The organism is Paenibacillus eucommiae (assembly GCF_017874215.1).
GTDB lineage: Bacteria > Bacillota > Bacilli > Paenibacillales > NBRC-103111 > Paenibacillus_AI > Paenibacillus_AI eucommiae.
In genome coordinates this window covers 1-115,343 of sequence record NZ_JAGGLB010000021.1, presented here as the reverse complement: position 1 = coordinate 115,343, position 115,343 = coordinate 1, and the positions used below count along the sequence as shown (strand labels likewise).

The window sequence follows — 115,343 nt, the reverse complement described above, 5'->3', positions numbered from 1 at the left end:
TGTGATCTTCATGTTTTGCAGCGTCACACCTGAAACATGGACAACGACATTACCACTAATTGTTTGTACATCGTTACCGGCTGATCCGTATGTACCTGCTTGATTGTATTCGAGAGCTTCACTCGATCTCAGAGCCCGTTCCAATGTAACAACAACCTCAGCGCGTGTTATGGAGGCTAACGGCTTGAAACTTCCGTCCTCATATCCTTCCATGATTTGAGCGGCTGCTACGGCTGCCACGGCCCCTTTACTCCACTGTGGAATTTGCTGAGCATCCGTAAAGCTGCTCACAGCAGCATCCCCTGCCTGCACATCCAGTTCCAGCAAACGAGCGATGATGACAGCCGCTTCTTGTCTGCTGATCGATTGCTTGGTGCGGATCGTACCATCCGCATAGCCATCGATATAGCCTGCTTGTACCGCTTTGGCAGCCTCCTCATATTCCCAATCTGAAATAGAAAGGTCAGAAAAATCAATATCTGCCTTTTCACTAAAACCAAAAGCGCGATTGACGAGCGCTAGCGCTTCGCCCCGATTGATCGTACGATCCGGCTTGAAGGTACCGTCGGAATAACCTTCAATAAGACCTGCTTTCATCCATTCCATCAATATGTTCTCTGCCCAATGGTTGTTCAGATCTGAGAAAGCGGCCGGAGCTGCTGAGGATTTACCTACGGCATCAGATTCAGCACCAGACACCCTTGCAACTGTTGGACCAAATGATGGAAAAATAAGGCAAATCATCAGAAACAACACAAATAAATTCTGTTTATTTTTAATAACCAAATTATGTAATGCCTCCCTTATTATAATTTATTATATTTTGCACAATTAATTAAAGCAGTCGGCTCGCCTCTGACCCATTTTAATCCCATATTTTTAAAATCTCATGCTTATCAGCCTCTTTTCTTTTCGAAATAATCTCGCAGTAGTAAGTAATACTTAACTGCAAATTGTTATTTGACATGTTCAAGATAGCAATAGGCTTCATTTCAGTAAATAGCTCATTTTGACGGCATAGACATAAAAGTCATTTCAGGCTCAAATCAGGTTCAATCCCCAAAAAATGGCTTAAGCAGCAGGCCAAATTTCATAAAATGAACGCCTAGCGGGACTGTTGACAAAAGCCAATTTTACGAAAAATGACTTTAGATACCCGTTGTTTATGCGGGTTCTCAAACGTCAATTTCGTCAAAAAGGTAATTTGTCAACAGTCCCTAGCAGCATCCTTTAATGTGCGAATCTTTGTATGCGGACGAAATCGCTCTTCCACCCATACCCCTTACCTCTTTCAGCTACAATCGTACGAAACGCAGAAACACCAAGCTCAAACGGACAGCCAGTAAGGTTTTCTCTCTTGGTTAGAGAAGATTTCCTAGCAGTCCAAAGGCGTTGGGAAAGAAGATCGCGCGCAGCCGAGAAGGATCTGCTACTTTAACGATGAAAATCATCATTAACTCGACGGATTGACCTGGAACACTTACTTTAACGATGAGAAACATCGTTAAGTGGAGTACAAGCTCATTTCAGTGGGGGGCGGGCTGCTACTAGGCTGCTATTAACTTTAACACTGTAACACTTAAACTTCCTGGCGTAATATGTAAAGTAAAGGACACCTCGCCGGTGCCCTTATGATGTAAATGTTTATTCATCTTACCTAACTATTTTTGCGCCTCGATTGCTTTTTGCAGCAGCTTCTCAGCTTCCTGCAACACCGGTAGAGGATCCTGCTTGCCTGCAGAAATATCAATTAGAGCATCCTCCATAAGCTTCGTAGCTTTATCGGCGTTCGGGTCTGTCAAGATGACACTCCGTTTCTCACCTATACCCTTAACCGGATTTTTTTTCATATAGGCCACTATCGCTTTCGATGCATCCATCAGATTGCCAAGTAAAGCCTCATCATTCATAATATCATTACGTATAGGCAAGGCTCCGGCCTTCTCCATAATTTCCCACTGCACATCCTGATTCCACAGCCACACGATAAATTCTTTCGCCCATTTTTTGTTTAATTCCGGCTTTGCTGCCCAAATATAATAGCCTGAGCTTGTATGCAAATTATAGTATTTGGTGCTCTCCGGGTTGTCACTTAGAGGAACCAGCATAAAGCCCCAACGAAAACGGGCAGGGATTGAATCCTTCATTTCATTCTGTACCCATTCCCCTGTCGCAGCCATTGCCGCCTGGCCTTGGAGCAACTGCATTTGTGACTGGGTATGACTTAATGCTGCGACCTCATCAGGAAATGCGTTCTTCTTGCCAAGCTCGTAAATACGATTGTAAATATCCATACTTTCTTTAGACATGTAAAACGGAAGCTTGTTCCTTCTATAATCTTCGTTAAATTTCTCCAGATTCCCTCTGATTTCAGCTGCTCCGAATAACTGGGCCGTACCCAAAGCAAATTGAAGATAAAAAGGATATTTACCGGGATACGTGATCGGGATCATATTCGCAGCTCTAATATGATCTATGAGTGCAATAAATTCGGTCCAAGTCTTTGGTTCCTGGTTCCAGCCATTTTCCTCAAATAACGACTTGTTAAAAAATAATCCTGAAATGCTCTGACCATACGGAATTTCGTATACCTTCCCTAACAGGGTCGGAGTTCCATCAATAATTCCAGACTGCACCTCTCTAAGTGTTTTGGAATCCCTATCATATAGCTTATGCTCCCATAAATCATCTAATGGCTCGATCTTCTTTTCCTTCGCCAAGTTAATCGATACGTCAGCATTGGCTTCGTTGGAAATCACATTCGAGAAAATATCGAACATATCCTCATCGTTATTCACGGCAATTTTCGTTTGAATAACAATACCGATTTTAGGCGAATAGGTTGTTTCGAAGCTAACATTCGGAAATTTCTGCGTGAATGTCTCCATCGCATAATCAATCCATTCCCTGCCGTTCCCATTTTCCCAATAGGCAAATTTCAGCTTCACTTTCTCATGTTTGGGCAGCCCATTTTCCGCATATACTTCTGGCTCTTCACTACCTTCATTAAAAGTAGAGGGTTCACTTTCCTTGCTACAAGCTGCCAAGACAAGTGCTAGCATGACCCAAAGTAATGTTAATCTCCCCATTTTTGCGCTATGCTTCAATGTTCGCCCCTCCTGTATGGGCTGTTTTTGCCCTTTTCCTGTATTGACCCGGGGTTTCACCGGTATGCTTCTTGAAAACACGAATAAAGGTCAAGGACTGCTCGTATCCGACCGCTTGGCCGATCTTCTGAATCGTCTCCTCTGTGTCCAGCAGCAGCTGCTCCGCCTTCTCCATCCGGACCTCAGTAATATACTCAATAAATTTCACGCCAAACACCTCCCGAAAGGACCGGCTCACAGACTTGGTGTTCATTCCGAACGCCTCGCCCAGATGGGTCAAGGATAGTTCTGGATTGTGATAATTTTCGCTAATATAATTTTTCACATGGTGTACAAGCTGATGGTTGGATTTACTTTCGCGAAGCTCGTTCATCCTGATAAAGACATCTTTCAGAATCCTATGGAAGGCAGCATGAATATCATCCAGCGTTTTTTTGCTTTCAAGTGCGGTGAGCAGAGATTCATGAACACCCTCATGCCAGACTGCGTTCAGATCTTCGGGAAGCTCTGCCATATCCTTCTGCAAATGCCCGATCAGCACCTGCATAAGATTGGAAAGATCATCATAGGTGTACAACTGCCCCTGTAGATCCGCATACATCTCTTGAAATTGCGTTTCCCATCCGTTGTCCCCCGCTCGAAACAATTGACTGACCGCACGAATACACTGCAGCTGCTTGAACAGCTCTCCCTTCGGCCGCGACATCACTTGATCTGTGGTAATGATGCGATTTTGTCCCAAAGAGGTCTTATATCCAATGTTAGCTGCTGCTGTCCGGAACGATTCAGCGACATGCCTCAGCCCTTCCGTGCGTTCTCCTATACCGATCGTGATGGTGAAATCCAGATTATTTGCCACCCAGTTCCTCAAGGTTTCACAGCATGCCCTCACATCCAGCTCCGTTCCGCGGTGATCGGAGCATACATAGAGAATCGCCATTTGAGAGTGATCCATCCATTCTGTCCACACCGTAAATGAATGGTTCACCGTCACTTCCTTGGCCACATTGCTGAGCACATATTTAAGCAGATGCTGATCGCTGCCATATTGACCGGCAAATTCGTCATATTGATCAATTTCCACAAGCGCCACAAGTGAACCGCTTACAGGACCGCTAACTCCGAGCTGCTCAAGCTCATCCTCCCAATTTCTGTTCTGATCGCTGTGCATACCCTCCATAAGGCTGGTAAACATATGTTTTTTGCGAAAAAGCGAAGCTTCTTTATACTGTTCCTGCAGCATACTCGATTCATCCAGCAAATCCTCAATCGTCGTTTCTATAAGTTCAAATTCATCGATTCCGTCCTTCATTCTGTCAGGGTTCCTCATTTGGCGTACGCCCGAAATCCGGTTCATCAGAGTCTCAATAGGCCTGTAATTGCGTCTTGATATGTAAATGATCCAGGCAAGCCCTGCCAGAATGCTCATTAAGGCAATAGCCATCCATACATAGAAAAGGGACGACACAAGCTCCACGATGCCTCCACTGCGATTACCGCTGCTGATGATCCAATTCGTATAGTCTGAATGCGTCGACGATAGTATCTTACCAGACTTGGAGGCGGGAATACCACTCTCAGCATCCGTTTCTGTGGAAACGATCAGGTTGCCATCAGGATCTGTCAGGTTGATAAAAGCCATCCCTGTATCCGTCATGCTTTCCATCAATTCACGCAAGCGCTCAATTCTGACATTGACAACCATAATGCTGAAATTACTCAGATTCGCCTTTTTGGTCAGGCTGACCACTTTCACTTCATTCTGCGGTACAGCTTCCTGCGACGGCAAAGTTCTTAACGTCCAATTATAGGCAGAGTGGCTGTTCAGCATTAAACCAATAAATTTATTATCAGCAAAAAAATCGATCCTTGTAAGCGTGGACGGGGTAAGAATTTTAAGATCAGGAGCCCGATACAAATAAATCGATTCAATCAATGAGTTGTTCAGGAGCTGCTTCTTTAGGGCAACAGCAGCCTGTATATCTGTGTACTGACGATCCTCAGAGAACCGCTCATCAAAGAAGTGCTTGATATGCTCATTGTTCAGCATTTCATTTTGCATAAATGCATTTACACCGCCGAGTGTCTGATCGATCAGCAGCATCACATTTTGCGTTAAAGCCTGGTGGGCCCGGGTCGCCGATTTTTTCGACATTTCAATCAAGCTTAAGTATGTCATTAGAAGAATGCTTGAGCTGATAATCAAAAAAACTGGCAAATATGAAAGCAACAGCTTGTAAAACCAATTATTCCGCATAGCAGCCTCCCTCATTGATCTTAGCGAACAAACATGCTGTTGGTAGATGCTATAAAGATACCACTATAGCTTATTTATCGTAAATAGGGCATTTTGCGCCGAATAGACAAAAGAGGATAAAACTAAAAAACCAGTCAAAACACTTTAATTTAAGTGTTTGACTGGTTTTTGTTTATATGGGATGAGCAACAAAAAAAGTAATGAGAACTCCTAACATTAGGAGAGCAAAGCGAAGCTTGTCCACATCCCAATATTTAGGAGATCCCATCCTGATGATCTTACCTATTCTTTTCACACACGGCTTAACCTTTTACTGCTCCTAGTGTTGCGCCTTCCATAATCGAACGCTGCAGCACTACGTACATGATCACAAGCGGGATCAGCGTAATCATCAGTCCAGCGAATAAGGTAACCCAGTCCGCTTTATATTGCATAATTAAACTGGCCTGATACATCGCAACACCTATCGTATACTTACTTGGATCGCTTAAATAAATGAACGGCCCAAGAAAATTGTTGTAAAGTCCAAGTGTTTTAAAAATCGCTACAGTTACTATGCCCGCTGAAGACAGTGGCAAAATAATCCGGAAAAAGACTTGGAAAATAGATGCTCCATCCATATATCCACTCTCTTCCAGCTCTTTAGGGAGTGATTGCATAAACCCTCCGAGCATTAACAGGAAGAAGGCACTTTCACTAAAGCTATCCAGAATAATGAGTCCGGTCAGACTGTTAGTCAAATTCAAATCTCTCATTAATATATATTGTGGGATCAAAGCGTTAATCCCTGGCAGGAATAGCGATAACATAATAATCGCCCAGAGCAGCTTACGGCCTTTAAATTCCAGACGAGTCAATGTGTAGGCATTGATAGCTGTCAAAAAGGTACCGATAAGTGCACTAACTCCAACATAATAGATCGTATTCAGCATGGCCTGGCCAATACCATATCTTTCCCAGGCGTTCTTGTAATTAACCCAGTTCATAACCTCGGGCAGCTTCCACACGTCTTGAAAAAATTCCTGATTCGTCTTGAGTGATTCATAGAATACCCAGATCAATGGAAACAGGATGGACACCGACCAGATCAGAAGAAGTACATACCATAACATATCTACAGCCGTTCGTTTCTCTCTCACTGTTTCCCCTCCTAGTATTCTGAAGATTTATTTGCTGTAAATTTGTCAATCACGAGCTTGGCTCCCACCATAATTACAAACAGGAACATACCAATTGCCGAAGCGTAGCCATAGTTATGAGAACCGCTTCCAAAGGCGATATTGAACATATATAATCCGATTACATCCGTGGAGCCTGATGGCCCGCCGTTCGTTAAAATCAGTATATTTTCGAATCCTTTGAAAACGCCCAGCATGAGGAATAAAGCGGCAACGCGAATAATTGGAGTAATCAGTGGAATCGTAATGCTAAATAATTTATTCATATGATTGGCACCCTCGAGGGTTGCAGCTTCATAAAGTGATTTCGGAATCGTAGCCATTGCATTAAGGAAAATAACAAAATAGAAACCGACCAAACCCCAAACGGACGGGGGAATCGTTGCCCATAAAGCCGTGCTCTTCTCACCGAGCCAGTAGAAATTTCCAACATCCAGACCGATAAGGCGTAGTCCCGCATTTAATAAGCCGAATGTACCGTCATAAATAAAGGCCCACAGAAGTGATACAGCAACTGTAGATAGAACGTTAGGGAAAAAGAAGACTACTTTTAAAATAGAACTTCCTTTGTAGCTCTTGTTCGTTAGCACGTAAGCCAAAATCAAAGAAATGAAAATGACCAACGGAGGAATCGTAATCATAAACAAAATGTTATGCCATAGCGCTCTCCAGACATAATAATCCTGGAACATGTTTTTGAAGTTTAGCAAGCCTACATACGTTTTTTGACCAATTCCGTTCCAATCTAATACCGAGTAGTAAATCGATAATATGTTCGGATACAGCGTAAAGAGCACATATCCCCCGAAAGCCGGAGTGATAGCCATCAAGATAAACATTAGCTTTTGAAATTTAGCCTTCTTCTGCCAACTACTGCCTTGATGTGGGGTGGTAACAGGCATTTCTTTCAAGTGGCGTCGCTCCTTCCTTATAGATACGCGAAATTCGCGTAGATACACGCGAGAGCGCGGAAAGAAGAGGTTTCCTTTCTACGCTCTGCGACATCTATTTGTTTTCAAAACATACTAATTCATGCTGTTGACACTTATTTTTGCGCGTCTACTGCCTTTTGCAGCATCTTCTCAGCTTCTTCAAGCTTCGGAAGTGGATCCTGCTTACCTGCGGAAATATCAATCAATGCTTCTTCCATAAACTTCAATGCTTTGTCGGCATTTGGATCAGTCAACGTAACATCGCGTAGACCTGGACTCGCACCTTTTACTTTATTGTTCTTCATGTACTCAAGTACTGCTTTTGGAGCTTCTTGCAGCTTAGCTACCATAGCTTCGTCATTCATAAAGTCAGCACGTACTGGCAAGGATCCTGCTGTCTCAGCAAATTTTTGCTGTACATCAAGGTTATACATCCAAAGAAGGAACTCTTGCGCCCATTTTTTGTTTAATTCTGGCTTCGCAGCCCAAATGTAGTGTCCAGCTCCAGGATGTGAGCTGTAATATTTAACATCATCCGGATTGTCTCCAATTGGAATCAGCATAAAGCCCCATTTGAAGTCTGCAGGAATGGAATCCTTCATTTCATTTTGTACCCATTCACCTGTAGAAGCCATAGCCGCTTGACCTTGCAGCAACTGCATTTGGGATTGTGTATGGCTAAGTGCCGCTACACCATCAGGGAATGCTTTCTTCTTACCAAGCTCAAAAATCTTGTTATGAACATTTATGCTTTCAGGAGACATATAGAATGGAGTTTTATATTGTTTGTAATCATCATTAAACTTTTCCAGATTGCCACTGATGTCAGCTGTTGCATACATTTGGTTCGTACCCATCGAGAATTGCAGGTATCCTGGATATTTACCAGGGAATGTAATTGGAATAACATTTGCTGCTTTGATTGTGTCTACAAGCGTATTAAACTCTGCCCATGTTTTCGGATTTTCGTTCCAGCCATTTTTCTCAAATAAAGATTTGTTATAGAAAAGTCCTGTAACGCTTTGACCGTATGGAAGTCCATATTGTTTGCCAATTAGGGTTGGGGTTGCTTTATCGAGTCCTGTAGTCAGCTCTCTTAGTGTTTTCCCGTCACCATCATACAATTTACGATCCCACAGATCTTCTTGACTAATTATTTTACCTTCTTGTGCCAAGCTAATACCCAAAGCTGCGCTTGCGCCTAGATAAGTGGAGAAAACATCGAACATATCTTCATCATTATTAGCCGCTAATTTCGTACCAATAATGGTATCAATCTTAGGTGAATAAGTCGTATCAATCTTTACATTTGGAAATTTCTCTTGGAAAGTTTTCAGGGCATAATCAACCCATTCGCGACCATTTCCATTTTCCCAATAAGCAAATTTCAAGGTTACTTTCTCATCTTTAGGAAGACCATTTTCTTCATATACAGCGGTTTCAGTACCGCCCGTACCTGTCGTTGCACCTGGTGTGCTGCTCGTTTCTGGCGTTTTTTCTTTACTTCCACAAGCTGCTAATGAAATCACTAGCATGATAGCAAGCAGTGTTAATCCCCATATTTTTACTTTACCTTTCAATGTAGACCCCTCCTGATATTTAGTAATTTTTTTTTAAAAACCTCTACATCCTAAACGTACATCTTGAAATTGTGCCGACAATAAAACTCCCATTTAATCCCAAATCCTCTTATGGAAGTCCACTATCTGACCCGCTTCCCCTCCTGTCGTTTTTTGTCGCCATTTGCTTCTGCTTGGCTTACCAAAGATAACATCTCAACTGATTTTTCGTATATAGATCATTTACCGCCAAATAGACAAAAAGGAACAATAGGTCTTTTTTTTGGCGTAGTTACGCGGTTTTCCCGCATATCGACATTTCAAAAAAGACTGTTCCTTCTTGTCATCGTATTGCTAGGATTTCATCTTCCGGTATTGACCCGGGGTTTCACCTGTGTGCTTTTTGAATACCCGAATGAAGGTTAAGGACTGTTCATAACCGACAGCTTGACCTATATCTTGAATCGTTTCCTCTGTTTCCATGAGCAGCTGCTCAGCCTTTTCCATTCGGACGGTGGTCACATATTCTACAAATTTGACTCCGAAGGCTTCACGAAATAAACGGCTTAAGTATTTAGCATTGAATCCAAACTCCTCGCTCAAATGAGTCAAAGAAAGCTCAGGATTGTGATAGTTCTCGCTGATATAGTTTTTTACCTGATGCAAAACCTGATGCGTTGATTTGCTTTCGCGCAGCTCGTTCATGCTATTGAAAGCATCCTGTAAAATATTCTTGAAGGAGCTGTATACTTCGTCTAACGTCTCGTTGTTTGCAAGCTCTTCAAGCAAAGCATCGTGAACACCTTCATTCCAGACTGCATTAAGCTCCTCGGGAAGCTCCGCTATTTCCTTCTGTAAATGGCCGATCAGCACCTGCATCAGATTCGATAAATCATCATACGCATAGAGCTGGTCTTGAAGATCCATATACATTTCCTGGTAATGTGTCTCCCATTCGCTATCCCCTGCACGGAACGTTTGGCTGACTGCACGTATACACTGCAGCTGCTTAAACAGTTCTCCCTTCGGTTTAGAACTGACATTGGATGGTATAATGGTCCTGTTAGTTCCTAAAGAAGACTTATAGCCTACAGTGGCAACCGCGGCGCGAAATGATTCCGCGACTTGCTCCAGCCCTTCTGTACGTTGGCCAATTCCGATAGTGATCGTGAAATCCAGATTGTTTTCCACCCAAATTCTCAATGTTTCACAGCAATCCTTTACTTCCATGACCCCACTCTGCTGATCGTCAAAAAGATAAAGCACAGCCATCTGCGAGCTGTCAATCCACTCCGTCCAAACTGTAAAGGATTCGTTCTCAGCCACTTCCTTGGCAACATTGCTAAGCACATATTTCAGCAAGTGTTGATCACTGCGGTATTCAGCGGCAAATTCGGCATAATGATCAATCTCGATAAGAGCAACGAGCGATCCGCTTACAGGGCCGCTAACTCCCAACTGCCCAAGCTCCTCTTCCCAGTTCTTTTTCTGTGAGCCCTGCACAACTTCCATCAAGTTAAGAAATATATGTCTTTTACGAAAAAGTGAAGTTTCTTTATACTGCTCCTGCAGCATACTCGATTCATCCAGCAAATCTTCAATCGTCGTTTCAATAAATTTAAATTCATCCACTCTTACTTTAGGCTTATCATCAGGTTCCGACGGCTGGCGTGCACCTGAAATTCGGTTCATAAGCGTCTGAATCGGTTTGTAATTCCGGCGTGACACATAGATGATCCAGGCCAAGCCAGCTAAAATAATCAGAAAAGCTAAGACCATCCATACATAGAAAAGTGAGGATACGATCTCAACAATTCCGCCTGTGCGGCTGCCGCTGCTAATGATCCAGTCCGTGTACTCTGAACTGGCAGACGCAATTATTTTACCCGCAGGCTGAGAAGTTATACCACTTTCGGCTTTCCTTTCCGTAGAAACGATTAGCTTGCCTGTGCGGTCAGTCAGATTAATAAAAGTTGTTTCTTTATCCGTCATACTCTCCATCAATTCACGTAAACGCTCAATCTGGATATTGACAATCATAATACTGTAATTGCTTAAATTCGCATTTTTCGCTAAGCTGACTACTTTAATCTCGTCCTTCTCGCCTTCTCCCTGTGCTTGGGGTGAGACGGTTCTTAACGTCCATTTATAGGCAATCCGGCTGTTCAGCGACATACCAATAAACTGATTATCGGCAAATAAGTCCAGCCGCGTAATCCTGGAAGGAGTGAGAATCGTCCGGTCAGGAGCGCGGTACAAATAAATCGATTCCACAAAAGGATTGTTCATCAGCAGCTTCTTTAGCGCACCTGCGGCTTGTACATCCGCATACTGACGATCCTGGGCAAATCCCTCGTCGAAAAAACGCTTGATTAGCTCGTTATTTGTAATCTCGTAATGCATCAATGAATTCACACTATCAAGCCTTTGGTCGATCAGCTTCATAACGTTTTGTGATAATGCCTGATGGGCTTGCGCCGCGGATTTTTTTGAGATTTCGATCAAGGTTAAATAGGTCATCAGCAGCAGACTTAAGCTAATGATTAGAAAAACCGGTAAATATGAAAAAAGCAGCTTGTAAAACCAAGTCTTTCGCATAATATCCTCCTTGCGCATACCTAAAGTCCACGTTATGATATAATTCTATTATCGAGTGAAGCGATCATTTTGTAAATATGTGATCCGTCAGCTCCCGAAGGGGGCTAAACACTCATTTTGATAGTTAAAAATGCTCCTGGTTGATTTTAGGCTATAAACATATTAGCATATAATAAAGACAAACTGATATTGTGCGGATTTTCAACCGATTATTTTTCGCATTTTTCATGCGCTTTTTTTACGTATTTTTTCACACGCTTTCAACGCAATTTCATCGTATGCTCATCGAATACTCAAACTATGTTCAACGTATGTTCAACGCACTTTTTACGCATCATTATGGAGGTCACCTATGAAAAGAAGTCATTTCAGCATTGTGCTAGCTCTCTTTATCATTGCAGCGCTATCCACTACATGGATATTATGGCTTGGAGATATAGTAAATCCGAAACCTCATAACGTTAAGGCTGCTGACCGGATGGAGCTTCGTTTTTTCATAAACTCACCTGAAGGCATCCACTTGCCTCCTGCTGGACAAGACTTCGTGCTCCAAATGATCGAAGAAAAGTTCAACGTCAATCTTAAAATCGAGTACATGCTGCAGGGAAATGACTATAATTCGCGGCTTGCCGCTTTGCTATATGCCAACAATCCACCGGATATGTGGCTGGAGATGAATACCGATGGCGGCTCCAAATACGCACTTGATGAATTGTTAGCCGATATGACGGCTTATGTCTCTCCCGTCTCCATGCCTAATTATTTTCAGTTTTGGGTGACAGAGCAGGAGTTAAAAGATTTTCAAATTCATAACCGTTTCTATCGCGCTCCAATTCCTTATGACAAGAATTCGTTCAGAAGCTATTATATCCGCGCAGACTGGCTCGAGAAGCTGCAGTTGAATATTCCCCGAACTTACGATGAATATGTGAAGGTTCTGCGCGCCTTTACCTTCGATGATCCTGACAATGATGGACTGAATAACACCTTTGGATTTACTACATCAGGAAACAGCTCCAGCCTGTCTACCGACTGGCCGGAATACGTCAAGAACGGGCTGATTTATCCAGCTTATATGAAAAATAACAAGCTGATCGATATGGAGACAGATCCGCAGATCGGACAAGTAGTCGATGATATTCTCAAGGTGGTTAACGAGGGATTAATTGATCCGGACTGGTTTCTCAATCAGGAAACAGAACACATAGATAAAGCTGTCCAGGGAAATGCCGGTATCGTACTTGGAGATACACAGGATTTTGCGCTTGACGCAAATCCCAGGAGCATCCAATCCCGCAGCCGGGCGCTAAATCCGAATGCCAATTGGGTGCCATTCAATCCATTTGGCAGCGAGCCTTTGCGAGCTGGCATTGACCCTGGCTACCCGTTTGTCTTTTCAAGAATGACGGTAGATCTGAATCCCGAGAAGGTAACAAAAATCGTTGAAATTCTCGATTGGCTTGCAGGACCTGAAGGGTTTCTGCTCACACATTATGGCCTTGAGGGCACACATTATACCCGAAGCGGCAATACAATCACCCTGCAGCCTATCGACAAAGCAGCTCAACAGCCAAGCTTGGATTTTCTGAAAATATGGGATTTCTTTACCCCGGAAGCACCTAATGTGCTTGGTTTGCAGGTCATTAACCCAGAATTAACGGAGCGCGATAAGGAAATCAAACTATTTCTCGCACAGCTTCCGGTCAAGGAAAAGCTGGGCACTGCCCTGACACCTCCCCTTGGAATCGATGTGGGCGCTTTTCGCGATAAGCAGAATGAGTTTCAGGTAAAGATGCTGTTTTCCGATAAATCAGGACGCAACTGGCCGCAATATCGTGAAGAAATCATGACCAAGTATTTTGGTGCCCAAATTCTAAGAAACTTCGAGGACCAAATTCACAAAATAAGAGGAACTGCGCGATAGCAATTTAAGAAAGTCACCTTGCCGTTTCCTTTGAGGGGCATGTTCGGGACGGCTAGTGCTAGGGAGGGAATGGCTGTGGGCTCCAGCCGCTGTTAAAGATTTGTTCCCTTGAATGGTATACATGAGGAGGTAGGAACAAATCTTTAAAGGCGGACGCTAACGCTCTTCCTCCCACAGCCATCCCCTCTCTTTAGCTACAATCGCATGAACACCAAGCTCAAATGGACTGCCAGCAAGGGTTTTTCTCTGGATTGGAGGAAATTTCCTAGCAGTCTAAGGAGCTGGGGAAGATGAGCGCGCGCAGCCGAGGAGGACCTGATGATTTAACGATGTTTTTTATCGTTAAATCATCAGGTCCTCTCCACATCCTTGCTTTAACGATGAAAAATATCGTTAAAATCACTTTTTACTACCCCGAGTGCCCATCCGCCCTCTTTTAGCGATGAAAATCATCATTAAAGTGACGATTGACCAAGAAACACTTGCTTTAACGATCAAAAACATCGTTAAGTGACATCATCTGCTTACAAACCCCGTCTGGTTTAAAAAGATTGCGTGGTCTAAGTTTGAAGTAGAACAAAGCAGAAAAAGCAGCAGCGAGATTGAATCTCGCTGCTGCCTTTTAAATGAATACGATCCAGCTTCCCATCTTCATCTTCCCCTTAACCAGATCGCTCTGTGGCGGGGATTATATCACCACAGCTCATCTACCACTGCAAAACCTGAAAGGAAAGCGGCGTCATCACAACGTCACGTACCCTTCCATTATAAGTGATTCGACATTCCACCTCTTCATTTTCCAAATTTGTTAATATTATACTTTTATTCTCTTTTAACCAAATCAAACCAACCTGCCCCCCGTCTGTTGTCCAAGGGAAATCCCAAACGCTTCGCGCGATGATTTGACGCAGCATGGACACTTCATCCTCGGACGAGGCTGTTCCCGCTACATGTTCCCATACCAGTACTTGTGGATAACTAGGATGAGCGACTTTGTCCGGATTCTTGCGGGCTGCAGCCTGATCAAAAATCACTTGCTTGTAGCTGGGAAGCAGCTGCTCCCACTCCTCACCCAGAAGATAATCGCCGAATACACAGAGCACCTCCCCCGTCCTGTCCCCCTCGTGAGCTCGTACTGGCTTAACAGGCAAGCCCGCTAACACGGGAAGCGGCGAAGGATGCATAGGCTCCTGATAGACACCATGCGTTCCATACAACAGATGTACGGGATAGGCACGCTCGTAAGGATAGCACTGGCGGTCAATTTCCTCCATATCCGCAAGGGAATCCTGCCACACCTTCCAGTAATCCTCTTCAATGACACATGTGCCGCTCATTAGCATTATGTTGGGAATGCCAAGCGCAATCGCCATTTTGCCCTTAAGTACCAGATTGTCCGCGCTTAATGCCCGGTTCGGAAACACGGTAGTTTCACTGTATGCCCGTTTCCGGTCAATCCAATTCAAATGCTTTAGCGCGCTAATATACTCCAGAGCCTTACCTAGCGGTGAACCGAAGGTTTCATCATTGTATTGGTATTCACCTACCCGGAACAAACAGTCTGGCACAGCCTCCCTGATCGCCGCAACGTCAAGCCCGTGCCGCTCATCTCCATCCGGCATAATCATCGTGCCTACTTCGATGCCGGGAATCGCCATCGCAGCCAAATATTCCGTTACCTTGCTGCAGTAGAAGGCCACCCATTCCTTCAAAACATCCGTCACTGTACCAGACTCGACCAGATCTTTCAGGCTTTCCCTGCTCTCAGCCCGGCTTCGGGTTTCATTAAATTCAAGTATACACGCCTCACAGTAGCAGCCCTCAATCTCAGGCCCCCAATTCCCCTGGCGGAGATCATCATCCATCAATACCTGTGTAAAGCCAGCATCCCGCAGCTCTTCCATCGCTTGAACCGAATCGCGAAGCATCCCGCTTTCCATATCCGCACAGAAATACACAAAGTTTCCGTGCCGGTCAACCCTATATCTCCAATGGGACGGCAGGGAAAAGTCCATATCCGGATCATCGGGATTAGCCGAATTGCCAGGATGCCCGATAGGCACATTGATGACGCCCACATCGAAGCCGTACGTTTGCAGAAGCTCTCTCGCTTTCACCATATCAGAAACAGGAGAAGCCATATGCCCGAAAAAATAGCCATGCAGCCAAATTTGTCCGACTCCAGCAGACTGCATAGCTTGTAAAATCGGCTGCTTTGCCGGATCCAGTGCAACAGCCGAATCAAGAGAATAATGAATTTTCATGCTTACCACCCTTTTCGATTTTTCAAACAGCCTCTCTCTGTGTTTATTTCTACAAGCTTATCTGCTGAAAAGTTCCTGTCTTCGCTGATTCTCTAGCTTTCAGACAAGTCAGCACACTGAGAATACCCGCCTCCATAGGGGCTACCGAGGGAACGTCCTTTCCTTTCATAATGTCTATGAAATTCTCGATCAAAGTCGAGTCGCCGCCTGCGTGTCCATAAGCCGTTGCCGACGGGTCGAACTGATACGTCTCCACTCTCGGAGTATGGTGCATAAATACCTTCACATCGCCTACTGCCCAATCAAATTCCACGGTTCCTTTATAGCCCATAAATCGGGCTCCTCGCGAGGATGCTTTTTTACGGATAAAAAAGTTCTGGGAATAGCTCAAATGCATACCTGTTTCGTATTCCACGATCGCACTTCCGGAATCTTCATTTCCGGTATCTACAGCAAAGCTGCAGTATTCGCCATGCGGCTCTTCCACCGCGTACCGGCGCAGATTTTGCGGACTTTCCGGGCATGTCTCCTGCTCATCGCAGTCTTTACATTTGAGACCAGCCGGTTTGTTGCCTTTGAAAACCTGCTTCGAAGTCATCGCACAGACCCGCACTGGCTTGACGCCCACAATATGGTTGATATAGTCGAAATCATGCGTTGCCTTTTGCAAAAAAAGTCCATGCGTTTCCGATTCGTCGCGATACCAATGATGGAAATATACGCTGCCGTAGGATACATTATTAATCGCTTGAACATGCTCGATCGTTCCGATTTTTCCGGAATCTATAATCTCCTTGACCAGCTTCGTATGAAGCGTAACTCTTAACGGAAAAGAGACGACAACCTTCCCTTGGGACTGTACATAGGCATCATGCAGGCGGTTCAAATCCTCCATCGTTGTTGAAACTGGCTTTTCCAAAAATAACGGTATGCCTGTAGGCAAAACCTTAAGCGCAAAGGGAGTATGGAGGGAACAGCGCGTCCCGACAAAAATCCCGTCATAGGTTCCACCTGCCAGCATCTCATCGACGTTATCATAAAATGAAATCGCCGTGATGTCGGTTCCTTCCGCCAGCAGCTCTTGCTTGATCTGATCATTCCTCACATCTGTAATGGCTACAAGCCTGCACTCAGGATCCTGCTCCTGCATCAGCTTCAGCAGTCCCTTGATCCGGAACCCGTAGCCAATCGTTGCTACTCTAATCATGCTCGAATCTCTCCCTATCACACTTTTCAAATGTTCATGTCAAATGGTCATGTCCCCATTGTAGGGACTCCACTTCACTTTTTAAACGATAAAAAGCTCGTAAAGTCCCTAATATTGCTAAACATGCAGGCTTAAAAAATAAGCATTGTCTTAATAATTAGCTTATAAATAGCCTTTTTTATTTCTTATACTTCTTGGCAATCTCTTTATAGTTTTCCGTCAGCCATTGATTCAGCTTGCTCATGCCGATGCTTTCCGCTCTGCTTAACAGATCATTGAATGCTTTCGTGAATTCCTCCTCTGAGCTGGACAGGATGATTTTCGGATTCTCATTGGTGAAGAGCTCGTTTAGCTTGTTATAAATCGTTCTTTCTTCTGTATCTGCAGGGGGCAGGGTTAAATAGAGATCAGGTCTGTATTTCGTAATTTTTTTAATTTCCTGGAAACGCTCCATAAGCTCGGGTCTGCCTGGATCATAATTGATTAATCCGTCGGTAATCGCAGACATGCCTAGAAACCAGCCAATCCCATACTTGCGCATCCAGTTCTCGGTATCCTTGTGCTCCTCAGCGTATTCTTTGTTTAGAATCGGGTAACCTTCTGGAGCCAATGTCCAGTGCGTTCCTTCAATTCCCCACGTCGATAACCGCTGTCCTTCCTCACTTTTCATAAATTGCAGGAATTGGATCGATTTCTCCGGATTTTTATTCTTTTTTGTAATATAGGTGCCTGCCCAGCCAATGCCCCCATCCATCACAACCGCTTTGTCGGATAAGGCGTGCAGCGTTTTGTATTTCATTTCCTGTCCGGACTTTTTCATCTGCTCATTGATCATATAGGGATCGAGAGTGGACCTGCCAAACGAAAACACCTTCGGATTTTTCTGCATCTCAATGACCTTATTCGAGCTGTAAGCGAAATTCTCAGGGTCAATATAACCAGATCTAAGCAGCTTGTTCATATATTTCAACGTATCCAATAGCGCTGGATGAGAAAGAAAATATTCGACTTTCCCGTCCCGTTCATAAATATTGGAACCAGCATCGAGTCCAAATTCCTGCGCTAAGGCCAGATGACTGGTCCCCCCTTCGGACAGCAGATGCGGAATCATGTCTGGAAATTGTTTTTTTACCATGCCAAGAACCTGCTCAAAGTCATCCAGCGTATCGATTGGCGGATTGCCCAATTTCTCCAATATATCTTCCCGCACACTGATGGAACGGATGCCCCCGCCGGGCATAGCATATTTATTGTTTTTCCACTGCTCTTCCGTAGCAAAATTATTTCTGATCGTATAGAAGTGACCGTCTGCAACCGTATTATTAGCAATTTCAATCGCATCAATTTTAAAATCTGGCGCATATTGGGCAATCAATTCATCCCAGGCATACGAAACCTCCGGAGTCGCCAAGCGGTCAGGCAACCTGTCGCTGTAAATAATATCAGGAAGGTCACCGGAGCCAATCAGCACCTGCAACTGCTCGGCCGTACTCGCTTTAATAATCTTCAGCTTCACTCCCGTTTTTTTCGTAATTTCTTCTGGAATGGGCCCTTCGAATTGATCCACAGCTAACCAGGGAAAATCTACAAACATCGTTAATTCAACCGGGCTGCCATCGCCTTCCTTACCCTTTTCACCCGAAGCTGAGCTCGTATTTCCCCCTGCATCTGTAGTTTTTCCTGAACCTGCATCTGTACCTGAGTTAGAACTGCTGCATGCAGATAAGGCTATTACCACCATCAAAATAACGACCAACAGTAAACTAAACGCTCTCTTAGACCTACTAAATCCACGAACCATTTTTTAACCTCCCTAGAGTTGTAAATTGGCAAAGCTTTCTTTGTAAGCAGAGACTGATTTAAGTTCCTAGCCCTTGACGGAGCCAATCAGGAAGCCTTTCACAAAATATTTCTGCAGAAATGGATATACGAACAAAATTGGCGTCACAGCAACCATCATCGTGCTCATTTGCAGAGAAACCGTAGTTGCCGACATGGAAGCTCCGAGCATCGCCTGGTCCGAAATGCCGCCCATCGCCGTGGAGACCATACTTTTATTAATAATCTCCATCATTTTGAACGATAGTGTTTTTAAATCCGGATTTTGCACAAAATACGCCGAATCCAGCCAGGAATTCCATTGGGCCACTCCGATATACAAACAGCTGGTTGCTATGACTGGCTTCGATAGGGGAAGAATAATTTTATAAAAAATCGTCAGATCATTAGCTCCGTCCATATGAGCAGATTCCTGCAGCTCGTGCGGAATTTCCCGAAAGAAGGAAATCATAATGAGCACAAGGAACGTATTTAACATACCGGGAAGCACATACACCCAAAAGGTATTCAGCAGGTGCAGCTGCTTAAGCCATATATAAAAGGGGATAATGCCTCCAGAAACGTACATGGAGACGACCATCATGCTGAAATACAGCTTTTTGAACATTAATTTCCGCGAAGAAAGGCCATAGGCAACCATGCTCGTTAACAGCACACCTGCAGCGGTGCCAACAACCGTACGAAGTACAGATACGAAAAACGCCTTCAGCAAGGAGCTATCCAAAAATATACTGCGGTAATTGTCCAGCGTAAACGCCCTCGGATAGAAATAAATCCCCCCGTTTCCCGCGTCGATCCCTTCATTAAAGGATAAAATCAATACATAATAAAACGGATAAAAGGTCGCTATAAAAAGAACACCCAGCACGAAACAAACTACGCTATCCAAAAGGATGTCCCCAGCCGTTTTTTTGCCGACCAATACGGTCCCTCCTTTCAAAATAAGCTGGTGCCGGAAATCCGCTTAGCCGCATAATTGCTGCCGAACAAAAGAACAATCGAGAGGACGGATTGGATCAAGTCAACGGCTGCTGCATAAGCAAATCGCCCCTCCGCCAAGCCTGCCTTTAAAATATACGTTTGCACGATTTCCGCTCTTTCACTGTTTAATGCATTGCCAAGCAAATAGGACTGTTCAAAATTGGAGTTCGACATGCCCCCGCCGAGCAAGCCTCCAACGCTTAAAATGAGCACAATGATAATAGCTCCCTTAATAGCGGGGATAGTAACGTGCATGATCCGTGCAATTCTCCCCGCTCCGTCGATTTGTGCGGCTTCATACAGGGAAGGATCGATTCCAGCAATTGCGGCCAGGAAAATAATCGCCCACCAGCCCATATCCTTCCACATATCGCTAATCACCGCTAATCCCCAGAAATAATTAGGATCATACAGAAAGGGCAGCGGCTTGGAAATAACCTGCAAGGAAAGTAATAGATTATTAATAACCCCACCGGAAGTCGATAAAAACGTAAACAAGATACCAGAAACCACGACCCAGGAAATAAAATGCGGCAAATAGCTCGTCGTTTGAATAATCCGCTTCACCACTTGATTCTTGACCTCATTCAGCAGAATGGCAAACAAAATCGGCGCTGGAAAGGTAAACAAGATTTTCAGAAAGCTGATCATTAGCGTGTTTCGAATCAAATCTTTAAATTTGTAATCGTGAACGAATTCAGAGAACCATTTCAATCCCACCCACGGACTCGTTATAAAACCGCTTACACCACTGGAAATCTTATAATCCTTAAAAGCAATAATAATCCCAAACATCGGAATAAAAGAAAAAATCACCAGATACAGCATGCCAAGCAGCACAAAGCATTGTAAAATCTTTTGGCCGGATAAACGCTTCCAAAACCCTGTTTTAGACATCATCTGATTGCAATCGTCCCCTTTTCCTATCATTATGGATCTGAAGCCATGTGCAGCTTGCTCCCCCTCCTTACATATTAGGATGTTTGAAATCGCTTTTCTAGCGTTCATTCCAAAGGTCCATGGTCCAAATTTAAGATTATTGAAGTGCAGAGTCTGTCCACTGCGAACGAAAATGTCCCGGGGTGAAGCCCGTAAACTTTTTAAACACTTTATAAAATTGCCTCGGGTTCATAAACCCAACGCTTTCTGCGATCTCAGTTAAACTTTTATCAGGATGCTTGATCATGCTCTCTTGAGCCTTCTGGACCCGATACGAATTTAAATAGGTTAAATAGGACAGTCCAGTCTCTTTTTTGAACAAGGCACTCACATAATTCGGATGCAAGTTGACATAGCCCGCTGCGTCATCCAGCGTCAAATCCAGGTGATAATTCGTTTCGATATATTGGATCGTTTTCTTGATGCTTTGGGATAAGCTTGAAGGCTCTGCCGACTTATGCATAGCATCCTTACTAACAGTAATGGCAGGTAAAACGGCTGCTTGCTTAATCTCACCAGCAACTCTGGTCAGAATGGAGAACAGCTCCTGCTTATTAATGGGCTTCAGCAAATAATCAATGACTTGATTTTTGATAGCACGCCTGGCATATTCGAACTCATCATAGCCAGTCAAAATCACAAAGTGGCGGCAAAGCTGCTTTTCCCGCATATATTCAATCAATTCCAGGCCATTCATTTCGGGCATATGGATATCTGTAATGATCAAATCCGGCCTGAACGATCCGCATGCATCCAGCTTGGCAATCGCCTCCTCACCATCCGCAGCTGTAACGACCTCTGAAATTTGCAAGCCGGAATTGCGGATCATATGGTTCAAACCTGTAAGAATGATCGGTTCATCGTCAACAATCATCAGCTTCATTGAAAATCACCTCTTTTTCTCAAAGTAAGCACGTAAGTCGTACCCTCTCCCTCTGTACTCTGCAGCCCAATACCTGAACCGTCGCCATAAAATGCTCTCAATCTTTCATGTACATTACTTAGCCCGATACCCATTCGTTTCCCGCTATCGCCAGCTGCCCTATCACCAGCGGTCCTATCACCAGCCGTCCTATCTGCAGCAGGTTCAAAGACGGGGTTAAGCAAATGCTGCTGCAGATCAGCTAATTGCCCGCTTGGCATGCCGCATCCATTATCCTGAATAACAATCCTCAGCATGGAAGCATCCTCCGTTATTTGTATCGTGATCTCACCCTTTCTTTTCCATTTGGAAATGCCATGGATCACACTGTTTTCTACTAAAGGCTGAATAATAAACTTGGGGCAAACAAAATGGTCGAGCGCAGCCCTGATATCCAAATGATAAGTTAGCCGGCTCCCCAGCCTGATTTTCTGAATACCTAAATAATTCTCAACATGCTCAAGCTCTTCCTTAAGACTGACAGTAGAATGATTCGAGAGACTGTAACGCATAACCTTCCCTAACGTATAGGTCATATTTGCAGCCTCGGCATCCCCATTCGCTTCCGCCATCATACGGATGGATTCCAGGGAATTATATAAAAAATGCGGATTAATCTGCGCCTGCAGCGCTACAAAAGCCATCTCCTTCTGGCGCAGCTCCGCCCGATGCACAGTATTGACAAGCCGATCGATACGCTCAATCATAAAATTGTACGAAGATATCAGCAGACTTATTTCATCTTTATACAGCTCCTCCTTATACTGCTCTTGATAGGGCAGCAAATTGTCCTGCTTAACCTTCCTCATATGACCCGCCAGCCTGATAATTCGCTGCACGAGCGAAGAGGTAATCATGTAGTAGATAAAAGACAACACCGTCAGAAAAACAAAAATCAGGAGGATCATATTCATTTTCGTTTTCCAGCTAATACCGAATAAACTCGTAACTGGTGTGACGATGAGAGCTTTCAACTGCAGCTTGTCCAGCTCCAATGTGTTGACCAGCACCTTCTGATCAGCAGTGATTGTATATGAATAAGGCGCTGCTTTGGCTTGCCGGTTGCTGGAAAATGAATCCGGCAGCTGTGCAAGACTCTGATATTGAACCGTGCCGCCAGATACCAGCGCATAAGTTCCGGTCTTCTCCTGCACAAAATACACTTCACTGTGCTTCAAAGTGTCATTCATTTGAAAAAGTGTATAGAGCATGTTCATATCAACCGATATCTTCATCACACCAAGCGCTTTGGAGAACTCCTGATTCAGCAGCTTTTTGTAATAGGTCAGCTGTGTCAGTTGTGTCAGCTGGTCGGCATTCTTTTCCAGCTTATCCAGCTTTACTACCCAATTCCCTTCGTTTGGGATGAGCAGCTTGTCATCGATATCCAAGAATGGCTCAGATTGCTCTGATTGCTGCTCCGATTGCTCCGAATGCTCCGAATGCTCAGAACTCTCCAAAGCCTGCTCATCGAAGTCCAAAATCGTATCCCCCAACTGCAAAACCGACGAATTAAATTTGTAAATTTTCAAATCTTGAATCTGCGGATTGATCGAATAAATATACGATAATAGCGGATTAATATACTTGTTAAACACATAAATCTGATCCGCCGGCGTGTCATAATAGCCTGAAACAAATTCGGTTACATAAGAGTTAAATTGCAGCAAATTGTATACGGATTCAATTTTATCCATATCATTTTGCAAATTAGCCTGAACCTGTTCCACAAGCGACTGATTATTCTGCGCAAAATTATTCAAACCGCTTTCATAAATTTGATTATAAAGCATCGCCCCCGAACCAAGCACAGGAATTACAACAACAATCATGTAGCCAATAATCATTTTGGTACGAATGCCCAGCCCTTTAATCCAGTGCTGTGCCCGCCTTCTTGTCCGTTCCATTAGCTGCATAAGCTCACCTCCCTTTACAGCTATGATATAACGAATTTGTGAGAAATAACAAGAAATTAAGAGAGACACCCTTCTTGGGCGTCCTTTGAGGAGCGTGTTCGTTAGGTTGGTGCATGGAGGGAGGGAATGGCTGTGGGATCCAGCCGCTGTTAAAGATTTGTTCCCTTGAATGGAATGGATGAGGAGGTAGGAACAAATCTTTAAAGGCGGACGCTATCGCTCTTCCACCCACAGCCACTCCCTCTTCTCAGCAACATTCGCACAAATCGCACGAACACCAAGCTCAAACGGACAGCCAACAAGGGTTTTTCTCTTGATTGGAGGAGATTTCCCAGCGTGCAGAGGCGCTGGGGATGAAAATGTGTGCCAGGTATAGCCACCTGCCGCCGCCTGCTACTTTAACGATGTTTTTCATCGTTAAAAGCACCGGTCGTCTCCAAATATTTACTTTAACGATGAAAAACATCGTTAAAATCCCTTTTTTCCACCCAGAGAGGCCATCCGCTCTCTTTTAACGATGAAAAACATCATTAAAGTGGCTGATGGACCTGGAAGCACTTGCTTTAACGATGAAAAACATCGTTAAGTGAAGCTGCCCCCTCAATTTGGGGTCTTATATGTTGAGAAAGACACTATTCTTGGTCCTACTTTGAGCAGCGTATTCGTTACGTGAGTGTTTGGGGGAGGGAAGTATGTCCAGTAAACGTCTGGTTCCTGATGCAAAGGGATAGTGAGGATAAGGAAATTAGGGCTTTCTTTCTGATTCCCTAATCCTCTACTACTTTATCGCTATAAAGCTGTGCTACGACATAACAAAACGTAACGACACCGCCCTTTAACTGAAAGGAAGTGCCGTTACGTTTCCGTACGCTTTTAAGGCTTATCTATACAGCTTTTCCAACAGTCTGTAGATTATCGTGGCAGCCTCTGCCCGGGTAGCCGCATTGGCGGGACGGAAAGTTCCATCCTCATATCCGTTCAGGATTCCAGCTGCTGCGGCCACTCCAACAAAAGACCGGGCCCATACCGGAATATCGGAAGCATCCTGAAATGCCTGTTCCTTCGATAGCGTCCCATCACTCATGGATTGATTACCTGATAACCCTCCAGCTTCATTCAAAGAACTCATGTCATTTCTTTCATCTATTACATTCATAGCATTCATGGCATTCGCGATCAACACTGACATCTCCGCCCGAGTAATGGTTTGATTGGCCTTGAACAATGATTTCCCATTCTCTTCATACCCTTGGATCAGCCCCCCTTGAATGGCCGCGTATACATAAGATTGTGACCATGCGGGAATTTCTGTTTGATCTACAAAAGTAAATTGGGAAGCATTCGTCTCCAGTCGCAACCCTAAAGCGGTAACCAGCATCTTCACAAACTCCGCACGAGTTACTACTTGATCAGGGCGAAAGGTTTGATCGCGATATCCTTCAATTACGCCCATGCCAATCAAACGTTCGATATAGGAGCCAGCCCATTGCTGCTTTAAATCTGAGAATGTTTGTGGCTGATAGGCAAATACAGCAAATTTAGTAAAATGATTGACACTGACTGTAACGGCACCCTTCCCCTTCCCATCCACATCCACATTCAACTTGCCCCCGAGATAAATCCACCGCTGCTGTGCCTCGTCAAAATAATAGACTGCAGCAACGTGTCCCTCAGGTACTTGAGCAGTGTCATAGTGAAAGGTCATTTCTAGCGGATGGCTGAATGTTCGGCCAGTGGTGCTGGTAAATTCGAATACAGGACTTAATAGCTTAAGCCTCCCGTTTGGGGGAATATGACTTGTTTCTTTACTTGTTTCTTTACCTGTTTCTTTACCTGTTTCTTTACCTGTTTCTTTACCTGTTTCTTTACCTGTTTCTTTACCTGTTCCTTGATCCGTTTCTCGACCTTCTCCTTGACCCGCTACAAGTGCAGCTTCTACAACTGATATCTGGATCTTGCCGTTTAAGCCCACGGCTCCTGCTGGAATTTTTAGCTTTATCAGTCCCTCGATAGAACCTTCCGAAGCCTGGCCTTGAGTCACGTCAATTTGCAAACCTTGCGCTGGCTTCTTGTCGCCAATTGGCTCCTTGGCAGGTGGTACCGATGGTTGTGGTGTCGGTGATTGTGGTTCCGGTGATGAAACCGGTCGTGGAGAACTAAGCGGATTGACCGTCACTGTCCGCACGACCTCCAAGGCAGCATTGCCTGCAAGGTCAACCACATTGTACCGCAGAGTATACGTACCTGCTTCAAGCGTATTAACGGATTCAGTTACGATAACGGAACCGTCGATACCAACATCATCCGAGGCATTCGCTCCTTGCTCTGTATAATTGTCGCCCACAGTCAGCACTATACTCTGTGCTCCAAGCAGGGTAATAACAGGCAGCGATGTATCTGCAGCAAATGAAAGTGTCTTATCGGCGGAGCCATACACAGCGTCCGTTACAGTTACTTGCAGTGTATAGCTCCCACTAGGAAAGAGCACCGCTGTAACCGGAAAGCTTTGGCTGAATGGCAGGCTCGTTTCACTTGCTATCAAAGCCTGACTCGCATTTATCACGGAGTCCCCCAGACTGTTCTTTACCAGAACATCGAGAGTTAAAGATTCGCCTGGACGATTGCTGTAAACCATGCCAGTTACAGTAAGCTGATTACGGCTGGCGCCCGTGGAAAATACCGCTCCATTTAGCGTTAATCCAGCCAAGCCAAATGGCTGCAAATGTTCAATGCTGCTGATCGTAATGCTTTCGACCGCTTCGTTACCAGCAGCATCCTTGGCATACACCGTATAGGTGCCATTCTCTTCTACTGTAAAGCTTCCGCCGCTAAGCAGGTTTCCGCTGGCCGCAAAATAGACTGCATCCTTTGAACCTGGTGCCCATTTCAGGATGGAGACTCCGCTTCCTTCCTCCAACACTGCTGCCTGGATCGTGGCAAAACTGCCTGCCGACTCTAAAGAAGAAGCAGCCAGCGTAATTTGCGGAGCAGTCGCATCTATTTTTACAATTGCTGTTCTGATTTGCTCCTGATTGCCTACTGCATCCACGCTGTAATACTGAAGGGTATGAACACCGTCTGCTTCCAATATTACCGTAGTCCCTTCTTGAAATGAACCGTTGTTCAGCTTGTACATGGTTCTTGCTACACCACTCTGCAGATCACTGGCACTCAAATTTACCGTTTGCGCGGTTCGCTGCCAACCCGCTTGAGCATCATCCGTCGTTTGTGGCGGCGTCTCATCTGCACTTTCGGTGAATGGCACGTAAGCATTCAATTGCAGCTCAGCTACTGCCATTTGAATGCCTGGCTGGTAGCTGTTATCTGGATTGAGGGCGTCTGGCTTAATAGCTTTGACCGCTATATAGCGCATCGCTTTCGGAGCTGGCAGGGTGAAGGTGTGCATCACTCCAGGCGCACCTTCATCGCTGTGATAAATCACTTCCCACGTTTGCCCATCCATGGAGCTTAGAAATTCGTACTCCGTTGCATACTGCACATAGTGAAATTGTACCGATACGCTCTGCGCAGTAACCAATTTCTCCATATCTACTCTGTACTGCCAGGCGAAGGAACCGGCCGCCGAAATGACCGTCGTAGGATCACCATCATTCCCGTTTCCTATGGGATGATTGGGAGTCAACTGCTGCGTACCGCTCGGATCGTAGGCCGCCGCTGGCTTACTAAGGGCAGCGTTATAAAGAGGTAACGTTGCAATATCATCGTATACCGTTATTAGCAAGCTGCCCATACCCTGAAGCAGATTGTTTTTGTATACGAGTACATCGATCTTTGTACTTCCTTGGCCGATTCCTGTCACCACACCGCTGGCATCCACTTGGGCAATTTGCCTGTCATGACTTATATATACAGCGGTTTCGCCTGCAGATAAGCCATGTACCTGTGTTGCAATTGATGCATCCGTCTGTAAAATCGTAGATCCCGCTGTTAGCTGCACAGCTCTGGGTGAAGGCAGCTTATAAGCATTTACTTCCAATTCAGCGATGGCCATCTGTGCTCCAGGCTGGCCGGCATCGTCCGGTTTGATCGATTTAACGGCAATGTATCTCATCCCTTTGGGCTCAGGTAAATCGAAGGTCAGCTTCACATCAGGCACACCGGAGGTACTGTGCTGAAGCAGCTCCCAGTTCTGACCGTCGGTTGAGCTCAAAATTTCATATTCCGTTGCGTAAGCATAAGTGAAGAATTGTACGGAAACACTTTTCGTCGTGAACAACTGCCCCAGATCAACGCGATATTGCCAAGCATAAGAACCTGATGCCGACACCACTGTGCCCACATCGCCGTCAACGCCGTTACTGAGAGGCTGATGAGTTGTCAATATGTTGGTACCAGCCGGATCAAAAGCAGAAGCTTGCTTGCCAAGCGCCACATTGCTTACACCCAAATCCTCCAGCTGATTGTAAATCATGAGTGTGAAGGCATCACTTCCGGCCGCCGGCCGCTCCTGCCCGTCCCGCAACGCTTTAACCTGGATCGTTACGGATCCTGGCTTTTTGGAAGTAACGAGCCCCTGCTGTGTAACGGTTGCAATCGAATCATCACTGCTCGAATACACTAAAAGCTCTCCGCTTCCGGCGCCTGTCGTGCTAAGCTGCATCGTTTCGCCAGCCTGCAAAATGGAAGCATCCCCGCTAAGCTTGATCGGCTCCATCGCATCAAAATGCAGATCATCGGCAGATATCACCTGAAGATTGCCAAAAACAACCTCGGACTCCGTTTCCTTCGTATTAGAAGTATGGGCGATACCCACTGTAAATGCATTGTTCATCGCAAAATCTTTTAGCTTTTCAGCCAAAATCCAGTCCTCATTTGCATTTAAATAATGCGCGTAGATATCGTCACCGAAGCGTGACAGCCTGATGGTGGCGGGCAGCGTTAGAGTCGGAGATTCGATATAGCTGGTGCCCCAATCGGTATTAGGACGCCATACAAAAGGAACACGCTTGCCCGGCTCGCCTGAGGTTGCATGAATGCGATAATTGACATGCTTCGATCCGGCAGCGACACTTTCCCGCAGCATGAGGCCGATCATGGAGTTCGGATTCACGTTATCGGATATCGATTCGATAGTCGCTATAATGGATACTCCAGATGGAAAATCAGCCATATCGATATCTTGATACAGATAGGCAAAGCTATCCTTATCCGACCAAATATCGCCCCCCTTCGTCCGCATCGTCCATTGCTCTTCATTATCGTAAACCGCCCTGCTCACCGCACCATTCACAGGAAGCAAGTTCCACGCTTCTGGAAAGACAGTAATCGTCGCTGAGCCGGTTTTTGTAACGCTGCCTGCTGTCAAGGAAAGTGTAATCTCCGCTTTGCCCGGTCCATGCAGGAGGATCGCGCCGCTAGCCGGGTCCACTTGGGCTACTGACAAATTATTACTGCTGTATACGGCTGTGGCCACGGAAGGATGAACCGGATACCCGGAATCGTAAACAGCCTCCCATGCAAGCTGAGGAGCTTCACTCTGCTGATAATGATCCTTATCCGTTTTCAAGGTGACTTCTTCCAATTGCTCCTGATAAGTCTCAACTACAATAGATTTGGAAACATCACGACTATCCAAATGAGCAATCGCCTCAATACTGGAGCTGCCAACGCTCAATGCATGAAGTGTCTGAAGTGTCTGAAGTCCCTGAAGTACTTCAAGCGCTGTATGCTCTTGATCTACGGAAATTACAGAAGTGTTCCCACTCGTCAAAACCGGCTCCATAGAAATATGCATCTGGTCTGTTGTTATCCCCACCATGCTTACTGCCGCTCTGCGGCCAACAGCAATCGATGACGGCTTAACCTCAAGCAGCACCTCGGCAAAATCATCCACACTTACTGGTACGGTAAATAAAGTATTGCCGCTTCCATTTTTTACTGTAATGTCAGCCTGGCCCTCACTGAGAGCTTGCAGCATGTCCCCTGAGGTGCCTGAAGTGCCTGAGGTTCCTGAGGCGCCCGAGCCAGTGCCCGAGCCAGTACCTGTTCCAATAGTAACTACTTGAGTATCACTGCTGGATATAGTCACGGCTCCAAGGCTGGAGTCTACATTCAGCTTGGATACGTATCCCCATGGCAATGGCACTCTCGTCCCAGCTTTATAGAGGGCTACCTCGGAAATGCCCATTTTCCCAGATACGGACTCAATTCTCAGCGTCCTTATGTCTGTTCCCGGTACGTAGATCACATTGCTTCCTGCCTGAGCTCCCGTATAGGTGCCAATAGTCTCCCAATTCGTACCGTTAACTGTCGATTTCAACACATATTCATTCGGTACAAGACCCTGCTCAAAATGGACAACAACGGAAGAAATACTTTCTGTTTTCCCGAGACCCACTTGCAACACCCATGGAGATAATGCGGATCCTGCTGCAGGATGCGCATAAGTGTCCAGGTTTTGGTCCACAGCCTGCTCAGCTCCGTGACCGGCTTCCATGGTGACAGAGCTTCCGTCAGGAAGAAGCGCCGCTGCCGCTGCCTGCACGGCAACATTCACTGACTGATCGTTTAATAAATATTGAAACGCTGGTTCAAGCCCGGCATGATTAATAATATCGAGAGGGAAGTTACCGCCAGTTACAATAGAGTTGTCTTCAACAACGGATTCCTCGTCGGTAAATTCATACATATTGTTCTCGTCTTTATCCCAGTAGTTATTTGTAACCGTATTCTCATGTCCGGTTCCGAGAAAATTCCTGGTATTGTTATACATAACGTTATTTTCTACATTTACATAAGCGCTTCCAAGATCCAAATAGACAGCACCAAAGTCATTTCTCTGGTCATAAATCACATTACCGGCAATCACCTCTCCCGGCTGTGCTCCTAGCGTATAAATCCCGCCGCCATCGAACAAAATTTTCATATGATCGTGAACCCGATTATTTAGTATTTTGTTATTTTTACTTGTCGTCGGGTTTCCAGGAAAGTCACGCACTCCCCAGCCCCAACCTACAGATATACCGCTGTAAGGCAGATCCGTCAGCTCATTATGCGCGATGAGCGTATTTTCTGTATAGCCGGCCAAGATTCCCACAGCTCCGTTATACTCTGCACCTATACGATGAATATAGTTGTTCGTTACTGAGTTATTCATTACTTTCATCCGCTGATCTTCCGGGTGATGATCATCGGCGGTCACGCCACCAATTTGAATACCAGTGCTGGAGATATCATAAAACTCATTGCCTGACACCACATTTTCCTGGCTGCCGAGTCCAAAGCCCAGCCCTACTGCACCCAGATGCTTAAATGTATTTTGCTCGAAATACACCGATTTTGCCGCAGTAAAGGTTACATTCGCCGGAGTGCTCCGATCATGATCAGGGTTCCAGCCGCTATCGGGCGTCCAGACTCCGGCATCGGAACGATAAGTAAAGTTAGCCTGCACTTCAACAAATCCATCGTCACTATTCGGCCCTAACCACCCGGCGTAAGCAAAGGTAATGCCGCTAAAACGGATATTCGCAATCGGCTCATCGAGCGTCCCGTTCCCGCGTACCAGGGTTTCTACTACTGGAATGACCGCATCCGCTGTGACTCTGTCATCACCCTCTCGCGGCATATAGTACAAATATCCTGTTGATTGATTGAGATACCATTCTCCAGGTTCATCCAGCAGTTCGAAGGCGTTCTCCACCCACGTCACCTTGTCGATCGGCAGCCCTCTCTCGAATCTTGCCATTTGCAAGCAAGGCTGGTCCATCGTAATCGTCGTGCCGGCAATCGATTGAACACCGCAGCGGACTTGTCTCCAATTCCGGTTATAGACAAACTCGATATCCTGAATGTTTCCCCAATTCTGCATGTCTATGTTCGTCGTGGAATGACCTGCATTCAAGTTTGTCGCTCCAGGCAGCGGACCTTTGGCCCGGACTGCACGTTCTCCATTGACATAGAGCTGCCTTGTCTGCACATTCGTTCCAACAAAGGCTTTCCACAGCTCGCCTTCCTGTACCCAACCCGAAACTGCTTGCCCGCCGCTCCAAACAGGGGTTTCTCCGGGATAAGCCTGATAGCCGACATAATGTCCGTTCGTTCCTGAATCCTCAGCGCTTAGCTCTAAGGTGGATGTCAGAGTATAAGTGCCTCCGCGCAGGTAAACGACGATATCCCCGGACATGCTGCTGTTAAGGGTACGAACCCTATCACGGGCACCCGTCAGCGAGCAGGGCTCGGCCAGTGAACACAAGATACCGCTTCCATTTGGCGAAGCATAAAGAGTATGTGCTGGAGCATCGTCGGCTGAAGCTCTTTTTATTCCGAAATCGATTGTAAAACTCGTTAGCAGCATAACCATAATCATACAAACACTTATGAATCTCAAAACAAAGTGGAATTTGCCCATCAGATGCACACCATCCTTTTTCTGGTAATTATAGCCTCGAAAAAAATGCGCTCTAAAAAAGAATTGCTTGAGCTGATGCTTTTGCAAATTCAATTTTTAAAGCGCTGGTCTTCCTACCACGTTTCCGGTCTACCGGGTCTTTTTCCACTCGTCGATCTGCCGCTGTTTTTCAGCAATAATTTTTTCTGCTCCTGCTTTGTTCATCTTTTCCAGAAACTCAGGCAGCACCTTGTCCGTATCATCCAAACCGTTGGCAAAGATGTCGGCATACTGCTTCCATACAGAAGCCGTTGCGGTAATTTCCGTCTTCACCGCTTCCCCGTCAAACGAGAATCCGATCAGCGGAGAAGCATCTGCCGTATTGTTCAGCTCGATCGTTTCCTCCCATACACCAACCTGGCTTGGGGATACATAGTAACCATTAAATTGATTGCCAAACATCCAGTCCGATGAAGGCTGGTAGCCGCTGTCCACGATCGATTCAATAACACCTTTATCGGCATCTGTGATCTTGTAATGCTTGCCTTCAATACCATGACTCATAAGATTGTATAGTGCCTTATCTGAATTAATCAGTTCAAGGAACATCATCGCGCGCTCCGGATTTTTGGAGGTTTCACTAATTCCTGTCATAGTCGCAATAGCACGTGCCGTCGTTACAATCGCTTTGCTCAGCGGCTTATCAACGACATCTGCTTTGTATTTTTCCTTCACCTCGGCTGCGTTGCCCGGCTTTAGTGCGGTTGCAATCGAGAACGGCGTGTACACATCCTTGTTATTTTTGGCAATGGCATCGACTTGCGCCGCATCCATCAGATCCTTGGAAAAGTATCCGGCTTTATTCCACTTCCGCTTTAGCTCCATAAAGCTCTTGAATTCAGGCGAGGCATACTGATTGATTACTTTTAACTCGCTGTCATCCAGCTTTACCCACCCGACTAACGAATCATCACCAATGCTGTCCATGCCAAAGTAAGGAGGCTGATTCGTAAATCCGTCCGAAGATCCTTTGACCGCATAGAAAGGCGGAAAGGCTTCCTTCCACTGTGCCAAATACGGCTCAAAATCTTCATACTTGGTTATAGCGCTTACATCTACCTTATATTTATCAATAAATCTTTGATCAATCGAAGCTCCAAAAGGCATCGCGACCACCTGATAATTGATGGAGCCATAAATTTTGCCGCCAACCCGGGTGGCATCCCACACCTTGGCAGGAACCGAAGCCTTCAGCTTAGGCGCATACTGATCTAATAAATCATCAAGCGGCTTCAAAGACCCTTTGGCCACATTTTGAAAATAATTGTTGGACCATGGCGCCGTAAACACCATATCATAGCTTTCTCCGGCGGCATTCATCGTATTGACCTTTTGCTCAAAAGCGCCCCAATCCACTGGCTTCAGACGAATCGTCGCATTGATTTGCGGCTGGACGATTTTGTTCATCTCATCCTCTACCGCCTGTACATCCTTAATGTTTTGCAAACCACTCGGGAAATACCAGGTTAATTCAACCGGCTCTAATGCCGGCTCTTTCTGCTCTTCCCCCGGCGTTGTCGCTGCTGCTGTTGGCTTTGTGGTCTCTGCAGCCTTTTCTTCTTTGCTGGCACAAGCACTTGCTGTCATCATAAGGACAACGAGTACCATTGCCCAAATGATTCTGCTTCTGATCCTGCTTCTTTTCATGCGGTAAAACCTCCCAATAAAGTATAGTACATGCACTGGCCAGAGGTTTATCCCTGGAGCAGCTGCCTCTGATCTTACGAAAGATTTGCCGCTAAAAAAAGGATAAAAAATGAGCAAAGGTTCTTTTTCAAACAAAAATATCGTTCAAAATCACTGATTTCTCCCGTTTACTCATCATCTTCATCGATCCTTACCAGATTCAAATGCTTGAGCCGGTAATCACTGAATGAAACACCCATTTTCTTCTTGAACAGAATGTAAAAATACTTTTTGTTTTCCACGCCTATTTCGCCCAAAATATCGATCAAAGTCTTATTTTTGCCACCTTCGTTCAGCAGCTCAATAGCCCGCCTCATCCTCACTTCAACAATATAATCAGCTACGGACTGCCCATATGCCTCACGGAACAGCTTGCCAACATACATCTTCGACAGCTTCATCTCCGCCGCTACAGTATCCAGACAAAGCCCCGGATCTGTATAGTTGGTTTCAATGTATTTGAGAACCGAATCCATCAGTATGCTGCTGCGGTTATTTTTTCTGGAGGTGATCGCACTTGCAATTTCCGTGAAGATGTCATCAAACAGGGCATGCACTTCATCCATCGTCTCGACTTGAGACATTTGGCGCAAATAGGCATGAAAATCAAGCTGATATTTATCAATACTGTTTCGTTCCATCGTCTGCATCGTATTGTGCACGAAATAGAACAGGTACAAAATATTAGACATCATCGCATCGTAGGAGTGCTGCGTAACCTTGCTCATAATGCCCGCGTACAAGCTGCGCGCCTCATCCAGCCTGCCGCCCACGAGCGCTTCGTATAGCTGCTGCTCCTCTGCCGGCTCTATTTTATAGGAAGCTTCGATGGCTCTTCCGCTCAGCATGTCCGCAAACAGCAAACAACCATGCCCATAGACAAGCCTATACTGCGAAAGACTTACAACCTTCTGATAGCCGCTGTACAGCTCCGTGAAATCCTCCTGCTTTTCGCCCACTGCCGCAGAAATGTTAAGCTTCAAGTGATGCAGGCACCACTCCTGCAGCTCCTTCACCCCCTGCGCGAAAGCGCTGCGAAGCTCTTCACCGTCCATCTCTTCGACATTGACGATATGCATAAGGATGTCATCGCCCATATCAATCACTTGATGGCTGCGATTACGCCCCACCGTTTCGCCTGCTGCATTGCCAATCGCATATCGCAGCAAATCCCTGTCCCTTTCATTGAAATCGGACATAAACCGGGCAAAGTAATCGATTCTGTAGCTAATGAGCACATAACCTTCATCCAGCTGCAAAGTAATCCTGTATTTATCAAGCAGTGCCTGCAAACTGGAAAGTGGCTGTGCATGTGGGGTAAACAACGATTTCAGCCTCTCATTACGCTGCATTTGCTGGGAGTCCCGCTTCAATGCGTAAGCTTCGGAAACGACTTTGTTTAGCAGCTCCACCTCATCGAAGGTTTCCGCCGCTCTTGACGCAGGCGAATCCACAAGTCCCCGCACTCTTCCCACGAGCTTTCCGAAGGGAGAATACAGCCGGCGGGATACAATAAAGGAGAGCAGCAGACCGAGCATAAACAAGACGATGCTGATCAGCAGCGTTGTTGTCTTGATGTACGCTGTGCTTTTAAGTATAACGCTGTAAGGATGGACACGGACGAACCACCAGCTCGGCACCTCTGATTTCGTGTAGGCGACAAGCACCTTTTCATCTTTTAATACGGTTGTGGTATAGCCTGCTTTGCCTTCCGGCTTTCCTTCCTGCGCGCTAATAGTCCCCATTAAGGTAGAAATTTCAGCTTCATTCAGGTTCTTCGCATCCGTGATCAAGTGACTGTTCGCATCCACAATAAATGTCTCGCCACTCATCTCCGGATTTCCCATGTTGTAGGAAGTAATCAGGTTTTGCAAATAATCACTATAAATATTCACAATAACCGCTCCATCTACCCCACCCTTCACGGAATAGTTATCATAAATGACATAGGTCAGCACACGGGTTTCTTTCGGATGGTTATCATTGGAGAGGATACGTGGAATCGGCTTCAGCCGCAGCTCGGCATTAGGACTCTGCATCATCGCAGCGGCCTCTTTATCAAAAAAATCATCTTCACGATTCGTAATCGAGTTCACTGTGGAGAGAAAGCGATGCTGCTTCTTGTTGTACACGTAGACAGAATGCACGAAGGAATTCGCTTTGACCAGAGCCTGGATGCGGTCCATCTCCATAATAAGCTCGGTCACGCCCTCCTCCTCCACATTGTACATCAAGGCGTTCGTATTCGGATTCGCGAAAATAGACAAGGCGAAATTACGCGCATTATCGTTCATATAGCCAGCTCCGTAGCTCGTTTGCAGCAAATAGTTGGCGCTCGTACTCGATATCGATTCGATCGTGACCCGTTGAAAGCTATAATATAAGGCGTAGGATACCAGGGCGATCAGCAGGCTTAGCACCAATGTGACAGAAAACAGCATCCTCGCAAACATGGAATGTGTAAATACAGTAAGCTTCATAACATCCTCCACTCCAGAACATCAGCTAAAGAACTACAGCTAAGCTAATTATCCTTTTACAGCCCCGATTGTCAACCCCCTCACGAAAAACCGCTGGAAAAAGAGGTATACAAAAATAATAGGACCGATAGCCAATACGGCCATAGCCATACGCGAGGTTTCCGCCGGAATGACAGCCATGCTGGAGTTGGGGTTATTAAGCATCGCATCGATATTCGACGTGAGCATCACGAGCAAATACTGCAGGGTAAGCAGCTTGTGATTATCAATAAACAATAGGCTTAAGTACCAGTCATTCCAATAAATCAGAGCCATAAACAGCCCTACAGTTGCCAGAATCGGAGTCGATAAAGGCAGTACAATCTGGAAAAAGGTACGAAATTCACCCGCTCCTTCAATTTTCGCAGCTTCAATGAGCGATGCAGGTATCTCCGAGAAAAAAGTGCGCATCAGCAGCACATAAAACGGCTGGACCAAATAAGGCAAAATAAGCGCCCACAGCGTATCCTTTAGATGAAGGTATTGCGTGACCAAAATATAGAAAGGAATGAGCCCTCCATTAAACAGCATCGTGAAAAAAATATAAAACGAAAGCGGGCTTTTCAGCTTAAAATCTTGACGCGACAAAGGATAAGCGAGCATCGCTGTTATCGAAAGGCTGAGTACTGTTCCAACAAGCGTCGTAAGGACAGTAACCCCGTAGGAAGTATAAATCAGCGTCGTTCCTTTGAGCACATACTTATAGGCATATACCGTAAACTCCTGGGGAAATAAGCGATATCCATTCAGCACCAGACTCTGCTCAGAGGTGAACGAGGTGGAAATGACCAGCACCAGCGGTGCGATACATACGATACAAAGCAATAACAAAAAAATGTGAAATAAGGGTCTAATCAGAACCGAGGCATTCATTGTGCTCTCTCCTTCAGCTGTGCTTTTTTTAAAAAAGTGCCTTCTCTTTATCTATTTTGCGGACAATAAGGTTCGAGCCAAGCACCAGGATAAAGCCTACAATCGCTTGATAAAAACCTGCCGCAGATGCCATACCAACATCCCCTACTGTACGGAACATCCGAAACACATACGTATCAATAACATCTGTAGTGGCATACAGCATCCCGGAATCTCTTGTCACATTATAAAATAATCCAAAGTCAGCATAGAAAATGCGCCCCAGCTGCAGCAGCGTCATAATGATGATAACGGGAATAAGCAATGGCAGCGTAATATACCTGATTTGCTGAAGCTTGCTTGCGCCATCTATTTTGGCGGCTTCATAATAATCCGGGCTGATCCCGAGAATGCTGGCTAAATAAATGATGCTGAAGTACCCTGCATTTTTCCATATATACACAAGCGTCAAAATCAGAGGCCAATACTGCGGATTATTATAAAAAAGAACGGGATCAATCCCTAACCCCTGCAGCGCTTGATTTACCAGTCCCGTCGATGTGAGCAGCGCATAGGCAAAATAACTAACGATAACCCAAGACAGCAGGAACGGGAAAAACAATGCAGATTGCACCACACTATTCACCCACTTGCTCTTCACCTCATTCATAATAAGCGCCAGACTGACCGACACAATCAAACCAATAGAAATAAATAAGCCATTTAAAAATAAAGTATTAAACGTAATTCTCCACGCATCATCCGTAGCAAACAAAAACTCGAAATTTTTAAAACCTACCCACTTGCTTCCGAAAATCCCATGCTTGTACGTATAATCCTTAAAGGCAATAATCATCCCGCCCATCGGCAAATACGAAAAAACAAACAGCATCAAAATCCCCGGCAGCGCGAGTAAAAGTAGTGCTCCATTCTTGCGTACACTCCGGACAAATCTGTTCGGCTTAGGGTTTGGCTTTTTGCTGGACATGACACTAGGTTCGCCAGATCCGCTAGGCCTGTTAAGCCCGCTATTAGGTATGGCATTAGGTATGGCATTTGGTACGGCGTCGGCTTTCATGTGCGATAATTTCCTCCTCTGATGGTCACATTGAAACCATGCTGATCTTATATCGTTGACTGCATGGTTGATTGTATGGCTAAGTGCACGGTTGAGCGCATCACTCCCACTAATGTGATCTCATCATAAAAGGAATCCACCAGCTATGAAAACACCTAAAACGACCAGTACTGTCCAATTCTAAAAAAGAGCAAGGTCAAAATATAAGCATTGTCTCAAAAAAGATGAATAGTTATCCGGGATTCAAGAATTAGAATAGTAATGGGTAGCGGAGTGGAGGTTGGGGTGGGCAGGAGGAATGGCGCTCGAGTGATGTAAACCTGGAGTAGAGCTGAAGTGGAGCTGAAGTGGAGCTGAAGTGAGCTGGTGTGAAGCTGGTGTGAAGGGCAGAGCAAATCAAGCAGCTTACGGAAACTGGATCCGTTATTCTTGAATTTTCATGACAATTGGGATGTTTACGGACATGAGTTCCGCTATTCCTCTTATTTGAGGGTAAATTTGCTCCTTTTCCTGAAAATAACGGATCTGAGGTCCGTAAGCATCCCGAAAAAGGGTGTTTTGTCACAAATAAGGTCTCCTGTGTCCGCAACGGCAGCCATTTCTTCATTCTTAATTTTGCCGTCCTCATTTTTGACAGAAAAAAGACGCCTAGCGGCGTCCGTTGAGGTGCATGTTCGTGACGCGGGTGCGTTGCGGAGGGAAGGGATGTAGGCTCCAGCCGCTTTTAAAGATTTGTTCCCTTGAGTGGAATGGATGTGGAGGTAGGAACAAATCTTTAAAGGCTGGCGCTAACGCTCTTCCGCCCACATCCCTTCCCTATCTTCAGTTACAATCGCACGAATCGCAGAATCACCAAGCTCAAACGAACAACCAGCAAAGTTTTTTCTCTTGTTTAGGGGAGATTCCTTTCCTAGTTGGCGCAGACACTGGAGATGAAGAGCCCGCGCAGCTGAGGAGGAGCTGATACTTTAACGATACTTTAACGATGTTTTTCATCGCTAAATGCACCACCCTGTCTCCACAACCTTACTTTAACAATGAAAAACATCGTTAAAATCCCTTTTAATCACCCGCTGAGGCCATCTGCCATCTTTTAACGATGAAAATCATCATTAACGTAACAGGGTGACCTAGAAACACCTACTTTAACGATGAAAAACATCGTTAAGTAAAGCACACGCTCATTTCGAGGTAGGCGAGCTGCTGCAGGATTGCTCTTCCCAACCCAAGCACCCTGCCCTGCTACTATTTTTCGTTAAGTAGTTCCAGGCTTGCTTCTGTAAACCGGTCACACGCATCTATAGCCAGATGACTGAACATAGGGAATTTACGGATCTCATATCCGCCCTGCTCAAAAGCTTCTTTTGTCGGTACGTATCCAGCCAGGCCATTCGTCAGTGTAGCAAGCAGTGTATAGGGATAGGGGGATGACGCTTTAATATCCATTCCGATTTCAACAAACAATTCAGCGGGATTGGTCAGCAGTGCAATTTCATTGCCAATTGTCAGACAGTGTATATGAAATTCATGAACCTTCAATTCATCATTTTCGTAAAGTGCTCTCGCCTTCCTGTAGTACTCGAAGAAATGATCGCCTTGTGTCGTTCCGAATGTGTGATCTACCTTTGTATCCCGATCCGAGTATGGGCGCTCTGGAATATAAACCTTTGAATGCGTCATCTTCACATTTAATTGTTCAGGAAACTCAAGCATCGGGTCCATTTCGATAACGGTTCCGGCCAGCCCCATTCCAACCTTTTTATAGGTATCCGGATTTGTCCAGTCACTTTGGAAATCAATCCAATTAATATCCCCACACGCCCCTGGCAAAAACAGCACAACAGCTTGCTCTCCAAATACAGCTTGCAGCACTTTGGTCATATAACCGGAAATATCGGCGCTGATGTGCGGCCGGCCAGCGGCATTATTATGTAAAGCATAATTAACGATAAAAGCAACAGCCTGATTATGCTCATTCACTAATTTAATGACAACCACTTCCGGATCAACAGCTCCCTCTGATGTACAGCCCTCGTAATCGTCCAGCACAAAATTCATCCGAATGGATCCATCAGGCGCAGTCAAACGGCGGTTAAATACGTGATTCGGATTGCTTGATCTGCCTACACCTAAGCGAACAAGCTGCTTTTCACTTCTTGCAGCGTTGACAGCTTCGACCATTTTTTGCTTCACTTGTTCAACGTAATCCCAATGGACGGTCATCTCTCCCATGGGGCTTGCGCCCATCGATGTTGAGGCATGGGTATGAGACGGCGTTATAATCACATTGTATTTTGAAATCTGGCAGGCCTGTTCAATTCGTTCAATGATATCGTCAATCACAGGACGGGGAATGCTGCATACATCAGCCGCAATCATTACGATCTCCTCGCCACCGTTATCCATGACCACAACATTAGCAAACAAATCGTCCAAAATGTACTCTGCAAACTCAAGCTCATAAGAACCATCCAAGCGGACCCCCACTGGTGGCGTAATATTGACTCTCGAGGTTCCGGCATACAAGGATACTGAATTCAAGCAAACTTCCCCCTTTGACTGCAAATGGTAAAACGATCATATAACTTAGTGAAACTCATAGTATTATCCGTACTTATCAGGACTTATCCATTTACTTATCCGTACTTATCCGCACTTATCCGGGTTTGACCGCACTGCCAGAAATTCTGCAACTCCGAAACTTTGTTAGCTTTACTACCAAAGAATAGCTAAATTTTAACATGCGCCTATAGGAGCGTCAATAAGCAATTCCATAAGGAATTGCCCATAATCCCCCAGGCAGCTCCCCGTACTAACCGCTGTAATCTATCAGATCCTTGTGCACATTCTGAAGGGCATAATAAATACTACCAACCAGCTCAGAATCCTCCCGGTAATATGCTTCTTCCAATCTAGGTGATCTGCTGTTTAGATTTCTCAACTGCTGATCGATTCCCTCCAGAAAGGAGCCTGGCAAACGTAAAATTTCTCCACCGATAACCACACGCTCCGGATCAAAAACACAAATAACGTTAGCCAAGCAGCAGGCAATACGGGTCTGATATTGGGACAGCAAGCGCATTGCGGCCTCATCCGTTAGTTCACCTATAGACTCCATTGACTCCATGGCCGAAAAAAGCCGGTTGGTTCCCTTCCAGTTCAAATATTTCTCCAAATAACCACCGGCAGGTTCAAATCCATCTGCAAGCTGCTGCCTGGAATCCACAATCATATCGCCAATTTCTCCGGCTGCCAGCTTCGCCCCCCTGTACAGCTTTCCTTCTATCATCATCCCTAGTCCGATGAGCTCACCAATCGACACGAATGCAATACTCCGTTCCCGAATTTCAGACGAAGCCGCCTGCCCCCATAACCCCATATACACATCATTGTCCATCCAAACGGGAACCCCGAATTTACTCTCCAAAGCGTCCTTAAATTCTGTTCCCTGCAAATTGGGAAATACACGTGCTTGAATAATCTCACCTGACTGTGGATTAACAATACCCGCTATTGCTACACCAATTGCTGATAGACTACTTGCCTCCAGATCTGCAGCTTCCAACAGTGCCAAGATCGTTTCGATCATCGATCCTATAATGTCAGTACTCCCATCTGCTGAAATTTCTTTTCTCGTTAACATCGTTCCTATATTGTCAGCAAGCGCCACTTGAATCGTCGGATACGTTACATGAATGCCGATTACATAAGCATTTTTGCTATTTATTTGCAGTAAAATCGGCTTTTTCCCGCCGTTGGATTGACCTTCCCCGATCTCTACAATCGCTTCTGCCTGCAATAAATCGGTAATCAGCTTCGATACGGTAGGCCTGCTTATTCCTAAAGCGCTGGCTAGATCAGCACGCGAGATCGGTCCCTGTTTACGTATCAAATCCATAATTTTGGCTACATTTATTTTTTTTAGCAGTCCGGGTCTTCCAGTCAAATCCCTCACTGGCCACGCTCCTCACCTTGCATCATTCAGACAAAGCAATAGTAGCAGTTGTACTTTCCCCCGTCAACATCAGGAATGTATGCTCAGTAATGCCCGGCGTTTATTTAAAAAAGAAAGCTCTGCTCATACTCGGTACGCTCCTGAATCCGCTTGACCACAGGCGCATATCCAATACCCGGCTTTTCAGGAATACGAATCAGGCCATCATGAACCACGACCTCTGGTTCGATAATATCTTCCTCCCAATAATTAGCAGAGGCTGCAGTATCCCCAGGCAAGGTGAAGCCAGCGAGACTGGAAATGGCGATATTATGCGCGCGTCCGATTCCCGACTCCAGCATGCCTCCGCACCAAACATCGACGCCGGATTCCTGGCATACGTTATGCAGCTTGATCGCTTCCTGAATACCGCCTACCCTGCCGATTTTTACGTTGATGATTTTTCCGCTTCCTATTTGAATAGCCTTTCTGGCATCCTCACTTGAATGAATACATTCATCCAGGCAAATAGGGGTCTGCACCTGCTTCTGCAGCTCGCTATGATCAATCAGATCATTATAGGCAAAAGGCTGCTCAATCATCATCAGAGAAAAAGCATCCAGCTGCTTTAAATGCTCCACATCCGCTAACGTATAGGCTGAATTGGCATCCACCATCAGAGCTATTTGCGGGAAATGCTTACGCACTTCAGCCACAATGTCAACATCCCAGCCTGGCTTGATTTTGATTTTAATGCGCTTATAACCTTTTGCAACATTGCTTGCAATGGTTTCCAGCAGCTCGGCTGGTGAGTTCTTGATGCCAATACTGACCCCCACCTCAATTTCCTGTTTCTTCCCACCGATGGCTGCGGCTAGAGGGATGCCCTGCTTTTTGGCATAGAGATCCCAGTAAGCTCCTTCCAATGCCGATTTAGCCATATGATTACCCCTAATATGCTGCAAAAGCCCGGTAATCTCGCCCGGATGCTCTATCTCTCTTCCCTGAACAATTGGAATTAAAAAGCTCTCCAGCATGTGCCAATTTGTTCTCAACGTTTCTTCATTATAGGAAGGCTCCGGGAACGCAACAGATTCTGCCCAGCCGGATACGCCATCGTGATCTATAGCCTCAACCAGAATGAACTCCTTATCCCGCATCGTGCCGAAGCTAGTAGTAAAAGGATGGATTAATTTCATTTTCAAATGTCTCAAAATAATTCGGTTTATACGCATCAGCTTTCAGTTCCTTTCGAGTCCAATAATTTCACCACAGACAAAGCCAGCATCGCGGTTCCGAGACGCAGTGCATCCAAATTAAATTTCATTTGCGGATGGTGCAGACCGGGAAGCAAATCACAACCCAGACCAATCATAGTAGCTTGCACGTTAGGCTTTAATAATGGGTAATAATGGAAATCCTCTCCCCCCGGTGTAACCGTTGGGTTTACAAAACCAGCATCGCCTATAACATCCACAATCGCCTCGCCTACAACCTTCTCCATATGCTTATTTGGAACCGCCGCTGCCATTCTCGCTCCAACACGCAGCTCCACCTGAGCGCCATTCATACTGCCAGCCAGGGTTACAGCCGCTTCGACTTTTTGCAGGAGGTCTTCGATGGCTTGATTCGTTTGTGCACGTACATCGATCGCAAAGCTGCCAATGTCCGGAATGATATTGACGCTTTTATTATCCACAGTCAGCTTGGTAACCTTGCACGAGGCTGGAACCATCGGGTCCACCTTCACCGCGTTGACCGCGTTTACGATGGCTGCCAGTGCATCAATGACATTGATGCCATCGTTAGGCCGGGAGGCATGCGCCTGACGCCCGCTCACACTGCCTTCCAGAAAGGCAGCCGCTCCGTGGTAAATGGCGCTCGACGCCTGGCCAAACTTCACTTCCTTAGCAGGGCGAAGATGAATACCGAGCAAATAATCCACATCGTCCACTATGCCGAGCTGCACCATCCTCCGGGCACCTTCCCCCGTTTCCTCAGCAGGCTGAAAAATAACGACAAGCTTGCCTGGAGGCTGATAGCCAATTTCCTTCAAGCATTTCAAGGCAAATAAAACCATCGTCATATGGGCATCATGCCCGCAGGAATGATTGGCTTTCCAAACGCCATCTACGTTTTGCCATAAAGCATCGATATCGGAACGCAGGGCTGCCACCGGGCCGCCACCGCCACCCGATCCTGCTGCCGCTGTCTCCCCTGCCCATTCAGCTACCACACCGGTATGCTCGTCAAAGGTGCGGCTGGCCACTCCCATTTGTTCAAGAGCCTGCTGAAGAAAAGCAGTCGTCGCCTGCTCTTCCCAGCTAATTTCCGCATTTGCGTGCAAATGATGGTACGTTTGCTCCAAATCACCGCTATTCCTTTCGAGCCAGGACATGATGGCTTGCTTCATCTTTTCGCCCCGCTCTCCAGCACATAATAGTTAACCGGAGCTTCATCACGAATAAAAGAAACAACTCTGTATCCACATGCAAAAGCTTCCGTACACAGCTGTCTCAGCTCACTTTGCCAATGGATAAAAAGCTCAGTCTGCTCATTTTTCAGTTGATGGGCCGAGCTTGGGACCGGTATTAGAAAGCCCGAAGCCTTCCCAGAGAACCCAGAAATTCCTGAATCTCCATAGCCTCCTCCAAGGCCTGAATCCACTCCAGCTTTTACCTCATATCCATCCTTAGCTTGAGCTCTGAGCACATTTTCAAAGTTAACTTCACTGCGCCGCACTTCTGTAAAACGCTCTCCATCCCTGTCACAGGTGAGAAGACTCGGATAAGCACTAAAACTGCTGGCACTAGCACTTTTTTCCCCAGCCCTACTCTCCAACTGCTCTATCGAACTCACCACCCGCTCAGAAGCAAGCTCCCACTCCACGACAAAACGATCCGATGGCAGCTGCAGCTTATCCTTTCCATAAAATGAAGGGATGTATTGACTCACGGTTCCCCCAAGCTTGCAAAGATTCAAATAAGCATTCCGCGTCTCAAAAGGATCAAAGGTCCAGACAATTTTCGCATATCCGTACTCCATCGCCCACTCGCGCTGCTTCAGCTTCAGGTTCATCCCAATTCCCCGGTCCCGGTAGTCAGGATGAATGGCCATCATATGCGAACCCACATAGGCTTCACGCACGTCCCCGCCCTTAAAACCGGCAAACCCGTAGCAAAAACCAACCATCCGGCTTCCCTCGAACGCCCCAAAGACAACTCCGCCATGAAGGATCGCTGCCGCCATCTGTGCCATAGAAGTAACCGACTCCTGTCCCCATGTAGTTAATTGCAGCTGCACAGCCTCATGAAGCTCTGGAATTTCCGTAATCGTCCGGTATGTAATCTCCTGATTGATATTCAACAACAGTCATCACTCCAATTTTCATTTCGTCTCACTTGCCATCTTCCACAAAAGCAAAAAATTGCTCCGTTGTCGTGTTATATGCATCAATTCGCCTTTGAATGTTCGTATGATCCTTCGCAGTAACCTCGGCAATCAGAACATTCAGCAATGTAAAAAGAACCGCCATCCCCTTTAATGTAGCGGGCTGAGGTGTCGATACCTTGATGAACACATCCGCCTTACTGCCAAGTGGCGATAATTCATCGTCCGAAATAGCCAAAATATTCGCCGAACGCGCCTTGGCCGCCAGCACAAAGTTCAAGGTTTCCAGCGAATACCGCGGAAAAGAAAGGGCAATAACCAGGCAATCTTTATCCAAATCCGTAATCAAATAATTGGCATCATCAACGGCCCCACGATAAAGAACCGCATTCCCTCTCATGATGTTCAAAGTAGACGTAAGCCAAAAGGCTGCCGCATGAGATGCCCTCAAGCCAACAATAATGATTTTCCGCGCAGCTATGATGCTGTCTACAGCCTTCTCCAACACCTCTGGGGCAAGTTCCTCAATCGTCTTATTCATATACGCCATATCCTGCTCCAGAATAAACCGGGATAGAAAACGGCTATCGCCCGCTGATTGCTGCGGCAAATCGCTAAATTTCCGCAGTGGATTTTCCCGTTCCTTCGGCATAAGTAGAGTCTTGCGAATTTCCTCCTGAAGCATACTGTAACCGCTAAACCCCAGTGCCAAACTAAATCGGATCACCGTCGTCTCACTCGTCCCGGATTGCCCGCCAATTTCTTTTGCCGTATGCAAAGCAACCTGCTCAGGCTGCTCCAGCACAAATTTGGCTACCAACTTCATACTGGCAGTCAGTTCATCATATTTTTTACGTACCAAATCATTCATCGTTTCCATGATCTTGCCTCCTGAGATAGACGCTTGCGGCGTCCTTTGATTATGCGTGTTCGTGACTTGGGTGCATGGCGGAGGGAATAGATGTAGGCTCCAGCCGCTGTTAAAGATTTGTTCCCTTGGTTTGGAATCAATTTGGAGGTTGGAACAAATCTTTAAAGGCGGACGCTATCGCTCTTCCTCCCACACCCACTCACTGCTACAAAGTGCCGAATATACAAAGCTCAAACGGACAGCCACCAGGAGTCTGCTTTCTGAGGCAAAGGGATAGTGAACATAAGACTGCCATAGGCTCACATATTCAGAATACGCTATAGCCCTAACGCTTTACCGCTTCAATGAACTTAACTATTCTATATAGTAAGAAATCAAATAAAATGGAAGCTCAAACAGAAGTTAACACTTCATTTCAAACTAAAAATTAAATCCAAAACTTCTACTAACCATTATACCCCCGCACATTTTTTTTGTACAGATAGTCTTCCGAAATAATCAAGAAAAACATCTTGTTGTGGCTTCCTTTGATGGGCGTGTTCATGGTTTGGGTGCGTTGCGGAGGGAATGGCTGTGGGCTCCAGCCGCTGGCACGAACACCAAGCTCAAACGGACTGCCAGCAAAGGTTTTTTTTCTAGATTGAAGGAAATTTCCCCGCGGGCCAAGCCGCTGGGACTGAAGAACACGAGCAGCTGAGAAGGACCTGCTACTTTAACGATGTTTTCATCGCTAAAAGCACCAGGTCCGCTCCATATCCTTACTTTAACGATGAAAAACATCGTTAAATCCCTGTTATCCAACCAGATGGGGCCATCCGACCTCTTTTAACGATGAAAATCATCATTAACGTGACGGATTGACCTGGAACACCTACTTTAACGATGAAAAACATCGCTAAGTCAAGCACAAAGCACAAACGGACTTCCAGCAGAGGTTGCTTTTCTGAGGAAAAGGGATAGTGGCGATATGGAAAACTGCGCTTCCAAGCGTCACCAAAATAAAAGCAAAGGATCCTTTACAAACAAGGATTCTTTGCTTTCTTTTAGTCGCATAGTTTAATTAATCACAGGCTGCTGCATAGCGTCTTATCCCGCTCAATTTTGCACCGTAATCAGTCCGGACTTTTGAAGCAGAAGCTGCATAACTGTCGCCGTCTCAGCGCGGCTGATAAAATCCTGAGGCCTCACATTTCCGTCAGCTCCATTAATGATGCCATGATTCATATTTAATGCGGCTGACTGGCGAGCCCAAGAGCTGAAGTTCGCACTATCAGCAAATTGGGACAGAAGCTGCTCTTCCAGGGCAGGCTCAAGCTTCAGCTCCATATGGACTAGCTTCATAACTCGCGCTGCAATCACCATCGCTTCCTCGCGGGTAATCCGCTGAGCCGGTTTAAAGGTGCCATCTGCATACCCTTCGAGCAACCCGTACGAAACGGCATCGTTAACCGCATCATAGTACCAGTCTGTATGCGTGACATCACTAAACTGCTGCGATCCTCGCCCTTCTCTCAAGCCAAGTGCCTTAACTGCAATGGTGACAAACTCAGCACGAGTGATTTCTTTATCCGGCATGAAATGACTGTCATCCACACCCTGAATGACGAAGCGGGATGCCAAATCCTCGATGGCTGCCCGGCCCCAATGCTTTGTAATGTCATCGAAGGTTTTTTCTTTGTGAATCACTGTGTAGGTACTGTTGGTCATACTTTTCATGAGTGCCTGATTCTTTCCATTTTGTGAAACTACCCGGGTAGGAACATGGTGTGCTGTTCCATCGTCCATAATCAGCACGCCAGTTGTGACCATCCCTACATCAACGCCATCCGGTATGACAATCATTCTTTCAACGTAATCATTGAATGTACCGATCGCGACAGTCTTCCCCTTATAAGTAGCTGTAACTTTAAAACTGATCAGCGGTGCGGAAAATCCGGAACCTCCGGAACCTCCTGAATCTCCCGATGCTCCCGCCACTCCTGAAGCACCCGATGCACCTGTCACTCCCGGAACAACATGGTTCAGGTCTTTACCAAGATTGGCAATTTCCACGCGCAAAATAATGTCCCCTAAGGTTGCTTCAGATATTACTCCTGCTTCTAACTCTGTTCCTGTTCCTGTTTCTGCTCCTGCATCTGCTTCTGCTCTTATTCCTAACTGTGCCAAAAGATCCGCAATATTTATCAGCTCAGCGGGCAGCTTGTAGCCTGCGCTTTCAGTTTTGAGCTCCAATATCGCCGCTTTTCCAGCCATAGTGCGGAGCATGCGCGCATTCAGCTCTCCAGCTACAATATCTGACCCATTATTGGCCTCAATGGATACAATGTAGCCAGGCGCCGCTGCTGCCAGCAGGCCATTCAGCTTCTCTTCATCTACGGTTACTGTGGTCACTTTCTTGTTGTTCTTACTTTCCACTGTAGCATTCCCAGCCTTGCCGTTTTCCAACTCGCCATTTATAGCAAGCTGGATCCCCTCCTGAAAGCCACCTTCGGAATCGGCTTTGGCGGTAGCGGCAGGGGATGAAGAAGGAACTGGTGTTCCAGTCCCTTCATCCGGCCTCTCCCCGGCAGGAGCTGACGGCGTCGCCTCAACCGCTGCTGAGGCAGCACTGGAGCCTGCCGTATTCACAGCCTTCACCACAAACGTATACGTTTGTCCGTTCGTCAAGCCGCTGACCGTATGCGTCAGGCCAGTAATTCCCGCTTGTGAATTCCACAAGCTCAAATCCCCGGGAGCTGCAGAAGCAGCCCCCTGTGTCCAATAAACGCTGTAGCTGACTGTGTCCGCTGATGCGCTCCATGATAAGGCTGCCGCCCCGTTGCCTGCTTGCGCCTGCACGTTCTGCGGCGCAGCCGGGACCACAGGTACCGGTTCTTCCTGCCAAACATAAGATAGCGGAATCCGGAATCCGGCGCCTGCAGCAATATCATAAATAAAGCCCTGGCTGAAATCATTATCGTTCTTATAGCTGCGGATCAGTGTTGTATCACCCAAATCCAGGGAATACGTACCGTTGCCCAAATCCGTAATGCCTTTGATCAGGTAGACCGCGTTGCGGAGCCCATCATTTTGTACATAAATGGTCCGGTTCACCAGGTCGCTGGCAGGGTGCCCCAGCAGATTCATTTGAACGACAATCTTATTGTCCACCTGTAGAGCCTTTGTGAAATCAACTACGGTTCCATCGAGACTTCCCAGCTCCGCGCTGATTTCCGGTGTGCCACCGATCAATCCTATAACTGTACCATCATTAACATAGCTGTATACAGGCTGGCCGTTTAATTCTGAATACACGCCGAAGCTTCCTTTGAACTGCAGCTTGCCGGCGATCGTGTAAGTCACATTCGGGTTCAGCGCGCTGATAATATAATCTTCGCGGCCGTTCTCCAGCGTTACCTTCACAGCCCTGACATCTATATCTGCTGCAATCGTACCTCCTGCTTTCACTTCCAGAGCTGATGACGAAGTGATAAACCGCTGATCCTTATACGGCTCGATAACAGAAGTAAAGTTGCTGTTCAAGTTCGTACCGCTGCGTTTGGCTACCATGTATCTCAGCTTTTCCGGGTTGCCCGTTTGTGTCCGTGATGGAATGCCGTCTGCAAGAGCTACTTCATTCACATCTCCCAGCATCGTTAACCGCAGATGGATATCCTCTGGCTGAGCCAGCACATGCCAGGTATCCTTAATATCCCAATCCACACTATACTGCGAGGATGGTGCGGTATCCCGCTCCACATTTTTCAAATAATGAAAGCCCGATCCTGTGTATTGATAGCCGACTCCATTCGCATCGGAAGGCCGCTGGCCGAATGGCACACTAGCTCCTGCATAGCTTCCGCCCTGCTGCGTCACCATATTCAGTCCTTCAACTGTCACGTCGCCTTCCGCCCCATGGAAGCTGAAATGATGCTCACTGCCTCCTTTTACCCGGAAAAAGTCCACCACATACGAGTTCGCATCATCCACATGAATCATCGCCGTGGTCCGTTTGTACAGCTCGGTCTGCGGGTAAACGTCAGGAGCCTCGACATCCATCACTTTGACCATGTCCTGATCGTCGAATTGTTTTGGCTCGCCGCCCCAATGCGCCGCCTGCATTTTCTGGTCTACAAGGACTGTATTATGGGAGATCGTCTGTCTGATCCATTCCGTGAAATGGGTGTCAGTCGGCTGTGTGCTCTCAGGATAGCCCAGATCGGGACTTACATCCAGGCCAAAGGAAATGAGACCTAAGTTGAGCGTATCGCCATGCCCGTGCCCATAATTGCGCCCGTGATACATCCACAAATCTCTTAATTTGTCTGTCCCCGGACTCTGACCTTCCTGAATATCGCCATCCCGCAATGCCGTAAACCCGAAGCCGGTCATATTGACACTATCGAGCTTCAACAATCCGTGTGTTTGGATCACGGCCTGAATGTCGGCGGCAATCTGCTGTGCATTTGCTGAGAATACATTCCCATGTATGCCTGCTGTACTGTTATTATTTCTGAAATAAGCAAGCTGGGCAAATATGGGGTCGCCATAGGTTTCGAAGGCCTTGACCATTTGCTGCAGGCTGAATGCCAACCAAGGATTCCCGGTCCCGCTGGCATCCCCGATGTTGGCCGTATACTTTTGGCCCAGCATAAGCGGGTAAAGCCCTGAGAACATTTTGCGGAATTTCACATTGTCATACAGATTGACTCCAGAGCCTGCTTGAAACTTGGCCATGATGTCAGCCGTCTCCAGATAAGCGTTCAACCATAATTCATTATAGCCTGGTGACGATTCATGCCCGACTCCGTCGCGGTCCACCCCATTGACAAAGGTGACTCCCATATTGCCGCCCGTTACCTGAAGAGGTGACCCTTCCTCACCGCCGGACTTAAAGTTGAAATCCATCCAAGCCTGCGATTCGGGAAGCTTGTCGTAGACGACTGCCGCCATCGCCAGAGCGCTTTGGTGGATGCCGTTATTACTGGCAATTTGCGCATTTTTTATGCCCGGGAAAATTCGTTCGATAATGCCCGCCTCAATATTTTTGCGGATTCCCGTTGCCGAGTACTTCAGCTGGCCAAGATCATAGGTCTGGGATTTCGCTGACAAAAAGCTAATGAGCTGCGGATCATCCATAGCAGGATAAAAGGCGTCATAGGCGCTAATGAAATCCTTGACCAGGAAGGGCTCCCAAATGTTGCCTACAGCCTTGCCTAATCCTGAACCGCCATGAGAATTAAAATAGTTCGTCATGCCGTACTTGGAAATATCGAGGCTTGGATACACGTCCGCAATCCGGTCCAGCAATACGGTTCCGGCCCGGGCATACTTGATATCCCCCGTATACAGGTAAGCATCCCGCAGTGATTGCATCGCTTTCTGTATAGCGCTTTTGCCGTTATATCCCCAAAGTCCCCAATGCACATAATAAGCAATAAAGGTAAAATAATTGCCATTCTCATCCACCCAGCCGCGGCCGTCATCCACACCCCAGGTATGAAGAGGATCATTCGGATCCGGGTGATCGGTGTTGTACAATAAGGAGCGGTCTGCTTTCGTTGGATCAAATATACCGTGTTCATCCAGCCCGCTCTCATAAAAAGCGCCGAAATCATTCGTCGGGAATTTGGCTCCGCTGCTTGGATCTGTAATTTTCCACGGTTCATTAATAGGATCAAAGGTATAAGGATAGTATCCGTACAGGTCTATATCCTTTCCTGTAATCGGACTCCCTAATTCTTGATTAACAAATATGCTCCTCGGCAGACTTTGCGGCGGCACCAGGCTCCACAGAAAATCCAAGCCTTGATCCGCGTATAGATTGGCTTGTGTAACCGCATTGTCCCTCATACTCTGTGCCCAGGCGTACTGATCTATATTGTCGCGGGCCGCCTGAATGTCAGCCTGCGTATACAGAGTGGTGCGTGTTTTCGTATTCGTCAACACCTTCACTTTCAGCGGCAGGCTTGACGTGTAGGTATTTCCCCCGTATGCCGCTGACACTGTAATCGTCGTCTCACCGGCTGCCTTGGCTTCCAGTCTGCCGCTCTGCGCATCAACTACCGCAATCGTCGTATCGGCACTCTGATAGCTGAGCTGAACACCCTCCAGGAAAGCCTTCGTACCGTCTATTAACACAGCTTCCGTATCAACAGCTATTTGATTGAACATGCCTGCCGTCATTTCCGGTAAAGCCCACTTGATGGTCATGCTGCTTAATTGGACAGGCCCTTCCACCGCTTCCAGGATGAATTTCGTCGGATGCATATTACGGCGCGTAGAGCCTTTCGCATGACCAATCGCCCTGAACGTCAGCTCATGGGTGCCTGTTTCCAGATGCATAAGACGGATCGTACGTACTCCACTTTCAAATTGGTTTTCCCAGTAAGCATCATCATAAAAATCGAAGGTGCCAATCGTTCTGCCGTCAATAACGAGCTCGCCTATGCCGCCCAATTGATTGACCATTCCCTGAAGCTTAACCAGATAGTTGCCTGATGCACCCACTTTAAATATAAATGTGCGTTCATGCCCATCAGCATAGGCCTGGATATCGGTATAATTGTCGAAGTTGACAATTCCTGGTGTGAATTCGCCCAGCGGAGCGCCAACCAGCTTCCACCTGTCCGTCCCAGGCTCCAGACTGCTTTTGTTGAATAAGTATGTCGCACTTTTCTGCACATGAACCGGAAGACTCGCTGTATACGTCGTTCCGTAATAGACCACGGATGCACTTATTGTCGTATCTCCTACACCAATAGCTTCCAGCCAACCAGTTGATGAGTCCACTGTCGCTATCGCAGGATTGGCGCTTGTATAGCTTACCTGCGCTCCGTCAAGCGGAATCCTTGTACCGTCTGTCAGCTCAGCCTCGATCATCAATTGTACCCGCGCTCCTATGGACAGATCCGGCGAAGCCGTCTTCTGCTTGATGGCCACCTGACTAATATCAAGCTGCCCTTCCAGAGCATCCAGAATGAGCTTCGTCGGATGCATATTGCGGCGTGTCGAGCCCTTGGCATGTCCAATCGCCTTGAAGGTTAGCGTATGCTGGCCTGCCTCCAGATGCATCAGACGAATCGTGCGGACTCCGCTTTCAAACTGGTTTTCCCAGTAAGCATCGTCGTAGAAATCAAAGGTCCCGATCGGTTGATTATCGATATACAGCTCGCCTATGCCGCCCAATTGGTTCAGCATGCCTTGCAGCTTAATCTGGTAGTTGCCCGCAGCTCCCACCTTAAACTTAAAGGAGCGTTCATGTCCGTCAGCATAAGCCTGGATATCCGTATAGGTATCGAAGTTGACGATTCCCGGTGTAAATTCGCCCAGCGGAGCTCCGACCAGCTTCCACCATTCCGAACCGGGCTCCAGACTGCTCTTGTTGAACAAGTAAGTCACGCTCTTCTGCACATGAACGGACAGACTTGCGGTATACGTCGTTCCATAGTAGAGCACGGAAGCACTTATCGTCGTATCGCCGACACCCGCAGCTTCCAGCCAGCCTGTTAAAGGGTTAACCGCTGCTATCGTTGGATCCGCGCTGGTGTAACTCACCTGTACCCCTTCCAGAGCGACCCTTGTATTGTCCGTCAGGATAGCCTCAATCCTTAATTGAGTGCGCATGCCCAGCGACATATTCGGTAATTCCGTCTTGATGGCCACCTCACTTACAGGGAGCGGCCCTTCCGCAGCTTCGAGAATAAGCTTCGTCGGATGCATATTGCGGCGCGTCGAGCCTTGGGAATGCCCGATCGCTTTGAAGGTCAGCGTATGCTGGCCCGCCTCCAGATGCATAAGACGGATCGTGCGGACTCCGCTTTCAAACTGATTCTCCCAGTAGGCATCGTCATAGAAATCGAAGGTGCCGATGGACTGATTATCGATATACAGCTCGCCTATGCCGCCCAATTGGTTGAGCATGCCCTGAAGCTTAACTTGATAGTTGCCTGCCGTATCCACCTGAAACTTAAACGAACGTTCATGGCCATCTGCATAAGCCTGAATATCTGTATAGTTGTCGAAGTTGACAATTCCCGGCGTAAACTCACCCAAGGGAGCTCCAACCAAGCTCCATCTTTCCGTGCCAGGCTCCAGACTGCTCTTATTAAATAAATAGGTCACATCGTTCCCATCCGCTTTGGAAGCTGTTGGCTCGACCAGAATCGACCCTAACAAGAGCATAAGAACCATAAATAATTTCAAAAATTTAAAAAGCCTCTTTGTCGTATAGTGACTACGACTATGACTCTGGCTTTGGTGACTCTGATGACTCTGATGGCTGCGATGACTTCGACTGTGTTTTTTCATTTAAACCTCTCCTTTTCAGACGCCATTTTCTTTTTCGTAGGACAATGGAATTCGAAATCCGCTACCTTCGGCAATGTCATAAATAAATCCTTGATTGAAATCATGATCATCTTTATAACTGCGTATAAGTGTCGTATCCCCAATATCCAGCGCATAGCGACCTTTGCCCAAATCTGAAACTCCCTTTATCAGGTAAACCGCATTTCGCGCCCCGTCATTTTGCACATAGACGCTTCTGTTTACCAGGTCATTCAGAGCGTAGTCCTGGTGAGGAATATCGACAATAATTTCGTTATAGACTTGCAGCTGTTTGGTAAAATCAACCACGGTTCCATCCACACAGCCCTGGTTCGCATAGATCTCCGGTGAATCGAGCTGTCCGATGACCGTACCGTCATTCACATATCCGTATGCAAATTTGCCGGCTATTTCTGAATAAACTCCAAAGCCGCCTTTAAACTGCAGCTTATTGTCAATCGTGTAAGCCACCTCAGGATCAAGTGCACTGATAATGTAATCCACACGTCCGTTTTCGAGCGTGACCTTTACAGCTCTTACATCCATATCAGATACAGGAGCACCTCCGGATTTCACTTCCAGAGCAGCTATCCCACTGACAAATCTCTCGTTCTTGTAAGGCTCAATAACGGATGTAAAGGTGCTCTCCAAATCAGTTCCGCTCCGTTTGACAAGCAAATATCTCAGACGTTCAGGGTTCCCCGTTTCCGTTCGTGATGGAATGCCATCGGCAAGCGCGACTTCATCGGTATCGCCCAGCATCGTCAACCGAAGATGTACATTCTCCCGGTTCCCCTGGTTCTCCTGCGGCGGCAGCATGTTCCAAGTATCCTTGACAGTCCAGTCGACACTGAATAAGGATGACGGTGCGGTGTCACGCTCCACATTTTTCAAATAATGAAAGCCTGCGCCTCTGTATTGATAGCCGGTTTCAAGCTCATGCGCTGGCCGCTGGCCATATTCCACTTCCGGTCCCGCATAGGTGCCGGTCGGCTGTACCGTCATATTCACCCCTTCCACCTCTACATCTCCTTCCGCTCCGTGGAAGCTGAAATGATGCTCGCTACCCCCTTTGACACGGAAGAAGTCAACCACATATGAGTTTGCTTTGTCCGCACGAATCATGGCCGATGTCCGTTTGTACAGCTCTGTCTGCGGATACACTTTGGGAGCTTCCACCTCAACCAGCTTCACCATAGACCTAGGCCGGCCGTCGAACCGTTTCGGATCGCCTACCCACTGCGCCGTCTGCATCGAGCGGTCTACCGTCACCGTATTATGGGCAACTGTACTTCTGATCCATTCGGTGCAATGGGTGTCTGTCGGGAATGTGCTCTCGGGATAACCAAGATCAGGGCTTACATCAAGCCCGAAAGCAACCAGGCCCAGATTCAGGCAATCTGCATGACCATGGCCATAGTTGCGGCCATAATAAAGCCACATGTCCCGCAAGGAATTCGTTCCTATTGTGTCATTGCGAATTCTTTGTGTTTGACCATCAAGCAGTGCCAGTTCCAACAGACCCAATTTATAGCCGGCGGATAGCGAATTTTTGCCCTTATTCATAAATTCGATTCTATGCTTCCCTCGGACCAGCTGCCTGATTGCCAGGGATTCACGTTCCCGGCGGCTTCCATAGAAATCAATTTCAGCAGCAGGCTGACCATCAAGCAGGACGAGATAAATGCCATATCCCTCATTAGCAATCGATCGTGCAGGCTGCAGCAATATTTCATACTCCTTATTTTCTGCCACCTCGAAGAGGAATGAAATGGAGTCCCCTTGAGCAGAAGCTTCATATTCCAGCACATTGTCTCTGACCCGGGCATCCGTCTTTGCAGTCATCGATTCAATGAGCATAGTCCCGAACGGATAGCGAATCCCCAGCGTATCCGCTTTACTGTCCCCGTCCCGCAAGACGGCAAAGCCGAAGCCAGTCATATTGTGGCTCTCCAGCTTCAGCAACCCGTGCTCATCAATGACCTCTTGAATATCGTTCGCAAGCTGTTCCGGATTTCCCGAGAACATGTCTCCCTGTATCCCTTCAGTGCTGTTATTATTCCTGAAGTAGGCCAGCTGAGCAAATATGGGGTCGCCATAATTCTGGAATGCCTTGGTCATCTGTGTCAGACTGAAAGCTGGCCAAGGGTTTCCCGTACTCCCGGCATCCCCGATGTTAGCGGTATAACGTTCAGCCAGCATTAGCGGGTACAGCCCCGAAAACATTTTGCGGAATTTGACATGCTCATACAGACTCGCTCCAGGGTAGCCCTTATAGCCTTTCATAATATCTGCCGTTTCCAAATAACTATCCAGCCACAATTGGTTATACAGCAATGACGATTCATCACCGGCCCCGTCACGATCCACTCCATTTACGAAAGTAACGCCCATATTCCCACCCGTAACGCAATAAGGAGGCCCTTCCAGATCACCTGTCTTGAAATTGAAATCCAGCCATTCCTTTGTTTCAGGGAGCTTGTCGTATATGACTGCGGCCAGCGCCAGCGCACTTTGATGAATGCCATTATTGCTTGCTATTTGGGCTTTTTTGACACCTGGATAGATTTGTTCGATAACACCTGTTTCTATGTTCCTGCGGATCCCCTCGGCCGAGTGCTTAAGCGGCCCCAACCGATATTCAAGGGACTTGGCGCTCAGAAATGCAATCAGCTCCGGATCATCCAATACAGGACGAAAAGCTTCATAGGCCTTTAAAAAATCTTTAAGCAGGAATGGCTCCCAAATATTACCCACGGCTTTGCCATGGCCTGTAAGACCATGAGAGTTAAAGTAATGGGTCATACCGTGCACGTAAATATCCTGGCTTGGATACACATCTGCTATACGGTCTAACAATACAACTCCCGCACGGGCATACTTGAGATCACCTGTATACAAATAGGCATCCTTCAATGACCGCAATGCTTTCTGTATGATGCTTTTCCCATCATATCCCCATAAGGCCCAGTGCACATAGTAAGCGATGAAGGTAAAATAATGGCCGTTACCATCGATCCAGCCAAGTCCGTCATCGACACACCAATCCGGACCTTTCTCAGGATACAAAGTATTGACTAAATAAACCGGATCGGCCAGGCTCTGATCGAACAGGCCGTGCTCATTTAGTCCGCTTTCATAATAGCTTTGAAAATCATTTGCAGGAAACTTGTACCCGCTGCTTGGATCGGTTATTTTCCATGGCTCATGGATAGGGTCGAAGGTATAGGGATAATTGCCAAACTGGTCAATTTCTCTTCCTGTGATCGGACTGCCGATCGTTTGATTGACGAATATACTTCTTGGCAGGCTTTGCGGCGGCACCAATTTCCAGAAGAAATCCAGACCTTGGGCGACATATATGTCTGCTTGGGCAAGAGCATGATTGTTCATTTTTTTAGCTTCCCTCCACCTATTAGGGGTAACCAACCCTTTTATCCTTTAACAGCTCCGACCAAGACCCCATGAATAAAATATTTTTGCAAGAAAGGGTAGACCACGATGATCGGGATAACCGTTACCATCAGCGCAGCCATCTTCAGGCTTTCTGAATAAATGGGAGCGGCGACCTTATTCTTAATCATATTTTTTTCCATCGCTTCTGTAAGCGAGGCATTGATCAGTATGTCTCTGAGCTGAAATTGCAGTGTCCACTTCGTGTTATCGCGAATATACAGGAGAACGCCAAACCATTCATTCCAATGTGCAACTGCACTGAAAATAGTAAATGCCATGGTCATGGGAAGAACAAGCGGGAGCACGATAGTGAACAAGACCCGATAGTCCCCGGCGCCGTCCATTTCTGCAGATTCAATGATCTCTTGCGGCAATTGGTCGATCACATTTTTAAAAATAATAATATAAAAAGCACTGCTGATGCCCGGCAAAATAAGCGCCCAGAACGTATTATTCAAGCCAATACCGTTAACAACCAGATACGTCGGAATGAGCCCCCCGCTAATAAACATCGGGATCAGAATATACATAAAGATAATTTTCCGTCCGATCACATATTTGCTAGACAGCGCATAAGCACAGCAAAGAGAGACAAGGATCACCAGAACAGTATTGATAACGGTCAGGAAAACGGTATTGACAAAAGAGCGGATAAACGTTGAATTCGTTACGACCTTTTCATACGCTTGCAGCGTGAATTCAACCGGCCATAGCGATACTTGATTGCCTTCGACGGCTGCAAAGGAACTTAATGAGATAGAAATAACATGGATAAAAGGGATAAGAATACTGATGGAAAAAACGATAAACAAGCTGTAATTGACCAGTTCAAACACTTTTCTGGAAGGCGATCTGTACCTGTGCAGCAATGAAGCTCCCCCCTTAATATAGTCCCATACCAACAGCCCGTTTGGAAGCCCAGTTCGCACTAATCAATAACACAAATGCCAGCAGACTTTGCGTCAGTCCAATAGCTGTTGTAAGGCTGTACTGGGCTTGTTCCAGCCCTATCCGATACACATACGTAGCGATTACATCAGACTTATCGTAGACGAGCGGATTTTGCATGAGAAAGATCCGTTCAAAGCCAATGCCGAATATGGAAGCAATTTTGAGCAGAAACATCAGTACGATCATCGGCGCCATACCAGGCAAGGTAATGAAAATAGCCTGCTGTACACGGTTAGCCCCATCAATCCAGGCAGCTTCATACAAGCTGGAGTCGATGCCTGCAATAACGGCGAAATACAAGATGGCTGAAAAGCCTACACTTTTCCAAATGTCCGCAAAAACAACGATCCCCCTGAACAAGCCCGGCTCTGTCATAAAAAATATCGGCTCAATCCCGAACAGCCAGACCAAGGCATTGTTGACTAAGCCCGAAGCGGATGGGGAAAGAATAGCATAGAATAAGCCGGCCACAACGACCCAGGATAAAAAATGCGGCAAATAGGAGACCGTCTGCATGATCCGTTTAAACTTTTTGTTGTAAATTTCATTTGCCAGCAGGGCAAACAGAATGGGAGCTGTAAATCCAAATAATAAATCGTAGAAGTTGATAATCAACGTATTCTGCATAACTGACCAGAACCTGTCATCCGTTAGGAACTTGGTGAAATGCTTCAGGCTTACCCAATCGCTGCCCATCACGCCTTTAAAAACCGAATAATCCTGAAAGGCAATAATAACACCGTACATCGGAATGTAATTAAAAATAAACAAGGACAGGATCGTTGGGGCCATTAAGATGTACAAGGCAAGCTGTCTGCCCAATTGAATTTTTTTGCGTCTGGGCAGGCCCGGCTTTGTTGAGATCACATTTACAGTTCCATCTGACACATGCTCGCCCCCTCTACCAGTTAACAACCTTGACTCCCAAAGCAGGCAGCTCCGGTTTGATATCCTTATAGATTTGAGTGAGCTCTGCAAAAACAGTTCCGTATTTCGTATTGAACTCTGCAATTCTCTGATCCAGCTCTTCCATACTAATCCGGCTCATGATGGCTTCGGCAAGTGCTTTGGAAATAAACTCATTCATTTCCGTTCTTTTCGCAGCCGACTCATCAGAAAGCTTAGGCTCTACAAGTGTAAGTGGGTGAATACCGTTTTTATCTGCTTGCTGCTGCATGGGGATCATACTATCAAATACAAATTTGCCGTATTCTTCGCCCATAATGGCCATTGATTTCTCCTTCATCGCTTCCTGTCCGCTAACAAAGCCGCGTATCAAATGAAGGTGGAACGCCCAGGAAACAGCTTTATCTGCCTCAAGCTTTTGGAAATCGACGATTTTCTTTCCATCTGCTCCTACGGTATAATGCTCTCCTTCGAAGCCATACCAGATCGCTTCATCCAGTTCATCTGAGGCCAGTGCCTCGATGACTCTCCAGGCAGCGTCCTGATTTTTCGAGGTGCTGGAAATATAGACGCCATGATCAATAACCGGCAGAGCTTTAAAGGATTCCACATACAGCGGATTCGAAACAACAGGATCTACCTGGATTGGAGGAGCTACCACATATCTGGCTTCTTTGGTAAGCGGATTTGTATTTTTTATCGCGCCTTCGCCCTTATATGGCATTTGATCCGCTGTGTTCCATTCCATGAGCGTATCGAAATCTCCACTAATAATCCTTGACCATTTATCCAGACTGTTGGTAGAAAATTCTTTGTCCAGAATGCCATCGGTGTACAACTGTCTCATGATCTTCGTCGCTTTCATAAACTCCGGGGTTCCAAAGTTCGGAATCACTTGATCGCCTTTTATCCGGTTTGCATAAGGGGCCGCGCCCAATAATTGATAGAGGGTATCCCCGCCATAGGTTAACATGGATGCACCTACAACACGATTAGTCATCGGGATGGCCTTTGGATTTGCTTTTTTGATTTTATACATCACATCTACGTATTCTTCAACCGTTGCCGGAAACTTTCCTTCGTTATACTTCTCAAGAAGATCGAACCTGACAGCCAGACCTGATCCTTGCGGTGCTTTGTCCCAAGCCATTGGAATGCGATAATAATGTCCGCTTTTTGATTTGGTCAATTCCATCATCTCTTTGCTGATCACTTTCTGGATGATGGGTGAATTGTCATAGTATTTCTTAAGATCGATAAAGGCACCATCATCCCCACTTTTTTCGGCTACGCTTAAGTAAGGGGTATGTACAAGATCGGGCAGCTTACCTGATGCCATCAGCAAGTTGAATTTGGTTTCAAATTCCTGATAGCTGGGCACCTCAACCTTCAATTTCACATTAGCAAGCTTGTTCACGATGTCTAAGAATGGATTGTTATTGGGGTCGACACCCTCAGGATGCGGCACACCTGAATTACTGTAGAAAAAGGTAAGATTAGCCGGAGGCTCATCCGCTTTAGGCGTTGATACAGCGTTCGTTTCTGAATCAGTTGAAGGTGCAGGAGAATTAGCACCGCCGTCATTCTCCTTGGAACACCCTCCCAATACAAGTAGTAATACAACCAACATCATCGGCACGGCCCAGAACCATTTACGTTTACTCAATTGGATCAACCCTCTCTTCTTTCATTTTTTGAAGCGCTTTCTTTTAACTCATATCTAACATGTATCTTGTTACTAACTCATATTAAATGATTCACTTCCGGTCTGTCAATAGAGATTTATGCTTCATCAGCCCTCACAGAAAAAATATATGTATCCGCTTTCATTTGATTGTACTTCCCATCCCTCCTTCGCTCAGAAAGCCGCTGGAATGCGAACTAACGCTTGATCGTATAGCATCAAACGTTAGTCCTAAGTTTTGTTTGTATCGCAGCAAGTAGGTTAGGCCGAGCTGACAGCGGCATATACTTTTATAATACCGGCAATAATTTCACTTGTATCTGCTTCAGTTAAAATTGGACTAATGGGCAAATAAACCGTTCTAGCAATCAAATCTGCTGCCCGGGGACACATCTCTTCTGTATATTCCACTGCATGTTTAAATTTAAAATCAAAGGGGAAATTATGCTTCTCCGCCGTTCTTTGATGAAAGATCTGGGGATTCATGTACACTGGTTTCCCATTATACAATATAGCCGTATTGATATTCTCCGCATTCAGAGCGTCAGTGAACAGCTCAGCCATTTGTTTCGTTGGCAGAATCATACCCAGATTGGATCCGATATCCCCTTCAGTGTCTATGACCCTGCGAAACTGAAGCGTTGGGATTTCCAAGGAAAGGGCTTGCTGTATGTTCGTATAATGGGTTTTCATGTTCGTAAGAATTTCGTTCAGCTTCCCCCATTGGGCTAAGGCTACAGCTCCTGTAATCTCACTCATTCTATAATTCTGCCCGGCAAAAGCATTTTCTTCATCCGAAGATTCCAGGTTATAGCGCTGTTTATCCCTAAATAGGCCTTGATCATGATAGCGGGCCGCACGCTCAAAAATTTGCGCAGAATGCGTAATAATGGCGCCACCCTCACCCGCTGTCAGTATTTTATTCATCTGAAAGCTTAACACACCCACATGCCCGATCGTACCGGCGTATCGTCCATGATGCTTTATTCCGCAAGATTGGGCCACATCTTCTATGACATAAATATTGTGCTTCTCGGCGAAGCTCATAATTCGCTGCATATCGCAAGGATTTCCCAGAATAGGCACAGCAATAATAGCCTTCACTTCGTCATCCATGACACGTTCCAAATCATCCGGATCCATGTTTAATGTATCATCCACATCCACAAATACTGGAACCGCATTGCTGCAAATGACTGCCCCAGCCGTTGCAATAAAGGTGTTCGCAGGTACAATCACTTTATCTCCATAGCCAATACCTAACGCTTTTAATGCAATTATAAGACCGGCTGTACATGATGTTACACCTAGCACATAAGGCACATTCATATCCCTGGATATCTGATCCTCGAGTGCTTTTACGGTAAAGACAGGTTCTGGACCATAGTAGCGAAAAGGAGATTGTGCGTGAATGACTTGTGCCGCCGCGTCCGCTTCTTCCGCTCCCATCAGCACCGCACCGGGATAGTTGGGTGGCAGCGGCTTGCTGCGTGCAGGTTTTCCACCGTGAATTGCTAATTTCTCCATCTCATGAACACCTCATTTTGAAATTGGATAGGCTGCCTGCTGCTTGATACATTTCACTCCGTACCGCACTTCTATATGCTCGGATGAAGGAATGCTTTCGTTATTCAGGACAGGAATCCATACAATCACTTCAGGAGCTTCATCTAACCCTTGCAGGACAATTTCTCCCGATGCGTCAAATCCTTTGATGTTCACTTTTCTTCGCGCCCGAACCCAGTCATTAATCTGCTTGCCGGTCCAGAACGTAAAACCGCTATCCTTTGCTTTGGCAACAAATGTGAGTAAGGCTGCGTGCGCTTCTTTCGTATGATGCAAATGAACTTGATGAAATAGAAAGTGAGCGACACCTTCCACCCGTTTAACCTGCTGCAGGAAAGGCTCAATCACTGTAGTATCTGCCCAGCAGCCGATATCCATATCTTGTGTAAGGAAGCCTATCTCAAGCAAATCATAGAGACGGTTTTGCTGATTCCACCAGGCGATTGGAAAATAAGGCTGACAAGTGCCGAATAAAAACCCAACATTCCCCATCTTGCTAGGCCCTCTGGTTTGATCGGAAGAAATACCATGAGTTTCACACCACTCATAAAGCTCTCCCCAGCCTTCAAAGCGGGTATAGTGATTTTTGTTCGATACCGCTTCCGTTTCTCCTGTCGCTTCCTTAAACCAATTCAGCTGGCGCTGAAATTCTTCCTCTCCCCAATGCCCGTTATCCATAGATACGGCATTATAATGAAAAGCAAGCTCATGTCCTTCCTGTTTGACCCGCTCATAAATAAATGGACTGTAGCCCGGCTCGATCATACACCAGGTCGATTGAATCTGCGCTTGCTTCAATACATCCAGGGTCGTTACTGCGGTTACGTCTTCGTTCAAGTCACTATCGTGGGAAATCATTGCTACATGGGAAATACCCTTGGGCCAAGCTCCAAGAAACGGCAGCGTTAATCCCTTGGCGATTGCAGATTTAAGAAGCTGGGAGATTAATACTTCCCTCCATAGATCAGCATATGGAAGTGAGAAATAAGGATTCCCTGTCTCCGTTATGACGCGGTCCAGCTCCCAATCCAATTCGATGCCATCATCCGCTTTAAGTATGCCTTCGTCTACATTTGCTGTGCCATCAGGTGCGGGAATACCATCTTTAAGTATCGGCATGGTTCCCTGCTGAAAGCCCACGATTGTACTCATGAGCTGAACAGCCCAACGTTCGATGACACCTTTTCCCACAGAAAAGCTTATCTTCGCGGGACCAAGTACCTTGCCTGAAGGTTCCCCTTGATGCAGCAAACCTGCTAATCCAATGGAGCGATTTGCACCCACATGATCTATGGTCCACGGAACGGCTTGTAAATATCTTAATCCTTCCGGAATATCGCTTAGCTCAGACACGTCCGCATAGCCTGCACATCCAGATGATCTTATTGTACAATTTAATTTCTTGGCCAATTTGTTTAAGCCGCCATATGAAATGACCACTCCGCCTAATTCAGCAAACTTCCAGATTGCAGCTGCCGTTTCCTCATCATCCGCTTCCAGAGCAACGATCAATAGATCCAGCTTGCTATCTCCGATTTGCTCTTTCTGGTCAAGTACTTGGAAAGGAATACCTGCATGGGATAAAATTTCTGAATAATACCCTTCAAATACATTCAATCCGTATTTCCAACGGTCTTCAGCCACTTTACGATCCAAGAAGATTCCAACTTGTGCCATTTTCATTTCCGTATCCTCCTCGATCCCATCACGTTCCAAACTTAACTCTAACTTGTATCTTGTACCTAACTTATATTATATTTTTCACCTTTCGTTCTGTCAATCTAATTCACCAGACAGTTTTCAAGAATCAGAATTTCCTTGGATTTGACCAAGTACACAGAGGCTCCCTCTGAGTGACAGTGGTACACATCCGGATCTTTATACAATACCTGCATACTTGGCCGCCCGCGCATATCCCACAATTCAATCTGATCGTGAATATGGAACACAAATAACCCGGGAATGTCAGTTGGTATCAGCTTCTGCATATGGGGTGGCAAGGGCTGCATCTGATCCAGCTCCGGCACGCTAAAGTTATCCACAGATAGAATAAACCAATAACCCGCATTTTCCGGGAAATCACCTGTAACTGAGCATAAATACTCACCAACACCAATGGGCCCGTGTACTGTGGCGAGCTTTGTCCCTGGCGGAGCAGCAATGGTTTCAATAACAGAAAGATCATCGATATCAATGCGGGCAAAATAACACAGACTCGACACCGGCACGCAGCTATTCACATCGGCACACATCGTCGTACCTGCAAGCAAGCTCTCAGTGCTGTTATCAGGACACAAGCTGCGCATGGTTTGACCCGGAAGCGGATCATCATTGTACAACGCCACACCTGTTGCCGTATCATATTTTGTTAAAGTACAGCCTAATTTCCCATAGTAATGACTGCTCGCATAAAAGAGAATACTGCCTCTATCTGCCGCTGCAACGGGCCTCATTCCTCCAGGAGGCTTAGCAACAACACGTGGATTTTCCGGAAAACAAGCCCGCTTCCCTGGATCATATTCCACCAATTCACTCTCTGTATACGCGGCCATATAAATCTTCTCTCCAAGCTTCCAGGTTTGCAGAATTTCGCCAACACCAGGGGCAGCTCTGCCGAAATCCTTACCTTCACCTGTTTGGAGATTGATTTCCCAGAAGCGTTGTGTAATAAAGGGAGTGCCCAGCAATCTGTCCTTATCGATGCGCCGCAGACAATCTACTTCTGCTATTGAATCTGTAGGCAAGCTTCGGAACAGCTCCAGCACACCTGTCAGTCCATCATAACGATAAAACTCCCCATACAAATTAACCGCTACGATTTTCCTGTCAGCTGTCAAATTAACGGACCCCGCTGTACAGTCAGGAATCGTACAGATGATGGCAACCTGCCCCTGATTCATATCCCATAATCCAACCTTCATATGGTTAGCATCATAAGAAGCGCCCCAAGCCAAATGGCCGCTAACTGCAAACCATGTCATTTCCTCTTCAGGCCTGGGGCCTTCTCTTGTCAAACTGCGGGTAATCGGGTTGTACCATCCTCGATCCGGGAAATAGCACTGTCCTTCATCATTACGGATCAAACGGCTGATCCCGTAGCTTTTCGACAATGGCGCCTGTTGATCGCCCGCCAGCTCCATCAGAGAAACCGCTTCCATTTCTTCCGCTAGTGGATCCCAATGAAGCACAGATATCCCTGGATTATAAATGACTACACAATGAGTCCCCTCTCCAGCAGGAAAGCTTGAGCACATATAGAGCTCTTTGCAAGTATCAGGGTAAACTTTAACGGGTCGACGATTGAGATAATCAAAGGAAAATCCGGCCGTCCTTGACTCTGGATAGGCTGCTGCAAACAGCTTCCCTGTCTTGTGATCAATGGCCATGCCTTGGAATACCAAAGCTGATGGAGCTCCTGTGTCATATTCCTCAATCGCACCGGTACTTAAGGTAAGCCGAACTACCTTCGACAGATCGCCGCACAGCCAAAGGGTGTCTTGATCCTCCTGTGCCGCACTGTAAAAACCATAATTGGGCGGAGAAAACCGGTACACTCGCTCCTTACCACTTTCTGTAACAAGCACACCCATGGAGCCAGACTTGCCGTTCCACGAAGATATCCAGAAACGCTCCTCCCCATCCTCCCCTGGACCTAGCGGCAGCAGGAATGTGTTAATGAATGGATCTCTGCATGGGGGTATTGCTGCCCGGATGATTTCCCCCTGCCATGTCTGACTATTCGCTGCATTGCTCATACCTTCCACCTCCAATGAAAACTTGTAACTGAAGACTTGTAACTAACTTGTTTCTCATAACTAACTCGTATTATATTTTACCGCCTTTATCATGTCAACAGAAAAAAACGAAGAAAAAACCTAATGCCACTCAGCCACCAGGTTTTGTTTCAATCCAATTTTATTTGCGTATTTTACCTCTTGCATCACTTGAACAAATTCAGTGTCTTCAGACGTTCAATAAGTGTTGGCGCGCTCTCCAGGCCTGCCCAGAAATACTTCATCTCTTCAATTAATTTATCCCAATTATCGATATCGGGGAACACTTGGTGAATGAATTTGCTATTATCCAGTACGCCTTCTGTTAAGCCCAACGTCGTCAACTGATTTTCCTGCAGAAGTTCCTGGTTTATTCCCAAGGATACTGCAAGCAGACCCGTAGATGAGGAGATTTCACGCTGCACCTCAGGCTCTAAAGTCAGGGAGAGAAAGCGCTTGGCCAGCTCCTGCCTTTTGCTGAATTCAGTAATCAGCATCGCATTAGAAACGATGACATGGCTTTGATCAGTGCCAAACGGCAGCGAAGCCATTCCAAACTGCAACGGGTTCAAATTAAACGCCAGTGTTGTTGTGAGAATCATGGCGATGTGGCCTTGTTCAAAAAGCCATTGGGTTAATGGCGGATCACCGACCGAATAGACCGGAGAAATCTGATGCACATAAATCGCTTCCTGCAGGGATTCTAAGACGTCTTTAAACAGCTGCCAATCAAAATTGTCTTCCTCGGACACAGCATCTACGGCTTGATAGCTTCGTGAAAACGACAAGCGGTTTATGAGAAACGGGACCCACCGGTTTAACTGATTATTGATAGCAAATCCGTAGATTTCCTTCAAAGCGTCACCATCAATATCAATCGTCAATTTTTTCGCAGCATCAATCAACTGTTCGAATGTCCAAGAGGGGCTAGGAGCTTCAACGCTATTAGCTGAAAACAAATCGTTATTATAGGCCAGATATACAGGAGAATAAGTTACAGGAAGCGCATATAAACGCCCCTCTTGCTTGTATACCTCAAGAAGATTTGGCGGAATATCAGAGATACCCTTGACCATCTCATCTAATGGGCAGAAACCATGGTGAGACAATTGCTGAAAATCACTATCACCAACAAGAATCAGATCCGGAATAATGCCAAATTGGAGTAAATCCTGGAGGAACGTATCATCTTCGTATGAAACCGGGATAACTCTAAACTTCGTTTCCGGGTAGCGCTCTTGAAACAATCTAATTAGAATGGGAAAGCCTTTACTGGCATAGTTGGATGGATATGGAACAAGGATCACCAGCGTATTGCTGTCCGTATCATCCGACTTGAATGTCGGAGAAACCATCGTTCCTTTTCCATGCTGCTTGATAATTAACTTTTCTTCCAATAGTATAGCCAGTGCCTTTCTAACGGAGGTGCGGCTAACATTATACTTGGCGCACATCTCATTTTCAGACAATAGAAGACTTCCCGGCTTGACCAGACTGGAGTGAATTTGACTACGCAGCATATCCGCAAGTCCCTGATATAAAAAATCATTTTCCCTTTGCATCTATAACTGCTCCTTGAGATCATAGTCCAACGTATTGTTCCCCAAAAAATCAAGCTCTTGTAAACGTTCTATGAGTACATCAGGGCTTTCTAAGCCTGTCCAGAAATACTTCATTTCATCCGTCAAAGCGTCCAGCAGATCCATATTCGGGAACACTTGATGAAGAAACTTACAATGCTCAAGCTCTCCTTCTGTTAATCCATACGTTTGCAGCTGGTGTTCCTCCAGAAGCTCTTTGTTTATTTCCATCGACACCGCAAGAAGACCCGTAGACAATGAAATCTCACGCTGCACCTCAGGCTCTAACGACAGGGAGAGAAATAACTTCGCCATCTCCTGCCTTTTACTGAATTTGTTAATCAGCGCGATATTAGAAATAAACAGATGATGTTGATGGGCGCCAAAAGGAAGCGAAGCCATTCCAAACCGCAGCGGGTTCATATCAAACGCCAATGTGGAGGTTAGCAGCATGGCAATATGTCCTTTTTCAAACAGCTCATGCGTTAATTCTTCATTACTCACCGAATAAACGGGAGAAAACTGATGGCGATACAAGGCATCCTGCAAAAACTGCAGCACCTCTCTAAACGACTGCCAATCAAATTGTCCATTATCCAAAAACAGCGGCACCACTTGTGGCTTACTTTGTGAAAGCGACGATTTATTTAATAAAAACTGCAGCCAACGGTCGATCCGGGCATTCACTGCAAATCCGTACACTCGCTTTGATGCACCTTCATGTGTCTCCATCGTCAGCTTCTTCGCTGTATCGATGAACTGCTCGATGGTTCCGGAGGAATCAGGAGGCTTTACCCCATTAGCAGCAAACAATTCAGGATTATACGCTAAATAGATCGGAGAATATGTACAGGGAAGCGCGTATAAGCGGCCATTGCGTTTGAATGCTTCAACCAGCGTTGGCGGAATATCGAGCACACCATCGTTGATCAATTCATCAAGTGGACTGCAAGTTTGATGGGGAATTTGCTGAAAATCACTATCCCTGATTAAAAAAAGATCAGGACTTGCTTCAAATTGATGCATATCCCGAAAATAAGCATCTTCCTCGTAAGGAATCGGAAGCACCTTCACCTTATAATCCGGATACCGTTCCTGAAATTTTCTTATAAGAATGGGCAGCCCCTTTTTTGCATAATTCGAAGGGTACGTAGTGACGATGACCAGCGTATGGTTGTCGTCTCCATTCAGTCTGAAATTTGGCGAAACCAGCGTGCCTTTTCCATGTATTTTGACAATTAGCTCCTCTTCCAGCAAAACATCCAATGCCTTCCTGACGGAGGTCCGGCTAATCCTGTATTTGGTGCACATCTCACTTTCCGACATTAAAAGACTTCCAGGTTTGATTAAACCGGAATGGATTTGATTACGTAGAATATCTGCCAGCTCCCGGTAGAGGAACTCAGTTTCTCTCTGCATGCTCTTACTCCTTGCACTGAATTTCAGTAGGTATGCCCAATGTACTATTATTATAGCACTATTATTTCTTATTCTAAAGGCTTTTCACTGGGCATAGTTCAGTTCAATCCCCGCGAATCACCCTGCCTGCCGTAATGCCCATATAGCTGCCTCGTTCAACAGCCATCTGCCCATTCACAATTACATACTCGATCCCCACTGGCTCCAGCAGCGGATCTTCATAAGTAGAACGATCTGCAACCGTCGCTGGATCGAAAACGACCACATCAGCCCAGAATCCCTCGCGCAGCAGTCCTCGTTCCTTGAGCCGCAGAAGCTGTGCTGGCGCACCCGATATTTGCCGAATCGCCTGTGAGAGCGTAAGCACCTGCTTCTCCCTTACATAGCGTCCAAGTATTCGCGGATAAGTTCCATAAAGTCTGGGATGTGGCTTGCCGCCAAAAATACTGTCAGAACCAACAATCTGCAGCGGATGAGCCATCGCCTGCATCACATCCTCCTCCTGCCCCCAATGGACAATCATCGCCACGCTGCCGTTCTCCTCCATCAATAAATCAAACGCCGTATCCGTCGGCTTCTTCCCCTTGATCCGGGCAATTTCTGCAACACTTTTGCCTTCAAGCCCACGATTTTGCTCAGAAGCGACAGACGAAATCACGATATGCTCCCAGCCGCAGCTTTTGACCCAGTTCTCATAATCATCGTTATGCTCCAAATCATACTCTATACGCTTACGAATTTGGGGATCAGCTAGACGCTTTATACATGTCTCAGTGCCAGCATCATGCATCCATGGCGGAAGCACTACATGCAGCACAGTCGAGCCAGCCGTATAGGGATACTGGTCAAACGTAACTTCAATGCCTTCTTCCCTCGCCTTATCCATCAAAGTCAGCGCTGAAGCGAATTTCTGCCTGTTCTTTTGCCCAATCGCTTTAAAATGTGAAATATGCAGACGCACCCCCGACTGGCGTGCTGCATCAATCACTTCCTCCACAGCCTCCAGAAAATGACTGCTTTCATTACGAACATGCACCACAAAACAACCATCATATTTGGCCGCACCTTTACAGATCTCAATAATTTCAGCTGTATCTGAAAACACATTGGGCGGATAAACAAGACCACTGGAAACTCCCGCCGCCCCCTGCTGCATGCCGATCTCCACCAGTTCACGCATTTGCCGCATCTCTTCCGATGAAGCCTTGCGGTTTGCAAAGCCCATAACCAGCGATCGGACAGCGCCATGAGGAACCAGGTACATCACATTTCCAGCAAGCCTGGACTGCTCCAGAAAGCTTAAATATTCTTCAACCGTATTCCATGGCCAGTCACCTATGTCACCATTCAACCCTTTTAACTGCTGCTGCCATAAGGGCTTCGTCTGCTCTGACACTGGCGCCACAGATATGCCATCTTGTCCCAGCAGCTCCGTCGTTACACCTTGCAGCACCTTGACATGATGAATCTCCGGCCTCGTACAAAGCAAGTCGGAGTGTACATGTGTATCAATAAATCCGGGAGCGACAGCCAGTCCTTCAGCATCAATCTCTACCTTCGCCTGTTCCTCCGAAAGATTGCCCATCCTGACAATTCTGCCGCCGCTAATCCCGATATCCAGCTTCGTCCAGGGATTCCCCGTTCCGTCATACACTTGCCCGTTTCGAATCACCATATCCAGTATATCCAGCTTGCCTGCCTTATCTGCCTTATCTACCATATCCGCCCTATCCAACATATTTAGCTCTCCTCGCCTTGAAGTTTATACTTCATAATAACTTAAATGAAAAATTATACACTTCTTATCCGCCATTATAACCCGGCTATTTTCTTTTCACAAGATCGACTTGCTATGCTCGGCGACATGCTTACGGACATCACGGACGTTATTGTGGTAAAATCACCTGATTTTATCATGCTAACGGACACAGAAGACCTTATTGGTCTTTTTTGCTCCTGTTTTAGCCCTATTCAGAGCAAATAAGCGCTGTCATGTCCGTTAATTTTAGAAAGAGCCTTATTTCGGGGAATTATCGTACCTTATGTCCACTGCTGCTTCGTTCAAACTTTTCATAAAAAAGTAATGACAAAACCAGCGTAAAATCCAGCATAAAAACCCATTCCTGGTTAAAAACCAAAAATGGGTTTCCTACATGCTTTCTATTCAGATATCGGTCTAGCATTCACCTGCTCAGTGATGACCCCATCAAAGGCCGACTGGTAAATGGTACGGATATCCTCTTTATGCAGCGGCAGAGGGCTGCGGGCAAGCAGCCTTTTCTGCTGGACTCCGTCTTCCGTCAAACTCTCCAATGCGCTTGCAGGAATATTAAACCCACGCAGCGTGTTCGGGATGCCAACATCTCTGACCAGTCCTACCAGCTCTTCCACGCATTTCCTTGAGGCCTCTTCTTCCGACAAGTTACTCGTATGACCAACCATTGCTTCTAAAATATGCCCCATACGTTTTATGCAGCTGCTGCGGATATAGCCCATCACATAAGGCAGCAGAACCGCATTGGATTCCCCGTGCGAGACATGGAACTGGCAGCCAAGCGGATAAGCAAGAGCATGAACACCAGCTACGCCCGCATTGAAAAAGGCAATTCCGGCAATATGGCTTCCATAGCTCAAATCGATTCTCGCTTGTCGATCCTGCCCGTCGGCCACCGCTTGCCTAAGCGAGCCGCTAATTAGGCGTATTGCCTGCAGCGCCAGACCATCTGTGATAGGATTCGCATTGACCGAAATATAGGCTTCAATAGCATGCGTCAGTGCATCCACACCCGTTGCGGCGGTAACACGAGGCGGAACAGAAACAGTAAGCTGTGGATCAACGATGGCCACATCCGCCATCAAATAATCATGCGTGATCACGTCTTTAGTTGTTTCCAGCGAAAGCACCGAGATATTGGTCACCTCAGAGCCTGTGCCGGAAGTAGTCGGAATCAAAATTTTGGGCAGCCCTTTATGCTGCGGCTTCTTATTTCCTGACAAATTCAAATAATCGGCAACCTTGCCCTCATTCGCGGATATTACGGCGGCCAGCTTTGCCAAATCCATAGCGCTGCCACCTCCGATTCCAATGACCAGATCAAAGCCGCCATCTCTTGTATAGGCGACCAGCTTCTCGCCAAGCTCGAGTGGAGGATCGGGAACCACATCTGTATATACACTTACATCATAGCCCTGCTGCTTCAGCTTTGACGTAATAGGCTCAATCATACCTAATTTCTCCAAGATTGAATCCGTTATCAGCAAAATCCGCAATGGTGAATATTTCGCCACCTCCGGCCATAGCTTCTCTAACGATCCCCATCCGATATAGTTAAGTGGAGTATAAACCAGTCTGGACAAAGTCATGAATGTTGCCTCCCTTTATCAATCACTAATTAGTTTCATCTAATAAAACCATTGTTTTATTCAAAGTAAATCATAATGGAATTCACGCTATATGTAAACCATATGTTGATAACCTCTTTTTTCAATAAGTAAATAACGTCCCCATCACAAGTTCAGAAGATTGATAATTCCCATAAGCCCACTCAGCTTGCTCCATAGGAACTTTGTGTGTAATTAACGATTTGACCGCAATACGCTGATCGGAGAGCAGTCGAATATACTCGGCGATATTACGCCCCTCCGTCCATCTCACATAACCAAGCGGATAATCACGGCTGTAACGCTCATAGGCCTCATCATATCGCCCTGGCCCGCCTGCCCGGGAAATTAACACCTTCGCTTCCTTACTGAACATCAGTTCCCTCGAAAATGAGGTGTCCAAACCTCCTACCACAACAATCGTGCCACGGTCGCGAATCCAATGAAGCGCATGGTCGATCCATGTTTGTTTATCCGTATCCGTATTTTCATCTGTATCCGATGAGCCTCCGATTGACAAGAGGACACTATCAACACCATGCCCACCTGTGACAGTTGCAATCCCTTGCTCCAATGCACTACGCTCACTGTAGACCTGGCCAATACCATATTCCCGGAAGCGTGCAGCGCGCTGCTCATCTCGTTCAAAAGACACTATCGAATAAGCCGCTGCATGGGCAATTTGGGCAATGAGTTGGCCGATCATGCCAAGCCCTATAACAAGAATAGACTCTCCAAACCGCAGATCCGCGGTTCTTAGGGCATGAATCGCTATAGCTCCCAATCCAGCAAACGCTGCTTCTTCCATAAAGACATGATCGGGTACAGCAGCGACCAGATTAACAGGTACATTTAATTGTGTGGCATGAGCCACATAAGGAGCTCCATAACAAGCAATTCTCTGCCCTACGTAAAAGCCTCTCACACCCTCACCCAGCTCAACAATGATGCCTGAAGCACTGTAACCTAGCGCAGCAGGCTGTTCTGCCCGTTCTCGGATCGCTGCCAGCTCCGTTCCCGGACTCACAGCTGAAAACAGCGTCCTCACCCGCACAAATCCTGCTGGCAATTCAGCCTCCGGAGCCTCAGCAAGAACGACTTTTCCATCTACTGTCATCAGACGCCTCACTAACATAAGCTCCCCCCTCTAGTGAACAAAACAAGAAGGATGCCGGTCACCCGACACCTTCTCGCGCTGCTCTTTATAATTGTTCGATCTTCAGCAAATTAAGCATAACCTGCACAGCTTCGGCACGACTCGCATTCGAATGCGGTTCAAAAATTCCATTCCCTTTCCCTTGCATCAATCCTAGCTGAAGCACCTGGTTAACTTCAGTAAGCGCCCAAGGAGAGATACTTGAACCATCTCGATAGCCCTTCGAGAGCTGGTTTTCTTCGGTGACAGAACGGTCAGACACGAAAGCGTAGGCTCTCGCCAGCAAAACGGCCATTTGCTCACGGCTAATCTTCTCGTTTGGAGCAAATCTCCGCTCGTCCACGCCCTGAATAATTTTGGCCTTGTAAGCAGCCAACACTTCCCCCGCATACCATTTGGTGCTAGCTACATCAATGAACGGAATATCATCTGCACTTACCGGCATGATCGGCAATGCCAACGCGCGCACCAGCAAGGTGATAAATTCAGCCCTGGTCACTTCACCCTCTGGATGGAAGGTTCCATCCTCATAGCCTTGTATCAGTCCCCGCTTCACGGCTTCCTGAATGGCCGACTCTGCCCAATGTCCCACAATATCCGTAAAGCTTACCTTTGGATTATCGGATTTACCAGTACCTTCTGGCTTTTCGGCCTTAGACTCCGAGACCGTCCGAAGAATATCCAGCGTGTACGTTTGTTTGGTTCCATTTTCCGCTGTAACAACCAACTTGAATTCGTTTTTACCTTCCTGTAGATCCACTGTAAATCCACTGCCAACTGGCTGCCCATTAATGATCACTTTGGAAGCTGAATGTGCTGTTTGTACAGAAATTTCAACTTGCTCAGCTTCTGTCTTAACCGTATAAGCTAATTGGTTTGAGGCAAATGCAGGTGACAGAGTAAGAGCTGTGCCCTTTAGCAGCACTTGCAATTTCTCCAGATTGGCATTTCCTGACCTTTCGGCATAAGCCTGATTGTTGCTTGGAGGATAGGATAATGTGGCAGCCGTTCGGCTTAATCCAGAGCTTTCATTGCCCGCCTCATCAAAAGCCTTGACCATAAAACTGTAGGATGTATTGGCTGCAAGTCCAGTAACAGTGTAATTGTTGTAATTGGTATAAACAGTTGCCACAACAGATTCGTCCACGTAAACACGATACCCGTCTATACCCACATTATCTAAGGCTGCCGGCCAATTCAGCTTGATGCTCGTTTGCGCTGCATCCGAAGCAGTTAGTGCACTCCCCTCAGCCCATGTCGGGCTTGTCGTGTCTACAGGAACTTCCATGGTCGTAAAAGATAGTGAATACGGCTCTCCCAGTTCATGTGCATGCTGATCCTTTATCGCAGTAGCCGGAATCGTCAGTGTATATGTGCTTCCAGGATCCAGACTATCAACAGGTGTAATTTTTAATCCGCTGCCTTCAATCACCACTGCTACCTCGACGGGTACCTCCAATGATGCCTCTACTGATGCCTCTGCTGGTTCTTCCTCTGAAACCTCTGAAATGGAATGTTTTATCAGATTAATGCCAGCATAAGAAGTGCCTTCCGCTATGGAATGATTGAATTGCACCGAAATAACTTGATTCAGGGATACGTCCACCGCTCCGTTGATTGGAGAGCTGCCAACCACAACAGGAGGCACTTGCTCTCCGCTTTGTACCTGCAGCGCATCGAACACCACCCAAGGCCAGTCTGGATCAGCATTAGCATTGAACTCTCCAGCCGCTTCGATTCTCACTACATGCATGCCTTCGGATAAAACACCTGTATCATAGACCACTTTCTGTAACTCTGGCTCAGCACTGTAAAGATCAAGGGTCGCTTTGTACTCGCCATCTACGTAGACCTTTGCCTTCCCGCGCGAGAAATTCATAGAAGCAATTACCTGTGCTGCTGCGCCATAGAAAGGAATGTCTACATAAGCTCCCTGCTGCTTTGTATGTGCCTGCGAGCCTCCGTAATAAATCGATCCGGCACCTTCGCCACCATTGGGAACGATATTCCATGTGCCCGAATATTTCACAACCGCATTCGTATTGTCGATCTTCGCTGCCGGAGCAAAAACTTCAATATCCATCGAACCTATAGAAATATTACCGGCCTTGTCAATCGCATACACCTTGTATACGCCCGTGGTGAGAGCAGCTGTAGACATATGACCGTACACATTAGCTGTAACTGCGGCGGATGTTCCGCTAATTCTGGCTGCCGTCTCTATAGCCACCTTTGTCAGTTCCGTTGAACTTGGTACAAGATAAAGCGTCCCTTGCTTGGAGCTTACAGCGGAAACAGAATTACCCGAAACAAGCGGGCCGCTCGTCACGTCTGACAGTACAGGAGGCAAAGCTGGGGTTATCTGCAGCGCATCGAACACAACCCAAGGCCAGTCTGGATCGGCATTCGCGTTAACCTCCCTTGCCGCTTCGATTCTCACTACATGCATGCCTTCAGCTAGAGTTCCAGTATCATAGACGACTTTCTGAAATTGCGTTTCAGCGCTGTAAAGATCGATGGTCTCTTTATATTCACCATCTACATAGACCTTTGCTTTCCCCCGTGAATAACTCGAAGAAGCTATCACCTGCGCTGCCGTTCCATAGAAGGGGATGTATGCATAAGCTCCCTGTGCTTTCGTATGCGCCTGCGAGCCGCCGTAATATATCGCTCCGGCACCTTCCCCGCCATCCGGAACGATATTCCATGCGCCTGAATACCGGACAACTGGATTCGCACTATCGATCATCATGTCTTGCGAGTTTACAATTGTAAGATCAATGGAGCCTGCGGAAATGTTCCCGGACCCATCAATGGCATAAACTTTGTATATGCCGGTGGTAAGACCTGCCGTAGATAGATGTCCGTACACTTGAGCTGTTACTGAGACGGATGACCCGCTGCTGCTTGCTGCCGTCTGTATAGCTTCCTTCGTCAGCTCTGTTGAAGCCGGGACAAGATACAAGATCCCTTGTCTGGAACTCCTAGCCGAGACAGGCTCGCCCGAGACCAGCGGACCACTCGTGACTCCCGACAGCTCTAGAGGCGGCTGCTCTTCTCTCAACACCCGCAGGGCATCGAACACTACCCAAGCCCAGTTCTGCTGTGAAGCAGGATTTATATCCGCTGCTGCTTCGATTCTAATTTTATGCACCCCTTTGGGGAGTACACCTGTCTCAAATATAACCTGCTGAAATTTAGGCTCCAGGCTGTACAAATCGATTGTTTCCTTATACTCGCCATCCACATAGATAATGGCCTTGCCCCGGGATATATTTTTTGAGGAAATCATCTGAGCCTCTATTCCATAAAATGTGATATCCGCATAAGCACCCGGCTGCTTCGTAAATGCCTGTGAGTCCCCGTAATAAACCGAGCCGCTACCTTCAGATCCATTCCCAAGCGTTGTCCATGCGCCCGAATATTCAATAGACGTATTCGTGTTATCGATGAACGTCAAATCATCCGGTATGCTGACAACGGGGAACCCATCTGAATTATTCCCATAGGAATCAATGGCATACAGAACATAGCTGCCTGAGGCTACTCCGCTGGTATCAAGCACAATAGGTACGCCTGCCAGCCCCGACGCCTTAACCCCTTGCACGACGCCACCTACAGTAATGACCGCCGCCTCCAGCTTCGGCAAAGTAGGCATCGTTCCTGCAGGAACCAGATACACAACTCCATCCTCCGAAATGGTCGCTTGTATAGGATCTCCTATTCCAAATGCTACAGCATCGCCAATGGTTGTCTCTGATACTACTTCGGTCCATTTCGGAGCTGTTCTGTCAGTCAGCGCAATGGAGACGATTCCAGTCTCACCTGCGGTCACTTGGACTATCCCGGATTCCTTCCGGGAAAGCTCTGGCTTAGCTGCCAATACCCGATGGCTGCCTTGGGGCACCTGAGACAACTGAAATTGACCTTCGTTGTCTGTAGTGACTGTTATTGAAGCGTATCCAGCCAAGTTGACTGTGGCGCCGGGAAGCGGCAAGCTATCCGGCCCGTATACCGTCCCTGTCACTGATCCGGTTGGCAAAGCAGCCTGCTCCACACCCGCCTGCGCCTCCATATCAGCGATGGTGAACGTATGCAGTCCGTTCCAGTGCTTCGCCGGGTAGTATACTTGCTGCGAGCTTCCATCCTGGTAAATTTCAAATCCGGGATCTTGCTCGGCCAGCTCAAGAATCGTCTGTCCTTGCTCCTCTCTCACATCCCCAATTTTGAATCCGCTTGTGCTTCCATCCGGATGTGTCACAATGATGTACCGGCCGATCGCAGTATCCGGTACCGGCGTATCTGTAACAAGCGCATCGGCCGCTTGCCCGTTGTCCTGGCGTAATGTTTTACGTACCGTTCCTGTCAGCAAGTCCGCTCCTGTTAGCTCCTGGCTGCCTTTTTTCAACAGAGTTCCACCGATCAGCTCCATCTTCTCCACAACACCGTTAGTGAGACGAATCATACCAAGCTCTCCAAGAAGGGTTATATCCCCAATGACTACCGGCTGACCGGGATGCCCCGGGTTACTGAGAATAATGTCAGTCGTTGCGCCATACGTCACTTTTACAGCAACTGCCCCTTCTGGCGCTTGGTCCGGGGTCAGCCGCTCCATAACCTCAATGCGCGGGCCTTCTGTGCCCCGATAAGGTTCCATTGCGGTAACAAAAGTACTCTTGAGATCCGTGCCGCTGCGTCTGAGCACCAGCTTGGGCATATCGTATTTCTCTGCTTCTTCATTATTATCGTATGCGCTTCCCGCGCCATATAAGCGAGTGGAGCGAAGCGAAGGCGATCTGCCCAAGTACAGCTCGTTATCCCCTGACTCAAGTAAGCCGGTAATACCCAGCTTCGCCTGCTCCTTCCCGCTGTCATCCAGTGTTGTCAGGGTTACCTTGTACTGATCCCCTTCTAGCTCAGCCTGCTGAACATCCCGCACATAAATGTAACCGGGATACTGGCCTTCCGCGCTGCCGAAATCATAGTAGTTTTTCGGCTGCTGTACCTCCGTTCCAGGCGGCAGCAGGTATGGACCGTAGGTATCAAGTAACAGATCGGTGCGGAATAATGCATTCCGGTTCGCATCTCCCTGCAGCGTATATTCATGACGATCGCCACCAGAAACTCGAAACAAGTCCAGCACGTATCCCTTGCCCCCATCTCCAGGACCATCCGCTTCCCCATCCGCAAATGGAATAAACCACGGCTCTCTGCTATACTCACTCGTCTCCGGGTAAGCCTCCGGGTCGCTCGCCCGCATCACTTGGAACATGTCTGCGTCCGGTACGAACCGCTCAATACGTCCCCCATCCTTCGTGGCACTGTCAAACTGCATATTCTTGCCGTCCACAACAACCGTGTTATGGGCAATCGTAGATAACGTAAACTGTGCATAATTCGTGTAGGTATACCCGAGATCAGGCATCAGCTCCTGCCCTTCAGCGAACAGCGTAAGGTTCAAAGGATCGTAATGATGGTGCCCGTTTTTCGGAGTAAACATCATATATAACTGCGATTGCTCCGCGCCTTCTCCCAGTGTCAACCGGCCGATACCAGTGGAGGGCAGCAGCACTGAACCCGCATCAGGAAGCGGATTGCCTGCCAGCTCTGCCCATGTATCCTGTATAGGCAGCGCTTTCCCATTAGGATAAGCCAAAATAGAGCTGATTTTGTCCATACGATCAAGAATGGCAAACTCGCTTTGCAAGTCTAGATTATCAAAACGCTTTCCTGTACGGGGCGAAATGTACCCCGGTGGATCACTGTATCCTTGAAGCTCACTCATAACAACTCCAATAAAATACGCTACTTGATTATGGTAGCTCAACGAGACTTCTTTCCAGAAGCCATCTGCCAAAAATGACGTACGTACAAAATGGTTCATCCATTCCACGGCCAGATGAATATAATCCGGTCGATCCAGGGTTTTACCCGCAGCGATCAGCCCTTCCCAAATATAGGGATCCACATTGTAATTAAATACAGGTAAACTAAGTACAAAATCAATCGAAGGAATAAACATCCCTTCCACGATTTCTTTCTCTACATCAACGCCGGTTTCCAGACTGAGCACTTCGAACGCATCGGTCTGCTTCACTTTCTCATAGGCTAACAACAGCGGCTTCATGCTTCTCAAATCATTTATATTCCAGATGTTCCAGTTACCCGAAAACATATTGTAGGGCGGACCGGAGGATGGAGAGGCAGGGTAACTATTTTGCCCGCGATTGGTTATAGGTACGTAACCATCGAATGCTTGCACGAACTGATATAAAAGTCTTGCTGCGCCTAGCGGATCTGCTGAAGCGACAGCATTCGTTCTGGCGACCGCCCGCTCGCGCTGCTCATACCAGAGACGGGCCGACAGAAAATATTTCTTGCCCTGGGCATCTTCGTAATACGGATAATCCATTGCCTCTCCCTTACGATTTGTGACCGTGAGATGCTGGGTCTCCGGATACAAAGCGTTGGGATACACGGTGCCCGTGTCAGCAGCAACCAGACTTTGGCCGTCTGCAGATAAAGCATACAGACTGAATGTCGGCGTCAAGCTCGGCTTCTCCGGCAGTCCCACCTCTGCAAAGCCGGACTGCTCCGGAATCAAGTCCATGATCTCCTGCACCTCCAAAGATGGTGGAGCTGGTGTCACAGGTGTCAGAGCAGTCCCGGAACCGGAAGAACCCGCTGCGTACTTGGCATTCCCGGCTTCAATCAGGCTGTGCCGGTCAAAGGAGTAGATGGCAAGCTGACCATCCCCGGGAACATTCTCATAGGTCAACACTCGCAGCTGATACTGGCCTTCAATTAATGCTGCAGGATGCTCAAATGTAATCGTGCTGTAATCTCCGTCATTCACCTGCGAGAACTGGAGTAGTTCCTGCTCATGTCCTTTAGGATCTATCCAGCTTAAACGATACTGAAGCTGCACAGGCGGACTGGTGACTTCACGCTTGAAGGTCAACTGTTTTTCCGTAAATCCAATATCATCCAATTCCCATTCTGAGGGTAACCACGGCTCACCCTCAGGAAAACTCTCAAAAAATATACTGCCGAACCGGCTTTGATCCGGAACATTCGTCTGCAAATTGACAGGCCCACCTGGCTCCAGTGCTGTATCATCATACATGGACGTGCGAATTGGCGCCCAGGCTATCATCGGCTGCGTATTAAGATTGTGCACATGCACGATGTTTACACCCCATTCTTCGCCAGGAGCTATCCCCTCGGATATGCTGAAACTGGATAACGGAATGGCTGCTTCAATCCCCACAGTGCTGTTCGTTTCATTCTCTTTCAGCACAAACGGAAATGGGCTAAGCTTGATTTCCTGCAAGCTTTGTCCTCCAGCCGTTTCTCCAGCTTTCCAATTCAGCCAAGCTAGCCTGCTTGTGGGATCAACAGGAATCGAAGCCACATAATAAGCTTGCGGTGAAGCTGGTTTACGGAGGATGATCTCGATGCTGGACAGCGTCTCTCCTTCTTGCTGCTGGAATTCCCCTCCAATATATAAGCTCGTATCATCATAAGAAATACGATATTCCGGGCTATCCGTCACCGGCTTATTGTAGTAGGTCGTCCGGAAATCCCCAAGCCCCGCAGCTTGCTGCCAAAAGCTCTCGTCCAGCTTCCCATCCACAATCGGGGGCGCCGATGCTGCCCGTACAATCGCCCACTTGTTGGCATCCACCTTCACAGGATAACCTTCCTCAGGCTCCTCAGGTTCATTTAAGAGCATGCCATTAGTGTCATTAGTGCCATTAGTACCCTTAGATAAGATGCTGCCCTCGGATCCGTTAGGTTCTGCGGCCATCCCTCTGGCTGCAAATGGAATGAACGAGAACATGAGAACAAGCGCCATACTCAAAGCTATATACTTCCGCATGAGATCATCTCCTTTTCGAACACCAGATTTGTTTGCTTATTCCTTCACACTACCCAAGATTAGCCCTTTCATGAAAAACCTCTGTAGAAACGGATAAACAAGAAGCACGGGCAAGGCACCAACGAAAATCTGCGCAGCTCTGGTTGTTCGATCCGATATGACAGATAAAGTCTGGATATCCTGTGAGGATAACAGGTCCATGTTGACCCCAACAATGACCTTTTGCAAAAAGCTGGCCAGAGGATAATTATCCGGTGAGTTCATCAAAATGATGCCATCAAACCAGGAGTTCCAATGTCCCACGATCGTAAAAAGTCCAACAGTTGCCAGTGCCGGAAGTGATAAGGGCGCATAAATACGCCACAAAACCGTCCAATAACCTGCCCCATCCATGAAAGATGATTCTTCCAATTCCTTGGGTAAACTCCTAAAAAAATTCAAAAGTAAAATCACGCTAAAAACCGGTACGGCCCCCGGCAAAATAAGTGCCCAAATCGTATCCATAATTCCAACATACTTAATGGTCATGTACCAGGGAATAAGACCACCGCTGAACAGAATCGTCAAAACGAAAAACCAGGCATATACAGTTCGAAATTTCAGGCTTGCATTTTCCTTAGACAGCGGGTAAGCCGTAATCACGATCAGCAGCATACTAAGTGTGGTTCCCAGCAGCACGCGTTCGAGCGTTATCACCATTGCGTTCAGAAATTTTTGGTTCGATAATATGAACGAATAGGACTTTGTTGTTATATCAATGGGCCATAGTGTAACCAGGCCTGCCGATGCAGCGCTGCTGCTGCTGAAGGAAACGGCCAAAATATGAACCATAGGCAGCACGCAGAGCAAAGAAAGCGCAATTAGAAACGTATAGTTAACAACATTGAACAGCCTCGATCCCCATGTCAAATGAAAGCGGGTTTGCATGATGATGGCTCCTTTCCTTAAAAAATCCGATATCTCACAAGCTTATAAGCAAGGAAATATGCCAACGAAATGAAGATAAATGAAATGACCGATTTGAACAGTCCTGCCGCAGTAGCCAGCCCGTATTGAAAATCGATCAAACCCATTCTGAACACCATCGTGTCCAAAATATCTCCGCTCTCATACACGACTGGGCTGTAAAGGTTGTAGATTTGATCAAAGCCTGCGTTTAATATTTGTCCCAAGCTCAGCGTAGCCAGCAATACGATAATAGGAAGCATTCCGGGCAATGTAATATGCCACATTTGCCGCAAACGATTAGCGCCATCGATCACAGACGCTTCATATAGCGAAGGATTAATGCTCGTTATTGCAGCCAAATAGACAATCGTGCCGAAGCCGAACTCCTTCCACACATCTGTAATGACAATAATGTATGGAAACCAGCTGTTCTTGCCGAGGAAGAAAATGGGCTCTGCACCGAACAGCTTCAGCAATTGATTGACGATCCCATCCGACGGAGACAAAATATCGATCATAATGCCGCTCAAAATAACCCATGACATAAAATGGGGTAAATAAACCATCGTTTGAATCCAGCGCTTCATCAGCTGCAGTCTGACTTCGTTAAGGAGCAGCGCAATGACAATGGGAAAAACAAGCCCAACCACGATCTTCATCCCCGCGATAAAAATCGTGTTGCGTAGCACGATATAGAAGTCGGGCAATTCGAACAAGAAGCGAAAATTAGAAAGGCCGATCCACTGTGAGCCGAGTACCCCCTTCATAGGAAGAAATTTCTGAAAAGCAATCACAATGCCTGCCATTGGAACATAACTGAACACCAGCACCAGCAAAATGCCGGGAATCAGCATAACATGCAGCGGCAATTGTCTCTTGAATTTAATCATCACATTCACACCTATTTGAGAGATTCAAAGATGGAAGGGAAGCTTCGATTCGATTGGCGCTTCTGAGCCGATTCTCCCCTTCCACCGATGCCTTAATTACTTCCGCTGCGCTGCCCAGTCATTCACTTCCCGGGTAATTTGGTCACCACCGAGCTTGTGCCAATTATTGACGAACGTATCGAATTCATCAATCTTGGATTCTCCCATAATAATTTTCGTGAAGGTTTCCATCATCATCTTCTCCAGGATAGCGCCCTTCTCACTCATGGTTGCGGTTGGAGCACCAAAGAATTCCTGTGATTGAACCAGACCATTATCCAGTTTCTCGATAACATAGGGCCAGGCACTCACATTCCCATACTTTCCTTCTTCGCGAAACGCAGAATTATCTCCGGCACGGTATGCAGTAATCACATCGTAATACCCTTTTTCCTCAATAGTCAGCTTGGAAGGGTCGTTATTTTCCAGTGCTTTCTTTAAATTCAGATGAATTTGGAGATTGGCATTAACCGGTGAAATAAACAATAGTGCATAGTTATTATAACGAAACCCATCTTTATCGATAAAATATTTCTCAATGTTTGCCCGTTCAGAAAAGGCATTGTCCACCATCAAATTTAACATTTTCACAGCTGCTTCCGGGTTCTTTGCTCCCTTACGAACAACGAAATACTGACTGACCGGGAAGTCCAATTGAATTTTCGCCGGAGTTGCATCAATGGAAGGTATGCCATAGGCCCGCCAGTCTGCGGACGGATCCTCCGTTTTGTTCATTTGCAACGGGTAATTGGCTCCATACCATGGACCGTACATCATGCCAATTTTACTGGAGATAAGCTGCTCGAGCACTTTGCCGCCATCCTTGACCGGAAATTCTTTATCCAGCTGCCCGGCAAGATACATCTCTTGCAGTTTGGCTAGTGCAGGCTTCACTTCAGGCTGAACACTTCCATAAACCAGCTTTCCGGAAGCGTCTTTAATCCAATGATTCACATAAGCATGATACCCGTTAAAAAATGGCTTCAACGAGCCCGAACCGCTCAAATGCAGCGTATTCGTTATGGCAAGCCCGTAAGTATCCGCTTTGCTATTTCCATCCGGATCCGATTTAGTAAATGCTTCAGAGATTTTGAGCACGTCTTGCATCGTCTTGGGCTCAGGTAAGTTCAACTTCTTCAACCAATCGGCACGTACCCACAGTACATGTGACTGATCCGACTCTGACCCGCTTCTGGGAATGGCCATCATCTTTCCATCGAAGGTTACCGAGCTCATCTGGTTCTTGTCGGCCCTTACGATCTCTTTCGTTAACGTAGACCCATATTTCTCGAACACTTCAGTAAGATCCTCGGCCTGATCAGAATCAACCATTTGCTTCAGCTGCGTGGCATTGACCAGCATAATGTCGGCCAACCCTCCAGAGGAAATCGCAATATTCAGCTTTTGATCATAGTCACTGTCGTCGGCCGTCCATAAGTATTTCACTTTAATGCCGAGCCGCTCCTCATAATCCCTGCTCCACACATTATTCTCGATAGACTCTCCATCCTTAAAGGTAATACCAGCCGATACGGCGCGGACAGCTGTCATCTCAATTGGCGGATCATATTTTCCTAGCGGATCAATCGCTCCATTCGGTGTACTCTCTTGTGTGTTTGTGTTATCTGTCTTCCCCTCATTTTGAGTGGTATTAGTGTTCGTATTGTTGCTGCTGTTGTCGCTCTTGTCCTTGCCGCTGCAAGCAGTTACAAACAACATTAAGATACAGAGGGAAATCAATCCCCACGTTTGCATCCGTTTTTTGTTCATGGTGTAGCCTCCTTATTAGGTGAAAAAGCTTTTCAGAATTTACTTTCCGGACATTTGAATGACCTTCCCGGTCACTCCTGTCTTAGAGTCCAAAGTATAGGCTGACCCGGCATGCCGGAAATCGTTATTCGATAATAAAATGCTTTCCGTTTGACTGCCCGTGACATACAGGAAGCTATCCGTGCCACGAAGTGCCCGGCAGCCGATCACGTGGGCTTCCTTCACATCCTCGAGCCAGACGGCTGGCATAGCCGGTTCCTCCCCCTTCTGCTTGCCGCTAAAGCCCTCCAGCTGCAGGTAATCCACATCAATCGCCTTCAATGCAGGCCAGCTTTCAGGTAATTCACTTTTCAGCCACTTCACACTCACATGTTGGAGGCTCACCTCACGCACATGGCGCAGAAAGATAAAGTACGGTACAAAATGGTACTCCGCATAGTGTTCAAGAGGATCCGGAACCTCAAGCCCGAATATCTTCTTTTTGGCAGCAATATTAAATTGAATATTGGTCAGCCTGATGCCTTCGATCTCAGCACCCGGATTGCCGATAATCGTACAAGCTCCATCCGATTCTGCAGTAATCTGGCTGATTTGAATGTTCCGTACCGTTCCTTTTTCCGCCAAAATAAAAATAGGGGTACCCTCTTGCGCCATCCGAATCGTCATACCTGTAACAGTAATGCCTTCGATCAGTCCGTGCTTGGCAACAAGGTTGATCACTCCGGCCGCATTATGAACCGAACAATTGCTAATGGAAATATTGCGCACCACCCCATAGCTTTCATTGTGCATCCACGGATCCAAGCCGGTATAAATCCGAAAAGCATCGCATGAACTCTCAAACGTGCAGTTGGTTATGGTGAAGTTCTCAGCCGGGCCGGATCCATCCCCATCAATAGCAATTGAATCATCTCCATTGACAAAATGGCTGTCGGAAATATGTACATTGCGGCAGGAGCTGATATGCAAACCATCCGTATTCGGACCGTAAAAATCATTAAGCACATGTAATCCGCGAATATGTACTCTTTCACAATCGATCAGCCAGCCTGCATAACAAGGGGATTGTTCAATGGTGATCCCCTCAATCAACACATTGCTGCAGCCGTCGAGGGTTATCATCATGGGGCGCCATTCCTTCGGCCAATATTTCGGCGGTGTTGAATTCCAGCCTTCACCGATCGTTTCTTTGGGCGTCCAGAATAACTTGTCCTGACCTACAATGTTTCCCCGGCCAGTGATGGAAATATGGGAAAGATATTTCCCATAAATCAATACCGGAAAGGTTGTCGGATTTAAACCTTTTTCATAGAAAGCGGGAATAAGGTAATCTTCCTTGTCCGTGCTGGTTAACAAAACCGCTCCGGCTTCAATATGCAGGGTTACATAATCCCTCAATACCAAAGTGCCTGTCAGATAGGTGCCTGGCGGAAAATAGACCGTCCCTCCACCCTTTGCAGCGCATTCGTCAATCGCCTTCTGAATCATCTGTGTATCTTTTGCAAGTCCGTCGCCAACAGCACCAAATATCGCTACGTCATACCATCTGTCCCTGTTAATAAGAAAAACCCCCAGTTACTCATAGTCTTGTTTGCCTACTAACAAATTATAAAATAGGGGAGGCTTCATATCTACGAAACAATCTTTACTTCTTGGGTCTTTTCTTTACGACATTATTGCTCTCTGTATTCGGAAGGTGAGACATTGGTCATTTTTCTAAAAAAGCGGGCAAAGTAGGTGGCCGATTCAAAGCCGAGTGCTTCAGCGATTTCATGAATTTTTCTCGGATTTTGCTTAAGCAGTTCCTTCGCCTTGTTCAACCGTGCCTCCATAATATACTCGGATAAAACCTGCCCTGTAATCTGTTTATAAAGCCGAGACAGATACGACGGATTGAAACCTGTGATTTCTCCGATGCGTGTTAGTGAAAGATCACTGGCAAGATTGCTCTCCACATAACGCTTAATCGCCCGGATGACCTCCCGATCCCGTTCTTCTTCATCCTGATGCCTCAGCTCAAATAAAACCTCTGCCGCCCGCCATAAGAACTCCAAAGCTTCCTCCCATCCAGGATGGCTTTCCATTTTTGTTAATTTACTTATATCGATTTGCATCCGGATCGCCTCTACTTTCCCGGACCTGTTCATATGAGAAAAATAAATGGCGATCATCGAATAATAAAGCTGCAGCCGCAGCCCTTCACCTTCCGCCCGACCGGAGGTCCCCCCGGCAAGCTTGATCATTTCGGATAAAAGTGTAAAAAACTCGTTCTTTTGCCCCGTTTCCAAATACGTTTCCAATTTAACCATCTTGCTCATACTGACGCTGATGGCCGCATCGCGATCATGGCCCGCCTCCTGAAAATGCTCCGCTACGTTCTTCTCCGTCATCAGAAGCTCCTGCTTCATCCCCAGGTAGGAGGTTAACATCAATTTCAACTGTTGAAAATTTTCAGCGCAGCGGTTCCACGCTACCGGCTTATCGCCGATCAAAAAAGAAACCGGCAGCTTCAACAGCTGCTTGCAGGTGGACTGCACCAATTCCAAAGTGCTGGTAAGAAAGAGCATCGTTGTTTCCCATGATCCATCAGCCTCCTGGAGCGTATGCTCCTTTTGCTGCACCAACCAGACTAGCTTCGATTGATCATAGGAAATCAGTGCTGTGTTTACCGATCCATGCAAGCATTCTTCCATTATATTTTGCAGGGCATAGACCAGCAGCATCCGGTCGGAAGGCTTGGCATACGCTCCCCAATCATCAACCCTCCCGAGCAGCAGCAGAACCGGACGTTTGCCGTCTAATGAAAGGCTCAGCTCTTCAATTTGTTGGGCGATCACCGTCTCTAAACGTATTTGCCCCTGCAGCACATCCCATAGAAACTCCTTCTGCAGCAGCGGCAGTGCCGTTTTCATTTGCAGCTTCGCCTGTTCAAGCAGCAGATCGGACTCAAATTGCCGCTGCAAGTAACCTACAGCCTTCTCCACGGCTGCAAGGATAGTGCTCTCATCTTCCGTCTTCAGAATATAGTCAGCCGCTTCATGCCGAATGGCATCCTGAACATAATGAAAGTCATCAAAGCCTGTCAAAAAAATAACTCTGGAGCGCGGCCAAAGACGGCGTATTTCCCGCTGCAGATCCAGTCCACTCATAACCGGCATTCGGATATCGGTCATCACAATGTCGATTGAAGTGCGCTTCAACCAATTCATCGCTTCAATCGCCGAGTAAGCACGGTAAATGTCCAGCTCCAGCTTATCGTAGTTTTCAAACAGCTGCACAAGCCCCTCCACAATCAATTCTTCATCGTCAACGATCAGCAATCGAATCATCAGAATTCTCTATCTCCTATCTCCATTGGAATTTTCATTTCCAATTTTCATTTCGAATCTTCATATCGAATCTTCATTTCGACCCTCAAGCCGCCTAGCGTACTTCTTGACAAGACGAGGCCGCTGCTATCGCCAAATTTTAATTGCAGCCGCCGATGTACATTGATCATCCCTGTTGTTTCTGTTTCATCTGTGGCCGCTGCCAATTGCCGATTCATTTCTGTGATACGCTCATCTGTCAGACCAGCGCCATTATCTTCTACAATAAGCAGCAGCAGTTCCTGCCCTTCTTCACTTCCTTGATCAAGCTTCAATTCAACAATGCCGTCGCTGAGCGTCTCTTTCAAGCCGTGCTCGTAAGCATTTTCCACAATTGGCTGCAAAATTAACTTGGGAACCTTGATCTCCTTGATCCTGATGTCACTGTGAAGCGCAGGAGATTGTCCACACCTTGTCTCCATCCTCCGTGAAAAGCGCAGCATCTGAATTTCAACGTAAGCCAACGTGTGGTTCCATTCCGTTAGCAGCAGCACATCATCGGCGTTGTTGCGGGTAATGTAACGAAAATACTCACCAAGATGCTTGCTTAATCGAAGCGCTTTATCTGTTTCGCCCAATTGGACAGTTTGATGCAGCACGAAATAACTGTTGTACAAGAAATGGGGATTGATTTGCGATTGAAGCTGCTTTAACTCCGATCGCTGGGAACGAAGCTTTTGCTCATATACTTCGTGAATCAACACTTGCAGCCTGCGCACCATGGCATTAAACTGCTTGTATAAATAACCAAACTCATCCTCCGGCTTGTGGTAAATAGCAACTCCAAGATCCCCCTTTTCCACCTTGCGCAGCGCATGCACCAATTTGCGGACTGGACGGTGAATAAGCCGATAGATCCATAGGGAGAAAATAGCTACTATAAGCACAGAAGTCAGCGACAGCCACCATAACCAGATTTGACTATCCTTGAGCTGGCCTAGCACCTCTCTTTCCGGCATATAGACCAGCAGCGTCGTGTTCAGGACAGGAGATCTTTCGTAGATCGCCAAATATTTCGTGTCATCAACTTTAATAGAGCGGCTGCCATGATCTAATCCCCGGCTTTGTTCCTCAGCAAGAAACGTCTTCATTTTGGAAACGGCTGTCTCGTCGTTATCGCTGGATACAGCCCACTCCATATTTTCACCTAATAACAAGACCCCTCCTACCCGATTTTTATCAACATCCATCAAGGACTGCCTGATCTTATCTGCAGAAAGCTCCACCTCAAATGCATACAGCGGCTCTTGTGACGGACTGATCACTTCCGGGTACACCCCTCCAATGATCAGGCGATTGTTCCACGATACGATTGAGGTATCCAGATTATTTTTCATATTTCGAAAAACGAGCAGCTCTTCCTCCGACATCGGATCCACAAAGCCATCGGTAGAAATCGTCCTTTGAATGAGGGGAATGTGTACCTGGATATCGCTTACATATAGACTTGACGATTGCAGCAGCTTCAGCTTCTCCATAATTCTCTTCACAGCTTGAGCAAGCTGGTACTGTGTCATCACCGGAGCAATAACACTAACATCCTGCAGATCGCCATCATACACATACTCGTTCCTCAATGTAACAATCCGCAGAAATTCCGCTTCAAAGGAACTCAAATAAAAATGGACCCGTGACTCCAACGATTGCTGAATCTCCGCTCCAACCCTGCTGGATCCCGACTTATTCATCGCAAATCCCAGCATATAAAGCGGCATCACAACCATCAGGAAAGCAATTACAATTTTGGGATAAACCGAAAATCGGCGAAAAACCGTCATATTCATTACTAGTTCTTCCTCTCAGCTTTTCTCACAATCATTCCGATATGGTTATATTTCTAGAGTGAGCTGTTTATTCCTTTAAACTTTATAAGAAAGACACCCTTGCGGCTTCCTTTGAGGTGCATGCTCGTGACGTGGGTGCGTTGAGGAGGGAAAGGCTGTTGGCTCCAGCCGCTGTTAAAGATTTGTTCCCTTGAACGATATAAATGAGGAGTAGGAACAAATCTTTAAAGGCGGACGCGAACGCTCTTCCTCCCACAGCCATTCCCTCTCCTTAGCTACAATCGCACGATTCACTGGAATCAAGCGAGATCAGGCAAATTAAGCAAATCAAGTAAATCAAGCGAACACCAAGCTCAAGCGGACAGCCAGCAAGGGCTATTCTCTTGATTTGAGGAGATTTCCTAGCGGGCGCAGGCGCTGGGAATGAAGAGCGCGCGCAGCTGAGGAGGATCTGCTACCTTAACGATGTTTTTCATCGTTAAAAGCACCGTGTCCTCCCATATCCTTGCTTTAACGATGAAAAACATCGTTAAATGAAGCATACGAAGCACACGCTCAAAAAGGACTGCCAATAGTGGTTGATTCCTGAGGGACGGGGACGGGGATGGTGGCGATAGGGAAATCTGCGCTTCAAACCGAACTCTTCATCACTATAAAGCTATAAAGCTGCACCATGTGACTGATTTCTTTCATTCCAGGTATCCTCATAACTTTTACTTTCATAAGTTCACAAAAAAACCCACCATTAGTTCCATGGACGGAATCAATAGTGGGTTTGCTATTTATTTATTCCTTTTCAAGTGGTTGAATGATTGATTGATTGATTGATTGATTGATTGATTGATTGATTATTTAATTCACTTGCCACCAGCATCATTAATATGTAAACCTAAAGGATAAATCGGCTTACGTAAATGATTATATTCAAAATGCATCAGGTTGGCGCTGCAGCAGCCAGGTGTATCCACGTATATGACGCGCTTGGCGAAAGTGCCAAATGCAGTTTGCCAGGCGACGGCTGATTTCACAACGATCATCTTGAAATCGGTTGGCCAAAGTCCCGCATAACGGATATGTCCTAGATCCCAAGGAGCCATCCGCTTCTCGGTGAGTACGATGGTCAGATTTCCGGATTCGACTACCGCAGTTAACCCCATGTCCGCTGACTGACCTGCCCTGAAAGGGCCGATGTTATGATAAAAGCCGTCAAACAGCAGCCGGACTTTCCCTTCGATTTGTACAGGTTCGCCGTGAAGCGCATCGCTCTTGCCGCCTACAAGACCTGCAAAATTACCACCGATGCCCACAGCTGAAGCCAGCTTTACTGCCTCGGGATCACGAATTACAATCAAGGCACGTTCCGGCAAATTCAGCAGCTGGCCAAGAAGATGTGTAGCATCCGCTGGAGCACCTCCGCCCACATTATCGGAGCCTTCCACGAGGATAACCGGACCTTCCGGTTCGGAGAGCGCCTCCTGGATGGCGTCAACCGGAGACCAATAAGCTACATCGAAGGTTTCCTTCAGTTCAATTGCCAAGTTCTTTAGTTCCGCTGCATACTGCTCCGCAAGCTCGCTATCTCCATCCGTTGTCACAACGAACGACATGCCCGCGTCTTCTATATCACTATATGGGAAGCCTCCTGCTACGGATACATTCAGCACTTTCTCGTTCTTTTCGATCTCAACAGCCCGTTCAATCAGCAATTTCATGCTGCCTTCGTCGGTGATCATGCCTTGTGGTACAAGCAGCAAACCTGTATGGGCATAAGCCTGACGAGGCTTCACTTCACCTTTAAGCATGCGGACCAGCAATTCGTAAGCCTCAACGCCGCGTTCGTACATATCGATATGCGGATAAGTATCATAAATCACGGTAATATCAGAGAGAGCAGCCATTTGCTCGGTAACATTAGCATGAAGATCAATCGTTAATGCAATCGGGAAATCATTGCCTAGTTTTTCACGAAGCCGACGCAGGCATTCCCCTTCGAAATCGGGATAGTTCTCAGAAACCATCGCTCCGTGCATAATCAGCACCAGTCCATCGCTACTCGCATCAATAGAGTCCAGCATGATCTCAATGAGTCTGTTATCCAAGGGATTGGCTACGATGCCGCTAGGCAAGGCCGCCGTATAAAAGCCTGGCAGCAGCTTTGCTCCGTGCGCTTTTGAAGCATCGAGCAGGCCTCCCATCGTCGTCCGTGTGCCGCTATATTCTTCGGCAAAGGCCTCGTATCCAACAATCCATTCTTCGCGAAATGCTGGCTCCTGTGTTAAGCCTGGTGCAAATGTATTGGTCTCGTGAAAAATACCGGCAACCGCAATCTTGTAATCGCTGCTGTTCATTTTTTCCTCCTGGGATAAAAGCATTTTTTCTTTTTGGCTTGAAAACTTGAAATAAGAACTTCATTTACACACCAAAGTTTTATCTATTAAAACTATTGTTTCACTTAAATAATAGTAGAATTTCACCCGTTTGTAAACCACTTTTTACGCAGCGGAACAGGCTAAAAACAATTTATTGATTCATCCTGAAAGCCTTGATACGACTGACTTTCCGGGTTTTTCACAAGTGAAAAAAAAGCCTTTCCGGCTTGCACCAGAAATGCCCTTGATTGGATTGCCCTTATCATTGATAACACTCCATCACTAATTGCAGAAATGAAGCCAGCAGCTTGATTCGACTGGTCATCCATTGCTGCAAGCGAAGTAGCTATACTTCATATTTTTCAACTCCTACGCAAAAAAAGGAGCCTCGCGGCTCCTAAATTATGGTATGATAGATTCACAATAGAATAGCTTGCAAGGGCGGCCGGCTAATCCTCCGAGAGGAGGTGAAGCGTATGAAGGTAAAAGATGCATTGATTTTGATGTTCATGTTTGGCATGTTCATCCTGGCATTACTTACCTACGTAAAAAAAATAGACCGCCCTTCGCACGGGATAACGGTCTATTCACTGCCGTAACACCTAGTTAAAGCTGCCGCCCTTAAAAGCGGATATTGTCGGAGAGAGGTGTTAGCGCACCTCTCTTTTGTTATCATAATCTTACCATGACCGATTTATACCTGCAAGTTATTGTTTCTCTGCAATTTGTTTCTGTATAATTTGCAAGCTACACAATAGTCACCGTAAACTTCTCAATCTCACCTGGTTTATTCCACTCAAGCCTTGCATTTAGAACCTTTTGCCCAAATAAAAGGATCTGTATAAACTCTTTATAATAATCCGGTACAAGTTCATTATTATTAAGACTGTGTAATTCAACCCAACGCGGAATATGCTTTTCAGGTTCCATTGTTATTAAATCGCCTTGAACATCATAAGTTACAAAGAAAAATGTCACTGCGTGTTCGCTGTTCCCATGATTAATATAAGAAACCACCCCTTTGAAGATAGGCTTTTCAATTGTTAATCCAGTTTCCTCATTCATTTCCCTAATACACGCTTCCTCCAAAGTTTCATGCAGCTCAACACCACCTCCAGGGGGCGTCAATTGCTTGAAATTGAAGTAGCTGGGAATTAATTTTTCCATAAGCACAATTTTTTCATCTTTTAAAGCGATACATGCAACCCGTGTTCTTATTGACATTCAGATTCCCCTCATCTTTGCTGGAATTTGCACCGTGCTTTATACATGCCGGTTGCCGCGGTTTCCTAGGGCCAGTCCCTCCACCGAACTCTGGATAAGAGCTTTATTGATGTCCGTATCTCACAAGGATGTGCCAAAGCTGTTTGAGATGCTGAAAGGTTTCTTGGGGAGTACCCCAGTCTTGCCAGCTCTCAGGATTGTGGTAGAGAGCTGCCGCAGCTCTGCCTATGGTCGCTGCGTTCAATTCCCCTGGGGTCGCAGCGAACTCTCTGTTCACGCGTTCTGCCAGAGGAGGCATGGCCGGACCACGGAAGTCATCCGGCACGGCTTCCACTGCTAGCCGGAAGCCAGGATGCCAAGACAAGCTTATGTTGTTTTGGGAGCATAAGCTTTCGAGCTGATCACCGATGTTCGTCTTTTTGTACGACGGGTCCGCTACTAATCCCTCTACGTCCTTTGACATTTTGATGTCTCCGTGGACTTGCACCTCAATGTATTCGTCTAGCGATCGCCCGAGAACACCACAAGCATTTTCCGGGCAGTCTTCGTGCAGCTTGAGGAGTCGTTCTACAAGTGAGGGCACCTCTATATTGGAGGATCCTAGCGCCTCGTGAGTGATATCGACTTTTTCCAGCAGCGCGGCGAGCACTGGATCGAAGCTGTCGCTCATGCCGATATGCTCCGGACCAGTGTGACTGTCGCCAAATGTGAACGTGCATCGGCTCCATATATGAGGGCGCAGCAGGAGATAGCACGAGCCAAAGCGTGGGGATGCACCATCCACGTAATTCATTAGATTTAGTGCGCCATATTTCGGCCGCTCATGATTCGTCACTCCCTCTGTTTGGTAAGCACCGCCAAAAAGCCTCTCCTCCCAGCGATCACGATCCCCACCCGGGAATGCCGAACGACTTCCGTTCGTAACACCAGTTGCAAATTGGCTTAGGTAGGTTCCATTATGCAGTAGGCCTTCAACAACGGTGAGACCACTGGGCAGAATCCGGTCCGGATGGAAGTTCAACGTAACCCTAGCGTTCTTTTCGATACTCGACAGCAGATCATCAAATGCTGCTGCTTCGGATAACACACCTGCACGCGTAAGAATTTCCGCAGCCATCTCACGCATGCGACCTCTCATTAACATCGCGCCCGAAGTAACATGGTTAAGCGCCCGCGCTTGCGCTGCGGTCAAGATAGTCAGTGGACTGGCGGGCTGAGATGTGCTTTTATCCATGTTAATACCCCCTAGTATTCGAAGAGTTTAACTCCCGTTTCCTTAGCGAACTATGCCCTTCATCCTTCATCCTTCAGTCTTTTGCCTTACTCCCCGAATATATGTAATGAGTCTTGTTAAATATGAATACCTCTTGTTCTTTAATAAATCCGATTTTTTCTGCAACACGAATGGAAGCCATATTTTTTGGAACTATGATGCTTATTAATTTTTTCAAACCCAATTGACCAAAGCCGTATTCCTTACATGCTCGTGCTGCTTCAGACGCATAACCCTTGGACCAATGCTTCTTACTAATGTGATAGCCTATCTCAATTTCTGTGCTGCCATTCACCTGTTGTTTAATAAGGCCACAATCACCAATAAACTCCTTGCTGTCTTTCAAACAAGCTGCCCATAGTCCAAATCCATCATGCTCATACCGATCTATATTCCGCTGAATCCAGTTTTGCGTTTGCTGCATACTAAAAGGAGCCGGATAATAAGTCATAGTTTCAGGATCTGAAAAAATGGTATAAAGTGAATGTAAATCTTCGTGTGTATAGTGCCTTAAAAGCAATCTTGAAGTCTCAATTACAATCACTTTTTACTCCCTTTCGTTCTACATTCTTTTCAATGGACCCACTGCTCCGACCAATACGCTTTCATGAAGTCAAGCAGGCGCTCCAGCTCTTCGACCCCCAGTGTCTCAGCTTCCCTCGCCTTCCGCAGCAAGTCGATTGCTCGTTCTGCAACATCCAGATCGCCCGGATGCCCGCCTTGAGGAAAAGGAAACAGACTCCGCATTTCGGTCAAGGCAGCCGCAGTCTTCTCATAATGGACCGCCGCTTCCGCCGCTATCTTCCGTACTGTTCGCTCTATGACATTCGTTCCATTCCAGCGGATTACGAGCTCGCGCAAAAATTGTACGGCAAATTCACGGGCATCACTGATTACAGCTGTATTATAAGCATTACCAAAGGGATCTGCTTCCCGTAGCTCCATGCACGCGATCCATGCATCATAACCTGCCAAACCGATCAAGTACTTGCCCTCAAAGATGTGCTGCCATTCTCTGCCTCTAGCATGATCGACGATCATATCGAGTGCCATACGGAGCGTCTCATACTTTGAGTGAGGAAGGCTCTCATGAATCGTCGTTACCCATAGCATGTTCCGGTTCTCAACGAAGGCGTTATACGAAATGGTACCTTCCTTAGAAACATCTTTAGCATGAAAAAGCTGCTTCTCATCGTCGTATCCGTAAATAAGCCCAAACTCTGGAATGAACAAGTCAAAGGTTATGGCTGGAATACCACGATCGACGGTTTGTTGGATCAGTGCCATGTACTTCTCCACAATATCTGGAGTAAAAGGCTTTTCAGCATCAGACAAGTTGCTAATGAACCCGAGATTGCACAAATTTCTCCTGATCAGATAGCCGCCGGGAAACATGGTTGGGCCAGCGACGTCAATACGTTCGGGATCGATGTTGATCCGGAAAGCATGGCCGGTGATACCCATTATATCAACCAACGAATAATGGCTTTTGTCGGTATAGGTGGTTGCTGCGTGAATAGCAGCGGCGGCTGAAGTCCATGTTTTTGACCAGTCCTTTGTTTTGGCTTCACTCATAGTAAACATCCTCCTAAATAAATGAATGGCTAGAGGGAAGGTCTGTCAGTTAAAGCTGAGGAGCCGGCAAAATGTTAACCCGCTTCAGTCCCAGCTCCGCCCGACGCTGTACGTAGAGGCGGATGGATACACGTATGCGTTCCTTCTGTACCTTGCTCCTGGACCGGGACAGAAGATTATAGACATTCGCTGTCGTCGTTTCGAACATTGCGGCAATTTCAGCAGGCGACAATTCACCGAAGAAGTGAGCTTCGAAGATTTGCCGCTCACGCTTGCCAAGGCAGCCCAGCAGTACTTGGAGATTATCCATCAGTTCACGGCGGAGTAGGCCTTTCACAGGATCGCTGCTTCGCTGGGCCTCCTCAGCGGCTGAACGGGACAACCGAAATAAAATTCGGTCTATGTCTCCCCAGTCCATCGGATTGCTATCTCCTCCAGAGCTATCCGCCGCATTAGCAGTCGAAGGAACGAAGCTGGTAAATGGACATTCTTTGCCATAAGGGCCGCCCCGGCGAAGCTTCATATAGGCTTGATTTCGAATGATCCGCTGCAGCCAAGGCAGAAAGCGGCCAGTGTCCATCAAAGTACCGAGATGAAGAAAAGCCCGAATGAGAGCATCCTGCACAACATCCTCAGCCAGATATGTATCTCGCGTAATCGTATTGGCCCATCCGAATGCCTGCGCCCGATGCTTACGGACGAGTTCACTGAAGGCATCCTGGTCCCCGCTGCGCGCACGTTCGACAAGTTCACGTTCCGCATCCTTGCCAGGATTAGCCTTGAAACCCTGCATTAGCTCCAGACTGTTCGTTTCCCTGCTGATTTTGCCCAAGTTCTATGACCTCCCAACCCTCTACATATCCGATGCCACTGACAGGAAAAATCTATCATGCTGTCCCCAACTTCAGTGGTTAAACATGTAAATCTGCATGCTTGCTACTGGGCAGTATGCAAAAAAAGCGTTGAGCCGACGGGCTTCACGCTTTTATGATATTTAGAAAATCTAGTATTTTGAAAAGAATGCTATTCCATATAATAACAAACTGATATTTATAAGTCTACAATTTATTCATCTTTAAATGATTTGTAAACTGCCATGAAACAGCTCTCCTTAAATCGCCTGCATGTAAATTGAATGCCATAATCGCTGCTTGCTTACCCATATTACGCTTGGTGATTTTCATGGATTTACAGCTAGAGCTGTTACCCAACCACTACTATAACACACTCGGATTTAACAAAGATGGCGGACGTCCGCCTGCCTGTTAATTTACCAACTTGTAGATCGCGATATCATCTATATACAGCTTCTCACCCGATTGGAAGTCATAAAGAACAACCGTTAAATTATAATTATGGGGCTGTACGCCGAGATAGTCGGGTTGAATTTCGAATTCTGATTCATACTTGACCCACTGACCGTTTTCCGAAGTGGAAACTGGTGTTTTGTCAGTAAAAATATTAGCGAGAGGTGTCCCTCCTACTTCATTACTTACTGTACCATCCAATCGAAACGAACCTAGCGTAACTGAACCTTGTGGTACATAATAGTGCATTATAAATTTGTATTTGCCACTCGTAACTGGAACGTTCTGGACCAGACCAGCCTGTGAAGGACTTCCTACTTCAAAGCTATAGCTGCCTGAACGTTTGATTTCAGTTGTTCGTTTACCAGGATCAGCTGGATTAGCTCCCCAATACCACCAATTCGGCGTAATACTCAAATCCACGGCATCCCCAGATTCAAATGAGGAGTTTACAATCAAATTCGTCATACCGTCTTCGATTGCAATAACAAAAGGTACAGATTCCCTAACGGCACCAGCATCATACGATACAAGGTACACCACGCTTTGTTCTTCCGAAGATCCCGGAATTACCGGAACCGTTAAGGTTGCCTTATGCGTTGCTGAATCCCATACTATTGCGGTTGGAGATACCGATACCGCTGCATGACTATTAATTTGCAGCTGAACTGTGAATTTGGACATGTCTGGTGTCTGCAATAAAGTGTCATCAAACAAAACATTTATTGTCCCCGTCTGTGCTTGCACTGAATATTCTGGCAGCTTGTAGATCGCGATATCATCGATATACAGCTTCTTGCCCAGTTGGAAGTCACGAAGGACGACCGTTACATTCAAGTTGTGGGGCTGCACACCACTATAGTCGGGTTGAATTTCGAATTCATATTCATACTTGACCCACTGACCATTTCCTGAAGTGGAAACTTGCGTTGCCTCAGAAACGAAAGTAGCGAGAGCTGGTCCTCCTATTTCATTATTCACTGTACCAACCACTTGAATGGAGCCTGTTGTTCCCGAGCCTTGCGGTACATTATAGTACATAATGAATTTGTGCTTTCCACTGGTTACTGGAACGTCCTGGACCAAGCCAGCATGTGTAGGGCTTCCTACATCAAAGCTATAATCACCTGTATGCTTGATCTCCGTTGTCCGTTTACCGGGTTCAGCAATTTCTTCATCCCCCCAATACCACCAATTCGGTGTTACACTCAAATCCGCTGCATTCCCGGATTCAAACGATGCGTTTACGATCAAATTCGTGAAACCGCCCTCGACTGTAGCTGAAATAACAAAAGGTAAAGATGCAGAAATAACTCCACTATCGTAAGATACAAGGTACACCACGCTTTGTTCTTCCGAGGATTCCGGAATTACCGGAACCGTTAATGTTGCCTTGTGCGTTGCTGAATCCCACACAATTGCGCTTGGCGTTACCGACACCGCTGCCTGCCCATTGACTTGCTTCTGAACTTTGAATTTAGTAATGTCTGGTGCCTGTTGGAACGTATCATTGAATAATACATCAATCATACCGTTTTTTGCTTGCACCGAGTAATCTGGATCTGATAATTTGTATACAGTAATATCATCAATATACAGTTTCCTGCCCAATTGGAAGTCACGAAGGACGACCGTTACATTCAAGTTGTGAGGTTGCACACCACTATAGTCGGGTTGAATTTCGAATTCATATTCATATTTGATCCACTGGCCATTTCCTGAAGTAGAAACTTGCGTTGCCTCAGAAACGAAAGTAGCGAGAGCTGGTCCTCCTACTTCATTATTCACTGTACCAACCACTTGAATGGAGCCTGTCGTTCCCGAACCTTGCGGTACATTATAGTACATGATGAATTTGTGCTTTCCACTTATGACTGGAATGTTCTGGACCAAGCCAGCATGTGTAGGACTTCCTGCATCAAAGCTATAGTGTCCCGAGCGTTTGATTTCCGTTGTTCGCGTACCAGGTTCAGCAGCATTTTCATCTCCCCAGTACCACCAATTCGGCGTTACACTCAAATCCAGGTTATCCCCTGATTCAAATGATGAATTTTTCACTAAATTCGTTAGACCCCCCTCAGCCGCAATTACAAAAGGTAAAGATTCAACAACGGTCCCGTTATCATAAGATAAAAAATACCACACGCTTTGTTTTTCCGAGGAAGTCGGAATTACCGGCACCGTTAATGTTGCCTTGTGCGTTGCTGAATCCCACACAATTGCGCTTGGCGTTACTGTCATTACTGCCTGGTCATTGATTTGCCGCTCGACAGTGAACTTAGCAATGTCTGGTGCTTGCAAAAATGTATCATTAAATTGAACGTTAACTGCATCTAACTGCGCTTCAACCGAATAATCTGGCAGCTTATAAATAGCGATATCATCGACATACAGTTTCTTGCCCAGTTGGAAGTCACGAAGGACAACCGTTAAATTCAAGTTGTGGGGTTGTACGCCATCATAGTCGGGTTGAATTTCGAATTCAAATTCATATTTGACCCACTGACCATTTCCTGATGTGGAAACTGGCGTTGCGTCTGAAACAATAGTAGTCAGAGGTGGTCCTCCTACTGCGTTATTCACTGTACCGACCACTTGGATGGAGCCTGTCGTTTCCGAGCCTTGCGGTACATTATAGTACATGATGAATTTGTGCTTGCCACCAGTGACTGGAACGTTCTGGACCAAGCCAGCATGTGTAGGGCTTCCTACATCAAAGCTATAGTTGCCCGAGCGCTTGATTTCCATTGTTCGTTTACCGGGTTCAGCAGCATTTTCATCCCCCCAGTACCACCAATTCGAGGACAAACTCAAATCATTCTCCTCTCCCGTTTCAAATGACGAGTCTAACACTAAATTATTGGATTCTACAAGATGAATAGGTTTAAAGTACTCTGGTTTCCAGGGATAGCCTCCCCCCCAACCCAAAAACCAAGTTTGAGCATGATAATTCCGAAGGAAGAACCCTTTCAATTCAGTTGCTGCATTCGGATCGACGCCGATGTTAGCAAATGGAATCACCTGAACCGTATTCCAGCGATCGCTTTTAATTATCGAATTTGTCTCCCATACTTCGCCTGGGTTTGGTGAAGGTTCCCCAAGTCCAATTTTTTGGTAGCTAAATTTGACATCCTTGGGATTGGAGAAGAATCCCTTAAAGCTTACATCCGGATTAGCTGTAAAATAGGTTTCAACAGAATCATCCGCACCACTGTTCCACCAATAGTTTGGCGCAGAAGTACTCACCGTCATTCCGCTCATATTACTGTCAAAATTTTCGTAGCCAACATAGAGATTCACGTCATCCCACAACAGGTATAAGTTCGTCTTGTTTGGTATATCAATCTTAGTGCCCATGACCATAAAATCACTGACCGGTTCCGCATCCACCCAAGGTCCCTTACTGAAATCAAGCGATTGCAATATACGATCTTTACTTGCAGTGGTCTTTACAGCATTTGCTGAAAAATTAGATTTGTTAAGCGAATCCAAAAACAGGTTTAATCCTTCACTAATAACAACATCCTCTGGATGAGTAGCTATATAGCTTTGCAGTGCCGTAATAAGAACGTTCTGCACACCATCCCAAGTCCCTCCCGCTTTCGGAGGTGCTGATGGTAAGTTTAGAATAGGATCCCCCGCAAATGCTGTTGGTAAAATAAATCGTTTCTTCACCATCTCATAGCTTTTTTTGATGTCGTTTAACATGACAAGCGCTTCAGGATTATTCTTTGGTGCATCCACTGGAGTAGTCTTTGGAAAACTGAGTGCTGAAGCTTCATAAAATTCAAAGCCTCGAAGGAGTTTCTCAGCACGTATCTTCTGCTTGCTTGTTTGCGCTTTGATAACTACCTGCTCCAATAGTCGACGGCTTTCCGTTATGTCTTCCTTCGTTACAGCTTCTAAATAATCGGGTTGATCGAATCTCATAAAATTAGAGCGCGGATCTGATTCCTTCCATCTTTTGTACCAAGCGGATTCGAATATACGTATATTCCAGAAATTTTCCCATAAATCGTAATATGCTTTCAGATCGGCAGCAGCATCTGGACCGACTGCACTCGTATACCACTCGTTCAGCAAGACATTGACGTCCTGATCTGCGTCCCACTGTAGCTTGACCGAAATCCACGGCTTAGGTCCTTCAGCAAAGTTTGGATAAATCTCTGCCACGTGAGCAATAACGCCATTATCCTGTGCATACTTGTAATTTTCTGCCATCCTGTTCATATATACGCGAGGCACGTTATATGGGGATCCGTATAAATATTCATACCATCCTATATTCGATGCAGCATCCCCCCACGCTTCTACAAGTTGTTTTCCTTTTCCAGCAAGGGCTGGATCCCCCCAAGACATGCGATCATCCGTAATATACGGAATTACATGAGAATTTAATTGCACATTCGTCGGAGGTTCATACATATGCCAGTATGCTAACAATCCAAAATATTTGTCCTCATAACGTTCGTCGGCCAAAACAGCCTCTACAACTTTGTTAACCCATGGATAATAAACATCTGACATATCCAGAAACCCACTTGAATTCAGTTTGCCACCAGCAAGTGCTTTGTCAGCTGCGCAATATCTTTCACTATCATTAATCCCTAGAGAATACGAAGTTGCATCTGGATTCGCAGCGAAAAACGCTTTAATCCGTTGACTTGCAACTGCAGCAGTTGTGTCGTTGTAACATGGCTGCCAATCATACCAATGTGTCGGAATTTCATTATCTACATAATATTCCGGATGCTGTTTTAAATCTAAGTCTTCAGGATCAAATAAAGTCGCCATATTATGATGGAATTGGATATTATCATGTATTCCATTGCGTAGTCCCCATTCGGCATTTTCTGGGGTGGTAAGGTAAAAGAAAGAACGGGATATTCCTTTGGGCTCATCACGGATTATTTCTTGAGAAACGTCAATTGTGCTATGCAGCGGTACATCATAACCATCGGGCCCCGGCAACAACCAACGCACACCAACATAATGTTCAAGGAACTCGTTGACACCAAATGTCGTCCCCCAATCGGTAGGCCCAATAATTGAAATTGTATTCTCGTGTGGCATAATCACAAAACCGTCATCCTTCATGTCTTGAAGTGCTGCTGTGACTGTTACTTGGCTCCCTGGATCGCTAGACCCGACATAGATGCGCACATCACCATCATACTGACTGCCTGATGCGGTAAGTTCCGACATAGTCAAAACTGGAAGCGTTGCACTTGTAGATTTAAAAACATACTCAGCTAATGTAGCCGCTGCAGATGTAACCTTAGCGGTTGCATTGGGATCGATGACAATTACCGCCTGACTTAGTCCATTCTCCACAATCCTCAGACCCGGATCCGTCGGAGTCGGCGTTACCGTAGGTGTCGCTGTCGGCGTTGCTGCCGGCGTTGCTGTTGGCGTACTGCTACCAGAGTTACCTCCGCCTCCATTGCTCGACGATACTCCCGCTCCATCTTTCTTAAGCGGCTGCTTCTCAAACGTTGATGCCTTTGCTTTTTCCCCTATGGTCACGCTTTCAATCGTTCCCTGACCGAACACTTTGATAACAGCATCAAGAATAAGTAGCACAATGACTGCATCATTCCCTGTATCAAGGTTTACGTTGGTCGCCTTTTCGAATACATGCAGCAACTTAACCGACCCCTGCGGGATTTCTAGCTTCAACCCTTTCGCCAGTACATTCACGGTTTCAAAGCTGCCTTTCAAAGTCACCTGAGCATCAACAGGCAACGCATCACTAAGAGATACTTCTCTAAACCCTTGACCCGTCAAATCCGCTGTTTCAAGCATTGTTGAAGATTTAACAGTAATTGTTGCAATGATTGTTGAACCCTCCACAATTACACGGACAGTTCCACTGCGCTTATCTACGATTACGGTCTCGAGTGTAGAGTCACGGAAATGGACGCTGTTCTTGCCTCCGCCATTCACTGTCGTTATTCCCTGGACCGTCACATTATTTAATGTAACGTCACCTTCGCTAATACCCTCTGCAAGCAGCAAATTGCCGGTTATAGTCATGTTCCGCAAAGTAACACCCGCCGTGTTAACCACAACATCTCTACTTACAATTTCCTTCTCCGCAGTCGGTCCATAAACGCCTGCTTTCTCATATGTCCTCGGAGTTAATGCACGATTGAGTGATACAACAGTTTCAGCACGTGTAATAGGTGCCGTTGGCCTAAAGCTGCCATCTTCGTATCCACTCATGATTTGCTCAGCAGCGGCTATGCCCACGGCAGCTTGACCCCACTTAGCCATTTGTTTGAAATCACTGAAGGTAGCAGCCAAGTTGTTGTCAGCCTGACCATTCAACTTCAACAATCGGACGATCATGACTGATGCTTCGAGCCTGCTAATTTGGCGCTTCGAGCCTATCGTACCGTCCGGATAGCCTTCTACATAACCGGCTTTCACCGCTTTAGCGATTTCTTCATATTCCCAATCCGCAGCTTTTAGATCTGTAAAACTGATAGACGATTTATCCTGAAAAGCAAAGGAACGGTTAACCAAAGCAATAAATTCGCCTCTTGTTATCGGATTATCCGGTTTAAACATACCGTCCGGATAGCCTTGTATTCGACCCAAATCCAACCACTCCTGCACCTGCTCCCCAGCCCAGTGCCCGTTAACATCAGAAAGGTTTATTGGGGCTGCATTTAGTGCAGCAGTATCACCTGAAGCATTAACCGAAGCATCTATTTGGGTATTGTTCGCCGCTAATACATGCTGAAAAGATGTAAAGAGTAAGCAAAAAGCCACCAGAACAGCCATACACTTTTGACTATATTTTTTTGTTTTCACATTGCACCTCCAAAGTAATATTTGTATTCAATGTCTCCGCTATTGCTGATTAAAGTTAACTCTAAGTGATGATACGAAGTGGCTATAGTTATAATCTCCCTTCCATTTCCCCCCTGTAATTCCTTATGTATTACACATATTGAGTCTTTATCACTTATTCCATCTTATTGTACAAACCATAGCCTAATATGACCATATGCGATACAATGAAGTCCTAATCAATTCTGCTATCATTTGGAGGACAACACCATATGCAAACAGAAATTTTAAGCTGTAATTATTCATATCATTCCTCTCCTCTCTCGACAATCAAGCGCCAAGGTTTCTTCTCTTATTTATTTCGAATGCAAACAGAAGGCTTTTGTTATGCATTGGTTGATGGCAAGATGACGCGCATAGAGTCAGGTGATCTGCTCTTATATGAACCTGGAAGTCCATATGAACTGCAAATTACCGGGGATGAAAACGCAACAGTTGTTAGTGGTGATTATTATTTATACTGTCAAGGTGAGTGGATTAACGAATGGTGGGCAAGGTCTGTCAAAGCACAGCGCACACGTATCGATCCCAACGATGGTATACGCTCGTTATGGCGCCAGCTTATCTTGGAAAACCGTCGTGTAGGTGAAAAAAATTCAGAGCTAAGCGACTATCTGCTGCGTTCACTCTGCTTATCACTCGATCGGGCAATGAGTGAAAACCATTCTTCGCATAATCACATCTTTACTGCTTCTCGGATGAAACGATACATCGAGGAACATGCCACACATATCATTAAGGTGGAGGATGTCGCGAGGCATGTGCAATTGAGTATATCTAGAGCAGCTCATATATTTAAGGATTCTTATAATGAAACTATGATTCAATACTTAGTAAAGGTGCGTTTAGCGATGGCGGTTGAACGGATGCAATATAGTTCCTTTACATTAGAACACATTGCAGAAAGCTGTGGATTAGGCAGTTACCCTTATTTCCATCGAGTATTCAAGCAAAGATACGGCTCTTCACCAAAGCAGTATCGCGCCCAATTGATTGATAGTAAATAAAGCTATGTTGCTACGCTTTACCCTGAAAATAAGAGCAAAAGAACAATTTTGCGAGGAGCTTAGTATGATGGAGTTTATCTGGAACGAACGAGGAAAGAAACTGGTATCTAGATCAGAGTAAAGCTACCAAGGGATTCGGGTCGGTAAAAAAAGAAAACAGTACTCTCCCGAGTCCTGTATCTAAGAAATCCGTAGGTTGGATCATGGTTTTCATGAATCGCGCTGATGGACATACACGTGCGGATCAAAGCACTTGCCCAGTGCGAGAAAACAACATATTCCGATCCCGATGCGACTTGCGGCGTGCAAAGAACGAAGGCGAACCAAAAACAAGTTTTTCATTGACTATTGTAAGCATTCCATTGTTTGTCCAAGTCCTAAGGGCCCAAAGATACGTATACCGCATGGTTCTGCGGGAATGAATCGACATGTTCGGCTTGCTCACTGCAAGGGCTTTGCGATCAGTAGTTTGGTTTTCCTTTGAGGAAAATTCGTTCTTCTTTTCTCTAATCCTACAGCCACCTGGATCACCCCCAGACTTCACGTTTTTTGTGCAAATGATTATAGCCCTATGATATGAATGCTCCCTTCCTGTTTGGATTGCCATACGACAACCTCTCCTAACTCATTCCACTGAACCAGTGTGCCAGGACCCAGCCATGTCACCTTTTTGGAAATAACATCTATTAACCAGCATCCTGTATTCGATATTTGCACAGCATAGTAACGACCTTGATCTCCCTTTGGACTTGGTAAAACCCTTATAATTTCTACTGATCCAGGCCCTCCAGTATATTGCTCCAGTAATTCTATAGCTTCATTCGGAAGCGTAACCTCTTCTTCATTCTTAATTGAAGCATCCTTTATATGAATGTACGAGTTACCCGATACATAACGGTCTTCATCCTTCCAGCGGTACGGCACGCCAATCGTTTGATCATCCACCCATGTCATCGGATAGACGAACAAAAATCCGTCACTGTGCCCTACATAGCTTGCTTCCTTTTTCCTGAATATTTCTTTGCCCTCTTTGTTTATTACGATTAGATCGGCAAAAGGGCCAATAAAAGATTCTGAAGAAACAAGAATAGCAATCCGGTTGCTGTCAGGTGAAGAGGCCATGCCATAAATCGGTTTCTCTGAAGAATAAAGCTTCTTGGCCTCTCCAGTTTTCCTATTCACGCTGTAAACGGTACGATTTCCTTTTACTGCGTAGGACTTTTCTTCAACAAACCTGTCTGAAAATAAAACATTTGTACCATAATCATTGCCATAGACTTCCTCAAGATCAGGCCACTCTCTGATGTTAATAGATTTTAAATCTCCTGTGGAAAGTTGGATCAAGCTTTGACTGTCATCAGGATGATATACCAAAATAGAGTCCTTGTCTTGGTTATCTGTCCAAATGGGTTGAATGAGAACAGCAGACTCCAGCTTTTGTTCACGTATGATTTCGCTGTTAATATTTACCCACTTAAGACCTTTCAAAGGTTTTTGGCTATTCAAAACTGCCAGATTGCGAATGGGCTGTGACTCACTGGCAAACGAAACGCCCGTCTCTGACAGCACTCCATCTAATCGAAAATGTACGGAGGTCCCTTCCTCTAAGTTGGGAAAACGGACAACAAACCGCTGTGAATCGCTCCAATATATGTGATACTGAGGCTGCCCGCCGCTAACCGCAACGCTCGTGATTAGCGTATCCTTGATCGCTTTTTCAACAGATCCGCGGTCCAAACTGAGTGTTGACTGTACGATAACACTGCTGCTGTCTTCATTGGTGCTCACATACAGTAAGGGTTCTACAATTGCAGAAGTATAACCCAGCAGTAAACGAATCCAGGCACTAGAAAGTTCCCAGGCTTGACCCTGCCCCTCGCTGCTTTCTGTGTATATTTTTACGCTAAAATCAAGTGAATCTGTTTCCCGCAAATCATTGACAGTGTACGTTTGGGTTGTCAATTCATTTTTCATCTCCACCTTATACAGCCGGCCATTTGGCTCTGGGTCATCAATATAAGACGGGACAGCATCCTGCAGCCCTTGGAGCAATGCGACTATATCCTCTTCTTCATTTAATTCAAAGATAACCTCGGACCCATTATTATTCATAACCTTAACGGACTGCACATGCTCCATAACTGGAAAAGCGTTGTCAGGGTTCGGGTTTTCCACCCCCTGCTCTGTATCCTTACAGCCCGCCGCTGATAACAGAATAACAAAAATTAAGATCACCCATCCGTATGACGCTTTCACTGCGCTTCCCTCCTTGACACTTGATCATGCACTAGGAAACAGGTGTACCATTTTTCACAGGCTCATCTGGTTTCAAAAGTACCACATCCCCTTCTTCAGGAACACCACCAATGACCAGCACCTCGGATTTGAAGCCTGCAATACGCCGGACAGGGAAGTTTACCACTGCAATGATTTGACGGCCCATAAGCTGTTCAGGTTCATATCTGTGTGTAATTTGAGCCGACGAGCTTTTAATGCCTAGCTCCCCAAAATCGATTTCTAATTTTATTGCAGGTTTTCGTGCTTCTGGAAAAGGTTCAGCTTTAATTACAGTCCCAACTCTTATATCTAATTTCAAAAAGTCATCAATTGTCACCATTGTGGTTACCTCCGGGTTTAATGCCTGAAATGTATATGGCATAATTTTAATTTTTTCCCTATAAAAAACAAAACATTTTCTTTCTTTATTCGTATAACGATTAAACAAAATAATAATAATCGAAACGGGGACATTCATGAAAAAATTTATAATCGGTTTTATGTGCGGAGCAGCTATCGCCACGACAACGACCGTATGGGCAGCAGACTCCATTCAGGCCTATCTGTTTCCCAGCAAGGTAGAGTTTCGCCATGGAGAAATGATCACACCCGTAGATGTTAGCGGAGACAATGCCGTGATCAATTACAACAATAAAGCCTACATTCCGCTGCGCACATTTGCAGAGGCAATAGGAGCGAAGGTCAGCTTCAAAGAAGCAGCTGCTTCTAATGGGAACAAGAATCAGATCATCCTTATGACAGGCCAAGCTTTTGAAAATGGGCCGCTCACCTTGAGCGATCCGGACAACAACGTAAATATAGGGGATTTATATGTAGTCAGAGAGCCGAACGGCAATAACTCCCTAACGTCTGGAACGATTCGGATTAATAAAGTCTTGAAAGATAAAGAAATTGAAATTCACGCTTTCGATGCAAAAGGGGAACTCATCGGCAAAACAGATTTTGTATATATCCAGGATTCTGAGAGCAAACCGCCGAGACCTGGTGAAACCCGGCTTTTCTCCACCAGTCTTACCTTTAACGGCAATCGGAAAATGGATTCTTGTGTGATCAAGATACGCGACCAGCTTAAGGCGATAGAGTCGAAAGAAACAGACGTTCATTTATTGGGTAGTGGGGGCATCGCCGCCCTCTACCCTCCAGGAGGCTTTGACGGTTATCTTCCAGCAGGTCAGGTGGCTCCCTTCATTGTTTTTTTTCAAAATACGATTGATCACGAAATCGAACTGAAGCCTTTTGAAATGAATATTAAAGTAACTCGGATCGATAAGAATAACGAATTTGTTGAATTAGTTTACGAAAAGAAGCTGCCTACGATCGAAGGTCCGCTTCAGAGTCTGTCTTTTTATCACTTTACCGTACCCTGGAATCCGGTTGACCGTGAAGGCCGGCCGCTGAGCAAGGGACGTTACCAGATAACGCTGGAAAGACCCGATACATTCCGCTATACCCTGGATGGCGGCAGCATCATTACAGAACCGTTGATTACAAATACACGAACCCCTACCGCATTTAACGTTGAACTCCAATAACTTAAACAAGCCAGCATCCCCTTCTCCATACAGGGGGAGCAGGCTTGTTCTTGTAACCAAGTGTATAACTATTTAACCATTGTATCCAGAACAATCAACCTAAACGATACAGCTTATCCTCAAATGCGACTTGATTATCTTCATCCCAAACAACTGAAATTTCAAACGTTCCAGGCTCAATAAACAAAGGGAATCTGTGCTTAAACCAAGGCTGCATCGGTAATTCCAGTGCTTCCTTTATATTTACCCAAAGAAGCTCTCCTTCTGGTGGATTGGCTAACAACTCGCCCTCAAATTTAGTTGCTGCGTAATTAAAGACCATGTACCTAAAATTTGTTTTGGGAACAACATATTCATCTATTCCCTTATAAACCAAATCCTCTGGCTTTACAATAAGTCCTGTTTCCTCGCGAAGCTCTCTCACAGCTCCTTCAGTTATGCTTTCCGTCATATCCACTTTGCCACCTGGCCCCAGAAACCCTGGAAAACCACGACTACTGGGCCGGTTTATCAATAATACTTTGTTCTCACAGTGAACCAAACACATTGTGTATATCATACATTCCATTTTATTTGTCATGTTAGGTCCTCCAGCACTTATCTTTCTATTTTCAGATCTTGTCTAAATGGAAACAAATTCTTCCTTAAGAACTAATAACTGCTGGTTTCCCTGATGAAATCTGGTAATATAAGCTGTAACCTTTTGAATCTTATCCTGCTGCATCATAGCAATTGAAACCTTTCCTTAATGAGCCTTGCGACCTCTTCAGGAGCGATAGTTGAATTATTAATTTTAAGATAATGATCTTTTTTTATTTCTCCATCATAGGAGTTTAGGCGGTGCTTGTCCATGGTGCTTAACAAATCCTTTTCGGAACGTTCCGTATTTCTTTTGGTCGGTTTATGCAGCAATCTGTGAGGGTTTTTGTTGCGCTCAAGTCGTATTTCTACATCCGCTTCAAGCTCTACCAAGCAAACGGTGCCTCCTTTTGATTCAAAAATATGACCAATTTTATGAACATAATCCCAGTCCGCTTGGAGATCAAATGCCCATACATAAGTGAAAATCAGCCCAGCCAAATCACTCTTTGCCACCTCTTCGAAAATCTCCTGCCGAAACAAGCTCACCAGACGATTCCCCTGTTCCGTACCATAATCAAAAAAGGGAGAAACCAGCTCAATGGTCATATGATTATGAAAAAGCTTTAATTCCGTTATTTTTTCCAATTCCTGCCCTACAGTCATTTTCCCAACCGCCTGGGGGCCGCATATTATAATAAATTTCATCATAAGTCCTCCTTTACCGTTGCCCTTTTGCCCATTAAATTCATCGCAAATCTTACTTACGCATAAAGCCTCATATAGTCAGCATAAGCCCGAAGATGTGTTTCTTTCGCTCGTTGCTGAGTCATTTCCCTCACATCTGGTATGCTCTCCGCCTCAATGTAATCAGCAAGAACGTCGATGACATCATCGAGATGTTTCGCTCTAAAATACAGCTCCATCCGTTCCAGAGTTTCTTCATTTGTTAAGAGGAGGATCTGCTTTCTCCAAAAAGACCATTCCGTAGTGTAATAAAATGGCCAAAGAAGTACCGAGTAATCCATTGCAGCATCTCCGGAACCCGACAATTCATCCCAATCAATCATCCAAAAATCGTGATGATCATTGATCAAAATATTTTGCCAGTTGATATCGTTATGTACGACATCCGTCGCTTGCTTCTGAAAGCAAGGCTTCTGGTTTGCAATTTGTCTTAATGCATCGACCTCAGCTTCAAACCAATCTATCGAATCGTCGGTTACAAAGCTAAGTAAATGTCTCTCAGACCTTATACCTTGCAAATCTTCTTCGAATCGAGAAATGTATTCTTCAGTAAATGCGGCAGCATAAGATTGAACTCGCTCACTAGTTAATTTCCTTTGGATATGCCTATCTGTATGTAATCGATTTAGGGTTTTCAGTACTTTCTGAACTCCTGGTATTGGGTTAGAGGCAGCGCTCAAGGGATGGCCCTCTATAAATTCAAACACTAAACCATAAGAATAACCGGGCAAAATCTCATGTGTCACTTCTTGAACAAGTCGAGGCGCATTGTAATGATCTGCAAGATAATCACTAATCATGGCCCATTGTTTCAGACTTGGGGCTTTGTGGGCCAGTGCGAATTTCACATGCCTAGATACTACGCCATCAGATAAGCGATAGGATTGATTGACAAATCCACCAGGGTTCCAAATGTATTTCGCTTGTATGTGGGAGCCTTTTAATCCTAGTGCTTGTGCATATTCTTTTGCCCATTCTGTAACCTGTTTTTCAGCCAACGACAGATCCATTTTCTATCTCCTTAAATATTTTATTTTCGGGAGCTTAACCTTTTTTTAAATCCAGCATGCTTTTCATACCCAATGGACTGATAAAATTTATGTGCTTCAGAACGCTGAGAGCCAGATACAAGAATTACGTAACTGCAATTATTTTCCCGGCCAAAATCTTCAAGCGATTGCATCAGCAGTTTACCAATGCCCTTCCCACGATAATCCGATAAAACCACCACATTTTCAATGAGCATGTATGAATTGCAATCTCCCACCAAATCGTAACAGACAATAGCCATCGCAGTACCTATGACTTTATCCCCGTCGCAGGCCACTGCTACATAGTAACAAGGATTTTGTGAAACCATTTCGATTTGTTTTTTTGTATTTGTAGTGTCAAACTTCTGACCAGTAAATTCAATGAATAATTCGGAAAGTGAGTTTACATCATCGATTGCAGCTTTGCGGATCATATAATGTGAGTTGACGATCATAATAGCCCCCATTGTTATAAAAGTAAAATCATGATATTGTAAAAGGAATATTAAGTAAATTATAGCACATTTATCGAATCATTTACCTTCCTTAACGTATTTAAGAATCATCCAATGAAGGAGGATTTTTATGAAAGATAGTAATGAAAACAAGGTGCATGAAACAGAACCTGACCCCGTCTACTTCAACCAAGAGAACCAAGCATTGGACACTGAGTTGCTGCCCATGCAGAGTATTGAAGGTGCGGGACCTCCCAGAAAAGTGGATTTAAGTACATTGCCTAGACCGTTAAGAGCTTTTCATGTTTTTATTTTAATATTTTCCTTAGTCATGGTTCTTTCTGTAGTATTCGTTACAATTTTTCGTTAGAGCAGTGTCCACTCACTTCATAGTCTCAATAAACTCATCCTTAGTTAAACCAAATAATATGGCATCTAAATACTGCCCATTTGTATATACCATTTCCCTTCGTACACCTTCTTGCACGCAGCCAAGTTTAATTAACATGGATTCAGATGCTGTGTTTCCCTCAATCACGTAGTTGTTAAACTTATTCAGTCTCCGTTCAAAAAAAGCATATTTCAAAAGGATTCTAACAGCGGTAGTACCGTAACCTTTACCACGATGATCCCTGTCTATTTGCAGCCCAATGCTAAATGTTCCATTCTTCTCATCTATACTATTAAGATTGATACCGCCTACATTTTCTCCATCAAGAGTTTCAATAGTAAACATAATACGCCCAGTGTCTGGAGCAAAATCAGCATATTTTTCAATAAATTTCTTAGCTTCCGCGATTGTGGGAGGTAGTTCGACTTCGCTATTTAATAGTTGGCGTGCTGGAGTATCGAATCGATTATAAAAGTGCGCCTCCCAATCTTCCTCCTGCAAAGCACGTAATCGGATTCCGTTATCTTGCCAAAAGTAGTTGGCATAATTTATTTCTTTCATAATAGTATTGGCCCCCCATATTGCACCTGATTTTCTGCTCTAATAATGGTATCAGAATCGCAGCTCTTTTTCTGGGAATTTTCAAGTATAATTAAAATAATCCGATCTAACGATTCCATAGAATACTAAATCTTCAAAACTTCCCGCCTTCAATACATGCTGCGGAAAAGTTCCTTCCAGTTTCATACCGATTTTAATCATTACCTTATAAGAACCTGGGTTTTTAGTCATTGCGGCAGCAGAAATACGATTTAATTCTAAATCCTCAAAACCAAATTGAACAATCCTACGGGCTGCTTCAGTTGCGTACCCTTGACCCCAGTAAGGTTTTCCGACCCAGTAAGCAAGCTCTGCCCGATTATGCTTTTGGAATACTCCCATGCTCATATTTCCAAGCAATGCTCCATCTTCTTTTTTTATCATCGCAAAAGCATAACTATCCCCTTTTTCTGAGGATTGACGGACAGTTTCAATCCATTTCTCAGCTGCTTCATCTGGATACGGATGAGGAATTGCCAGAGTTGTGCGTGCTACTTCTTCATCACCAGCCAACTCTTGAACCATTTTTGCATCGAATAATTCAAAAAATCTAAGAAACAAGCGGTTTGTTTCCAATTGAAGTGCCATTTCTTGCCCTCCCTCTAAATTAGTAAATTAATAATCCTATTTATCCGGCTCAACCTAATAATCAGTGCTTGACAGTCAAGCTAATATTCGATGGCGGTTAAATGCTACGAAAATACCAGCTTTATAGCGACCCGGTACTTGTCACAGCTATTTTCATATCGGCGAGGGTAACATGTGAGCTAATGGTCACCGAAGTCTAAACTTGCCCCACTATGCTTCCAATTTTATGGAAACATCAAATATTGGAAATTAAGTTGATTTTATATAAATAAAAAATATCCAAATGAGC

67 protein-coding genes and 1 riboswitch (1 of these 68 running past the window's edge) are annotated in these 115,343 nt (G+C 46.0%); of the genes, 5 read left to right on the top strand and 62 right to left on the bottom strand.

Annotated elements, in window-relative coordinates; all coding sequences use genetic code 11:
* From J2Z66_RS26205 to J2Z66_RS26175, 7 genes are all read right to left on the bottom strand, one after another.
* Window positions 1-786, bottom strand: the beginning of a protein-coding gene (locus J2Z66_RS26205) for a DUF4838 domain-containing protein (RefSeq protein ID WP_209975693.1). It extends 4,716 nt beyond the left edge of the window; 786 of the gene's 5,502 nt are visible here — the first part of the coding sequence; the start codon lies at window positions 784-786; the stop codon falls past the left edge of the window.
* Between the two features lie 875 nt (window positions 787-1,661).
* A complete protein-coding gene (locus J2Z66_RS26200; protein WP_209975692.1) occupies window positions 1,662-3,107 on the bottom strand; it encodes an extracellular solute-binding protein in 1,446 nt (481 codons plus the stop codon).
* Window positions 3,097-5,364: a helix-turn-helix domain-containing protein gene (locus tag J2Z66_RS26195; protein WP_209975691.1), complete on the bottom strand. Its 2,268-nt coding sequence runs from the start codon at window positions 5,362-5,364 to the stop codon at window positions 3,097-3,099. Before J2Z66_RS26195 ends, J2Z66_RS26200 begins: the two co-directional genes overlap by 11 nt.
* 302 nt (window positions 5,365-5,666) lie before the next feature.
* A complete protein-coding gene (locus tag J2Z66_RS26190; protein WP_209975690.1) occupies window positions 5,667-6,503 on the bottom strand; it encodes a carbohydrate ABC transporter permease in 837 nt (278 codons plus the stop codon).
* Window positions 6,504-6,514: 11 nt separating this feature from the next.
* Window positions 6,515-7,444, bottom strand: coding sequence for a carbohydrate ABC transporter permease (locus J2Z66_RS26185; protein ID WP_209975748.1), 930 nt, complete (start codon window positions 7,442-7,444; stop codon window positions 6,515-6,517).
* Between the two features lie 143 nt (window positions 7,445-7,587).
* Complete coding sequence (locus tag J2Z66_RS26180; protein ID WP_209975689.1) at window positions 7,588-9,054, bottom strand: extracellular solute-binding protein; 1,467 nt, start codon at window positions 9,052-9,054, stop codon at window positions 7,588-7,590.
* Between the two features lie 333 nt (window positions 9,055-9,387).
* Complete coding sequence (locus J2Z66_RS26175; protein ID WP_209975688.1) at window positions 9,388-11,631, bottom strand: AraC family transcriptional regulator; 2,244 nt, start codon at window positions 11,629-11,631, stop codon at window positions 9,388-9,390.
* A 352-nt stretch (window positions 11,632-11,983) separates the two neighbouring features.
* Here J2Z66_RS26175 and J2Z66_RS26170 point away from each other — a divergent pair, with 352 nt between their 5' ends.
* Window positions 11,984-13,555, top strand: a complete 1,572-nt coding sequence (locus tag J2Z66_RS26170) for an extracellular solute-binding protein (protein WP_209975687.1) — start codon at window positions 11,984-11,986, stop codon at window positions 13,553-13,555.
* Between the two features lie 707 nt (window positions 13,556-14,262).
* Here J2Z66_RS26170 and J2Z66_RS26165 read toward each other — a convergent pair.
* The 41 genes from J2Z66_RS26165 to J2Z66_RS25965 all read right to left on the bottom strand — a co-directional run bounded on the left by J2Z66_RS26165 (window position 14,263) and on the right by J2Z66_RS25965 (window position 93,568).
* On the bottom strand, window positions 14,263-15,819 hold the full coding sequence (locus J2Z66_RS26165; RefSeq protein WP_209975686.1) for a hypothetical protein: 1,557 nt from the start codon (window positions 15,817-15,819) through the stop codon (window positions 14,263-14,265).
* Window positions 15,820-15,868: 49 nt separating this feature from the next.
* Window positions 15,869-17,026 (bottom strand): Gfo/Idh/MocA family protein, encoded by a 1,158-nt coding sequence (locus J2Z66_RS26160; RefSeq protein ID WP_245375847.1) that lies wholly within the window; start codon window positions 17,024-17,026, stop codon window positions 15,869-15,871.
* 178 nt (window positions 17,027-17,204) lie between these two features.
* Window positions 17,205-18,827: a type 2 periplasmic-binding domain-containing protein gene (locus J2Z66_RS26155; protein WP_209975685.1), complete on the bottom strand. Its 1,623-nt coding sequence runs from the start codon at window positions 18,825-18,827 to the stop codon at window positions 17,205-17,207.
* 66 nt (window positions 18,828-18,893) lie between these two features.
* Window positions 18,894-19,787 (bottom strand): carbohydrate ABC transporter permease, encoded by an 894-nt coding sequence (locus J2Z66_RS26150; RefSeq protein ID WP_209975684.1) that lies wholly within the window; start codon window positions 19,785-19,787, stop codon window positions 18,894-18,896.
* A gap of 14 nt (window positions 19,788-19,801) precedes the next feature.
* Window positions 19,802-20,746: an ABC transporter permease gene (locus J2Z66_RS26145; RefSeq protein WP_245375846.1), complete on the bottom strand. Its 945-nt coding sequence runs from the start codon at window positions 20,744-20,746 to the stop codon at window positions 19,802-19,804.
* A 136-nt stretch (window positions 20,747-20,882) separates the two neighbouring features.
* A complete protein-coding gene (locus J2Z66_RS26140) occupies window positions 20,883-21,668 on the bottom strand; it encodes a response regulator transcription factor (protein WP_209975683.1) in 786 nt (261 codons plus the stop codon).
* Complete coding sequence (locus tag J2Z66_RS26135; RefSeq protein WP_209975682.1) at window positions 21,665-23,623, bottom strand: sensor histidine kinase; 1,959 nt, start codon at window positions 23,621-23,623, stop codon at window positions 21,665-21,667. The genes J2Z66_RS26140 and J2Z66_RS26135 overlap by 4 nt, the downstream gene beginning before the upstream one ends.
* A gap of 283 nt (window positions 23,624-23,906) precedes the next feature.
* Window positions 23,907-24,089: a hypothetical protein gene (locus J2Z66_RS26130; protein ID WP_209975681.1), complete on the bottom strand. Its 183-nt coding sequence runs from the start codon at window positions 24,087-24,089 to the stop codon at window positions 23,907-23,909.
* 414 nt (window positions 24,090-24,503) lie between these two features.
* Window positions 24,504-31,991 carry an S-layer homology domain-containing protein gene (locus tag J2Z66_RS26125; RefSeq protein ID WP_209975680.1) on the bottom strand — a complete coding sequence of 2,496 codons (7,488 nt, stop codon included), beginning with the start codon at window positions 31,989-31,991 and terminating at the stop codon, window positions 24,504-24,506.
* A gap of 129 nt (window positions 31,992-32,120) precedes the next feature.
* Complete coding sequence (locus J2Z66_RS26120; protein WP_209975679.1) at window positions 32,121-33,677, bottom strand: ABC transporter substrate-binding protein; 1,557 nt, start codon at window positions 33,675-33,677, stop codon at window positions 32,121-32,123.
* Between the two features lie 167 nt (window positions 33,678-33,844).
* Window positions 33,845-36,196, bottom strand: a complete 2,352-nt coding sequence (locus J2Z66_RS26115) for an AraC family transcriptional regulator (protein ID WP_209975678.1) — start codon at window positions 36,194-36,196, stop codon at window positions 33,845-33,847.
* Window positions 36,197-36,244: 48 nt separating this feature from the next.
* A complete protein-coding gene (locus J2Z66_RS26110) occupies window positions 36,245-37,108 on the bottom strand; it encodes a carbohydrate ABC transporter permease (protein WP_209975677.1) in 864 nt (287 codons plus the stop codon).
* Between the two features lie 28 nt (window positions 37,109-37,136).
* A complete protein-coding gene (locus J2Z66_RS26105) occupies window positions 37,137-38,075 on the bottom strand; it encodes an ABC transporter permease (protein ID WP_209975745.1) in 939 nt (312 codons plus the stop codon).
* Between the two features lie 1,335 nt (window positions 38,076-39,410).
* A complete protein-coding gene (locus J2Z66_RS26100) occupies window positions 39,411-40,706 on the bottom strand; it encodes a neutral/alkaline non-lysosomal ceramidase N-terminal domain-containing protein (RefSeq protein ID WP_209975676.1) in 1,296 nt (431 codons plus the stop codon).
* 271 nt (window positions 40,707-40,977) lie between these two features.
* Complete coding sequence (locus J2Z66_RS26095) at window positions 40,978-42,120, bottom strand: ROK family protein (protein WP_209975675.1); 1,143 nt, start codon at window positions 42,118-42,120, stop codon at window positions 40,978-40,980.
* A gap of 104 nt (window positions 42,121-42,224) precedes the next feature.
* Window positions 42,225-43,334: an o-succinylbenzoate synthase gene (gene menC / locus J2Z66_RS26090; RefSeq protein WP_209975674.1), complete on the bottom strand. Its 1,110-nt coding sequence runs from the start codon at window positions 43,332-43,334 to the stop codon at window positions 42,225-42,227.
* Window positions 43,334-44,512, bottom strand: a complete 1,179-nt coding sequence (locus J2Z66_RS26085) for a M20 peptidase aminoacylase family protein (RefSeq protein ID WP_209975673.1) — start codon at window positions 44,510-44,512, stop codon at window positions 43,334-43,336. Before J2Z66_RS26085 ends, menC begins: the two co-directional genes overlap by 1 nt.
* Complete coding sequence (locus tag J2Z66_RS26080) at window positions 44,509-45,468, bottom strand: GNAT family N-acetyltransferase (protein ID WP_209975672.1); 960 nt, start codon at window positions 45,466-45,468, stop codon at window positions 44,509-44,511. The genes J2Z66_RS26085 and J2Z66_RS26080 overlap by 4 nt, the downstream gene beginning before the upstream one ends.
* Window positions 45,469-45,496: 28 nt before the next feature.
* Window positions 45,497-46,369: a MurR/RpiR family transcriptional regulator gene (locus tag J2Z66_RS26075; protein WP_209975671.1), complete on the bottom strand. Its 873-nt coding sequence runs from the start codon at window positions 46,367-46,369 to the stop codon at window positions 45,497-45,499.
* Between the two features lie 531 nt (window positions 46,370-46,900).
* The gene (locus J2Z66_RS26070; protein ID WP_209975670.1) at window positions 46,901-47,140 is read right to left on the bottom strand and encodes a hypothetical protein; all 240 of its coding nucleotides are present in this window, start codon (window positions 47,138-47,140) and stop codon (window positions 46,901-46,903) included.
* A 315-nt stretch (window positions 47,141-47,455) separates the two neighbouring features.
* A complete protein-coding gene (locus tag J2Z66_RS26065) occupies window positions 47,456-54,649 on the bottom strand; it encodes an S-layer homology domain-containing protein (RefSeq protein ID WP_209975669.1) in 7,194 nt (2,397 codons plus the stop codon).
* Between the two features lie 15 nt (window positions 54,650-54,664).
* Window positions 54,665-58,060: a heparinase II/III domain-containing protein gene (locus tag J2Z66_RS26060; RefSeq protein ID WP_209975668.1), complete on the bottom strand. Its 3,396-nt coding sequence runs from the start codon at window positions 58,058-58,060 to the stop codon at window positions 54,665-54,667.
* Between the two features lie 41 nt (window positions 58,061-58,101).
* On the bottom strand, window positions 58,102-58,992 hold the full coding sequence (locus tag J2Z66_RS26055) for a carbohydrate ABC transporter permease (protein ID WP_245375845.1): 891 nt from the start codon (window positions 58,990-58,992) through the stop codon (window positions 58,102-58,104).
* A gap of 13 nt (window positions 58,993-59,005) precedes the next feature.
* Entirely contained in the window at window positions 59,006-59,962 is a 957-nt protein-coding gene (locus J2Z66_RS26050) for an ABC transporter permease (RefSeq protein WP_312894772.1), read from the bottom strand.
* 13 nt (window positions 59,963-59,975) lie between these two features.
* Entirely contained in the window at window positions 59,976-61,646 is a 1,671-nt protein-coding gene (locus J2Z66_RS26045; RefSeq protein WP_209975667.1) for an extracellular solute-binding protein, read from the bottom strand.
* A gap of 279 nt (window positions 61,647-61,925) precedes the next feature.
* Complete coding sequence (locus tag J2Z66_RS26040; protein ID WP_209975666.1) at window positions 61,926-63,191, bottom strand: DegT/DnrJ/EryC1/StrS family aminotransferase; 1,266 nt, start codon at window positions 63,189-63,191, stop codon at window positions 61,926-61,928.
* A 12-nt stretch (window positions 63,192-63,203) separates the two neighbouring features.
* The gene (locus J2Z66_RS26035; protein ID WP_209975665.1) at window positions 63,204-64,913 is read right to left on the bottom strand and encodes a polysaccharide deacetylase family protein; all 1,710 of its coding nucleotides are present in this window, start codon (window positions 64,911-64,913) and stop codon (window positions 63,204-63,206) included.
* 98 nt (window positions 64,914-65,011) lie between these two features.
* On the bottom strand, window positions 65,012-66,985 hold the full coding sequence (locus tag J2Z66_RS26030; RefSeq protein ID WP_209975664.1) for a hypothetical protein: 1,974 nt from the start codon (window positions 66,983-66,985) through the stop codon (window positions 65,012-65,014).
* Between the two features lie 185 nt (window positions 66,986-67,170).
* The gene (locus tag J2Z66_RS26025; RefSeq protein ID WP_209975663.1) at window positions 67,171-68,565 is read right to left on the bottom strand and encodes an extracellular solute-binding protein; all 1,395 of its coding nucleotides are present in this window, start codon (window positions 68,563-68,565) and stop codon (window positions 67,171-67,173) included.
* Complete coding sequence (locus tag J2Z66_RS26020; RefSeq protein WP_209975662.1) at window positions 68,566-70,002, bottom strand: extracellular solute-binding protein; 1,437 nt, start codon at window positions 70,000-70,002, stop codon at window positions 68,566-68,568.
* 103 nt (window positions 70,003-70,105) lie between these two features.
* Window positions 70,106-71,740, bottom strand: a complete 1,635-nt coding sequence (locus tag J2Z66_RS26015; RefSeq protein WP_245375844.1) for an N-acyl-D-amino-acid deacylase family protein — start codon at window positions 71,738-71,740, stop codon at window positions 70,106-70,108.
* Between the two features lie 422 nt (window positions 71,741-72,162).
* Window positions 72,163-73,365 carry an iron-containing alcohol dehydrogenase gene (locus J2Z66_RS26010; protein WP_209975661.1) on the bottom strand — a complete coding sequence of 401 codons (1,203 nt, stop codon included), beginning with the start codon at window positions 73,363-73,365 and terminating at the stop codon, window positions 72,163-72,165.
* 121 nt (window positions 73,366-73,486) lie between these two features.
* Window positions 73,487-74,518, bottom strand: a complete 1,032-nt coding sequence (locus J2Z66_RS26005) for a zinc-dependent alcohol dehydrogenase (protein WP_209975660.1) — start codon at window positions 74,516-74,518, stop codon at window positions 73,487-73,489.
* A gap of 67 nt (window positions 74,519-74,585) precedes the next feature.
* On the bottom strand, window positions 74,586-82,421 hold the full coding sequence (locus J2Z66_RS26000) for an S-layer homology domain-containing protein (protein WP_209975659.1): 7,836 nt from the start codon (window positions 82,419-82,421) through the stop codon (window positions 74,586-74,588).
* A gap of 36 nt (window positions 82,422-82,457) precedes the next feature.
* Entirely contained in the window at window positions 82,458-83,348 is an 891-nt protein-coding gene (locus J2Z66_RS25995) for a carbohydrate ABC transporter permease (protein WP_209975658.1), read from the bottom strand.
* A gap of 17 nt (window positions 83,349-83,365) precedes the next feature.
* The gene (locus J2Z66_RS25990; protein WP_209975657.1) at window positions 83,366-84,259 is read right to left on the bottom strand and encodes an ABC transporter permease; all 894 of its coding nucleotides are present in this window, start codon (window positions 84,257-84,259) and stop codon (window positions 83,366-83,368) included.
* 96 nt (window positions 84,260-84,355) lie between these two features.
* Window positions 84,356-86,068 carry an extracellular solute-binding protein gene (locus J2Z66_RS25985; RefSeq protein WP_209975656.1) on the bottom strand — a complete coding sequence of 571 codons (1,713 nt, stop codon included), beginning with the start codon at window positions 86,066-86,068 and terminating at the stop codon, window positions 84,356-84,358.
* Between the two features lie 39 nt (window positions 86,069-86,107).
* Window positions 86,108-87,598, bottom strand: coding sequence for a glycoside hydrolase family 28 protein (locus J2Z66_RS42930; protein WP_376774480.1), 1,491 nt, complete (start codon window positions 87,596-87,598; stop codon window positions 86,108-86,110).
* Between the two features lie 143 nt (window positions 87,599-87,741).
* Window positions 87,742-89,397, bottom strand: a complete 1,656-nt coding sequence (locus J2Z66_RS25975) for a response regulator transcription factor (RefSeq protein WP_209975655.1) — start codon at window positions 89,395-89,397, stop codon at window positions 87,742-87,744.
* 47 nt (window positions 89,398-89,444) lie between these two features.
* Window positions 89,445-91,220, bottom strand: coding sequence for a sensor histidine kinase (locus J2Z66_RS25970; protein WP_209975654.1), 1,776 nt, complete (start codon window positions 91,218-91,220; stop codon window positions 89,445-89,447).
* A gap of 857 nt (window positions 91,221-92,077) precedes the next feature.
* Window positions 92,078-93,568, bottom strand: a complete 1,491-nt coding sequence (locus tag J2Z66_RS25965) for a M81 family metallopeptidase (RefSeq protein WP_209975653.1) — start codon at window positions 93,566-93,568, stop codon at window positions 92,078-92,080.
* A 497-nt stretch (window positions 93,569-94,065) separates the two neighbouring features.
* Between J2Z66_RS25965 and J2Z66_RS42925 the strand changes: the two genes are divergently transcribed.
* Complete coding sequence (locus J2Z66_RS42925; RefSeq protein ID WP_245375843.1) at window positions 94,066-94,188, top strand: putative holin-like toxin; 123 nt, start codon at window positions 94,066-94,068, stop codon at window positions 94,186-94,188.
* Between the two features lie 148 nt (window positions 94,189-94,336).
* On the opposite strand, the gene J2Z66_RS25960 is transcribed toward J2Z66_RS42925, so the two are convergent.
* From J2Z66_RS25960 to J2Z66_RS25935, 6 genes are all read right to left on the bottom strand, one after another.
* Complete coding sequence (locus tag J2Z66_RS25960; protein WP_209975652.1) at window positions 94,337-94,813, bottom strand: NUDIX domain-containing protein; 477 nt, start codon at window positions 94,811-94,813, stop codon at window positions 94,337-94,339.
* 8 nt (window positions 94,814-94,821) lie between these two features.
* Window positions 94,822-94,914, bottom strand: a riboswitch (SAM riboswitch).
* A gap of 2 nt (window positions 94,915-94,916) precedes the next feature.
* Window positions 94,917-96,047, bottom strand: a complete 1,131-nt coding sequence (locus J2Z66_RS25955) for a DUF3626 domain-containing protein (protein ID WP_209975651.1) — start codon at window positions 96,045-96,047, stop codon at window positions 94,917-94,919.
* A 73-nt stretch (window positions 96,048-96,120) separates the two neighbouring features.
* Window positions 96,121-96,630: a GNAT family N-acetyltransferase gene (locus tag J2Z66_RS25950; protein WP_209975650.1), complete on the bottom strand. Its 510-nt coding sequence runs from the start codon at window positions 96,628-96,630 to the stop codon at window positions 96,121-96,123.
* A gap of 29 nt (window positions 96,631-96,659) precedes the next feature.
* Window positions 96,660-97,661 carry a hypothetical protein gene (locus tag J2Z66_RS25945; protein ID WP_209975649.1) on the bottom strand — a complete coding sequence of 334 codons (1,002 nt, stop codon included), beginning with the start codon at window positions 97,659-97,661 and terminating at the stop codon, window positions 96,660-96,662.
* Window positions 97,662-97,710: 49 nt separating this feature from the next.
* The gene (locus J2Z66_RS25940) at window positions 97,711-98,493 is read right to left on the bottom strand and encodes an RNA polymerase sigma factor (protein ID WP_245375842.1); all 783 of its coding nucleotides are present in this window, start codon (window positions 98,491-98,493) and stop codon (window positions 97,711-97,713) included.
* Window positions 98,494-98,926: 433 nt separating this feature from the next.
* A complete protein-coding gene (locus tag J2Z66_RS25935; protein ID WP_209975648.1) occupies window positions 98,927-105,787 on the bottom strand; it encodes a DUF4838 domain-containing protein in 6,861 nt (2,286 codons plus the stop codon).
* A gap of 251 nt (window positions 105,788-106,038) precedes the next feature.
* On the opposite strand from J2Z66_RS25935, the gene J2Z66_RS25930 reads away from it, so the two are divergent.
* Window positions 106,039-106,833: an AraC family transcriptional regulator gene (locus tag J2Z66_RS25930; RefSeq protein ID WP_209975647.1), complete on the top strand. Its 795-nt coding sequence runs from the start codon at window positions 106,039-106,041 to the stop codon at window positions 106,831-106,833.
* 561 nt (window positions 106,834-107,394) lie between these two features.
* On the opposite strand, the gene J2Z66_RS25925 is transcribed toward J2Z66_RS25930, so the two are convergent.
* Window positions 107,395-109,089 carry a hypothetical protein gene (locus J2Z66_RS25925; protein ID WP_209975646.1) on the bottom strand — a complete coding sequence of 565 codons (1,695 nt, stop codon included), beginning with the start codon at window positions 109,087-109,089 and terminating at the stop codon, window positions 107,395-107,397.
* A gap of 31 nt (window positions 109,090-109,120) precedes the next feature.
* Window positions 109,121-109,450 carry a chaperone CsaA gene (csaA, locus tag J2Z66_RS25920; RefSeq protein WP_209975645.1) on the bottom strand — a complete coding sequence of 110 codons (330 nt, stop codon included), beginning with the start codon at window positions 109,448-109,450 and terminating at the stop codon, window positions 109,121-109,123.
* Between the two features lie 136 nt (window positions 109,451-109,586).
* Between csaA and J2Z66_RS25915 the strand changes: the two genes are divergently transcribed.
* On the top strand, window positions 109,587-110,663 hold the full coding sequence (locus J2Z66_RS25915) for a stalk domain-containing protein (protein WP_209975644.1): 1,077 nt from the start codon (window positions 109,587-109,589) through the stop codon (window positions 110,661-110,663).
* 94 nt (window positions 110,664-110,757) lie between these two features.
* On the opposite strand, the gene J2Z66_RS25910 is transcribed toward J2Z66_RS25915, so the two are convergent.
* The 4 genes from J2Z66_RS25910 to J2Z66_RS25895 all read right to left on the bottom strand — a co-directional run bounded on the left by J2Z66_RS25910 (window position 110,758) and on the right by J2Z66_RS25895 (window position 113,475).
* Complete coding sequence (locus J2Z66_RS25910; protein ID WP_209975643.1) at window positions 110,758-111,243, bottom strand: NUDIX domain-containing protein; 486 nt, start codon at window positions 111,241-111,243, stop codon at window positions 110,758-110,760.
* 143 nt (window positions 111,244-111,386) lie between these two features.
* On the bottom strand, window positions 111,387-111,950 hold the full coding sequence (locus tag J2Z66_RS25905; RefSeq protein WP_209975642.1) for an ATP-binding protein: 564 nt from the start codon (window positions 111,948-111,950) through the stop codon (window positions 111,387-111,389).
* Between the two features lie 56 nt (window positions 111,951-112,006).
* On the bottom strand, window positions 112,007-112,999 hold the full coding sequence (locus tag J2Z66_RS25900) for an aminoglycoside phosphotransferase family protein (RefSeq protein ID WP_209975641.1): 993 nt from the start codon (window positions 112,997-112,999) through the stop codon (window positions 112,007-112,009).
* A gap of 20 nt (window positions 113,000-113,019) precedes the next feature.
* A complete protein-coding gene (locus tag J2Z66_RS25895) occupies window positions 113,020-113,475 on the bottom strand; it encodes a GNAT family N-acetyltransferase (RefSeq protein ID WP_245375841.1) in 456 nt (151 codons plus the stop codon).
* 130 nt (window positions 113,476-113,605) lie between these two features.
* On the opposite strand from J2Z66_RS25895, the gene J2Z66_RS25890 reads away from it, so the two are divergent.
* On the top strand, window positions 113,606-113,845 hold the full coding sequence (locus J2Z66_RS25890) for a hypothetical protein (protein WP_209975640.1): 240 nt from the start codon (window positions 113,606-113,608) through the stop codon (window positions 113,843-113,845).
* Between the two features lie 12 nt (window positions 113,846-113,857).
* Here the strand turns inward: J2Z66_RS25890 and J2Z66_RS25885 are convergent, their stop codons facing one another.
* Together J2Z66_RS25885 and J2Z66_RS25880 are read right to left on the bottom strand one after the other, a co-directional pair.
* Window positions 113,858-114,427, bottom strand: coding sequence for a GNAT family N-acetyltransferase (locus J2Z66_RS25885; RefSeq protein ID WP_209975639.1), 570 nt, complete (start codon window positions 114,425-114,427; stop codon window positions 113,858-113,860).
* 81 nt (window positions 114,428-114,508) lie between these two features.
* Window positions 114,509-115,054: a GNAT family N-acetyltransferase gene (locus tag J2Z66_RS25880; RefSeq protein ID WP_209975638.1), complete on the bottom strand. Its 546-nt coding sequence runs from the start codon at window positions 115,052-115,054 to the stop codon at window positions 114,509-114,511.
* Window positions 115,055-115,343 lie beyond the last annotated feature (289 nt).

Coding starts and splice junctions, on each gene's coding strand:
- J2Z66_RS26075 (WP_209975671.1), bottom strand. CDS start 46,369: ATGGAAACGATGAATGATTTGGTACGTAAAAAATATGATGAACTGACT.
- J2Z66_RS25985 (WP_209975656.1), bottom strand. CDS start 86,068: ATGAACAAAAAACGGATGCAAACGTGGGGATTGATTTCCCTCTGTATC.
- J2Z66_RS26140 (WP_209975683.1), bottom strand. CDS start 21,668: ATGAAGCTGATGATTGTTGACGATGAACCGATCATTCTTACAGGTTTG.
- J2Z66_RS26185 (WP_209975748.1), bottom strand. CDS start 7,444: ATGCCTGTTACCACCCCACATCAAGGCAGTAGTTGGCAGAAGAAGGCT.
- J2Z66_RS26015 (WP_245375844.1), bottom strand. CDS start 71,740: ATGTTGGATAGGGCGGATATGGTAGATAAGGCAGATAAGGCAGGCAAG.
- J2Z66_RS26195 (WP_209975691.1), bottom strand. CDS start 5,364: ATGCGGAATAATTGGTTTTACAAGCTGTTGCTTTCATATTTGCCAGTT.
- J2Z66_RS42925 (WP_245375843.1), top strand. CDS start 94,066: ATGAAGGTAAAAGATGCATTGATTTTGATGTTCATGTTTGGCATGTTC.
- J2Z66_RS26110 (WP_209975677.1), bottom strand. CDS start 37,108: ATGAATGCCTCGGTTCTGATTAGACCCTTATTTCACATTTTTTTGTTA.
- J2Z66_RS25990 (WP_209975657.1), bottom strand. CDS start 84,259: ATGATTAAATTCAAGAGACAATTGCCGCTGCATGTTATGCTGATTCCC.
- J2Z66_RS25910 (WP_209975643.1), bottom strand. CDS start 111,243: ATGACAAATAAAATGGAATGTATGATATACACAATGTGTTTGGTTCAC.
- J2Z66_RS26115 (WP_209975678.1), bottom strand. CDS start 36,196: ATGAAGCTTACTGTATTTACACATTCCATGTTTGCGAGGATGCTGTTT.
- J2Z66_RS25960 (WP_209975652.1), bottom strand. CDS start 94,813: ATGTCAATAAGAACACGGGTTGCATGTATCGCTTTAAAAGATGAAAAA.
- menC (WP_209975674.1), bottom strand. CDS start 43,334: ATGCGTATAAACCGAATTATTTTGAGACATTTGAAAATGAAATTAATC.
- J2Z66_RS26035 (WP_209975665.1), bottom strand. CDS start 64,913: ATGAAAATGGCACAAGTTGGAATCTTCTTGGATCGTAAAGTGGCTGAA.
- J2Z66_RS26085 (WP_209975673.1), bottom strand. CDS start 44,512: ATGAAGCAAGCCATCATGTCCTGGCTCGAAAGGAATAGCGGTGATTTG.
- J2Z66_RS26070 (WP_209975670.1), bottom strand. CDS start 47,140: ATGTTTTTCATCGTTAAAGTAAGGATATGGAGCGGACCTGGTGCTTTT.
- J2Z66_RS26160 (WP_245375847.1), bottom strand. CDS start 17,026: ATGATTAGAGTAGCAACGATTGGCTACGGGTTCCGGATCAAGGGACTG.
- J2Z66_RS26030 (WP_209975664.1), bottom strand. CDS start 66,985: ATGAGCAATGCAGCGAATAGTCAGACATGGCAGGGGGAAATCATCCGG.
- J2Z66_RS25895 (WP_245375841.1), bottom strand. CDS start 113,475: ATGATCGTCAACTCACATTATATGATCCGCAAAGCTGCAATCGATGAT.
- J2Z66_RS25915 (WP_209975644.1), top strand. CDS start 109,587: ATGAAAAAATTTATAATCGGTTTTATGTGCGGAGCAGCTATCGCCACG.
- J2Z66_RS25905 (WP_209975642.1), bottom strand. CDS start 111,950: ATGAAATTTATTATAATATGCGGCCCCCAGGCGGTTGGGAAAATGACT.
- J2Z66_RS25955 (WP_209975651.1), bottom strand. CDS start 96,047: ATGGATAAAAGCACATCTCAGCCCGCCAGTCCACTGACTATCTTGACC.
- J2Z66_RS26120 (WP_209975679.1), bottom strand. CDS start 33,677: ATGAAAAGAAGCAGGATCAGAAGCAGAATCATTTGGGCAATGGTACTC.
- J2Z66_RS26000 (WP_209975659.1), bottom strand. CDS start 82,421: ATGCGGAAGTATATAGCTTTGAGTATGGCGCTTGTTCTCATGTTCTCG.
- J2Z66_RS25900 (WP_209975641.1), bottom strand. CDS start 112,999: ATGGATCTGTCGTTGGCTGAAAAACAGGTTACAGAATGGGCAAAAGAA.
- J2Z66_RS26060 (WP_209975668.1), bottom strand. CDS start 58,060: ATGAACAATCATGCTCTTGCCCAAGCAGACATATATGTCGCCCAAGGT.
- J2Z66_RS25945 (WP_209975649.1), bottom strand. CDS start 97,661: ATGAGTGAAGCCAAAACAAAGGACTGGTCAAAAACATGGACTTCAGCC.
- J2Z66_RS26020 (WP_209975662.1), bottom strand. CDS start 70,002: ATGCAGAGAGAAACTGAGTTCCTCTACCGGGAGCTGGCAGATATTCTA.
- J2Z66_RS26135 (WP_209975682.1), bottom strand. CDS start 23,623: ATGCAGCTAATGGAACGGACAAGAAGGCGGGCACAGCACTGGATTAAA.
- J2Z66_RS25890 (WP_209975640.1), top strand. CDS start 113,606: ATGAAAGATAGTAATGAAAACAAGGTGCATGAAACAGAACCTGACCCC.
- J2Z66_RS26040 (WP_209975666.1), bottom strand. CDS start 63,191: ATGGAGAAATTAGCAATTCACGGTGGAAAACCTGCACGCAGCAAGCCG.
- J2Z66_RS26130 (WP_209975681.1), bottom strand. CDS start 24,089: ATGTTTTTCATCGTTAAAGTAAATATTTGGAGACGACCGGTGCTTTTA.
- J2Z66_RS26125 (WP_209975680.1), bottom strand. CDS start 31,991: ATGGGCAAATTCCACTTTGTTTTGAGATTCATAAGTGTTTGTATGATT.
- J2Z66_RS25970 (WP_209975654.1), bottom strand. CDS start 91,220: ATGAATATGACGGTTTTTCGCCGATTTTCGGTTTATCCCAAAATTGTA.
- J2Z66_RS26005 (WP_209975660.1), bottom strand. CDS start 74,518: ATGTTAGTGAGGCGTCTGATGACAGTAGATGGAAAAGTCGTTCTTGCT.
- J2Z66_RS26175 (WP_209975688.1), bottom strand. CDS start 11,631: ATGCGAAAGACTTGGTTTTACAAGCTGCTTTTTTCATATTTACCGGTT.
- J2Z66_RS25995 (WP_209975658.1), bottom strand. CDS start 83,348: ATGCAAACCCGCTTTCATTTGACATGGGGATCGAGGCTGTTCAATGTT.
- J2Z66_RS26165 (WP_209975686.1), bottom strand. CDS start 15,819: ATGAAAATTCATTATTCTCTTGATTCGGCTGTTGCACTGGATCCGGCA.
- J2Z66_RS25975 (WP_209975655.1), bottom strand. CDS start 89,397: ATGATTCGATTGCTGATCGTTGACGATGAAGAATTGATTGTGGAGGGG.
- J2Z66_RS25885 (WP_209975639.1), bottom strand. CDS start 114,427: ATGAAAGAAATAAATTATGCCAACTACTTTTGGCAAGATAACGGAATC.
- J2Z66_RS26170 (WP_209975687.1), top strand. CDS start 11,984: ATGAAAAGAAGTCATTTCAGCATTGTGCTAGCTCTCTTTATCATTGCA.
- J2Z66_RS26025 (WP_209975663.1), bottom strand. CDS start 68,565: ATGCAAAGGGAAAATGATTTTTTATATCAGGGACTTGCGGATATGCTG.
- csaA (WP_209975645.1), bottom strand. CDS start 109,450: ATGGTGACAATTGATGACTTTTTGAAATTAGATATAAGAGTTGGGACT.
- J2Z66_RS25880 (WP_209975638.1), bottom strand. CDS start 115,054: ATGGCACTTCAATTGGAAACAAACCGCTTGTTTCTTAGATTTTTTGAA.
- J2Z66_RS25965 (WP_209975653.1), bottom strand. CDS start 93,568: ATGAACAGCAGCGATTACAAGATTGCGGTTGCCGGTATTTTTCACGAG.
- J2Z66_RS26155 (WP_209975685.1), bottom strand. CDS start 18,827: ATGGTTCGTGGATTTAGTAGGTCTAAGAGAGCGTTTAGTTTACTGTTG.
- J2Z66_RS26010 (WP_209975661.1), bottom strand. CDS start 73,365: ATGACTTTGTCCAGACTGGTTTATACTCCACTTAACTATATCGGATGG.
- J2Z66_RS26145 (WP_245375846.1), bottom strand. CDS start 20,746: ATGATGTCTAAAACAGGGTTTTGGAAGCGTTTATCCGGCCAAAAGATT.
- J2Z66_RS26105 (WP_209975745.1), bottom strand. CDS start 38,075: ATGTCCAGCAAAAAGCCAAACCCTAAGCCGAACAGATTTGTCCGGAGT.
- J2Z66_RS25930 (WP_209975647.1), top strand. CDS start 106,039: ATGCAAACAGAAATTTTAAGCTGTAATTATTCATATCATTCCTCTCCT.
- J2Z66_RS26065 (WP_209975669.1), bottom strand. CDS start 54,649: ATGAAAAAACACAGTCGAAGTCATCGCAGCCATCAGAGTCATCAGAGT.